The 115343-nt window shown below is 30.3% G+C and carries 116 protein-coding genes and 4 pseudogenes (1 of these 120 running past the window's edge); 35 read left to right on the plus strand and 85 right to left on the minus strand.

Annotated features, from left to right (window positions below; genetic code table 11):
- Positions 1–197 precede the first annotated feature (197 nt).
- Together BDW25_RS11060 and BDW25_RS07840 are read left to right on the plus strand one after the other, a co-directional pair.
- Positions 198–582 (plus strand): annotated as a pseudogene (locus BDW25_RS11060) (PPC domain-containing DNA-binding protein).
- A 255-nt stretch (positions 583–837) separates the two neighbouring features.
- Positions 838–1455 carry a DUF1361 domain-containing protein gene (locus BDW25_RS07840; RefSeq protein ID WP_002449567.1) on the plus strand — a complete coding sequence of 206 codons (618 nt, stop codon included), beginning with the start codon at positions 838–840 and terminating at the stop codon, positions 1453–1455.
- Between the two features lie 129 nt (positions 1456–1584).
- Here the strand turns inward: BDW25_RS07840 and BDW25_RS07845 are convergent, their stop codons facing one another.
- From BDW25_RS07845 to BDW25_RS07855, 3 genes are all read right to left on the minus strand, one after another.
- A complete protein-coding gene (locus BDW25_RS07845; protein ID WP_002455645.1) occupies positions 1585–2958 on the minus strand; it encodes a cryptochrome/photolyase family protein in 1374 nt (457 codons plus the stop codon).
- 140 nt (positions 2959–3098) lie between these two features.
- The gene (locus BDW25_RS07850; RefSeq protein WP_002449572.1) at positions 3099–3398 is read right to left on the minus strand and encodes a hypothetical protein; all 300 of its coding nucleotides are present in this window, start codon (positions 3396–3398) and stop codon (positions 3099–3101) included.
- A gap of 122 nt (positions 3399–3520) precedes the next feature.
- Positions 3521–4444 carry a CobW family GTP-binding protein gene (locus BDW25_RS07855; RefSeq protein WP_002455646.1) on the minus strand — a complete coding sequence of 308 codons (924 nt, stop codon included), beginning with the start codon at positions 4442–4444 and terminating at the stop codon, positions 3521–3523.
- Positions 4445–4666: 222 nt separating this feature from the next.
- On the opposite strand from BDW25_RS07855, the gene mgrA reads away from it, so the two are divergent.
- Positions 4667–5104: a global transcriptional regulator MgrA gene (gene mgrA / locus BDW25_RS07860; protein ID WP_002449577.1), complete on the plus strand. Its 438-nt coding sequence runs from the start codon at positions 4667–4669 to the stop codon at positions 5102–5104.
- Between the two features lie 115 nt (positions 5105–5219).
- On the opposite strand, the gene BDW25_RS07865 is transcribed toward mgrA, so the two are convergent.
- Both BDW25_RS07865 and BDW25_RS07870 read right to left on the minus strand, forming a co-directional pair.
- The gene (locus BDW25_RS07865; protein WP_064207277.1) at positions 5220–6887 is read right to left on the minus strand and encodes an amino acid ABC transporter ATP-binding/permease protein; all 1668 of its coding nucleotides are present in this window, start codon (positions 6885–6887) and stop codon (positions 5220–5222) included.
- Entirely contained in the window at positions 6871–8514 is a 1644-nt protein-coding gene (locus BDW25_RS07870; RefSeq protein ID WP_107632460.1) for an ABC transporter ATP-binding protein/permease, read from the minus strand. Before BDW25_RS07870 ends, BDW25_RS07865 begins: the two co-directional genes overlap by 17 nt.
- Before the next feature lie 287 nt (positions 8515–8801).
- Between BDW25_RS07870 and BDW25_RS07875 the strand changes: the two genes are divergently transcribed.
- The 4 genes and pseudogenes from BDW25_RS07875 (at position 8802) to BDW25_RS07890 (ending at position 11313) form a co-directional block, all read left to right on the plus strand.
- On the plus strand, positions 8802–9671 hold the full coding sequence (locus BDW25_RS07875; RefSeq protein WP_002455649.1) for an undecaprenyl-diphosphate phosphatase: 870 nt from the start codon (positions 8802–8804) through the stop codon (positions 9669–9671).
- A 141-nt stretch (positions 9672–9812) separates the two neighbouring features.
- A pseudogene (locus tag BDW25_RS07880) lies at positions 9813–10265 on the plus strand (hypothetical protein); the annotation flags it as partial.
- 23 nt (positions 10266–10288) lie between these two features.
- Entirely contained in the window at positions 10289–10750 is a 462-nt protein-coding gene (locus BDW25_RS07885) for a YaiI/YqxD family protein (RefSeq protein ID WP_107632461.1), read from the plus strand.
- Positions 10747–11313 carry an LOG family protein gene (locus tag BDW25_RS07890; protein WP_107632462.1) on the plus strand — a complete coding sequence of 189 codons (567 nt, stop codon included), beginning with the start codon at positions 10747–10749 and terminating at the stop codon, positions 11311–11313. Before BDW25_RS07885 ends, BDW25_RS07890 begins: the two co-directional genes overlap by 4 nt.
- 225 nt (positions 11314–11538) lie before the next feature.
- Here the strand turns inward: BDW25_RS07890 and BDW25_RS07895 are convergent, their stop codons facing one another.
- The 5 genes from BDW25_RS07895 to BDW25_RS11070 all read right to left on the minus strand — a co-directional run bounded on the left by BDW25_RS07895 (position 11539) and on the right by BDW25_RS11070 (position 13485).
- The gene (locus BDW25_RS07895) at positions 11539–12084 is read right to left on the minus strand and encodes a GNAT family N-acetyltransferase (protein WP_002449584.1); all 546 of its coding nucleotides are present in this window, start codon (positions 12082–12084) and stop codon (positions 11539–11541) included.
- A gap of 100 nt (positions 12085–12184) precedes the next feature.
- On the minus strand, positions 12185–12481 hold the full coding sequence (locus tag BDW25_RS07900) for a hypothetical protein (RefSeq protein ID WP_002449559.1): 297 nt from the start codon (positions 12479–12481) through the stop codon (positions 12185–12187).
- 154 nt (positions 12482–12635) lie between these two features.
- Complete coding sequence (locus tag BDW25_RS07905; protein WP_133945344.1) at positions 12636–13013, minus strand: SA0632 family lipoprotein; 378 nt, start codon at positions 13011–13013, stop codon at positions 12636–12638.
- A 67-nt stretch (positions 13014–13080) separates the two neighbouring features.
- On the minus strand, positions 13081–13245 hold the full coding sequence (locus BDW25_RS11065; RefSeq protein WP_243830617.1) for a GNAT family N-acetyltransferase: 165 nt from the start codon (positions 13243–13245) through the stop codon (positions 13081–13083).
- Between the two features lie 24 nt (positions 13246–13269).
- Positions 13270–13485, minus strand: coding sequence for a hypothetical protein (locus tag BDW25_RS11070; protein WP_243830618.1), 216 nt, complete (start codon positions 13483–13485; stop codon positions 13270–13272).
- Positions 13486–13607: 122 nt separating this feature from the next.
- On the opposite strand from BDW25_RS11070, the gene BDW25_RS07915 reads away from it, so the two are divergent.
- A complete protein-coding gene (locus BDW25_RS07915) occupies positions 13608–14297 on the plus strand; it encodes a DUF1129 family protein (RefSeq protein WP_002455652.1) in 690 nt (229 codons plus the stop codon).
- 185 nt (positions 14298–14482) lie between these two features.
- Here the strand turns inward: BDW25_RS07915 and BDW25_RS07920 are convergent, their stop codons facing one another.
- The 3 genes from BDW25_RS07920 to BDW25_RS07930 all read right to left on the minus strand — a co-directional run bounded on the left by BDW25_RS07920 (position 14483) and on the right by BDW25_RS07930 (position 17254).
- Positions 14483–15703 carry a sugar efflux transporter gene (locus BDW25_RS07920; RefSeq protein ID WP_002449565.1) on the minus strand — a complete coding sequence of 407 codons (1221 nt, stop codon included), beginning with the start codon at positions 15701–15703 and terminating at the stop codon, positions 14483–14485.
- Between the two features lie 46 nt (positions 15704–15749).
- Positions 15750–16604, minus strand: a complete 855-nt coding sequence (locus BDW25_RS07925) for a LysR family transcriptional regulator (RefSeq protein WP_049418600.1) — start codon at positions 16602–16604, stop codon at positions 15750–15752.
- A gap of 92 nt (positions 16605–16696) precedes the next feature.
- Positions 16697–17254 carry a ribonuclease FAU-1 family protein gene (locus BDW25_RS07930; protein ID WP_002449585.1) on the minus strand — a complete coding sequence of 186 codons (558 nt, stop codon included), beginning with the start codon at positions 17252–17254 and terminating at the stop codon, positions 16697–16699.
- A 215-nt stretch (positions 17255–17469) separates the two neighbouring features.
- On the opposite strand from BDW25_RS07930, the gene BDW25_RS07935 reads away from it, so the two are divergent.
- The gene (locus tag BDW25_RS07935; protein WP_049418598.1) at positions 17470–18573 is read left to right on the plus strand and encodes a 5-methyltetrahydropteroyltriglutamate--homocysteine S-methyltransferase; all 1104 of its coding nucleotides are present in this window, start codon (positions 17470–17472) and stop codon (positions 18571–18573) included.
- 108 nt (positions 18574–18681) lie between these two features.
- On the opposite strand, the gene BDW25_RS07940 is transcribed toward BDW25_RS07935, so the two are convergent.
- The 5 genes from BDW25_RS07940 to BDW25_RS07960 all read right to left on the minus strand — a co-directional run bounded on the left by BDW25_RS07940 (position 18682) and on the right by BDW25_RS07960 (position 23651).
- Positions 18682–19173 carry a cupin domain-containing protein gene (locus BDW25_RS07940; protein WP_049335017.1) on the minus strand — a complete coding sequence of 164 codons (492 nt, stop codon included), beginning with the start codon at positions 19171–19173 and terminating at the stop codon, positions 18682–18684.
- The gene (locus BDW25_RS07945) at positions 19173–19889 is read right to left on the minus strand and encodes a YebC/PmpR family DNA-binding transcriptional regulator (RefSeq protein ID WP_002455657.1); all 717 of its coding nucleotides are present in this window, start codon (positions 19887–19889) and stop codon (positions 19173–19175) included. Before BDW25_RS07945 ends, BDW25_RS07940 begins: the two co-directional genes overlap by 1 nt.
- A 144-nt stretch (positions 19890–20033) precedes the next feature.
- Positions 20034–20393 (minus strand): transcriptional regulator, SarA/Rot family, encoded by a 360-nt coding sequence (locus BDW25_RS07950; RefSeq protein ID WP_002449574.1) that lies wholly within the window; start codon positions 20391–20393, stop codon positions 20034–20036.
- Between the two features lie 149 nt (positions 20394–20542).
- Complete coding sequence (locus tag BDW25_RS07955; RefSeq protein ID WP_133945346.1) at positions 20543–22681, minus strand: helix-turn-helix transcriptional regulator; 2139 nt, start codon at positions 22679–22681, stop codon at positions 20543–20545.
- A 301-nt stretch (positions 22682–22982) separates the two neighbouring features.
- Positions 22983–23651: a Bax inhibitor-1/YccA family protein gene (locus BDW25_RS07960; protein ID WP_049418595.1), complete on the minus strand. Its 669-nt coding sequence runs from the start codon at positions 23649–23651 to the stop codon at positions 22983–22985.
- Positions 23652–24095: 444 nt separating this feature from the next.
- Here BDW25_RS07960 and BDW25_RS07965 point away from each other — a divergent pair, with 444 nt between their 5' ends.
- The gene (locus BDW25_RS07965) at positions 24096–24890 is read left to right on the plus strand and encodes a LysM peptidoglycan-binding domain-containing protein (protein ID WP_133945348.1); all 795 of its coding nucleotides are present in this window, start codon (positions 24096–24098) and stop codon (positions 24888–24890) included.
- A gap of 69 nt (positions 24891–24959) precedes the next feature.
- Here BDW25_RS07965 and BDW25_RS07970 read toward each other — a convergent pair whose 3' ends face one another.
- The 7 genes from BDW25_RS07970 to BDW25_RS08000 form a co-directional block, all read right to left on the minus strand.
- On the minus strand, positions 24960–25964 hold the full coding sequence (locus BDW25_RS07970; protein ID WP_002449135.1) for an inorganic phosphate transporter: 1005 nt from the start codon (positions 25962–25964) through the stop codon (positions 24960–24962).
- 14 nt (positions 25965–25978) lie between these two features.
- Positions 25979–26596: a DUF47 domain-containing protein gene (locus BDW25_RS07975; protein WP_002449132.1), complete on the minus strand. Its 618-nt coding sequence runs from the start codon at positions 26594–26596 to the stop codon at positions 25979–25981.
- Positions 26597–26857: 261 nt separating this feature from the next.
- The gene (locus BDW25_RS07980) at positions 26858–28747 is read right to left on the minus strand and encodes an FtsX-like permease family protein (protein ID WP_133945350.1); all 1890 of its coding nucleotides are present in this window, start codon (positions 28745–28747) and stop codon (positions 26858–26860) included.
- On the minus strand, positions 28737–29498 hold the full coding sequence (locus tag BDW25_RS07985; protein ID WP_133945352.1) for an ABC transporter ATP-binding protein: 762 nt from the start codon (positions 29496–29498) through the stop codon (positions 28737–28739). Before BDW25_RS07985 ends, BDW25_RS07980 begins: the two co-directional genes overlap by 11 nt.
- Before the next feature lie 253 nt (positions 29499–29751).
- On the minus strand, positions 29752–30792 hold the full coding sequence (locus BDW25_RS07990) for a sensor histidine kinase (protein WP_002449136.1): 1041 nt from the start codon (positions 30790–30792) through the stop codon (positions 29752–29754).
- Positions 30785–31459, minus strand: coding sequence for a response regulator transcription factor GraR/ApsR (graR, locus tag BDW25_RS07995; RefSeq protein WP_002455663.1), 675 nt, complete (start codon positions 31457–31459; stop codon positions 30785–30787). Before graR ends, BDW25_RS07990 begins: the two co-directional genes overlap by 8 nt.
- Positions 31460–31473: 14 nt before the next feature.
- Complete coding sequence (locus BDW25_RS08000) at positions 31474–32397, minus strand: NAD(P)H-binding protein (protein ID WP_133945354.1); 924 nt, start codon at positions 32395–32397, stop codon at positions 31474–31476.
- 93 nt (positions 32398–32490) lie between these two features.
- Between BDW25_RS08000 and BDW25_RS08005 the strand changes: the two genes are divergently transcribed.
- Positions 32491–32997 carry a GNAT family N-acetyltransferase gene (locus tag BDW25_RS08005; RefSeq protein ID WP_087436599.1) on the plus strand — a complete coding sequence of 169 codons (507 nt, stop codon included), beginning with the start codon at positions 32491–32493 and terminating at the stop codon, positions 32995–32997.
- Between the two features lie 134 nt (positions 32998–33131).
- On the opposite strand, the gene BDW25_RS08010 is transcribed toward BDW25_RS08005, so the two are convergent.
- The 12 genes from BDW25_RS08010 to BDW25_RS08065 form a co-directional block, all read right to left on the minus strand.
- A complete protein-coding gene (locus BDW25_RS08010) occupies positions 33132–34199 on the minus strand; it encodes a YkvI family membrane protein (protein WP_002455666.1) in 1068 nt (355 codons plus the stop codon).
- 271 nt (positions 34200–34470) lie between these two features.
- A complete protein-coding gene (locus BDW25_RS08015) occupies positions 34471–34911 on the minus strand; it encodes a hypothetical protein (protein WP_227967701.1) in 441 nt (146 codons plus the stop codon).
- A 178-nt stretch (positions 34912–35089) separates the two neighbouring features.
- On the minus strand, positions 35090–35470 hold the full coding sequence (dhaM, locus tag BDW25_RS08020; protein ID WP_166667421.1) for a dihydroxyacetone kinase phosphoryl donor subunit DhaM: 381 nt from the start codon (positions 35468–35470) through the stop codon (positions 35090–35092).
- Between the two features lie 219 nt (positions 35471–35689).
- On the minus strand, positions 35690–36481 hold the full coding sequence (locus BDW25_RS08025) for an ABC transporter ATP-binding protein (protein WP_002449150.1): 792 nt from the start codon (positions 36479–36481) through the stop codon (positions 35690–35692).
- A 186-nt stretch (positions 36482–36667) separates the two neighbouring features.
- Positions 36668–37501 (minus strand): YitT family protein, encoded by an 834-nt coding sequence (locus BDW25_RS08030; RefSeq protein WP_002449141.1) that lies wholly within the window; start codon positions 37499–37501, stop codon positions 36668–36670.
- A 513-nt stretch (positions 37502–38014) separates the two neighbouring features.
- Positions 38015–39247: a NupC/NupG family nucleoside CNT transporter gene (locus BDW25_RS08035; protein WP_002488576.1), complete on the minus strand. Its 1233-nt coding sequence runs from the start codon at positions 39245–39247 to the stop codon at positions 38015–38017.
- Positions 39248–39529: 282 nt separating this feature from the next.
- Positions 39530–41701, minus strand: a complete 2172-nt coding sequence (locus BDW25_RS08040; protein WP_002455669.1) for a bifunctional glycosyltransferase/CDP-glycerol:glycerophosphate glycerophosphotransferase — start codon at positions 41699–41701, stop codon at positions 39530–39532.
- A 154-nt stretch (positions 41702–41855) separates the two neighbouring features.
- A complete protein-coding gene (locus tag BDW25_RS08045; RefSeq protein WP_002455670.1) occupies positions 41856–43583 on the minus strand; it encodes an ABC transporter ATP-binding protein in 1728 nt (575 codons plus the stop codon).
- A 293-nt stretch (positions 43584–43876) separates the two neighbouring features.
- Positions 43877–44275, minus strand: a complete 399-nt coding sequence (gene tagD, locus BDW25_RS08050; RefSeq protein ID WP_002449131.1) for a glycerol-3-phosphate cytidylyltransferase — start codon at positions 44273–44275, stop codon at positions 43877–43879.
- A 105-nt stretch (positions 44276–44380) separates the two neighbouring features.
- Positions 44381–45445: a glycosyltransferase family 2 protein gene (locus BDW25_RS08055; protein WP_002449133.1), complete on the minus strand. Its 1065-nt coding sequence runs from the start codon at positions 45443–45445 to the stop codon at positions 44381–44383.
- Positions 45442–46536: a teichoic acid glycerol-phosphate primase TarB gene (tarB, locus tag BDW25_RS08060; protein WP_002449153.1), complete on the minus strand. Its 1095-nt coding sequence runs from the start codon at positions 46534–46536 to the stop codon at positions 45442–45444. The genes BDW25_RS08055 and tarB overlap by 4 nt, the downstream gene beginning before the upstream one ends.
- A 222-nt stretch (positions 46537–46758) precedes the next feature.
- Positions 46759–47571, minus strand: coding sequence for an ABC transporter permease (locus tag BDW25_RS08065; RefSeq protein WP_002449143.1), 813 nt, complete (start codon positions 47569–47571; stop codon positions 46759–46761).
- 314 nt (positions 47572–47885) lie between these two features.
- Here BDW25_RS08065 and tagH point away from each other — a divergent pair, with 314 nt between their 5' ends.
- A complete protein-coding gene (gene tagH, locus BDW25_RS08070; protein ID WP_002449138.1) occupies positions 47886–48680 on the plus strand; it encodes a teichoic acids export ABC transporter ATP-binding subunit TagH in 795 nt (264 codons plus the stop codon).
- Positions 48681–48727: 47 nt separating this feature from the next.
- Here tagH and tarA read toward each other — a convergent pair whose 3' ends face one another.
- Positions 48728–49486, minus strand: coding sequence for an N-acetylglucosaminyldiphosphoundecaprenol N-acetyl-beta-D-mannosaminyltransferase TarA (gene tarA / locus BDW25_RS08075; RefSeq protein WP_002455672.1), 759 nt, complete (start codon positions 49484–49486; stop codon positions 48728–48730).
- Positions 49487–49664: 178 nt separating this feature from the next.
- Between tarA and BDW25_RS08080 the strand changes: the two genes are divergently transcribed.
- A complete protein-coding gene (locus tag BDW25_RS08080) occupies positions 49665–50408 on the plus strand; it encodes a M50 family metallopeptidase (RefSeq protein ID WP_002449144.1) in 744 nt (247 codons plus the stop codon).
- A 41-nt stretch (positions 50409–50449) separates the two neighbouring features.
- On the opposite strand, the gene BDW25_RS08085 is transcribed toward BDW25_RS08080, so the two are convergent.
- From BDW25_RS08085 to BDW25_RS08130, 10 genes are all read right to left on the minus strand, one after another.
- Complete coding sequence (locus BDW25_RS08085) at positions 50450–51097, minus strand: metal-dependent transcriptional regulator (protein WP_002449140.1); 648 nt, start codon at positions 51095–51097, stop codon at positions 50450–50452.
- Positions 51098–51287: 190 nt separating this feature from the next.
- Positions 51288–53327, minus strand: coding sequence for a cation:proton antiporter (locus BDW25_RS08090; RefSeq protein ID WP_002449154.1), 2040 nt, complete (start codon positions 53325–53327; stop codon positions 51288–51290).
- Positions 53328–53519: 192 nt separating this feature from the next.
- Complete coding sequence (locus BDW25_RS08095; protein WP_002449128.1) at positions 53520–54020, minus strand: Na+/H+ antiporter subunit G; 501 nt, start codon at positions 54018–54020, stop codon at positions 53520–53522.
- The gene (gene mnhF2, locus BDW25_RS08100; RefSeq protein WP_002449139.1) at positions 53995–54297 is read right to left on the minus strand and encodes a Na+/H+ antiporter Mnh2 subunit F; all 303 of its coding nucleotides are present in this window, start codon (positions 54295–54297) and stop codon (positions 53995–53997) included. The genes BDW25_RS08095 and mnhF2 overlap by 26 nt, the downstream gene beginning before the upstream one ends.
- Positions 54294–54776: a Na+/H+ antiporter Mnh2 subunit E gene (mnhE2, locus tag BDW25_RS08105; RefSeq protein ID WP_002449146.1), complete on the minus strand. Its 483-nt coding sequence runs from the start codon at positions 54774–54776 to the stop codon at positions 54294–54296. The genes mnhF2 and mnhE2 overlap by 4 nt, the downstream gene beginning before the upstream one ends.
- Complete coding sequence (gene mnhD2 / locus BDW25_RS08110; RefSeq protein WP_061544202.1) at positions 54773–56272, minus strand: Na+/H+ antiporter Mnh2 subunit D; 1500 nt, start codon at positions 56270–56272, stop codon at positions 54773–54775. The genes mnhE2 and mnhD2 overlap by 4 nt, the downstream gene beginning before the upstream one ends.
- Positions 56262–56609 carry a Na+/H+ antiporter Mnh2 subunit C gene (gene mnhC2, locus BDW25_RS08115; protein WP_002448875.1) on the minus strand — a complete coding sequence of 116 codons (348 nt, stop codon included), beginning with the start codon at positions 56607–56609 and terminating at the stop codon, positions 56262–56264. The genes mnhD2 and mnhC2 overlap by 11 nt, the downstream gene beginning before the upstream one ends.
- Positions 56606–57031, minus strand: a complete 426-nt coding sequence (gene mnhB2 / locus BDW25_RS08120) for a Na+/H+ antiporter Mnh2 subunit B (protein ID WP_002455676.1) — start codon at positions 57029–57031, stop codon at positions 56606–56608. The genes mnhC2 and mnhB2 overlap by 4 nt, the downstream gene beginning before the upstream one ends.
- Positions 57018–59420, minus strand: a complete 2403-nt coding sequence (locus BDW25_RS08125; RefSeq protein ID WP_133945358.1) for a DUF4040 family protein — start codon at positions 59418–59420, stop codon at positions 57018–57020. Before BDW25_RS08125 ends, mnhB2 begins: the two co-directional genes overlap by 14 nt.
- A 14-nt stretch (positions 59421–59434) precedes the next feature.
- Entirely contained in the window at positions 59435–59992 is a 558-nt protein-coding gene (locus BDW25_RS08130) for a tyrosine-type recombinase/integrase (RefSeq protein ID WP_002448908.1), read from the minus strand.
- A gap of 142 nt (positions 59993–60134) precedes the next feature.
- Here BDW25_RS08130 and sroA point away from each other — a divergent pair, with 142 nt between their 5' ends.
- The 5 genes from sroA (at position 60135) to sarA (ending at position 63479) form a co-directional block, all read left to right on the plus strand.
- Entirely contained in the window at positions 60135–60341 is a 207-nt protein-coding gene (gene sroA, locus BDW25_RS08135; protein ID WP_002448893.1) for a sigS mRNA-stabilizing protein SroA, read from the plus strand.
- A gap of 32 nt (positions 60342–60373) precedes the next feature.
- Positions 60374–60595, plus strand: a complete 222-nt coding sequence (locus BDW25_RS08140; protein WP_002448911.1) for a DUF2922 domain-containing protein — start codon at positions 60374–60376, stop codon at positions 60593–60595.
- Between the two features lie 181 nt (positions 60596–60776).
- On the plus strand, positions 60777–61703 hold the full coding sequence (locus tag BDW25_RS08145) for a DMT family transporter (RefSeq protein WP_077700204.1): 927 nt from the start codon (positions 60777–60779) through the stop codon (positions 61701–61703).
- A gap of 270 nt (positions 61704–61973) precedes the next feature.
- On the plus strand, positions 61974–62789 hold the full coding sequence (locus tag BDW25_RS08150; protein ID WP_228777638.1) for an efflux RND transporter periplasmic adaptor subunit: 816 nt from the start codon (positions 61974–61976) through the stop codon (positions 62787–62789).
- Positions 62790–63104: 315 nt separating this feature from the next.
- Positions 63105–63479, plus strand: coding sequence for a global transcriptional regulator SarA (gene sarA, locus BDW25_RS08155; protein WP_002448898.1), 375 nt, complete (start codon positions 63105–63107; stop codon positions 63477–63479).
- Positions 63480–63723: 244 nt separating this feature from the next.
- Here sarA and BDW25_RS08160 read toward each other — a convergent pair whose 3' ends face one another.
- From BDW25_RS08160 to adhP, 14 genes are all read right to left on the minus strand, one after another.
- Complete coding sequence (locus BDW25_RS08160) at positions 63724–64539, minus strand: alpha/beta fold hydrolase (protein ID WP_002448923.1); 816 nt, start codon at positions 64537–64539, stop codon at positions 63724–63726.
- 157 nt (positions 64540–64696) lie between these two features.
- A complete protein-coding gene (locus BDW25_RS08165) occupies positions 64697–65413 on the minus strand; it encodes a hypothetical protein (RefSeq protein ID WP_002448876.1) in 717 nt (238 codons plus the stop codon).
- Positions 65414–65619: 206 nt separating this feature from the next.
- Complete coding sequence (locus tag BDW25_RS08170) at positions 65620–66126, minus strand: SA0570 family protein (RefSeq protein WP_002448912.1); 507 nt, start codon at positions 66124–66126, stop codon at positions 65620–65622.
- A 132-nt stretch (positions 66127–66258) separates the two neighbouring features.
- On the minus strand, positions 66259–67053 hold the full coding sequence (locus BDW25_RS08175) for an alpha/beta fold hydrolase (RefSeq protein WP_002488592.1): 795 nt from the start codon (positions 67051–67053) through the stop codon (positions 66259–66261).
- Positions 67054–67758 (minus strand): HAD family hydrolase, encoded by a 705-nt coding sequence (locus tag BDW25_RS08180; protein ID WP_049334986.1) that lies wholly within the window; start codon positions 67756–67758, stop codon positions 67054–67056. It lies immediately after the preceding gene.
- Between the two features lie 58 nt (positions 67759–67816).
- Complete coding sequence (locus BDW25_RS08185; RefSeq protein ID WP_133945360.1) at positions 67817–68773, minus strand: FecCD family ABC transporter permease; 957 nt, start codon at positions 68771–68773, stop codon at positions 67817–67819.
- A 190-nt stretch (positions 68774–68963) separates the two neighbouring features.
- The gene (locus tag BDW25_RS08190; protein ID WP_002455682.1) at positions 68964–69884 is read right to left on the minus strand and encodes an ABC transporter substrate-binding protein; all 921 of its coding nucleotides are present in this window, start codon (positions 69882–69884) and stop codon (positions 68964–68966) included.
- 203 nt (positions 69885–70087) lie between these two features.
- Complete coding sequence (locus BDW25_RS08195) at positions 70088–70591, minus strand: DUF805 domain-containing protein (protein WP_133945363.1); 504 nt, start codon at positions 70589–70591, stop codon at positions 70088–70090.
- A gap of 75 nt (positions 70592–70666) precedes the next feature.
- Positions 70667–71428, minus strand: coding sequence for a MerR family transcriptional regulator (locus tag BDW25_RS08200; RefSeq protein ID WP_133945365.1), 762 nt, complete (start codon positions 71426–71428; stop codon positions 70667–70669).
- 90 nt (positions 71429–71518) lie between these two features.
- Positions 71519–72166: an endonuclease III domain-containing protein gene (locus BDW25_RS08205; RefSeq protein WP_087436578.1), complete on the minus strand. Its 648-nt coding sequence runs from the start codon at positions 72164–72166 to the stop codon at positions 71519–71521.
- Between the two features lie 79 nt (positions 72167–72245).
- Positions 72246–73907: an arginine--tRNA ligase gene (gene argS / locus BDW25_RS08210; protein ID WP_070671541.1), complete on the minus strand. Its 1662-nt coding sequence runs from the start codon at positions 73905–73907 to the stop codon at positions 72246–72248.
- Entirely contained in the window at positions 73904–74320 is a 417-nt protein-coding gene (locus tag BDW25_RS08215; RefSeq protein ID WP_133945367.1) for a YwiB family protein, read from the minus strand. The genes argS and BDW25_RS08215 overlap by 4 nt, the downstream gene beginning before the upstream one ends.
- A 369-nt stretch (positions 74321–74689) precedes the next feature.
- A complete protein-coding gene (locus tag BDW25_RS10905) occupies positions 74690–74830 on the minus strand; it encodes a hypothetical protein (RefSeq protein WP_002448878.1) in 141 nt (46 codons plus the stop codon).
- Positions 74831–75011: 181 nt separating this feature from the next.
- Positions 75012–76022 carry an alcohol dehydrogenase AdhP gene (gene adhP, locus BDW25_RS08220; RefSeq protein WP_133945369.1) on the minus strand — a complete coding sequence of 337 codons (1011 nt, stop codon included), beginning with the start codon at positions 76020–76022 and terminating at the stop codon, positions 75012–75014.
- A gap of 222 nt (positions 76023–76244) precedes the next feature.
- On the opposite strand from adhP, the gene larA reads away from it, so the two are divergent.
- From larA to larC, 4 genes are read left to right on the plus strand one after another with little or no spacing between them, the layout of a single operon-like run.
- Complete coding sequence (gene larA, locus BDW25_RS08225; RefSeq protein WP_071860102.1) at positions 76245–77513, plus strand: nickel-dependent lactate racemase; 1269 nt, start codon at positions 76245–76247, stop codon at positions 77511–77513.
- An 18-nt stretch (positions 77514–77531) separates the two neighbouring features.
- Complete coding sequence (gene larE, locus BDW25_RS08230) at positions 77532–78359, plus strand: ATP-dependent sacrificial sulfur transferase LarE (protein WP_133945371.1); 828 nt, start codon at positions 77532–77534, stop codon at positions 78357–78359.
- A gap of 12 nt (positions 78360–78371) precedes the next feature.
- A complete protein-coding gene (gene larB, locus BDW25_RS08235) occupies positions 78372–79148 on the plus strand; it encodes a nickel pincer cofactor biosynthesis protein LarB (RefSeq protein ID WP_002448916.1) in 777 nt (258 codons plus the stop codon).
- Positions 79145–80335, plus strand: coding sequence for a nickel pincer cofactor biosynthesis protein LarC (gene larC, locus BDW25_RS08240; RefSeq protein ID WP_133945373.1), 1191 nt, complete (start codon positions 79145–79147; stop codon positions 80333–80335). The genes larB and larC overlap by 4 nt, the downstream gene beginning before the upstream one ends.
- Before the next feature lie 54 nt (positions 80336–80389).
- Here larC and BDW25_RS08245 read toward each other — a convergent pair whose 3' ends face one another.
- The 5 genes from BDW25_RS08245 to BDW25_RS08265 form a co-directional block, all read right to left on the minus strand.
- Positions 80390–80896, minus strand: coding sequence for a YwhD family protein (locus BDW25_RS08245; protein WP_070671529.1), 507 nt, complete (start codon positions 80894–80896; stop codon positions 80390–80392).
- A gap of 72 nt (positions 80897–80968) precedes the next feature.
- On the minus strand, positions 80969–82273 hold the full coding sequence (locus BDW25_RS08250) for an HD domain-containing protein (RefSeq protein ID WP_208318183.1): 1305 nt from the start codon (positions 82271–82273) through the stop codon (positions 80969–80971).
- A 57-nt stretch (positions 82274–82330) separates the two neighbouring features.
- Positions 82331–82807, minus strand: a complete 477-nt coding sequence (locus tag BDW25_RS08255; RefSeq protein ID WP_049418558.1) for a GNAT family N-acetyltransferase — start codon at positions 82805–82807, stop codon at positions 82331–82333.
- A 94-nt stretch (positions 82808–82901) separates the two neighbouring features.
- Positions 82902–83438, minus strand: coding sequence for a flavodoxin family protein (locus tag BDW25_RS08260; protein ID WP_133945377.1), 537 nt, complete (start codon positions 83436–83438; stop codon positions 82902–82904).
- A 148-nt stretch (positions 83439–83586) separates the two neighbouring features.
- Positions 83587–84522 carry an aldo/keto reductase gene (locus tag BDW25_RS08265; protein ID WP_133945379.1) on the minus strand — a complete coding sequence of 312 codons (936 nt, stop codon included), beginning with the start codon at positions 84520–84522 and terminating at the stop codon, positions 83587–83589.
- A 155-nt stretch (positions 84523–84677) separates the two neighbouring features.
- Here BDW25_RS08265 and hypR point away from each other — a divergent pair, with 155 nt between their 5' ends.
- Together hypR and merA are read left to right on the plus strand one after the other, a co-directional pair.
- Positions 84678–85118 carry a redox-sensitive transcriptional regulator HypR gene (gene hypR, locus BDW25_RS08270; RefSeq protein WP_037554505.1) on the plus strand — a complete coding sequence of 147 codons (441 nt, stop codon included), beginning with the start codon at positions 84678–84680 and terminating at the stop codon, positions 85116–85118.
- A complete protein-coding gene (merA, locus tag BDW25_RS08275; RefSeq protein WP_133945381.1) occupies positions 85105–86427 on the plus strand; it encodes a hypothiocyanous acid reductase MerA in 1323 nt (440 codons plus the stop codon). Before hypR ends, merA begins: the two co-directional genes overlap by 14 nt.
- A gap of 67 nt (positions 86428–86494) precedes the next feature.
- On the opposite strand, the gene BDW25_RS08280 is transcribed toward merA, so the two are convergent.
- The 6 genes from BDW25_RS08280 to pta all read right to left on the minus strand — a co-directional run bounded on the left by BDW25_RS08280 (position 86495) and on the right by pta (position 92250).
- On the minus strand, positions 86495–86836 hold the full coding sequence (locus tag BDW25_RS08280; RefSeq protein ID WP_002455691.1) for a YuzB family protein: 342 nt from the start codon (positions 86834–86836) through the stop codon (positions 86495–86497).
- Between the two features lie 175 nt (positions 86837–87011).
- Positions 87012–88088 (minus strand): phosphomevalonate kinase, encoded by a 1077-nt coding sequence (locus BDW25_RS08285; protein WP_133945383.1) that lies wholly within the window; start codon positions 88086–88088, stop codon positions 87012–87014.
- 12 nt (positions 88089–88100) lie between these two features.
- The gene (gene mvaD, locus BDW25_RS08290) at positions 88101–89084 is read right to left on the minus strand and encodes a diphosphomevalonate decarboxylase (protein WP_133945385.1); all 984 of its coding nucleotides are present in this window, start codon (positions 89082–89084) and stop codon (positions 88101–88103) included.
- Between the two features lie 4 nt (positions 89085–89088).
- Positions 89089–90012, minus strand: a complete 924-nt coding sequence (gene mvk, locus BDW25_RS08295) for a mevalonate kinase (protein WP_002455694.1) — start codon at positions 90010–90012, stop codon at positions 89089–89091.
- Positions 90013–90424: 412 nt separating this feature from the next.
- Positions 90425–91261, minus strand: coding sequence for a lipoate--protein ligase family protein (locus BDW25_RS08300; protein ID WP_002455695.1), 837 nt, complete (start codon positions 91259–91261; stop codon positions 90425–90427).
- The gene (gene pta, locus BDW25_RS08305) at positions 91261–92250 is read right to left on the minus strand and encodes a phosphate acetyltransferase (protein WP_002488580.1); all 990 of its coding nucleotides are present in this window, start codon (positions 92248–92250) and stop codon (positions 91261–91263) included. Before pta ends, BDW25_RS08300 begins: the two co-directional genes overlap by 1 nt.
- A gap of 170 nt (positions 92251–92420) precedes the next feature.
- Between pta and hemQ the strand changes: the two genes are divergently transcribed.
- The 3 genes from hemQ (at position 92421) to BDW25_RS08320 (ending at position 94843) form a co-directional block, all read left to right on the plus strand.
- The gene (hemQ, locus tag BDW25_RS08310) at positions 92421–93170 is read left to right on the plus strand and encodes a hydrogen peroxide-dependent heme synthase (protein ID WP_002455697.1); all 750 of its coding nucleotides are present in this window, start codon (positions 92421–92423) and stop codon (positions 93168–93170) included.
- A gap of 440 nt (positions 93171–93610) precedes the next feature.
- Positions 93611–94378 carry a threonine/serine exporter family protein gene (locus BDW25_RS08315; protein WP_002455698.1) on the plus strand — a complete coding sequence of 256 codons (768 nt, stop codon included), beginning with the start codon at positions 93611–93613 and terminating at the stop codon, positions 94376–94378.
- Positions 94379–94390: 12 nt separating this feature from the next.
- Entirely contained in the window at positions 94391–94843 is a 453-nt protein-coding gene (locus tag BDW25_RS08320; RefSeq protein WP_002448879.1) for a threonine/serine exporter family protein, read from the plus strand.
- A gap of 56 nt (positions 94844–94899) precedes the next feature.
- On the opposite strand, the gene BDW25_RS08325 is transcribed toward BDW25_RS08320, so the two are convergent.
- From BDW25_RS08325 to BDW25_RS08340, 4 genes are all read right to left on the minus strand, one after another.
- Complete coding sequence (locus BDW25_RS08325; RefSeq protein ID WP_133945387.1) at positions 94900–96369, minus strand: APC family permease; 1470 nt, start codon at positions 96367–96369, stop codon at positions 94900–94902.
- Positions 96370–96439: 70 nt separating this feature from the next.
- Complete coding sequence (locus BDW25_RS08330; protein ID WP_133945403.1) at positions 96440–96808, minus strand: DUF423 domain-containing protein; 369 nt, start codon at positions 96806–96808, stop codon at positions 96440–96442.
- A gap of 33 nt (positions 96809–96841) precedes the next feature.
- Positions 96842–97192, minus strand: coding sequence for a DUF5327 family protein (locus BDW25_RS08335; RefSeq protein ID WP_133945389.1), 351 nt, complete (start codon positions 97190–97192; stop codon positions 96842–96844).
- On the minus strand, positions 97193–97852 hold the full coding sequence (locus tag BDW25_RS08340) for a uracil-DNA glycosylase (RefSeq protein ID WP_002448873.1): 660 nt from the start codon (positions 97850–97852) through the stop codon (positions 97193–97195).
- Between the two features lie 141 nt (positions 97853–97993).
- On the opposite strand from BDW25_RS08340, the gene thiD reads away from it, so the two are divergent.
- On the plus strand, positions 97994–98824 hold the full coding sequence (thiD, locus tag BDW25_RS08345) for a bifunctional hydroxymethylpyrimidine kinase/phosphomethylpyrimidine kinase (RefSeq protein ID WP_133945391.1): 831 nt from the start codon (positions 97994–97996) through the stop codon (positions 98822–98824).
- A 399-nt stretch (positions 98825–99223) separates the two neighbouring features.
- Positions 99224–99412, plus strand: coding sequence for a C1q-binding complement inhibitor VraX (gene vraX, locus BDW25_RS08350; protein ID WP_037554510.1), 189 nt, complete (start codon positions 99224–99226; stop codon positions 99410–99412).
- 267 nt (positions 99413–99679) lie between these two features.
- On the opposite strand, the gene BDW25_RS08355 is transcribed toward vraX, so the two are convergent.
- The 6 genes from BDW25_RS08355 to hxlA form a co-directional block, all read right to left on the minus strand.
- On the minus strand, positions 99680–99958 hold the full coding sequence (locus BDW25_RS08355) for a hypothetical protein (protein ID WP_119633239.1): 279 nt from the start codon (positions 99956–99958) through the stop codon (positions 99680–99682).
- Positions 99948–100328 (minus strand): protein VraC, encoded by a 381-nt coding sequence (locus BDW25_RS08360; RefSeq protein WP_133945393.1) that lies wholly within the window; start codon positions 100326–100328, stop codon positions 99948–99950. Before BDW25_RS08360 ends, BDW25_RS08355 begins: the two co-directional genes overlap by 11 nt.
- Positions 100297–101442: a thiolase family protein gene (locus BDW25_RS08365; protein ID WP_133945405.1), complete on the minus strand. Its 1146-nt coding sequence runs from the start codon at positions 101440–101442 to the stop codon at positions 100297–100299. The genes BDW25_RS08360 and BDW25_RS08365 overlap by 32 nt, the downstream gene beginning before the upstream one ends.
- A complete protein-coding gene (locus BDW25_RS08370) occupies positions 101442–102824 on the minus strand; it encodes an AMP-binding protein (RefSeq protein ID WP_133945395.1) in 1383 nt (460 codons plus the stop codon). Before BDW25_RS08370 ends, BDW25_RS08365 begins: the two co-directional genes overlap by 1 nt.
- A 119-nt stretch (positions 102825–102943) precedes the next feature.
- Positions 102944–103492, minus strand: coding sequence for a 6-phospho-3-hexuloisomerase (gene hxlB / locus BDW25_RS08375; RefSeq protein ID WP_133945397.1), 549 nt, complete (start codon positions 103490–103492; stop codon positions 102944–102946).
- A 1-nt stretch (position 103493) separates the two neighbouring features.
- The gene (gene hxlA, locus BDW25_RS08380; protein WP_002455709.1) at positions 103494–104126 is read right to left on the minus strand and encodes a 3-hexulose-6-phosphate synthase; all 633 of its coding nucleotides are present in this window, start codon (positions 104124–104126) and stop codon (positions 103494–103496) included.
- A gap of 185 nt (positions 104127–104311) precedes the next feature.
- Between hxlA and BDW25_RS08385 the strand changes: the two genes are divergently transcribed.
- From BDW25_RS08385 to BDW25_RS11135, 6 genes and pseudogenes are all read left to right on the plus strand, one after another.
- Positions 104312–104674, plus strand: a complete 363-nt coding sequence (locus BDW25_RS08385) for a YojF family protein (protein ID WP_002488035.1) — start codon at positions 104312–104314, stop codon at positions 104672–104674.
- Between the two features lie 13 nt (positions 104675–104687).
- Positions 104688–105353, plus strand: a complete 666-nt coding sequence (gene bshB2, locus BDW25_RS08390; protein WP_002455710.1) for a bacillithiol biosynthesis deacetylase BshB2 — start codon at positions 104688–104690, stop codon at positions 105351–105353.
- A 27-nt stretch (positions 105354–105380) separates the two neighbouring features.
- Entirely contained in the window at positions 105381–106259 is an 879-nt protein-coding gene (folE2, locus tag BDW25_RS08395) for a GTP cyclohydrolase FolE2 (RefSeq protein ID WP_065581176.1), read from the plus strand.
- Positions 106260–106423: 164 nt separating this feature from the next.
- Positions 106424–108481 carry a Mur ligase family protein gene (locus tag BDW25_RS08400; RefSeq protein WP_002488047.1) on the plus strand — a complete coding sequence of 686 codons (2058 nt, stop codon included), beginning with the start codon at positions 106424–106426 and terminating at the stop codon, positions 108479–108481.
- Between the two features lie 18 nt (positions 108482–108499).
- Positions 108500–109999, plus strand: a complete 1500-nt coding sequence (locus tag BDW25_RS08405; RefSeq protein WP_002488034.1) for a glycosyltransferase family 4 protein — start codon at positions 108500–108502, stop codon at positions 109997–109999.
- A 365-nt stretch (positions 110000–110364) separates the two neighbouring features.
- A pseudogene (locus tag BDW25_RS11135) lies at positions 110365–112008 on the plus strand (IS1182 family transposase).
- A gap of 502 nt (positions 112009–112510) precedes the next feature.
- On the opposite strand, the gene BDW25_RS08415 reads toward BDW25_RS11135, so the two are convergent.
- On the minus strand, positions 112511–114133 hold the full coding sequence (locus BDW25_RS08415; protein WP_133945399.1) for a poly(glycerol-phosphate) alpha-glucosyltransferase: 1623 nt from the start codon (positions 114131–114133) through the stop codon (positions 112511–112513).
- A 104-nt stretch (positions 114134–114237) separates the two neighbouring features.
- Positions 114238–115343, minus strand: a pseudogene (gene sdrF, locus BDW25_RS11080) (MSCRAMM family adhesin SdrF) (its annotated part continues 352 nt past the right edge of the window); the annotation flags it as partial.

Below are 115343 nucleotides of genomic sequence, written 5' to 3' on the forward strand. Positions count from 1 at the left end.
GTCCTCCTGGGTATGTTTTTGTCGTTAAAAACATTGTACCGTAAAAGGACTGTTATATGGCCTTTTTACTTTTACACAATTATACGGACTTTATCTATTTTAAAATATACTATCTTACTTAATAGTTTATTCAAAGTATTTTAAATTTATGTTATATATAATTAAATTATCCTAATTATAAAAATGAAGACAATAAGATGCCCAAAAACGGACAACACTCTCTTCTTGTTTTAGAACATGGAGAAGATATTATAAAAGAGGTTACTCACTTTGCTCAACATTAACATATTAAATTTGATTCAGTGAGTGGTATCGGAGCTTGTGATGAGGTCGTGTTAAACTATTATAATTTGGAAACAAATGAATATGAAAAAAAGAAATAAATGAAACATTAGAATGAACAAGTTTATTAGGGAATATTTCTCGTATTGATAATTAACCATTTGCACATTTACATGGTACATTGGTTCTCAATATTTTGAGACGTTAAGTGGACATTTAACAAAAGCTGTGGTTTCAACAACAAGTGAAATTTTCATTACGATGACTGATTGTGATATCAATCGAACATTTGACTCGTAGACTAGACTCAACTGATTAAAATCGTAAAATTTCTTTTTCAATCAAGATTAGAAACCTCAATTCAACCGCTTCATTACAATATGTTATCACTTTTATTTAACATCATTGAGATTCTTTTCTTACAGATTACACATCTATTTTACAATTATTAATGCTTCTCTAACTTTAATTATTCTACCTTCTTTTTTCTTGATTACTTCGACTTTAACCTTTACTATAATAATTCAACTAAATCGTTAGAAAGTAGTGCATATTATGACTTCACGTTATATTGCAAGAATCTATTTTATTATTCTTTTTGTAATATCATTATTTGAAACGCGTGTATTTAACTTTGTAAGCTTAAATTTATTTTTAGCTTACATTCCACTTGAATTATGTTTCTTATTAGATTTATTTAAACCTAGAAAAAAGTTTGAATGGCCTATATTTATTATTTTTGCTCTTATTTTTATTTTATTAGTGCCCAATACATTTTACATGGTTACTGATCTTATTCATCTCAATCAGTTTACATTTGATTTTTACGTCCAACTTAATTTAATAGAATGGTTATACTTTACTTTCTTACTGCTAAGTGTATTTTTTGCGATTTATTGCATGGCTCTCATATTTGTTCATTTATCTCATTTCACTTCAAAGCTATGGTTAAATCGATGTTTATTAATAGCACTTATGTTTTTAAATGGTTTAGGAATATTTATGGGTAGATTTTTGAGATTTCATACTGTTCATTTAATTACCCGTCCATTTACTATTATCATAGAAGTCATTAGTGCCTTAAATGGTAGTAGTTTAATATTTATTTCATTAATGATGCTACTTCAATTTGTCATTTTATTATTCATTAAAGGGATAAGAATGGCACATTGATATATTTCTATTTAATACAGTCTATTCATGTAGAAAAATTTTATAAGACGTTTAGTTATGTATTTAAAAAAGCTAGGGGTGGAAGCATGAACTCAATTTGAACTCTGTTTCCTTTTCCCAGCTCTTTTTTTATATATTTTTAAATATTGTCATCACATGTTCGCGCGCAACTTTATGATCTACAATTGGTTCAGGATAATCTTTACCTAATTGTATTCCTTTTTTTACTAATTGTGTTTGATGTTGAAATGGGTGATGTAATAATTTTGCGGGCACATGATCGAATATAGGAATATATTTTTTGATATATAAAGCGTCTTTATCAAAACGTTCACTTTGTCTAATAGGATTAAACATCCTAAAATACGGCACAGCATCTGTCCCAATTGAAGCTGACCATTGCCAACCATGTATATTTGAAGCTGCATCATAATCGATTAATTTTTTTCTAAAATAATCTTCGCCCCAAGCCCAATCAATAAACAAATCTTTAGTTAAAAATTGAGAGACTACCATTCGCATGCGATTATGCATAAATCCTGTCTCATTTAATTCATTCATGGCAGCATCAATAATAGGAAAACCAGTTTGACCTTCACACCAGCGATTAAACTCTTCTTTGTTATATGACCATTGTATAGTACGATATTTTTCATTAAATGCTTCATGTGCAATATGAGGATATTGGGCCATAAGAACATAATAAAACTCACGAAACATTACTTCTCTAATAAAACTTTCGTAATTACTTTCATTTTCCTCATATCGTTCTAATAAATCTGTAATAATTTGTTTAATATCTATTAGACCATATGCTAGAACAATACTTAATTGACTAGTGAGTATTTCCGGAAGATACTCTCTATCCTTTTTATAGTTTTGAATACTATGATTTAAATAATCTTTCCAATTGTTTAACGCTTGATCTTCTGATTGTCCATCATGATGATAATCATTAGTTATCGTTTGTTGTGATTGGCTACATTTATTAGCGATATCACTTAATTGATATTGATACGGAGAATGCTGTCTAAGTTTTGAACGGTGTGCTTTATAAAAACTTGTAAATACTTTATATGGTTGTCCTTGCTGATTCATAGTGTTACTTGGCTTAAAATAATGATTAACGTTAATAGTTATTACGGGTATATCGTGATTTTTAAACGCTTGTTTTAAGTGGCGAATATCATATCTTTCTTGATGATAACTCATGATATCGCCAGCCATAACTATTTCTTTAATATCATGTTCAGTACAAAACATACCTAGTTCACTGTAATCGATGACATATGGCTCTATATGATGTTCTTTCAACTTATATAAAAATTTTTCTAAAGTGCCATAATAATAGTTTGCTTTTTTATCTGTACCTTTCTCTTCAAATGTTTCCTTAGGAATTATAAGATAGCATTTATCAAATGCATCTTTTTGTTGATTAATATATTCGAATAATGGATTATTATTTATTCTAAATACTCTATTGAGAATGACGCCAATATTCATATTTTCACTCCTAGACTGATGTTTGTTAATAATTTAACTACCCTATTTATCTTAAAATTAAAAGGAGTGACTATAGAATTCAATACAAATTCTAAAGTGACTCCTTTCACTTAATTTATATAATGTGATTAATACTTTTATTAACCAAATATTTCTCTATTAAGTCCAAAAACGTATAGTAAAGTAAAGAAAGTTGCTGCACTTAAAATAGTTAAAATTAGCGTTAATATGAGTGTACGTTTGTACTTATTAATAAATGCGATAAACAATATTCCTAAATTATAACCAAAGAACAATCCAAATAGTGCCATTGTGATTTTTATATTTGTAAAAAAGATATTTAACAATAGAATAATAATTGCAAAAATTAAATATGGGATTGTAATCCACTTAAACTCAAAGCGAATTTGTTTAGTGCGTTTATCTTCATTATGATTCATTAATATATCCTCCTTATTCTATTATAAATGATATATTTTTTTATTCTCATGACAAGACTATGACATATTTATTAGAAATTTAGAATACTCATAACCACTCCCATAACAATTAAGGAGTCATTTTAAGTAAATTGAATCATTTCTAACTGGTTTTTCAAACGTGTTGTATCAAGCATTTCACCAATAATAACAATAGTTAATGGAACTTCTCTATCAGTTATTCCATAAGTAGGTAATCCCATTGAAAATTGAAATTCGTATGTTGAATCCGACTGATCTTTAAATTTTACAAATCCTTTTAATCTGAATACTTCATCTGGCAAACGCATTATAAATTGGTAAAATAATTGTCGATCAATAGGAGAACTAAACGTATATTTCATAGATTGTACATTATGATGGTGGACATGAACATGCCTATTAATATCAGCAGCTTTATTTTTCACTACTACATCATCTAATTTACTATATGTAGTCACGTAAATCGTTGCTTTATTATTAATAGAAACCAATTGTTTTTTTATATTTTCTAATTCTACTTGGGTCACTAAATCCATTTTATTAAGAATAATTATATCACTATATTTAATTTGCTCTTTCATTAACTCATTCGTCTCTACCGTATATTTCATTCTATTATTAAATCTTAACGCATCAACAAGGCCTATTATTTTAGGAATTTCCACGTCATTAACTATTGTTGGATCTTGACACGCTGCAAAGACTTCTAAAGGATGTGCAATTCCAGTCGATTCAATAAGAATGTGTTGACTTTCACCTTCTTTAATAAGTGATTGTAATTGTAATACTAAATCATTATTTAAGTCACAACATACGCATCCATTGATTAATGATTTTACAGTAATATCTTCTTCGATAAGTAAACTATCAACGTCAAAAGAACCGAATTCATTCATAATAATTGTTATTTTCTCATCTTTTTTTAATAATTGGCTTATATAATTATTCAAAAGTGTAGTTTTACCACTTCCTAAAAAGCCACTAATTATTGTAATAGATATTTTTTGTTTTTTATTATTTATCATTTTAAAAACTCATTTCTATATAAAATGTATTTGAAATTAATATTATAAAAATGTACGTTAGATTACACTTGATTAAAATAGTGTTTTCTTCTAAAATTTAAGCATACTTTAATTTTAGCATGGCATTGAAATGAAGTGTGTGATAATTTATATTTTACACAACATAGACGAACTTTAATCCGAAATAAAGAGAAACGGATAAATGTCTGGAGGAGAACTTTAATGTCTGAACAACACAATTTAAAAGAGCAACTTTGTTTTAGTTTGTACAATGCACAAAGACAAGTAAATCGCTACTATTCAAACAAAGTCTTTAAAAAGTACAATCTTACTTACCCACAATTCTTAGTTTTAAGTATTTTATGGGAAGAATCCCCTGTAAATGTTAAGAAAGTAGTCACTGAATTAGCTTTAGATACAGGTACAGTATCACCCTTACTAAAAAGAATGGAGAACGTTGATTTAATTAAACGGGAACGTTCTGAAATTGACCAACGTGAAGTATTTATTCATCTTACTGAAAAAAGTGAAAATATTAAACCCGAATTAAGTGATGCATCTCAAAAAGTTGCCATCGCTTCTTCTTTGAGTAACGATGAAGTCCATGAACTTAATCGTCTATTAGGTAAAATTATTACTGCTTTTACCGAAAACAAATAATGTGACATGCTAGTACTAAACTAATTAAAGTTATTCATTTCAAAATGTAATTTATATATTTATCAATAGTAGAAAACCTGAGATCATTTTTTAAAGCTATCTCAGGTTTTTTATTTTATAATTTATTAATATGAATCATGCGATTTAAATAACCCTTATTTTGACTTAATGATACATAATCTCCGTACTCAACAACCTCACCTTCAACCATTACGATAATGGTATCGAAATATGGAAGTAAGTCTAAATCATGTGTAGCAACAACTAATGTTTCTGCTTGCTTGTTAATTTCTTTCATTACATTGGTCGTATTATCTTCATCAAGCGCTGTAGTTGGCTCATCTAATAGCCAAATGTTAGATGATTTTAAAAATAAACGTGCTAAAGATAAACGTTGAATTTCACCGCCAGATAAAGAAGTTCCATCTAAAGTCAATTGCGTGTTCAAATTTAAGTAACTTAAATTCAACATATTTAAAACATCGATTAAGTTTTCATCTTTTTGATTAGATAATAAATTTTCTCTAACAGTACCATCAAATATTTGTTGGGATTGTAATAACGCATTGATTTCATTATATCTATCGTTTTCATTAATTTGAGTAATAGATTGTCCGTATAACTCAACACGACCTTCTTCTATTTCATATAATCCACATAGCAGTTGCATTAACGTACTTTTCCCTGAACCAGAAGGTCCAATGATAGCTACTTTTTCACCTTTATGGATGGTTAAATTAATATCGTTTAATACTAATGTTTCTTGATTAAAATATTTAAATTTTAGATTAGAAATACTAAATACAGGTTCTTGTTTCGTCTGTACAGTTAACTTAGGTGTAGTGATCGAAGAATGAAACACCTCATTAATATCTGTTAACGCTTGATCTGTATCTGCTTTATAATAAGCAAAATTACTCATTGGAATAGCCTGTTCGAACAAAGTTAAAATCATTAATATCATACTCGTTACATATATAACATCTAAATATCCATGTTCAATTTGTACCACGGCTAAAGCTAAACTTAAAAAAATCGTTATAATAGAAATGAGATTCAATATATAATCATAAAATGTTAAAAAACGATTTTCTTTAGCTTGTAATCTATCATAGTATTCTAATGACTTAACGACTTTCTTTTTATATGCATCTTGTTGATTAAAAGTAATTAACTCTTGATAACCCGCTTTATAATCATAAAACTCACCTAACATTTTTTGTTCATGAGTAGTAACTTGTTGTTTAAGTATGCGTACACGCTTAGCACTTAGCCATGGTATAATCCATAAATAAAATAGCATACTTATGACAATTAAAATAGCATGAGCAATACTAAAATAAATTAATGCAACAGCAGCAATTAGCGCAGTTAAACCTATTACAAAAGGAGGATAATATACACGTAAATATATATTTTGTAGTGACTCTACTTTATTGACCATTCTTGAGATTAAATCGCTCGATCTAAATTTACGATAAATATTAGGCACTCTTGGAAAAAGTTGCTTTACAAACTGTACTCTTATATTCCTTAACATTGTAAATGTAGTTCGATGGGATAATAACCTTTCAACATATCGCGTCATAGCACGTAAAAATCCAAATAATTTTACAGAAACGACAAGTATCATCAATGCATAAATAGGCATGCCTAGTGCACTTTGAGTTACCATATATCCACTTAAAAAGAACATTGTAAGTGCTATTAGGCTTCCGGTAATGCTTACTAATATTGCTAAAAATAAATCTTTATCTAAATGAAATTTAATATGTGGTTTCATCTTTATTCACCACCTTATTTAATTGCGTAGAAATTCGATTATCATCTTTAATAAGATGACCTTCTTTTACATATAAACGTCGGGTTGCACGACGTATAGTCGAATTACGATGTGCGATTGTAATTGTGGTAGCATGCTTAAAGTTATGCTCTAATGTTTGTTGAACAACACGTTCAGTTTCAATATCTAAACCTGTAGTAGGCTCGTCAAATATTAGAATACTTGGACGTAGTAATAGTACTCTACAAAGTTCTATTCTTCTCATTTGACCACCAGATAACATTTCCCCACCTTCACCAATTACAGTGTGAATTCCTTTATTTAAGCTTAAAATCTTTTCTTTAAGTCCTACTGTTTCTAAAGTTTGTAAAATTTTTTCATCTGAAACCTCATTAAACATTGTAATATTATCTTTAACAGACGCTGAAAAAATATATGGCCGTTGGTTTAACATACCTATATCTGTAACTTCAGAATTAAATATAATGCGACCTTTTGTAGGTGTTATCATTTGCTGAATAAGATTCGCTAATGTGGATTTTCCAGCGCCACTTGGACCAACAATTGCAATTTTTTCTCCTTGATTGATCGAAAAAGTTATATCTTTTAAGGCATATAGAGTCGTATTAGGATATTGATAACTTACTTTATCGAAATAAATTTGATTTTGCTGATTCTGATTTATGGTAGGCGTGTTGATATTTGATTCTTCAACATTATTTAAAAAATCAAAAATAATATCACTTGCTCCTTCACTTTGTTTACCAGTATGGAAGGCTTGACCTAAATCTTTAATTGCATTGTAAAATTCTGGCGCTAAAATAATCGCAATTACAGCAATTTTAAAGTTGATATGGTGAAACACGACTAAACTTAACGTCGCTTCTAGTGCAATTAAACCAATACCTAACATACTTATAAACTCAAGCATAAGGCCAGATAGAAATGCACTTTTCAAAATTTTCATCGTTAAATCCCTAAAGCGTGTGCTCTCTTTATATATGCGATTTTCCGTCTCCGTTGTTCGTCTAAATAGTCTTAAAGTAATCAAACCTTTAGCTATATTTAAAAAGCGTTGGCTAAATTGATTTAAATACGTCATTTGTTCTTTAGATTCGTCTCGTGTTTTCAAGCCAAAAATAATATAAAATAATGGAATAAATGGTGCAGTAACCGCCATAATAATAGCAGTATTAAGATGTATAAAACACATTACAATAATAATGACGAAAGGTATGCACATAGATTTAAACACTTGTGGCAAGTAATTATTAAAAAAGGGTGTAATTCCATCTATAACTTCAGTTAAAATGTTTGTTTGTACGCCAATTGAAGCTTTAGACTTACTTGTTACTATTTTTTGACGAAGGTCATGTTTAACTTTGTAAGCTAAAATATCACCTAATCGTTGATTCAACATATTAAACGTTACTCTCAAAATTAATACGATTAAAATAGTAAATAACAATGGATAAATAGCTGAAACCTTGTGGTACAAGACTTGATTCAAAAACCCAGCAATTCCAATATTTTGAATCACTACACATATGGCTAACAATACACTAGTCATCCCCATAAAAATTGGAAATAATTTATATTTAAAGACTAAACTCATTAAATTTTTCAAATTTCTTCACCTAATGCTTTATTATAGAAGCTTGATCACAAATAATCATTTAATTGATTTCAAAGTTAAGTGACAATATTATGTCATTTCTTTGAATTAATTATCTTTCACACAATACAACAAAATAGTTTTTTTATTTCAAAACAACATGATATTATTATCATATCCACCGGTAATTATTAGTAAATTATTATTTCAATATGCTATGATAATAAAGTGAATTTTTTAAAATAAAACATTTAGCATAAATGAAAGTTCATTTTTTACATAAAAGAAAGAGGTTACTTATGATAATTATTGAATTTATTAAGGCGTTAATTTTAGGTATTGTAGAAGGTCTTACTGAATTTGCTCCTGTTTCATCTACAGGACATATGATTCTTGTAGATGATATGTGGTTACAATCGTCTCAATTTTTAGGTTCTCATTCAGCTTTTACTTTTAAAATTGTCATTCAACTCGGTTCTGTGTTTGCTGCTGCATGGGTGTTCCGTGAACGTTACTTCGAAATGTTACATATCGGAAAATACAAACATGTTGCTCATAGTGAGGGAATGCGTTCTAAACCTCGCCGATTGAACTTACTCCATGTATTAGTAGGTATGATTCCAGCTGGAATTTTAGGTGTTCTTTTTGATGACTTTATTGAAGCGCATTTATTTAGTGTACCCACTGTAATGATTGGTTTATTCATTGGTGCTATTTATATGATTATTGCTGATAAATACAGTACTAAAGTAAAGCACCCGCAAACAGTCGATCAAATTAATTATTTCCAAGCATTTGTCATTGGTATTTCTCAAGCAGTTGCAATGTGGCCTGGTTTCAGTAGATCTGGATCAACAATTTCTACTGGGGTATTAATGAAACTCAATCATAAATCTGCTTCTGATTTCACGTTTATTATGGCAGTCCCAATTATGTTAGCTGCAAGTGCATTATCATTACTTAAAAATTATCAATATATTGATCTTGCACATGTCCCATTTTATATTATTGGATTCTTAGCAGCATTTATTGTCGGTTTAATTGCAATTAAAACGTTCTTACATTTAATTAATAAAGTGAAGTTAGTACCATTTGCGATTTATCGAATCGTACTAGTTATTTTCATTGCTATTCTTTATTTCGGATTCGGTATTGGTAAAGGTATTTAATGATATCACACTAAAATTCTTTTTGAATTTTAGTGTTTTTTTATAAAAATTTTAGATAACTATTTTAATCTAGTGCAATCGTTTGAATTCCTGTATCATAGGGTAATGAAAGAGAAAGAAAATTTTATGGGGGCAACGAGTATGGACAAAAAACAAGTTATTAAAACAGCAATTAACGTGTTACCGATATTTATCGTACCACTAGTTGTAGAACGTAAAAAAATTAAGTCTCATCCAGATGTTCAAAAAGCTTCGCATGCAACTTCACATGCTACACATACGGTAGCAAATAAGGCATCTAGTGTTAAAGATTACTTTGGTGATAAAAAACAAGAGTTCGATAATAAGCGTGAACTCAAAAAAATTGCTAAAGAAAATGATCCTAAATATATTAAGAAAAAAGGATCAAAATTAGCTAAAAAGAACCATAAACAATCTTCTAAATTAGAGAAAAAACTTCAAAAAAATATTGATAAACGTCATAAAGAAGAAGAAAAAATTCAAAAACATAATGAAAAACAGCGAATTAAAGAAATGAAGAAATATGATAACTATAATGCTGACAGTATTATTACTCAAGATAAAGCGTTACATTCAGAAAAGGTTACAAATAAATAATGACAACCATATTTGTTGATGGTGATGCTTGTCCAGTCGTTAATGAAATTATTGATTTAACAGCTGAGACAGGCTTTTTTGTTACGATTTTACGGAGCTTTAGTCATTTTTCTCATTCTCATTATCCAAGTCATGTAAATATACTATACGTTGACGATGGACCAGATGCAGTTGATTACAAAATTATACAACTTGTAACAACGAGTGATATTGTGATTACTCAAGACTATGGATTAGCTAGTTTATTACTAAAGAAAGCTAGAATTATAATGCATCATAAAGGATTTATCTATAACGAAAATAATATGGATATATTACTTCAACAGCGTTATAATAATGCACAAATTAGAAAACAAGGTGGACGTCATAAAGGACCCTCCCCTTTTTCAAAAGCAGACCGACAGCATTTTTGTGATGTTTTTCAAACCTTACTTAATCAATTAATGGAGGATACAAAATGAAACGTATAGCAGTATATTGTGGAGCAAGTAAAGGGAATAATCCCATTTATATTAAAGAAGCGTATCAATTAGGAAAATATATGGCTGAACAAGGTTATGAACTCATTTTTGGAGCTGGTTCAGTAGGTATCATGGGCGCTATTCAAGACGGCGTACTAGATTACGGAGGCCATGCAATTGGAGTCATGCCTAAAATGTTAGATGAACGTGAAATTACTAGTCAAAAAGTAAGTGAGCTCATTCTTGTAGACTCAATGCACGAACGCAAAGAAAAAATGACTGAATTAGCAGATGCTTTTGTTATGGCACCAGGAGGAGCTGGTTCTCTTGAAGAATTTTTCGAAATGTATAGCTGGGCACAAATTGGTATACATCAAAAACCAATCGGCATCTTTAATTTAAATGGATTCTTTAATCCGCTTCAAACTTTGATTGATCATATGATTGAAGAAGGTTTTATCGATAAAAAATATAAAGCGTTAGCACCTTTATATGACACTAAAGAGGCTCTAATTGATGGATTACTTAATTATAAATCTCTTGGTGTTAGAACCTATGATTGATTAATACTATAAAAAAGATGGGCCAACGAATTCTTTTTGAATTCGTTGGCTCATCCTGGTTTCGGCACCCAAATGTAGAGACTTTCGTGTTGAGTGTTTCTATATTTAGGTTTAGGATTAGCAATAAATTTGTTTTTTATCGTCACATTTTTTATGTAGCCCATGACTTTTAATATGCTAAAAAACCTCTGGGGTTTCTATCTATTTTCTAGTCTTTATTAATATTTATATGTTTAACTTTTTTTGATATCTTACATGTCTTTTAAGTGGATGATATTTACTTAGTTCAGGTAGTTCAAAATAATCAAATAATGACATTCCAATTTTTTCCATTACTTTTCGAGAGGCCAAATTCCCCTCAGCTGTAAGACTAAATACTTCTTCTATGCCTTTTTCTTTTGCATACTCTAAAACAGCCATAGCACCTTCAGTAGCAATACCATTCCCCCATACTTCAGGGATAAGTCGCCATCCAATTTCATATATAGGTAAATTTTCAAAAGGATATTTACTATCTTTTGGTAAGTAGTTTAACCCTATATACCCTAACCATGCTCCTGTCTCTTTAAGCTCAACAGCAAACAGCCCAATTCCTTTTTCCTTTAAAATGTCATCCATTTGTTGCATATCTAATTCTGAACGTCTATAACTTAATAGACTTGGAAAATAGCGTCTTACCTGAGGATTTGCATTCATTTTTTGAAAAGATAATAAATCTTTTTCTTCCCAATCACGCAATCTCAATCTTTCTGTTTCTATATAAACAACCATTTATCCACACTCCATTACCCAAATACAATTATGAAAAAAGTGTGACATGGAGTATATAACCATAACACACTTCGTTTCGTTCATTTTGATTAAAAGATTATTAATTTTTTGAAATATAACTTATTAATTCGATATGTACTGGAATCTCTTTTAACTTATTACGTTGATTTTTAGGTGCTACAAATGTTGCATCGATATAATCATTACGATGATTAAGTTTGAAAGTAGCTACAAATGTATCACTTTCTGATTCAAAATTTGGCAAGTGTGCCACAACACGTTTAATGTCTCCAGTTGAATGAGTTACTGTACGTCCAGTAATATTTTCAATCTCTTTACCTAATTCTGGAAGTGTAATGTCACGTCCCTCTAAGATTTGAAAATCATGTTCATGCATAGTTATCTCTCCCATACTATAAATTATGTGCTAAATTTTATTATTATATTTTTAAACTTTATTTTCAAATATATGAATATTATATTCAAAATGTATTTAAATACTATTACCCTTCTTATTCTATCACCAAACCTGCAGCCTTTTAAAACCTATATTAGTTACTCTTTGTAGACGAACTAGAACTTGTATTATTATTTGATTGTTCACTATTTGAGTCACTACTTTGTTCTTCAGTACTACTAGAACTTTCATTTGATAAATTCGTTTGATTTGAGTTATCCTTTTTGGATTTTTCAGTTTCTTGTTTAACTGATTCTTTGGCAACAGAACTATCTACTTCTTTTTGTAACTTTTCTCGTTGCGCATTGAGCTTTTCTTTTTGTTTCTCTAGATTATTTTTTTCATTTTTTAAATCTTTATTTTCTTTTTCTAGCTGTTTAATATCATTTTCTAAAGATACTTTTTCTTCACTTTTACCACATGCTGACAATATTAAAGTCGCAAATAGTAAAAGTACAATCCACTTCTTCATATATTTCTCCTTTAAATATGTATCAATAACACTTATTTTAACATGAAATGTGGCTTGATTCATTTTATTATTTTAAGTCTTTTCGCATTTGTTTATTATTGGCCTCCACTGTACTTTCGATAGAATGAGCATCTTTTTCTATCGCCCATTGTTCTAATGTCAGTTTTAAATTAGTAGCTATCCCACTGTTTAGAAAACGAGGGTGTGTATATAACATTTCAATCGTTACCACTTTCGTACTCGTTTCAAATTGATCTCAAGTGAAAGCAAAAGGTTCTCTAAAATCATGGTTTGACTCAATAACATAAATAATATCTTGGTTCATTTTTAATCTTCTCTCAAACATTTCTTGTCTTAATGCTATAGAAAGTGTTGTAGCATGATAATTTAATTCACTTTTTTCTAAGTAATATTCATGAATACGTGCAATATTCTCAATTAATTGATAATCAGTCATTGAAAGAATTCTCATTTTATATTCTCCCTATTTATACATTATATTCTTTACATAACTATGATATGATTATTCATATTTAATATGTAATAATCAACTTTTAAAATTTTTAAATATTTTTATTTTTAAGGGGATAATAAATGAAATCGACTGCAACATTAGCCCGTGAAAACAACGTAAAATCAATGCGTTTAAATAATACGGATCGAGAAATTTTTGAAAACTATATGACTTATATTAGAGCAGATTTACGTGTAAATCCACATGATAGTGAACTCATGCTCAATCGTATTTTGAAGGAGTTACTTGCCGCAGAGAAGGATGGAACTTTAGCTCTTGAATTTTTCGATCATGATCCAAAAGCACATGCTAAAAAACAACTTAAATCCCTACCAAATGAAACAATTAAAAATATTGTTAAATCTATTTTTAGAAATTTTATCTTTTTAGTGGGTATATTCTTTTTCTTTAAAGGGTTTATCGGTTTTTTTATTCCTGATAATCATAATGAAGTATATTTATATACCTTTCCCATTACGCTCTTCATTGGTTTAGCTATTATATTTCTCTTTATTTTAGTCGTTTTTAAAACTGTTCAATTACAGTGTTTTAATAATTCGCATTGGATTTGGTGGTTTAATTACTGTATTATCGCATTACTAGTAGTAGCACTGTTTTATGTGTTTTTTATTCCACAGTCATTTTTGGCATATGGACCTAGTATTCGAATTAATAATTGGGCATTTATTATCATCTCTTTAATTATTACACCTATTGCTTTCTATATAGAACATCATTTTGTTGATGAAGATTCAAATACTGTGTTATAAAAATATTAAATAAGAGCCTAGAATATTATTCTCAGAAAAATAACAACTCATTGAGCTATATATAAACAAAATAATTATAAAAAAGACCCTTTTCCTATTATTTCAATAGAAGAAGTGGTCTCTTTCATTTGTCGAAGTATTTAATGTCCTAGACTTTTATTTTCATACATCATCATTTCTATTAATTATTGTATATTCATACTTGAAGATGTAAACGTTTGATCTTTAGTGAACCATATTAAAATCATCCCAATAAAAATAGATAAGGCAGAAACATAAAAAACGTTTTCTAATCCGACCCAATGACTCATTACGCCCCCTAATAAGTTTCCACATAATTGTCCTATTACCATTGCATTAGCAAATAAAGTCGAAGCATAACCAGGAAAGTCAGGTAATATATCTTGGAAATAACTAATACCCAGTCCTAATAAAATCGCTAAATAAAATGCTAAAAATACTTGTCCTATCATCATCATATATATATTTTCAAATATACCAATACTAAAATAGAATAGACCACCACTTATGGCTCCTAGTATAAGCAAAGTGCGTGTAGATAATTTGGATGCTAAAATCCCCAATATAACCATAAAAGGAACCTCTAAGCCGGCACATAAACTTGCTAAAGTACCTACATAACCTTCTCGTTCTTTCAAATATTCTGTAACGAATAATGGCATATTCATTGTATACATCCACTGACCAATATGTAGAAGTATAAAAGCAATAAATGGAATAAATAAAGTTTTATCTTTTAACATATTAGGTGCAGTTATTTCAATACTAGCAGTATCTTTAACTTGGTCGTTTATAGTCAGATTTAAATCCTTATAAAAGAATATTTGTAACAACAGTGTAAATAATAAAATGATAACCGTGCCGCCAAATAGCCCTGCATAACCCATAAATTGAATGAGGTATGCACCAATGAGTGGACCAAATAAAAAGCCAAAAGAGAACATTGATCTTAATACAGTATTAGCAAATTTCGCATTATTTCTTGATGAAGAGGCATTAATAGATTCTCTAGCGGATGCATATAATTGGGGCATTGCAGGGGCGAATAATCCTTGAAATATCGCATATACTATAATAAATAGCCATATATGATGTATGTAAAAATATATAGAAAAACTAAGTGCCCCCATAAATAGTGCGCAAATAATAAGTATTTTCCGATTAAGATGATGTGTATCTGAAAATCTAGCAACAATCGCATTTACAGTAAATTGACTTACTGCAGCCAAAGCCAAAAGCACACCAAACTGATTTGTCGACATTCCTAGTTCTTTTGTTGCGAATAAAACAAAGTATGGCACTGTAATGGCAATACCCATTCCTAAGAGCATCATATTAATAAGAAATAATTTATAGTTTTTAATATGCAATAGTGCTGAAAACATATACTATACCTCTATTCTTCTTTTAAATTGCAATATTGATTAACTATTATTTAGTAAAATTAAGCATTAAAGATACAAAAGTATCAACTTGTGGTAGTTGCAATATACTACTATCATAACTCATATACGTTGAGCGGATTAACGGAAGACCATCAATGTTGACTTTTTCAAATTCAAATACGTGATGATCAATATTCTTCATCATTATTTCTGGAAGAATAGTTACGCCTACACCACTTATTAGCATTTCTTTACATGTTGCCACTTGATCTACTGTAATGGTAGCATGATAATCTTGTCCAAATTTTTCACTATACCAATGATTAATTTGATTTATATATATTGGATCTGCTTGAAATTCAATAAATGGTAATTTTGAAACATCTTCATGACGTTCTTTTGGATAAATAAAATAATGTTCATCATCAAATAAATGGATATTTTTTAAATTCATTACTTTATTCCCTCTAGTAATTAAAAGGTGATAATCTCTATGATTAGACCTAATTTGCTCTGTTGAACCCACTTGAACCTGTATTTCTACATTAGGAAATTGTGTATTATACAAACTCAATACACGGGGCAATATTGTTTGTCCAATTAAAGATGAACATCCTATAGATATGGTTCCATTTACTTCCCCTATATGTGCTTGTATTTTGTCGAAAAACATTTTTTCTCGATTCAACATATCACGTGCATGTTCGATGATCATTGCACCTTCTGTAGTAGTAATCAATTGTTTTTTAGTACGAATAAATATTTCTACTCCAAACGCATGTTCAATTGTTTTTAAGCGTTGTGTGACTGCTGGTTGTGATATATATAAAATTTCAGCAGCTTTTCTTAACGTTTTCGTTTCATCTAATGTAATTAATAATTGATAATCTTCAATTTTCATAGCTTCCCCCTTATGTTTATCCACGAATACGGCTATGATGGTAAATAAAATTGATACTATTTCATTATTGTTTTAGTACTAAAGAAATATAATTACGCTTTCTTATGCTTATTTAATTTACCTATCATCTTTTTATAACAATGCATAATTCGATGATGTATCTCTGCAAAATTGTCATCAATCTCAATCATCAATTGATGCGCGATAATATAGGCTTCATGGAATTGTTTCTTCGTAATTTGTCCATTTTTCAAAGCTAGTTCTAAATCATGTTCATCTACTAACTCATATTCACCAGTAGATGGTAAAACCAGCACATCTAAAAATAAATCTAATGTTCTCGCGTTCCCTTTTTGAGTAATATTTTTAATGTTAATATCAAAATAGTACTCTAATGGATTCCCCTTATCATCAAACATTGCAGTAATACTATAGCGTTTTTTTTCCGGCAGAATTTGTAACCATTTATAGTTATTATCTACTACAACTACATTTTGATCGACCACCGTCACCTCTAAAGGCTCACGCACCTTTTTCATCGTGACCAAGCCAATAATACCTTTAAACCTATTATTATTTACCTTAACTTCTATGTAATCACGTTCAATTAGGCGACGCCAGTGACGTTTATCTATGTATTTAATTTTCACAAAGCCACCAACTCCTTGTCATTATTATATTAAACTAAGTAAACCATGTCATCTTATGGCATGTTTTATTACTTTTAACATATAAATTATTTAAATTTTCAATTTCATTTTACTATAACTATTAAATTTTTAGGTAAAATTGACAAAAACACTAAGTTTTGATAGTTTTATTCTATATTATCTGAAAATTCTAAATAAAAGGAGCATTTTTAATTATGACAGTTAGACCTTTTCGAGCAGATCACGTGGGAAGTTTATTACGTCCTAAGCGCCTAAAAGAAGCACGATTTAAATTTAATAATAACGAATTATCTTTAGATGAATTAACACGTATTGAAGATGAAGAAATCGAACGTATTATTGAAAAACAAATTGAGATTGGTTTACATAGCATTACAGATGGAGAATTTCGTAGAAGTTGGTGGCACTTTGATTTTCTAGAGAATATTAATGGCGTTGAAGGATATACTCCTGATCATGGATTAGAATTCGAAGGTGTAGAAACACGTGCACATAATGTGAGAATTGTGGACAAAGTATCATTTAATCCAAATCACCCACACTTTGAACACTTTAAGTTTTTATATAAAAAAGTGGCTGGTCGCGCAACTGCTAAAGTATCAATACCTAGTCCAAATCAATTGTTCCATCCTAATATTTTAAACGAAACGATTTATCCTAATATAGAAGATTTTGCAAATGATATTGCAAAAGTTTATCATGAGACGTTACAAGCATTTTATGACTTAGGAGCACGCTATATTCAATTAGATGACGTATACTGGGCTGGTTTAACTGACGGTACTCAAAAAGTGAGAGGTCGTCAACGCTCTGAAGATGAAAAACTAAAAGCACGTGATTTAGCCTATAAAGTGATTAATAAAGCTATCGAAGGACTACCAAATGATTTAATTCTGACTACTCATATTTGTCGTGGTAACTATAAATCAACTTGGGCAATTTCTGGAGGATATGAAGCCATCGCCCCTTATCTATTTAAAGAAAATTTAAATGGTTTCTTTTTAGAGTATGATGATGAACGTTCAGGTGATTTCGAACCGCTTCGTTTCTTTAATGACAATGCTTATGCAGTTCTAGGACTGATCACCTCTAAAACAGGTGAATTGGAAAATAAAGAAACAATTAAAAAAAGAATTAAAGAAGCAGAACAATATGTAAATATTGACCATATCTGTATTAGTCCACAATGTGGTTTTGCTTCTACAGAAGAAGGCAACGCTCTAACTGAACAAGAACAATGGAACAAATTAGCCTATGTTGTAGAATTAGCTAATGAACTTTTTGGCACTGCTGAATAGAAAATGGTCAGAAATGTTGTCCTCTATCTCTTTTTAAAATAAATCTTTTTAAAAAAGACACTTCATTAATGTAGTTATACTTAACTCGATTAATGAAGTGTCTAATTATTAATACTCAATGTTTTTCAATGCATATTTTTGAATCATTCGGCGATATTGTGGATATGCTTCTGTCAACTCATCTTGTGTGAATAATTCAAAATACTTAAATTCAAATGCAGGTTGACACATACAGCCTACTAAACTATAACCTTCCGAATGAGGTACACTCGAAGCAAAAATGGTTCCTTTGGGAACAACATATTGTAGTACTTCTCCATGGTCTACATTTGGACCTAACAAGACACTACGATATTGGCCATCTTCAGTTAACATATGTATCTCTAGTGATACACCAGCATGATAATACCATACTTCATCAGCATCTATACGATGAAAATGCGAAATATCATCTGCTTTTAATAAGAAAAGTATACTACTAAAAGATGCCCTTTCATCTTTCTTTACACCCTCCGGTCGAATAGTTTCTTTATAATATCCACCTTCTGGATGAGATTCCAAGTCTAACGATTGTATCCAAAACGAAGCCGTGTGTTTCACTATTTTAAGTCCACATTATGGAAAACATTTTGAACATCTTCTAAATCTTCAAGTGCATCAATAAGTTTTTCAAGTGTTGCTTGATCATCTGCTGAAAGTTCAATATCAGTCTGAGGTAACATTTCAAACTCTGCAATTTTAAAGTCTTCTACACCTGATTGACGTAGTGCCTCTTGTACTTGTGCAAATTGATCAGGTTCTGCATACACAATCGTCAAGCCATCTTCTTCAATAACGTCTCTTACATCTACATCTTGTTCCATCAATGTTTCTAGGACGTCATCGGCAGATTTTCCTTCGACACCAAACGTTGCAGTATGGTCAAACATATAAGCCACTGAACCAGATACACCCATATTACCACCATTTTTTCCAAATGCTGCTCTAACATCTGATGCTGTACGATTCACGTTATTAGTTAAGGCATCTACAATAAGCATAGAACCACTTGGACCAAATCCTTCATAACGTAGATGGTCATAATTTTCATCTCCACCGCCTTTAGCCTTATCGATGGCTCTATCTATAATATGATTTGGAACAGAATATGTTTTTGCTCTTTCTAGCACAAGTCTTAATGCTTGATTTGATTCAGGATCTGGCTCTCCTGATTTAGCTGCTACATAAATTTCTTTACCAAATTTTGCATATATTCTACTAGTATTTTTATCTTTTTGGGCTTTTTTTTCTTTAATATTATTCCATTTACGTCCCATATTGTCATCTCGCTTTCTTACTCAATAATACTTATTATATAGTATTAATAATTTATTGTCTAAATTGAAAAAAACGTTACTTCCTTATAAAAAATAAAATACTGACAAAGCATCCCCTTGTCAGTACTCTCCCAATTCATTTAGTTAATTATCTAAAAATCTTTCTACATCATTAAATAAAGCATTAAATTGATCAATATTAGATTTGTTCATATAGATAAAAATTTTACGTTCATCTTCTGTTGATCGAACTTTACTTAATTTCTCTTTTTCTATTAATCTGCGTATAGAAACAAGTAATTTTGTTCTACTTAATTCTAGTTCTTCAATTGCAACTTTTAAGAATGTTTGCATTAAAATTTGATCGTCTGCTGTGTATTCATAAGCTAATTTTAATAAAGCTAAATCATTTAAGGTTAGTTTGTATTCTTTCTCTATATATTCAGACAACGCTTTATATTGTTTATAGATTTTCAGCAAGCGATTTAATTCATCGTTACTCAAGCATTTGCACCTCCAATAAAAGCGAACAATTCAACATATATTATCCTTTAATTTTGGAGTTCTGTCTTTTGCATTTGTTTTGAATTTTTTGTTAAATTTACCAACAAACTCAAATATTATTGTGCAAAACTTTTTTGAGATGAAATTTATTATTTATATATCTCAATTATATAAAGCCCGTTATAATCAAGTTTAATTTGTAATGCCTCTTTATTAAAGTTGTGTTCTCTAATTTTAAAAGAAGGATGTAATAAACGATTTACTTTCTTCAAGAATGTTTTAGACCATTGATAACGATTACGTATGTCTTCAGTAATAATATGATTAATATTGCCGTTATAATCATCAATCTGTTGAATCTTTATAAGATGATTTTTATTTGTCTTATGTTTAAAATCTACATATATATCAGTTTTTTCATAATTAGCATTTCGTGATTCACTTTCTAGAACACGCCAATCATATATAAATAGTATGAATTTATTTTCTTTTTCAATTACTATATAATGATCTTTAATGTATTTTGGTTCCTGACTAAGCGTCATGATATGGGCCATCATTGTTCCTAATATTGTTTTAAAACCTTTTTCATCAAAAAGATGTAAAGCATTAAATTGATGACTATCCTGTCTAAAATTGAAACCAATACCGTCAAAGTGTTGAGCTGATTTAATATTTGTTTCTACAATTAACGGGGCACTACTATTTAAGTCATTATACTCACTATTTAAAAACACATGATTTTCAACGTTTAAAAATATTATTCTTTGATTTTCTAAATCAATGTGATTTAAAATTTCACGTATATTTTGATAATGTAATATATTCTTTACTAATAAACGATTATTACCTTCTATTAAATAGGGTTGATTTAGTTTTGAATTATCAATAAACAGAAATTGGAAATTCACTCTTTTAATTTGCGATTCTAAAGTTTTAAATAAAACTGGATTATTTAGCAATTTGCTAATTTCTAATCCAAAAGAAAACCGATTTGTTTTATGTTGTATTTTTAATATCATACGATAAATGGCTTTTAGATCAATCTTTTCTAAATCAAAAACAATACCTAATTCATGATTTACATTTACTTCAACTTGGTGTATTTCAAGATAATCTAATACATTTTCATATGTCATTTCAAGAAAGTTAATTAGGTTTAAATCCTCAAGTTTAAAACTTATATTTAGATTTTTTCTAATAATATATTCAAATATTCGCTGAAGTTCTTTAACAGTGAAGTGTTCTTTTATTTCCTTCATATCCACTCTTACATAAATCATTAATGATGGACTCTCGTCAAGATAATCTATATATTTCTCTAAAAATAACAGTTTTATTTCTTCAATCGTATTGATTTGTACTACACATTGATAAGGTTTGATAAACGTATCTAATTTTGCATCGAGATATATTTTATGTTCTGTTTTCTTTTGATAATAATATTGTTGTGACAGAATCATATCTCTTATATTTTGTAGACTATCATCAATATGAGTTTCATAATCCATAAAAATCATTTTTTCATATTTATTACATGATCTATACTCATTTGGTGTCATTCCCATATAACTTTTGAACGTTTTAGAATAACTTGATGCATTACTAAACCCTACTTTTTCGCTAATTAAACTAATCGTATCATCTGTTTTCAATAATAATTCAAATGAATTTGCAATCTTCAAAGTGTCTACATAAGTTTTAAAACTAATATTTAACAACTGTGTAAATTGTGATGATAAATTAGATTTAGATGTAAATAGATTAGATGAAACGTCTTTTAATGTTAATTTCTTTTCAATATTTTCATTAATATAGTCTAATACTTCACTTAACTCCCCATAATAAGCATAATTATATTGATCATTAGCAATATCTATTTCAACACTACCTTGTCTTCCAATAATTTGAACAATGTCAACTATGTATTTGTTATCTTCTGAAACAGATTTATGATTAATATGATTCATTGTTATCTGTAATAATGCTTTTTTTATTGCATTAATAGATTTAACTAAATTAATTGAATATTTATAATCAAAGAAATTAAATCCTTCTTCTTTAAACCAATCACTTGCAATATAAATCATTAATGTTTTCTCATTCTTATTAATTGAAAAAATATCTTTATTGTTTATAACGTAGAGATCATTATTAATCGTCACTTTTTTGGCAAAATGTTGAATTTCTAATGAACCTTCTATTGGGAACAGCAATATGATACCATCTTGACAACGTGTCATTTGATATTCATGCTTAGTAAGTACCTGAAAATACCCATTAGACATATACTAACCTCTTTCTAATCTTGGTAGTCCTTCTTTTAATGTGTTTATATAAAAATGCTAATTTATAAGTGTTTAAATGTAAATCTATCACAACATTAATACTAAATCAAAAATATGTATAAAATTAAATTAAGTCTGATTTTATATTAAATACATTTCATAATTATTTAAAAAAGATGCTCTATAATTGCCTTCTTACTTTAATAAAATAAACAGCTTAGACTACTCTTTATTTAAAATGTTTTGAAAACAATGTGAGAACATCTTTTCTAAATATTCAACTTATTATAAATATGAATGACTAGTTTTTAAAGCGGTTTGCTAAATTCAATATATCTTTAATGATGTTTAATAAATTAAGAAATAAATTAAACCCCATTTCTCTTGGCGTAAATCTACCATGTTTCATGCGATTAAAATCAAATAATGTATATAGTAAAAACAAGACTAAACTAACCATTGTAATAACGATATGGAATATTGAATTATGAATAAATAAGCCAACTAGACTAGCAATAATAAGGGCAATTAACGTTACAAATAAATATTTACCTAAGCTAGAAGCATCATGAATAACAAAATACCCCAATATTCCAAATACAATGAATGCTATAATGGCTAACAATATATTTTTATAAAAAACCTCTGCTCCTAAATTTTGCATATACATTGAAAATGTTGCATACGATAATAAACCAATAATAATAGCATAGATATGCGAAATAATAAGACCATATTTACGTGCTCTTTTAATAAATAACGTCGCTAATACAATGACAAATAATGTAATTGATAAAGGACGTCGCCATTCTACAGGCAAATATTGACCTAAATAACAGCCAATCCCAAAAATAAGCCAATAATATGTAAAAAATAGCCAAACTTTACGATATGCATGGTTTTGTCGAGTATTATCTTTTGAACGTACGCTCTGATGTTGATGATTTACTAAATTTGAAGAACTTGACATCTTATACTCCTCTTTTAAATAGTGTCTTACAAATATTGTACAATATTTGTTGGGAATACAAAAATAGTATAATTTATTTACTTTTAAGTAAGCGTCCTATCAAGAAAATATAAAAATTATTACAAGTTTAAATCATTAAACACAATTCAACCTACTTCTTACATGATACGTACTTGCTTCAATTTTACTATAAGAAATATTACAAATTTCTTTTTAAAAAAATTTAATTTTATCTAAATAAAACTGTTAAAGACTACTGTATCAAGGTTTTTATCTATTTACAAAAAATAGTATTACTTTTAATAATATTACAAGATAATAACAACCCACATATTCTTATATTTTTTTGATAGTATATGCGTGTGATATAAAAAGATGAATTATACAAATTTAACAATATTAAATTCTAAAAATAAATTTTAAAATTCAAGGAGGATACGTAGTTTGAAAAAGTTAGCTTTTACGTTGTCTATTGCGTCAGGCGCTGTAGCATTTTTCTCTCATCATGCTGAAGCATCAACACAATATACTGTTCAACCTGGAGATTCCTTATGGAGTATTGCAAACAAATACAATACGCCTGTTGATGAGCTTAAACGAAATAATCACTTAAATGGTAATTTAATTTTTCCAGGACAAGTACTAACTATTAATGGATCATCTACTACTACATCAAGTAGTTTATCAAGTAAGTCTTCTACTACTTATACTGTTCAATCTGGTGATTCACTTTCTCGTATCGCTAATAAATATGGAACTTCAGTTACTGACTTAATGAATGCAAATAATTTTTCAAATTATTTAATTTACCCTGGTCAAATATTAAAAATTCCAAGTAATTCAAGTACTACAAACTCATCGTCTACTACTGCTTCTCAAAGCACTGGTTATTCTTCACCAACCTTTAACCATCAAAATTTTTACACTGCTGGTCAATGTACGTGGTATGTATTTAATCGTCGCGCTCAAGCTGGATCACCCATTAGTACATATTGGTCTGATGCTAAGTATTGGACTTATAATGCTGCTTCAGATGGTTATATTGTTAATCATACCCCTACTGTTGGATCAATTATGCAATCGACTGCTGGGTATTATGGCCATGTAGCATATGTGGAGCGTGTGAATCCAGATGGTAGTATTCTAATTTCAGAAATGAATTATACATATGGGCCTTATAATACAGATACTCGTGTGATTCCTGCTTCATTAGTTTCTAGCTATAACTATATTCATTAATATGATTCAAACCACAAAATAAGCTTGAGACATGTTTATGTCTCAAGCTTATTTTGTGGTTAATTTACCTTAAAGAAAAATATTTAAAATCCAAAATATAATTGCTGCTAAAATAGCAGAAATTGGCAACGTAATAATCCATGTAATAATCATACGTTGAGCTGTATTCCACTTTACACCTTTTGCACGATTTGATGCACCTACACCTAAAATTGATGACGATACAACGTGTGTTGTAGATAATGGGAAGTGTAATGATGAAGCAACGAAAATCGTTAATGCTGAAGATAAATCAGCAGCTGCTCCATTAGCAGGTCGTATTTTCATTATATTTCCGCCTACTGTTTTAATAATTTTCCAACCACCAATTGCAGTTCCTAGACCCATTGCTGTGGCACAAGCAATTTTAACCCATAATGCCGGTTCCACATTCGTTGGATCTTGTAAATTCGCTACAATCAAGGCAAGAGTAATAATACCCATTGATTTTTGAGCATCATTTGTACCATGTGAAAACGATTGAAGCGCTGCAGTAAACATTTGGAAAAAGCGGAAATTACGATTTGCTCTCGTAAGATTCGCATTTTTAAAAACAATTTTAACAATTGTATACATGATAAAACCAACACAAAATGCGATAATTGGTGAAATAATTAATACAATGATAATCTTAGTAAAACCTTGATAATGTAATACTGTAAATCCCTGTGCAGCTATTGCAGCTCCAGCAATAGCACCGATTAAGGCATGCGATGAAGAACTTGGTATACCATATAACCAAGTCACCAAATTCCAAACAATAGCAGCGATAATAGCCGCTAATACTACTACTAGACCATTTTGTAATTTAAATGGATCTACGATATCTTTAGTAATTGTTCCAGCTACCCCTGTAAAAGTAAGTGCACCTATAAAGTTCATAACTGCAGCTAGAAAAATAGCTGTTCTTGGTGTCAATGCACGCGTAGAAACCGCAGTAGCAATTGCATTTGCTGTATCATGAAAGCCATTGATAAAGTCAAAGACTAGAGAAAATACAACGATAGCTATAGTGATGACTAATACATATTCCATAATTTAAAACTCCCTTAGCTATTTTTCATGATAATTGTTTCAAAGTTGTTAGCAACAGCTTGACATTTATCAGCGATATTTTCTAAGCTTTCGTAAATATCTTTAATTTTAATTAAAGTGATTGGATCTGTTTCACTATTAAAGATATGTTTAATTGATTGTCTTAATATACCATCACAATTTGTTTCAAACTCTTTAATATTAATTGAATGAATTCTCATGTGAGATAATTTTTTATCAACAAGTAAACCAACTGCTAATTTCATTTCAGCGACAGCTTTTTGAATATTGTCAACAAATTCAGCCATGTATTCATCAGTATATTCAATTGAATACATTTCAAACATTCCAGATGTTTCTTCCATTGCATCAAGTACATCATCGATTGCATTACACAATGATAGAATGTCTTCTCGTTCAATAGGAGTGATAAATGTTTGATTTAAGTCGCTAATGACCTTGTGCATAAGTTCGTCACCATGTGACTCGTACGTTTTAATGTTATCAGAATAAGCTTTTAAATCTAAATGGGTATTAAAATCCATTTTCCCGAATTCTACAGCTGCACGGTCCAGATTAAATACCATTTCTTCTAATTGAACCATAAACTTATCCTTTTTCTTAGTGAACATTATAATGCCTCCATTTTAGCGATTGCTATCAATCACACGTTTATTATTTAATTTAAGACAATTTAAAAATGAGCTACATTTACAATAGCTTATTTTAAAACATTATTTAGAAAGCTTTTGTAAAGTTTATGTAAATATAATGTTATACCAATTACGATACACTTCTACTTAACACCTAATTTGTCTCTAATTGAAAATATCATAATTTTTTCATCTCTACAATAAATTTACAAATTCTTTACAAACTCGAAATATTCTCTCTTAAATTGAGTGATTGATTGTTCGCTTAGAATGATTATAAGCAATAAATGCAAACATACTATATACTATTGTATAAATAATCATAACTATAAAAATGGACATTTGATTTGTAAATCCTATAAATTTCATAAATACAAGTGCTGCAAAATATGCATGCAGCAAAGCAATAGCCAAAGGTAGTCCAAAGTTAAACGCCACTTTCAATTTTAGACCTCTAGCCATGTCTTTTTGAGTAAAACCTAATTTACGTAATATTGAATAATTTTCTAATTCATCTTCAGTTTCATCAATTTGTTTAATATAGATAATACATCCAGTTGCTATAAGAAATGCAATACCTAAAAAAGAACTTACAAATAATAAAATTCCTGTTAAACTTGAAATTTCGCTTGCTATCTGACTTCTAGTTTTTAAATTCTGATTCATGTGATTGATAGTCTTTTCTAATTTAGGTATATCTTTTGTATGTTTTAAATCAAAACCATGTTGAGAAATGATGTCCTTATTTTTAACATGTTGTTTTATAAATTGATAATCCCCGTTATTAAGCACGAGTGTCGGTCCACCTAAATCTACACTCTCTTTAAAATAAACTTTATGAATCACTTTTTGAAGTTGAACTTTAGTATGATGTCGCTTCGTACCAATCATTGTTGTTCCGTGTGGCCGATGTTTAGTTAATTCAGGAATAACATCTTCTGGGATAATTAAATCTGCTTGTCCTTTTTTCAAAGAAATATTTGAAAAGTAATCTTCACTTGTTATAGTCACCGAATAAGGTCTAGCTGCATTTACATCAAATAGATGATCTTTATATAAATGCGTGTACACTACTTGCTTATAATTATAGTTATATGCAATATGCTGTTGCTCTAATTGATATTTTAACTTCTCGGACAAGGTGTCGTTGTTCGTTGTTACTTCATACGGTGATTCTAATAAAATTTCTTTACTTAAAGATCCTCGACTAATTGCTGCAAAACATAGGACAGATACAGTAATAGCAGAAATAATAGAAATGATTGTTAAAGAAAAAGCATTCTTTCTAATCCTAAACATTAATGAAGAAGTGAAAATAACATCATTTACAGTTACATTTCCACTTTTAAATGATTTAATTATTTTTAATATTAGAGACACTGAACTTCTAAAAAAGAAATAGGCTCCGATCACAGTTAAAAATAAAATAATGAAAGGTAATACGATATCATCTAATAATTCAACAAATCGTGTGGATAAATAATATCCTGCCAAAATGAAAACAATACCTAAAATTCCTAGAATAATTTCTCCAAATGTAATATGTTTACCTGTTTCATCTATATATTCTTCAGACTCCATTAATTGTGTAACAGAATATTTATTTAAGAAAATGATAGCTTGAAGAATAATTAAAATATATGCAACGATTAAAATAAATAAGGTTTGAATTATAGCGTCTACACTAAAAATAAGCGATACCGAAGTATGTATACCTAATAATTTCAATATAATCATAAGTAAAATTTTAGACCCAACAATCCCTATAATCATACCTAAAACTGCAGTGATCAAGAAAATAAACAATTGTTCTAACATAAACATATAAATAATACTTACTTTATTTAACCCCATAATCTGTAATAGTCCCAATTCGTAACTTCGTCTTTTAATAAAAAGAATATTGGTATACATAATAAAGACAACGATGATTATAAATAGAAAATAACTTCCTATTTTAGAACTCTCTCTAATAATAGATAAAGACTCATGTATATGGAGATGATGAACATATTTAATCGTAATAAAACTAAAATATAAAACAGTACTAATGACTAATGAAAACATATAAATAGCATAGTGCTTAATATTTCTTAGGAAATTTCTCCAAATAATATAGCTAAAACTCATAAACCTTGCCACCTAATATACTTTGGGCTCTTAATATTTCTTCATAAAATAATTGTTTATTATCTTGTCCTTGATAAATTTCAGTAAATATTAAGCCATCTTTCAACATTACAACACGATTAGAAAAACTTGCTGCAAGTGGATCGTGTGTAACCATGATAATAGTTACATCATAGATTTTATTTATTTTTTCAAAACGTATGAGTAAATCTCTAGTGTTCTTAGAGTCTAAAGCCCCTGTTGGTTCATCCGCAAAAATAATTTTAGGATATGTAATAAATGCACGCGCTGCAGATGTTCGTTGACGTTGTCCCCCTGAGATTTCAGACGGATATTTATCACTAATATCATATATATTAAGCGCTTCAGTAATTTGTCTATAACGTTTATTCATTTCTTCCTTATTTAATTTAAGTACTGATAAAGGCAACATAATATTTTCTTTTACAGTAAGTGTGTGTAATAAATTATATTCTTGAAAAATAAATCCAATATCTTTTTTTCTAATTTCTGATAGTTCCCTATTTGATAACTTTTCCAATTGTTTTCCATTTAGTATGACAGATCCTTGTGATAAATAATCTATTGAACTTAAAACATTAAGTAATGTTGTTTTACCAGAGCCAGAAGGTCCCATAATTGAAACAAACTCTCCTGTTTCAATGTTTAAATTAATACCTCTTAACACTTCTTGTATCGTTTGTTTTGTCCCATATGTTTTAACAATTTGCTTTGCTTGTAATATTGTCAATTTAGAATGCCCCTCACTATCATATATTTTAACTATTGAATGATATAGATGAACCTGAGACGTCATTATAAAGTCTCAGGCTTCACCCAATGTTCTACTCACTTATGACACTAAAATGATATTTCCATACGCTTAATTTATGTATTTACTTTAAATATTATATAAGTTTTAGTTCAAACTTTTTATAGTAAAGTCCAATATCTTATTTCTATAAAGCGAACAATTATACTTATACTCTATTTTAACAACACTATTATGATAGACTTAATTTCTCTTGTGACATTCTTTCTATGACTTCGTTTTGAATAGGGAACGTTAAAATAAATGTTGTTCCTTCTCCCACCGTCGACTCGACCTCTACTTCAATACCTAATGGATGTCTTACACTTTCTACTAAGTATAAACCAATTCCAGAAGAAGTTGTTTCATTACGATTTGCGGTAGAAGTATAGCCTCTTTCAAAGATACGTGGTAAATCTTTAGCGCTAATCCCACGTCCATAATCAGTAATTTCTAAAGCGATATGGTCTTTTTTAGCTAACGATCGAATAACAATATCTTTTCCTTGAGAATATTTCAAAGAATTAGATAAAATCTGTCTAATCATCATGCGACACCATTTTACATCTGTAAATACTTCTGGATTCGTATCAAATTCTAATTCATAGCCAATACCTTTAACTTGACTGATATGACGAGTAAGTTGAATTTCTTCTATCACTAAACGTTTTAATGGTACTTTTTCGAAATACATATCTCTATTTTTAGATTCAAGACGTGTTAAATAAAGTTGCTTGTCTAATAATTCATTCACTCTTGACCATTCATAAAGTAAGGCTTTCTTACGTTCCATATCTTCAGCTTGATCAATTAATAATTTCATTGCTGTAACAGGTGTTTTAATATCGTGAACAAATTCAGTTAACGATTGTTCCGACGCTTGTATATGAATTTGTTGTTCAGTAGCTCTTTCTTTGTGAAACAATAATTTACGATATAAATAGTCCACCATTTCTTGTTGAAATGGATTCTCAGCTAATTCTTTGTGTTTAATTTCTTCGATTTCCTTATTATTATAAAAATGTTGATATAATTTTACTTCTCTTAAAAAAGTAAAAACAAGAAATATACAAGTCAAACCTATATTTAATAGGACAATGTATGCTACACTTTCAATTGCCATATCATAGTCTATATATGCCATCCCTAAAAATACAAACTGTAAAAATATAATCCAAAATATCCAATTACTTCGTGTTTTAAGAAATAGCCAAAACCATTTCACATTACTCATGTGCCATATATCCTTTACCTACTTTTGTTTCAATTTCTGTTTCCATACCGATCTCAGATAATTTTTTTCGTAATCGATTTACATTGACTGTTAATGTGTTATCACTAACAAACGCTTCGTCATCCCATAACGCTGTAATTAATGTATCTCTAGTCACAATTTGATTTTGTTTTTGAATTAACATTTCTAAAATAATCATTTCAGTTTTAGATAAATAAATGATTTTATCGCCTTTTTGAATACTATCTTTTGAAAGATCGACTAGTGCATCTTGCCAATTTAATGTACGTCTTTCTTCTACGCCAAATTGATATACGCGTCGATAAATTGCTTGTAACTTCGCAATTAGTACGTTGGTATGAAAAGGCTTTTGCATATAATCATCTGCACCTAATTCCATACTCATCACTTGATCCATAGGATTATCACGTGACGATAAAAATAAAATAGGCACATTAGACACTTGTCTAATTTGACGACACCAATAGAATCCGTCATATTTAGGTAATTGCACATCCATTATAACGATTTCTGGCTGAACATTATGATATGTTTCCATTACGTTACTAAAATCATTGACACCATAAACAAAAAAATCCCAATTTTCTAATTCTTTCTTTAGTTGTTGAAAAAGCGTCTGATCATCTTCTACTAATAATATTTGCATATGTTTTCATCCTATCACTTTGTATATTTCATTTTTTCTCCTGATTGCATACGTCCATTGAAATGCCTAATACGACAATCAATTTCAAACCCTCTCATAATTAAACTTTGTACGGGAGCTTGAAAAAAATAATAGAGTGGCCATAACAATTTAGGAATATAATCATATAGTTGAACAATTACTAAACGCGTTCCTTTAATTTGACGAAATTCCAATTTCCCTTGTTTTTTAGAACGTTTTTTTATAATTGAACCGCCTACTAAATTAAATGTAATTAAACGATTATCATTTACTTCTTTTTTCATTACTAATAGAGGCTTACACTCGTTACGAGCATATATTATATATCGATTTTCTATATATTTCGTGTGTAAAAATGTACCACGTGTATCATTCAGCCATTTAAAAAAATAAGCGACTAATTGTTCTAAAGACCATTTTCTAGGTAATATCATTCTTAATGCTGACCGTATATCATTATACTTAGACGCTTGTAACTCAACATTAATATGAGAGCGCTTGATATAGATCTCAGTCGTTTCAACAGGAACACCATAGTTTTTTAAACACTGTATTGTCTCACTATCAAAGCGATTACCTCTTACGTACAAAATTTTATTTATTCCTTGTTGTGCTGCTGCCCTTGCAAAATTATCGGCTGCAATGAGATTTAAATCACGTGCAGTTGCTTGAGTAAGCTTGGCAGAATTTTTATTAGGATCTAAATAAAATACCGCAATATTCATACCTGACATTGCTGATTTAACATCTTCATAATTATAAATATCTTTTTTTAGCCATGTTATATTACGATTAACCTCTTTTTTTGTATTTGGATATTTAGATAAAGCAAACAAATTTGCATCATTTTCTATCGCACTGCTAATATTCTTACCTATATAACCACTACCACCCGCTAACAATACATTAGGTTTCATTATTCTGTTACTCCTTTTTAAAATTCTAAATATGTATATTTTTTAAATAATTGGTATAATATATGTTATATTACTATCTCAGGAGGAAGCCGAATGGCTCATATTATTCGTGAAATTAGTATAAAAGATACTGAAGCTTTGACAACATTATTAGCTAAAATATATGATGAATCTGACTATACACTTTATAATCCTGGAGAATTTAACCCTAGTGTGTCTTCTATTAGTAACCTTCTAGAGCGTATCATCACTTCTCCGAGAAATACCATCTATGTAGCTGAAGAAGATGATCAACTCGTTGGATATATATTCGTCACTACTGAAAAATACGAACGTACACAACATGAAGCAGTTATTACACTTGGCGTTACTAAATTGTATCAAAAAAAAGGTATTGGACTTGCTTTAATTAATGCTGTTGAAGCTTGGGCTCTTAACCATAATATTAAACGTCTTCAAGCTTCAGTTGTTCCTGAAAATACACACGCAATCATGCTACTTAAAGGCGCTGGATTTAATATTGAAGGCGAACTTAAAAATAAGTTACTGATCAACAATCAATATTTTAATAAATATATTATGGCTAAATTACTACTTTAATTACAATATGTATTATACGCTACGTTCAAAATGCAAAAAAGCAATTCGTGTTAATTACACGAATTGCTTTAGACTGTCTATGAGTTATTTAACTTTGTAGGCAGTTTTTTTATGGAATATTTATTTTATCAATTTTAAGCAATGTGATCTTTGTTATCACTTTTACGTAAATAATATTTAATAAGCACTGCTACTACAATAAATAATCCAACTACGCCCATAATGTTATATAAGAAGTTGATTAAATCTGCAAAACCAACGAAACTTAAAATAAAGGCTGCAATCATCATAATAATAATAAATATATGATATTTTTTACTGTATGGCTCAGTGAAACGTGCAGCAAACGAATAAGTCAATCCTAAAATAGTATTATACATTACTGCTAACATAATCACTGTTAAAACTAATCCAAGCCATGGATGAATTTCATTCGCCAATTTTAAAGTTGGAATTTGTTCATTTTTAATTTGTGGATATTCTGATTGTAGTGCAAAGTTAATCAATGCAAGTAAAACAGTATACACTACACCGCCAAATAAAGCACCGGCACCAGATACTTGACGTTTAGATGCATCTCCACCAATCGCTACAACCGTACTAAATCCTACAGCAAAAGCTAATCCACCGTACATTAATCCTCTAATAATACCTAAGAATAAACTTGGGTGATCTACTGTACTATTAACTTTACTGATAGAGATACTTCCAGCAAATAGATAATATATAGCAATAAGAACTACCATGACAATCAAGAATGGTGTAACGAAACCTAACGCTCTTACGATCTTATTAAAGTCTAATAATAATGTTAAATAAATAATGACTGTCATAATTAACGCGCCAAGCCATGTAGGTATACCAAAGCTTTCTTCGAACGTTGCGCCTGAACCTGCAATCATTGTTACAGCAATTCCAAATAAGAAAAAGACTAGAATATAATCAAAGATTTTACTAAATTTTTCACCAAATAAATATTGTAATGTTGATTCATGATTTGTTGCTTCAAAAGCCGTTCCAATTTTAGCGACTTGTCGCCCTATAAATCCTAAAATTAATCCTGATATTAACACGCCAATATATGACCATAGACCATAAGGCGTGAAGAATTGCATTACTTCTTGCCCTGTAGAGAATCCTGCGCCTACTACAATCCCCACATAGGCAAAACCTATTTTTATAGATTCTTTATTCAACCCCATGTATTGATTAACCTCCTTATTTTTGACACATTCAAAATTATAACGTACTAATAATAATATGCAACAGTGCATAAACGTTGCGAGACAACGCTTATCCCTTCTAAGTACTAGTGTTAATACTCTTACAAACAATTTAAAAATTTTAATATTTATAATAATTTGTCACAAAAATTATATTTGAGTTACTAAGTAAAATATTATTAAAAAAAGTTAGATAAACTGAATAACCATGGCTATTCATTATCTAACTCTCTTATTTCACTATATTATTTTATTTTGAACTTCCAAATTTCTTTAATTCATCAAAATTGACTATAACATTATCCATGCGTTTAGCTGAATCTTTTAACACATTTCTTGCTACATGATTATTAGGATCTAATTTTAAAATTTGTTTAGCTACTTTAAACGCTTCAGAATCTGAAATAATTGGGTCGGGTATAGCATATAATAATAGCATTTGAAGCAAACTTTTTATTTCCTTACCATTTGTTAACTGAATAGAAGCATCTGCATGATAATATGCCGCTTCTAAAGCGCCTTCTACTTCACTCAAAGGATAGACTAATAATAAAAATGCTAAATCATGTAATTCTGCTGTTTCATTATCCTTCATCATATCTAATATACAAGTATAAAACATAATGTTTTCTTGTTCATGAGCACATGATATATACACTTCTTCGAATTCCATAAAATCAATATTGGACATTATATTTTTAATTTCTTCAAATTTGCCGTTCAGAACGTAAAATTTAATATCTTCTTGTAGCGTAATGTCCACCTACTTTCATCATCAATATCATGCTATTTATTTTATCATATTCATTTTGGATAATCATTTTATAACCTTTTTTTTATATAAAAAAAACATCAAAATTCATCATTACTTATTTAAACGCTGTAGACTTAAATGAAGATCGATTCACTTCTTGAATCGCTTCATTAGCAGTTTTACCAACACTTAAAGACATTGCTGCTGTAAAGCTTCCTTCTACAATGGGTGCATTTACTTTGTAAATATAATACTTACCTTTATACATATCAATTGCTAAATCAATATTCATTTCTGATGATCCTAAATCATAAAAACATAATGCATCATCATCTAACTGATTAATCAATTGTTCAATATCATCATATGAAGTTCCAATTTCACCGTTTACTCCACCATAGGCAATCACATTTATGTCATTTGTCATTTTATTTAATAAATCTTTAGTTCCCTTAGCTATATCTTCACTATGACTAATAATAACTATAGTTGTCATCATTTCAACTCCAGTCAATCAATTAAATAACGAAATTAATTTTTTATTAAAGTGAATCTTAATCAGCGTATTTTCATTATAAAATAACTTATCTGAAAGCGCGAATATTTGTGTATCAGACAAAATATTAGTCATTGACTGCCTATATATTAAAAATGACTGAGATAGGTATCCAACATCATAATAATTGTAGCTATGTTGCTGAAGTTATAATGGATCTCACCTTTTTTCAAGTAAATTGTAAGTGACTAAAAGTGGTTTCCCTGTTCTAGGATCTTTTCCTAATACTGCATCTATATTAAACACACTTTCTAATATCTCTTTAGATATGACTTGGTCAGTAGGTCCATTATCTATAATTTGTCCTTCTTTCATGATTAACAAATAATCCGAAAATCGAATTGCCTGATTGATATCATGTAAGACCATAACGATCGTACACCCTAATTCTTTATTCAACTGTTGCACCAATTGTAAAATTTCTAACTGATGAGAAATGTCTAAGTACGTTGTAGGTTCATCAAGAAAAATAATATCTGTTTTTTGTGCTAAAGCCATTGCTATCCATACACGTTGTCTTTGTCCTCCACTTAAATCATTAATCGATTGGTGACGAAATTCTGTAATGCCTGTTACGTTTAATGACCATTCAATTTCATCTTTATCTTTTTTAGATAATCGTCCAAATCCTTTTTGATGAGGAAAACGTCCATATGAAACAAGTTCTTCAACGGTTATACTATCAGTCACTGTTGGAGTTTGAGGTAAAATGGCAATTTTTTTGGCTACTTCTTTTGTAGATTGATGTTGAATGTTTTGATTATCAAGTAATACTTCTCCATTTTTCACTTCAATCAGTCTTGAGAGTGCTTTTAATAATGTAGATTTCCCACAACCGTTCGGTCCAATAATTGATGTGATTTTACCATCACGTATTTGAACATCTAATTCCTTTATAATTGTCGTATTTCTATATCCTATATCTACTTGAGAGGCATTTAAACGATTCATATATAGGCCCTACCTTTGTACAAAAAATATTTACGACATCTATTGATAATCGTTCTCAATTAATTATTACTAGTATACCATTTATACACAGTTTTGACTATTCTTTTTACTATGAGGCGATTATAAAAAATAACCCTAAAAATCTGAGATATACATAAAACACCTCAAATTTTTAGGGACCCTTTTTTATTCATCGATTAAAAAACCATTTCCATAAACATCACGCACGTCATGAATAACCAAGAAAGCATTCTTATCTATTTTTTTTATAATTCGTTTGGCACGAGTTACTTGAGTTTTAGCTACAACAACATACAAAACGTCTTTTTCTTCTCTACTATAATAACCATGTCCATTCAATATAGTAAGACCTCTACCAACTTGTTCATCAATGGCCTTAGCTACCTCTTCAGGTTTGCTAGAAATAATTGTCATTGCTTTTTTTGTATTAAGTCCTTCAATAACATAATCCATTACTTTCGTGCCTATATAAAGTGAAATCACAGTTACCAATGCTTTACTTAACGGTAGCACTGTTAAAGAAATGGCTACTACAATTAAATCAAAAAATAATAATGCGTATGCTGTACTAACATCTAAGTATTTATTAGCTATTCTTGCTAATATTGTTGTTCCAGCTGTAGTGCCACCTGCTAAAACGATTATTCCAATACCTAGTCCAACACTTGTGCCGCCAAATACTGCATTGATGATGACATTACCTGTTTCTACGTGCCATGATTCTGTAAGACTTAAAAAAACAGAAATAAGTACAGTAGCAATAATTGTTAATATCGTACTTTTTTTACTTAAAAATTTATACCCAATAACAATCAATATTGCATTAGCAACGAAATTAGTGAGCGCTGGTGAAATATGAAAAGCGTAATATAATACAATAGCAATACCTGTGACGCCACCTTCACCTAAATTACCTGATATAACAAATGCATTGACCCCTGCTGAAAAGATAAAAGAACCTAGTATAACTAAAAGTATATTTTTTATATTTTTGTTCAAAAACACCCACTCCTTTTACGACTATAACGATTAAAATGTTAGCACAGTCTCATCATTTCCTACAATATACTTTTAAAAATTAAATGTATTAATAAATTTTAAATATCTTAAAATATAAAGATTTAATTTAAATATGATACATAGTCATCTTTAAATCTAATGTACTAATAAAAAATACGTGGAAATTTTCTGAATTTTTCGTTTACTTATAAATATTAGTTTGCTATACTATGTATAACTTCTTAATTACAAGAAGTTATCTCCTTTGTGTTGTTTATAGTAACAAAACAAATTTTGCTCGAAGTACTGTGACAGTACCTAGTCCTTACCGTTACAAGTACATTAATATTCATTTCCCATAAAAACCAAGTATATAAAGTGTCTCCTCACTTTGCATGCTTGGTTTTTATCATGCAATAAAATGAATAATAAAAATAGGAGTGACATAGAATTCTTTTCGAATTCAATGTTCACTCCTAATGGTTACTATAAAATGATTTAATTTTTAATACTTTACCATGCAAATAAACCAACAAATGCTGCAGTAAGTAGTGAAACTAAAATACCTGATAATAACATCATCGGTACATATTTTGAAACAAAATCTGATGTTTTCTTATCAACTATACCCTTTAATGTACCAACAATCATCCCAATTGTAGAGAAGTTGGCAAATGAAACTAAGAATGTTGATATCACTGCGCGACGATGTGCACTATATGTATCAATTACTTTTGTAATTTCACCCATAACTACAAATTCGTTTGTGACGATTTTTTTGGACATCTGTTGTGCCACTATCCATGCCTCGCCCCATGGTAAGCCAAGCAATAAAGCAAATGGATACATAAAGACACCTAAGATTTGGTTTAAACCAAAGCTACCTTTCAGACCCATCCAACTGCCTACTAATCCAGTAATCAAATTAATAAAACGATCTAAAAAATCAGCCAACGCTACAAAACTAATAACAAAAGCGATAATAATTAATACTAATTTACCCGCATTTAATACTGAATCTCCTAAAAATGAGAAGAAAGGTTGACGTTCAATTTTTTCATCATTATTAATGCTATAGATAATATCTTCTTTTTCTTCAACAGTGACAGGATTTAAAATAGAAGCCACAATAATTGCATTAATAATATTTAAAGGAATCGCCGTTAACACTAATTCACCAGGAATCATTTGAACATAGGCACCTACAATAGCTCCAGAAATAGAACTCATTGACATCATTGCAACTGTTAATACACGCATTTCATTCATACGCTTAAGTTGTTCGTTAGAGACTGCAAGCGCCTCTGTATTTCCTAAAAACATCATTTCGATACCAAAGAATGATTCAAATTTAGGTTGACGTGTGATTTTCGCAAGTACAAAACCAATTCCTCCAATAATTTTAGGAAGAATATTAAAATACATAAGAATATCAAATAGTGGAACAACTAATAAAATTGGAAATAATGCACTCACTGCCATATCCATTTGTTTACCACTTGTAAAACTACTGAATGCAAAACCTGTTCCAGTATGAGCTGATTGAATAATCCAAGCAATGGCAGCTGCTAAACCTTCAACAATTGATCTTCCAATTTGGAAATATACAAAGAACCATGCTAAGAATACATTTAAAAGAGCTAAGATTAATATAGATTTCCATTGAATATGTTTGCGATTCCTAGAAAATAAAACTGCTATTCCTAAAAATACAAGTAATCCAATGATATTTATTAGTAAAAACATAAGACACCTACCCACATTTTAAAATTAATATGTATCACATTACCCTTAAATAGAACCGTACTATTTTCATAAAATGACAACTAACGTTCTGTAAAAAGTACATTTAACATTATACCATGAGAAAATGTTCGTTAAAATAACATATTTAATAAAATAGTTGTCTATTTCTTTTTTTTGTTGTTATTTATCATAAACACCATTTAAACTTAATACGGTTATATAGAAAAAGAATGGGAAAACGAATTTAAAGTAACTATTTCCCATTCTTTATATTATTTGATTTTATGATTCATTTTCATGAATATCATTATTAATATAGTCTGCTATAAATTGAGAAGATTGACCTTTTTCAATTGAACAAAAATCATTATAGAACGCTTCAATTTTATCTTTATATTTTTCTTTATGTGTATCTAAATATTTTAATTCTTCAGCAAGTTTAAATTCATCTGTAATAATTTCTCCTGGTAAATCTTCCATATAATTCATATAGAAGCCACGAAGACCTTTATCGTATTTTTCAATATCATAAGCAAAGAAAAATTGAGGACGTTTCAAAATACCATAATCAAACATCACTGACGAATAGTCAGTAATAAGCGCATCAGATATTAAATATAATTCTGAAATATCATTATAATTTGAAACATCAATAGCAAAATCATCGTATCCAGTTAGATCTAATGCATTTGCAATAAGATAATGCATTCTTAGTAAAATGACATAGTCATCTCCAATTTGCTCTTTTAAATTAGCTAAATTTATTTTCAAATCAAATAAATATTGACCTTTTTTAACGAATTCATCATCTCTCCAAGTCGGCGCATACATAATAACTTTTTTATCTTTCGGTAAATTTAAATCTTTTTTAATTTGTTCTATATACTCAGTATCATTTTGTCTTGTAACTAATACATCATTTCTTGGATAGCCAATTTCCCAAATTCTTTCTTCATCCATCCAAAAAGCAGATTTAAAGATATCCGTAGAATAACGGTTTGGAGATACTAAATAATTCCAACGAGATGCTTCTGTATAAAAATTCTTTTTATAATTTGCTGTTGTTGTTCCTGGCATTCTTACCACTTTCATATCATTTGCTAAACGTTTTAACGGTGTACCATGCCAAGTTTGAATATACACTTGATTCTCTTTTTTATTTAAATACAATGGTAATCGAGCATTTGAAATCCAGTATTTCGCTTTAGCATAGGCTTCATAATATTCTTTGGATCCTTTTTTCACCTTAGTTGCATTTCCAGGAATAATATTGTTATTAGGCTTAGAAAAGACCCAAATATAATTATATTGTGGATAGTGTTGTTGCATATATTCATATATGTACTTTGGACTATCACTGTAATTTTTGCCACCAAATGACTCAAATACAATCGTATGTGGATCTACTATATTTTCATTATCTGTAAGTTGATATTTAGCACGTTCTTTCATCTTACTGTTTGTAAGAATACTTTTAAATAAACGTGTTTTTTTACGTAATTCATTCACATATCTTGCATTCTCAATGTCATTCATAGATAAAAACATGATTTCAAGATTATATAACAACTTACCATCTTTAATGATATTCCATTTTAGTGCTTTTACTACTTTAACTAGAGTGTCCTCTAAAGCAATATATCTTGCTTTAATATCTCTAAGCGAAGGATCAAACCCTTTTTTAATTTCATTTTTCATTCTTTGGACTAAAAATTTCTTAACTTCTTTATTTGTAGTTCTTTGCATAGCATCAAAGAAACTATTTGTATAGTCTTCAAATTTATCAATAAAATCTTGATCACTTAGTGTATTACCATTAAATGGATCATATACTTCACCACGATAATAAAACGGAAAATTAACAATTCTAACAAAATGTTCAGCATATTTCAGATACTCTAATACAAATGAATTATCAGTAAAAATGCTTAAATCTTCATTAAATTTAATGTCATGTGCTTTAATAATTGCATTTCTAAATAAAATATTACATACAGTTTCTTTTCTTAAAATTGAATTAGGATATGAATGGTGTGATCGATACTGCAAACGTATCTTATCCTTGTCTACATATTGAGGACGTTGCATTGTAAATTTGTGTATCGGCGCAATTAATGTATCTAAACCATTGATATGATTCAAATAATATTCAATAGCATATGAGGCTAATTGATCATCCGCATCTAAAAACATCACGTATTGACCTTCTGCTGAGTCCAAAGCAATATTTCTAGCATGTGCATGACCAGTATTTGTTTCAAGTTGAATAAACGTCACATCTTTATCATAAGATGCTAACGTTTTATTTAAGATTTGTGTTGAATGATCCGTAGAACCATCATCTACAATAATAATCTCAAAATCTTGATTCCTTTGATTTTTTAAGCTATTAATACAATCTTCAATATATTCTTCACTATTAAAATATGTAATAATTATTGATAGTTTATTCAATATCATTCTCTCCAATTTTATTTATGTTTATTCAATTAATTTTTAAGCAATGGGTTTGTGTACTAACTATATCTTATCAGCCTAAGATTTTTTCATCTACACTGTAAAATTATATATTACTTTATCATCGTGATATTTAGATGTTCAATATCCATTATTTATTTAAATTTTGTGTAGTCACAAATTGATGATATTTCTCATGATATTTCATTAATTCGTCATGTGTACCTTCTCCCGTCACACGTCCTTGATCAATAAAAATAATTTGACCTGCTTTTTTAATCGTAGAGAGACGGTGTGCAATCACTATCGTTGTTCTACCTTTCATCAATACTTCTAAAGCTTCTTGAATTTTTTGTTCACTTTCACTATCAAGATTTGCAGTAGCTTCATCAAGTAACAGTATATCTGGATTTTTCACAAAACTTCTAGCGATATCAATACGTTGTCGTTGACCCCCAGACAGTTTTAATCCACGTTCGCCCACTAATGTATCGTATCCTTCATCAAATTGCATAATAAAGTCATGACAATTCGCTAATTTTGCATATTTAATTAGTTCTTCATCAGAGACAGTACGGTTAATACCATATAAGATATTATCTCGAATTGTTCCTGTCATCATAGAGTTTGACTGCATGACATATCCAATTTTGCTACGCCAATTCGTAATTGGAATATCGTAAATACTTTTATTACCATATGTAATATCACCATTATCGATATCATACATACGTTCAATTAAATTAAAAATAGTGCTTTTCCCAGAACCTGAAGGACCAACAAACGCACTAATATCGCCCTGAGGTATACGAAATGATATATAATCAAGAATCGTTTTTACATCATATTTAAATTCTACGTTATTAAATTCAAGTGCTCCATTCTCAATGTTGATATTAGCAATGGGGTTTAACTGTTCCATCGGTTCCACGGGTTCTTGCATAATTTCATAAATACGTTGACTTGCGCCTACAGCTTTTTTGTAATCAGTAACTAGTGTAGATAAGTTCATAAGCGGCATAGATAACTGCATCACATAAAAAATCATAGCTATTAAAGCACCTGCTGTAATAGCACCAGTAGCAATTCTAATTGCACCAAATCCTAAAATAATGGCTATCATTAATAACATAATCACACTTGAAATAGGTTGAATAATCGCTACTATTTTTGCCTGTCTTAAACCTAATTTATATATTTCATTTAAGTTATAATGTGCATTATTTAATTCTTTTTGTTCAGTATTAGAAATTTTTACTAAACGCATTTCTGTCAATACACGACCTAATAATCCACTAAAATTGGCAATTTCTGCTTGGGTATGTTTTGAAATTTTTTGCATACGTCTTCCAAGTGGAATCATAATACCCATAAATATTGGAATAGCTATGAAAGTCAGTAAAGTCATTTGCCAGTCCATAATAAACAGCATAATAATGGAACCAATCAATGTGATAATAGCTGGTAGTAATTGTGGTAATTTTTGAGAGATAAAATCGTTAATGACCTTAGTATCATCAGTTAAACGACTCATCAACTGACCACTTTCATTTTTGTCAAAAAATGGCATTTTCAGTTTAATCATATGCTCCCACAATAATGAACGAATGCCATAAATCATTTTTTCTCCAATTTTACTTAAGAGATAAATACCTAAACCGCTAAGTAATGCATTAATGATAAAGATACTTGCAAATAGAACGACAATATTCCAATTAATATTATTAGTAGAAAATTTATCTACTAAGCGACCTGTAAACAGTGGAATCAATAATCCGCTAAGACTTCCTAACGAAGAAATGATAACAGCAGTTATTATTAAAGCATAGGGCCAAGACAATCGTTTAAATAGAAAAAATAATGGATTGTGTTGTTTCATAAATAAACCTCTTTAGTCATCAATTTGTATTTGTATTTTTGATATTATATTTAGTATTTATCCTAATTTAAATGTATTTTAACTGGTAATTCGGTTGTTCTTAGTATAGCATTTTATTTAAAATGTTTTATTACATAAAAATAGGAGTGCCCTAGAATTCGTTTTGAATTCACTGTTCACTCCCAAAAAGATGGGTCAAATCAAAAAATTATTGTTATCTACTTGATTTAACCAATGATTGAGACATAGCTAAACTTCTAAGGTGTCTATATGTGTCTTTAATAAATTATTATTTATTTTGCATCTTTTCCGTATAGCTCTTGTTTAATTTTAGTTGTTGAAATACCCTCAGTGCGTTTTAGATATACAACTTCACATTTGTCTTTTAGGAAGTCAAATTTACCTTCCCAGTCATGGCCCATAACAAAAACATCAACATCATAACGATCAACGTCTGTTTCTTTTTGACCCCATCCATCTTCTGGAATCACTAAATCAACGTAACGAATAGATTCTAACATCATTTTACGTTGTTCAAAATCATAATAAGATTTTTTATTTTTAATTTGGTTAAATTCATCTGTTGATAAAGCTACAATTAAATAATCGCCCATTTCACGAGCTCTTCTTAGTAATTCTATATGACCATAATGTAATAAATCATATGTACCATATGTAATGACTCTTCTCATATTTCCTTTCTCCTTTACAAATTTTTAACATTAATTAATAATCTTAATTTAGCATAAATATATTTAACATACCATTAATTTTATATTGACATGACTTTTCATCATTTACTTATTCATCATACGTTTCAATGATTGCTTTCCACTAAATACTAATTTTTTAGGCATTATTTGGGCTTGAAAACGTAAAAAACCAGGTCGCCCAATTCCTACCTCAATAAGTGTATGTCTCCATAACTCATAGGTCTCACGTGTCCAATGAGTCGCACTTTGCTCTACGGCTTGTACTATTCTAAACAATGCTTCTCCAGAATAATTTGTATGTTGCATATCTCTGATATATTGAGTGATTTTGTCTATAATTTGAAGTGTCACTTTACTGTATTTTATTAAATAAGCTTGAATGAGATAGCTGACAATTAAGTCATCCATTCGATAACTATAATATGCTTTTTCTTTGACAAGTAATAACATATCCATGACTTCACGTCGAACTTTTCTAGCATCTTCTAAGTAAGATATAAATGTATCTGCACGTTGATCTGTAATAGAACCTTCTCGCTCATTGTATCCATATACGATAAAAGGAACTAGCTGGATATCCCTTGACATTAAATAGGCACGAGTGACAAATGTATGTTCTTCACAAAATACTACATCTTCATCAAATCTTAGTGTATTAAATTTAGCTTTGAATAACTTGCCACCTGGTCCAATAGATTGAAGTATTTCTGGCGCTTCTGCTAAAGAAACCATTGCTTCACGATGAATGTCTTCGTGTGTTGGAATGACTTTCCAGTCACCATGCATCCCTCTACCGATTTGCCCAATCACAATATCTAGATGATCATTTTTCTCATAATATTGAATCATTTGATCCATTTTTCCAGGTAAAAATTGATCATCTGCATCTAAGAACATAAAAGCATCGATATCATCTGACATTGCAGAAAGACCCATATTTCTACTTTTTGCCGCTCCTTGATTGTCTTGATGATAAACAATGAGATGTTTAACTTCTTTTTGCAATTCAGTTAACACTTGTTTTGTACGATCTGTTGAACCATCGTTAATACAAATAATTTCTACATCATGTGTTGTATCAATCGATTTAACTGCTTTTCGAATTGTATTTTCAGCATTATATACTGGAATAATAACCGCTAATTTCATTCTTTCACCAACTTTTCAATAAATTTTAATACGTTTTCTAAGCTTTTTTCACTATTATATTTATGCCAATGTTTAAATAATGGTTTTATTTCTTTTTCATTATATTTAATCTTAGTTACTAATTCATCTATATGTTTCACTTTATAAAATGTTGGAATATCGCGATAAAATTGATTCAATCCACGCACCTCTTCATACTCTTTTTCGTCAAACACATAAAATAATGTAGGTTTATTGAGTAAGCTAGCTTCTATTGGTAGGGAGCTATAATCACTAATAATAATATCAGCCATCATCATTAGTTCTGACGTTGTCGCAATATGCTCACTATTAGGAATTGATGGATGAAGTTGATTAATGAGAGTATAATTGGGTAATTGCTTTTCAAAATATACTTTATCTATTTGACGATTATCCATTTGATTTTCACGATAAGTAGGCACATATAATGCTAATTTATTGGGAACATTATAATATTTTTTTAAATTTTTTTGCTCCGTCTTAAGGTCTAATTTAAAATATTTGGTTAATCGAGGTAGACCCAATTTAAGCATTTGAGTGCTCTTAGCATCAAATGCACTTTCAAAACATCTACTCATCTCTTCTCCACCGACTAAATAATAATCAGTAGCATTATAAACGCTTTTATATTGTTGAATCATTTTTTTATTATTTAAATCTACTTGATGATCCGTTAAACCAAAATTTTTTAAAGCACCTGAGGCATGCCATGTTTGGATGATGGTCTGTCCTTTTTTCTTATGATACCCTCCGAGCATAAGATAATATGTATCAATCACAATCACTTTTGCTGTACTTATCGTCTTGATATGTCTCACTATATGACTATTTCCGGCAGGAACAAAAGATACATTTTTAAATTGCTTTAGCTTAGCCCATTCTTTTTCTTTAGCAATGACGGTTAGTTCATACCCTTTCTGATTTAATTGCTCAATTATTGGCATAACGTCTTCGGGAAATGTCATTAAAATCGCAATATGATTCGATTTTAGTCGTTTAAATCTAAAAATTTGGTTTACGATAGTAATAAGTGTCATATAAATATTTTTTATCACTACTCTTGTCATCATTTAATCCCCTTACTCGTTAATAAAATAATTTATAAAGAAAGAGTAGGACAGAAATACATTGATTTTGTCTCTACTCCTTATCATTTTCACATACATCTCTATCGACATCGTCTATATTTTATATTTATTTATGATATATATGCTAAAGAGCTTGAAATGCAATCTAATACATTTCAGGCTCTCTACTAATAAATGTAAGTATTGATTTATCTAGCACACGTTTTATAAAAAATCTGCAAAATGATCTCGATATCTACGATGTAATATAGACCCTAATACAAAGAATACTATAATAATCACAATATTATAAAGAAGTAATCTCCAATGTTCAATAAAGTACCATTGATGGAATAAAATTGCTGCGCGATAAGACTCAGCTAAAAAGTATACGGGGTTAAATTTCATAATGTCATTAATTACGCTACTAATTCCAGTATCTTTTGGTATCCATAAAATAGGAGACATATAGAATAAAATTCTTAGTAATGCTTGCATAATCATCTGTGTATCACGAACAATGATTCCAAGTGTTGATGTAAAAAGTGCTACAGAAGCCACAAAGAAAAATGTTAGTGGTACGTAAATTAACAATTGTACAATATGGATAGACGGCATAATGCCATTTCCCATACAAATTGCAATAATAAGTGCTAATAAGCCAATATGGCCATAAAATTTACTTGTTACGATATAAGTTGGAATAATTGATAAAGGGAAATTCATTTTCGCTACTTGGTTAAATTTCATAGATACTGATTTCGTACCTTCAAGAATACCTTGGTTAACAAAGAACCACATGCTAATTCCTACTAGTAACCATAAAATAAATGGAATGCCATGTATCGGTTGATTACTACGAATCCCCATACCAAAGACAAACCAATACACCATAATTTGAAGTGCTGGGTTAAGTAATTCCCAAGCCATACCTAAGTAATTATTTGTATTTGTTATTTTAATTTGAAATTGTGCAAGTCGTTGCACTAAATAAAAGTTTTTTATATGTTCTTTAAAAACAGTTCCTACTGCCGACATTGAATTAAACCACACTTTCAATTGTAAATTCATAATGGCTTTTAATTTCTTTAACTACTGATTAAAATCGTTTTATTATAAAATTTCTAAATCAACGTTTAAAATGATTCATATAAATCCATTATATATTTACGCAACACATTAGTCGAAAATTTTATTAGGATAGACTTAACTCAGAAAAGAAAGTAAAATTAATATATTGTTTACAAAAAAGATACAAAATCTCATATACACTTTACACTAGGTTAATAAATTTAACAACTATTGAGTGATGTATTATAATCTATATAATAAATCATAAGAAAGGAAAAATCATGAGCGTATCTGTTAACATAAATCATGTGACAAAAGAATATCGAATATATCGCAATAATAAAGAACGTATCAAAGATGCGTTAATTCCTAAAAATAAAAACAAAACCTTCTTTGCTTTAAATGATGTGTCTATTACTGCTTATGAAGGTGATGTGATTGGTTTAGTAGGTATAAATGGTTCAGGAAAATCCACGTTAAGCAATATGATTGGTGGTTCATTATCTCCAAGTTCTGGAAATATAGATCGTCATGGTGAAGTAAGTGTCATCGCCATTAATGCCGGTTTAAATGGGAAACTGACGGGCATTGAAAATATTGAATTTAAAATGCTTTGTATGGGGTTTAAAAAGAAAGAAATTAAAAGACTTATGCCTCAAGTTATTGAATTTAGTGAGCTTGGCGAATTCATTTATCAACCTGTTAAAAACTATTCAAGCGGTATGCGTGCGAAACTCGGTTTCTCTATCAATGTAACTATTAATCCTGACATTTTAGTTATCGATGAAGCACTATCTGTTGGCGATCAAACATTTACTCAAAAATGTTTAGATAAAATATATGAGTTTAAAGAAGCAAATAAAACGATTTTCTTTGTAAGTCATAATATCAGACAAGTGCGTGAATTCTGTACTAAAATCGCTTGGATTGAAGGTGGAAAGCTAAAAGAATTTGGTGAATTAGATACAGTGTTACCTAAATATGAGCAATTTTTAAAAGATTTTAAGAAAAAATCTAAAAAAGATCAAAAAGCATTTAGACAACAACTTGATGAAAAACGTTTTGTTGTAAAGTAAAAGAGGTAGAGACCTAAGTGATTCATAGGCTTAAGTCTCATCCTCTTTTATTTTTTCTTCTTATTCTGCAATTTCCAAACTTTAAACATAAATTTAGGAATACTTTTTATACGACCTATTCGCTTCCAATCAATAAGTAATCGGTAGACCCATTCCATATTTAAATTTCTAAAAAGACGAGGCGCTCTTTTTTTAGTACCACTAAACACTTCTAATGAGCCACCTACGCCCATCATTACTGTATGCTTAAAATTACTTTCATTTTTTTGAATCCATTCTTCTTGTTTTGGAACACCCATTCCAACAAACAAATAGTCAGGATTGAAACGTTGAATTCTTTTCACTACAGTTTCATCTGACAGGTCAATATACCCATGATGATACTCAAAAGTAACATTAGGATATTTCTGTTGTAATTTGTGTTGTGCTTGCGCAACAATTTCATTTTTTGATCCTAACAAATATACCTTTTGACTTTGCTCGTGTGCAACTTTAATACATTCTTCCATAAGTTCAATACCTGGTACACGTCGCTTTAATGGTTGTTTTAATCTATTAGAAGCTTTAACTACACCTGTACCATCCGCAATGATATAACTTGCACTATTTATAAGCTTTCGATAGGTTACATGTTCAGAAGCATACACTACGATTTCAGGATTAGCAGTTACAATAAACAAGTTATCATTTGTATTATTTTCAAAAAAATGTTTAATATTTTCAACCATATCCAACATTGTCACATTATCGAATTGTACGCCTAATATATCTACTTTATCGTTTTTTTTCTTTTTTGAACTATACATTTACGTTAACTCCCTGCTTTCTTACTCTCTTTATATGTTGTAATGAATTTATAATAACCTCAACTTATTCATCATATATTATTTTTGCCATTGTATTCAAAAATACGTCTAAAGTCTAAAGGACCAGTTTATCTTAATGATTTATAATAGAAGTCACACTATTAACGTGAGGTTGATTATGGATTATTTGCAACAATTTTTAACTACGACTGTTATCTTAAATATTTATTTAGTCATTATTATAGCAATATCTTATATCATTATTCATCAAAATCGACATTGTTCTTTTAATCAATATTTAGATATTTATTTAAATTATATTCCAGTACTGACTCATGAAATGGGTCATATTCTATTTAATAAGTTAAGTGGGGGGCATGCTAAAGATCTTGTCATTGTTGTACACCCTAGTGAACGTAAAGAAACGTTACAACAAGGCTATGCAATAACACAATCTAAATCAGTTACTGGACAATGTATTACGACATTAGGTGGATATGTCATGCCACCAATCATGTTAATGATAGGTTTTTGGACCATTCATTTTAACTATCCAAGCTTATTTTTAATCTTATATAGTTTGATATTTATGTATTACCTTATTTTAACATCTCGAAAATTGTCTCCCATTATCGTTTTAATCATTTTAATTTCATTATTGTATTTTTTATTGCAAGGCAATAATCAATTTATGATTTTTTATATCGTAGTCCTCCTATGCCATCTTATCTTAGGTGTCCTATTAGGAGAAGTTTTGCAATCTAGTTGGACAATTATATTATTGACTTTCCAAAGAGTAAAAACACATTGGGATGGTAATACTTTAGCTGAATTGACACATTTACCAACATTATTTTATAGTCTATTTTGGATTATGATTAACGGTTTCTCTTTATATTTAATATACAAATTTATGATTTAAAAACGGCTCATCATATTCAAATTGAATAGACGACCGTTTGTTTAATTTTTCTCTACAAATATATTCATTGCATTATCATAACTTAGAATCGTCATAGTTGTATCATTATTTATAATCATGACTTTGTTGGTTTTATCTTTGGATACTATTTCAATGTTATCTCCAATTGAAATGTGCTTACTGGATAGATAAACAAGTAAATCCGTTCTATCGCGAACACGTTTAATGTTTACTATGTCTCCTTCATCATATTCAAGTAATGAGTCATTATACTTTTCTTTATAAATATAATTTCTTGGAATAACTCCTCCATGCGGACAAGTTTCAGGATAATTTAACAGTTTATCTATCCTTTCTAAAAATAAGTCAGAAATTTTATGCTCTAAAATTTCCGCTTCTTGATGTACTTCTTCCCAATTATAATTTAATACTTCAATTAAAAATTGTTCTAATAAACGATGTCTTTTTATAATATCGAGTGTATGAGAGAGACCTTCTTTAGAGAGTTTTACCCCTTTATAATGTTTAGTTTCAACAAATCCAGCTTTTTCTAAACGACTTACCATTTCACTTACAGAAGGTGGTTTTATATCTAAATATTGAGATAATATTTTATTTGAAACGAAAGCGCTATCACCACCATTAGTTAGAATTGCTTTGAGATAATCCTCTTTTTCTTCAGTTAACATGATTTCACCTCATAAACAGTTTCATCTTATTGTATCACGAATGGTTGCGTAATGTGATTGTCTTATATTATCTTACAATAAGAGGAATATATCTTAAATTTCAATGTTAAACCTTCCATTTATACTTAAAAAAACCTAAGACATAGCGAGTTGTCTTAGGTTTAGTATTAATCATTATTGAATTATTAAATTAGTCAGTTAAACTGTCTACAATAACCATTTCATCATAGTTAATTGCCTCACGTAATTTTAAAGCTGTCGCTTCTGTAATCTCTTCATCACTAATAAGTTCAGTTAAAATACGACGTTGCTCTCTTAAAGCATTCAACTTAATTTTAGTAATTGAATCTTCAGAACGTGTGTTAAAGAAGTTAGATGGTGATAAGTTGTCTATTCTCATTAAATATCCATCACATATCATACCCACTTCTAATTTATTGTCTTCATTTGCCTCCTCCACAAGTCGGCTTACAACATTATAATGGACTCTTTTATTGATTTTAGAAAGTTCCATTAAGTTTTCAGTAACACTTAATGATGAAGCTGCATTTGTACGTGTACGAATATGACGTTTCAAAAGTAATCCTCTAATTCCAACAATAATACGACGAATGAGTGAAGCTTGTCTATAAACTTGTGTACGTTCAGCAAAACGCATATAGTTTTCTAGCATGCTTTCCGTAATTTCGCCTTCATCTGCTAATTTTTCAAGTGTTTTTGTTTCTACGTTAAAAGCAATGCGTTGTAAACGTTCAAGCTCTTTTGAATTCTCGTCATCTTTTTCTACTGATTTTAGGAAAGTTAATTTATCATGATATTCTTTAATAACATTTCCATATCGATAGCTTGTTTCAAAGGAGGAATGTTTGTTTAAATAATCAATCACGTGTTCTAAAATATAAATTCTTGCTTCTTTAAAATTCATACTTCCTATTTTAGGTTGAGGTGCATTTTTCGTAACAAAAGGTAAAATGATTTGTGCAATGACCAAGCTTAAGATAACCATTCCTGAAGAAATAAAAAGTAAATCATTACGATACTTAAAGGCTTCATGATTTTGTAAATAGTAAGGTAACGTTAATGCGATGGCAAGTGAAATTGTTCCATGAACACCACAAAATGTCATAATTAACGCATACATACTTCGTTTAGGTGGTTTCTCTTTCGTATTTGTCCCCTCATCATTCATTAATTTTTGGAATGGACTGACTGATAGATAAAATAAAGGATATAGTACATAAACCCAAATAAATCTAAATACATATACAGCCAATGCTACTAATAAAGTAATTCCTATTAAGAAAAGTAAGTTATGTGGTTCACTTTTAATAATTTTTACAATGACTTCCGGCACTAAGAAACCAAGTATCGAGAATACAAAACCATTTAGTGCATAGCCTAAAATATTCCACGTATGGTTATAACTTAGTTGAAGGCGTGTACGTGTTTGAGCAATACGGTCACGTTCAAAACCATGAACAAGTCCGGCCACTACAGCAGCAATGATACCTGAAGCATGGAATAATTCTGCCACAAGATAGGTTACAAATGGTGTTAACAATTGAAGAAATACAAACATATTAATATTTTCAATACCACGTCGTGTTAACGTTAGACGGAATCGAACAAGTAATATACCGATGAACAATCCTACAATGGCCCCTCCTATTGAAGCAATTAAGAATTGTTGAATCGCTTCAAATAATGAGAAAGCGCCAGTAACAAGTATCCCTACTGCTATTTTAAATGAAATGATACCTGCAGCATCATTTAATAAAGACTCACCTTCTAAAATCGTCATTGCACCTTTTGGTAATACTTTACCTTGAGTAATAGCTTGCACTGCCGGAGCATCGGTAGGACAGAGAATTGCGGCAATCGCAAACGCTGCACCAATTGGTAAATCTGGCCATACTAAGTGAATAAATAACCCTACACCTATGACGGTAGTAATTACTAAACCTAATGCCATTAACATGACAGGTTTAATATATCTTCGTAAATGTACCCTAGATACATTAACACCTTCAACAAATAATAAAGGTGCAATGGTCGCTAGCATAAAGAGTTCAGAATCAAAATTGAATTCAACTGGTACAGGCAATATAAAGAGGATCATTCCTAATATGATTTGAATAAATGCAAGAGGTACTTTAGGAATAAAAGTATGAACAAAGGAGCTTACAATAACAACAGCTAGAAATATGAGAATCGTTTCAAATATTTCCAAACTTTCACCCCATTATTTCATATTTAATTTGAGATATAAGATACATTGTCATCTTATGTATTCTAAACGTATATAGTTATTATCTACCGTTTTTATGCTCTCAATCAATATCAATTTTATCATTAAACTATATTCAGATTAACTAACTTGCACTTTCAAAATAATTCATTTAAAAATTATTAAGATTTACAATTATTCTTCTAAATCTTCAATATTTTTATCCCCTTGTTGTTTTCTTTCTTCAGCTCTATGGTTTTTAATATCATAATACAGTTTTTCTCGTTGTTCTTCTCTTTTTTTAGCACGACTTTTTAACTCCTCCCTTGTATTAAATTCTTTTGAACTTAATAAAATGGAAGATTGTCTTGGTGCATCATCTTTTCTATACATATATGCTCCAGTTCGATACGCTGCTCTAGCAACAAGGTGCATACCAACAGCAGACGTTAAATTAATAAAGACAATGGATAATAATAAACGAACACTAAAGAAACCTTGCACCGTTGTAAAGTATATTAATACCCCGATTAAAGTAAGTAATACAGAAAGCGTTGAACTTTTCGTGGAAGCATGACTACGTAAAAAAACATCTTGAAATTTTACAATGCCTATTGCACTAATCACTGCAATAATACTTCCTAGAAAAATAAGGATAGACGCAATCAACTCAGTGACGCTTTTTATGAGTTCCATTGAATACCCGACCTCCTCCAATAAATCTAGAAATAGATACAGAGCTTACAAATGAAATAATCGCAATTAACATAATTGAATCTAAATACGCATCAGTACCATAAATCACGCTAACCACCCCAACAATGCACATAATTACAGCACTGGCTGCATCAAATGCTACGACTCTGTCTGCTGTTGTAGGACCTTTAATCAAACGAAACAATCCAATAATAAATGCAATACCAAATAATATTAAAGCTCCTGTACTAAAAAAGTTAGTCATCGCTTGGATCATCGTGACACCTCCATAATTAAACGTTCATATTGTTTAATACTTTTTAACAAATTAGCTTTTTCATTTTCAGAAATGTCTATACTATGAATAAAAAATTTATTGGTTAATTTTGAAATTCTAATCACTGTCGATCCAGGCGTAATAATAATTAAAATGGTTAAAAATGTAATGGCCCAATCACTTTTTAACTCTGTTTCATATGTGAGAAGACCAGGATTCATATCTTTTGTTTTAAATAAAATATATTTAATGATACTAAGACTTGAAGTAATTAACTGATACAAATATATGGCTAAAAACTTAATAGCTACCCATATTTTTACTAAATAAAATTCTTGACCAAAGAATCGATGAAGTATATAAATGATAATTAATCCTATAAGATAGCCAGATACAAAGGTAGAGAATAAAAAAGAACCTTGGTCTTGAAAGAGTACCCATAGAAAAGCAATTAAGATATTCAATACAATTTGTCTCATTTATTCTCCTCCTTTAAATGTGGATTAACTAAGTGATGGAAGTAAGCATCATTTGTATTTAACTCTGTTGCATTTTTAGTAACATTCATAACAATTGGTGCCGCAAGACCCATAACTAGTACAACTACAGTTAGTATGCCAATCATACATTTTCGATGAACAGGCAATGGGTTGTAATCAACTTGCTCGCCATCTGCATCTCCAAAGTACATAATAAATAGTATTCTAAATAGACTATACATTGCTAAAAGACTTGTTAAAATCATGAGCGCTAATCCAATATAATTACCATTTTGAACCGCACCTTGAAAAATAAGCACTTTACCAGGGAACCCACTAAATGGAGGAACTCCGCCAATCGCGAAAATCATAACGATAAATGCTACGCCAAAGAAAGGCTCTCTCTTTGCCAAACCATATAAATACTTATATTCTCTATAACCAGACATATAAACTAAACTACCAATAATAAAGAATAATAATGTCTTTACTACAATATCATTTGTTAGATAAAAAATAGCACCATGAATTCCAGCAAATGTATTTGATCCTAAGCCTAAAATAATAAAACCAATTGATAAAATAACTTGATATGCTGCAATTTTCTTTATGTCTTTAAATGCAATGACTCCAAAAGCACCAATAATCATCGTAATACAAGACATAAATACAAGTATGGGGTGTGTAATATTTGGATGTTGATCAAATAATAAAGTAAAGAAACGAATTAAAGCATATGCTCCCACTTTCGTCATTAAAGCTGCAAATAAAGCTGCGAGCTCAGTATTTAATACTGCATAAGCTTTAGGTAACCACATAAATAAAACTAACGATGCTTTTGAGCCAAATGCAATCATAAATACAATTGCAATGACCACTACCATTTCATTATTGTGAATATCATCTAAGCGTAATGCAACTTGAGAAAAGTTTAATGTCCCTACTAATTTGTAAAGTAAGCCAATACCTAATAAAAATAACCAAGAACCAATAATATTTAAAACAACATAGACAATGGCTGCTCTTAATTGTTCTATTGATTGTCCTAATGTTACAAGCACAAATGATGCAAGCAACATAATTTCGAACATCACATAGAGGTTAAATAAATCAGAAGTTAAAAAAGCACCAATCACACCGGTAGTTAAAAATAAAATAAATGTTGGTAAATAATAGCGATTCACACGTTCTTCAGCAGGTCCAAATCCATACGCCATAATTAAAGTCACTACAAAAGAAGCGACTGTTACCATGAGTAAACTTAAAGTATCACCTAAAAATTGAATACCAAAAGGTGCTTTCCAACCACCAAAATCTAAAGTGATTGGTTTATGATTCATCACATAAATCAATAAAGCTAGCGAAATAAGCGTATTAACCGTCATTGTTCCAATATATAAAATCTTCGAAACTCTATTTTTATTCTTCGTAAATACAAGTAATAATGCACAAAGAAGTGGTAAGAGAATCGGAAGGATTAATAAGTTACTGTTCATCATCTTCATCCTCCCTAAGCACATCAATTTCTGATTCTTTTGTAACACGATATGTTCGATAAACTAATACAAGTAAGAAAGCTGTCATACCAAATCCAATAACAATTGCAGTTAAAACAAGTGCTTGCAATAATGGATCGACATAGTTGGTATTTGAACCACGAATAAGCGGTTCTGTTACGTGGTCACTATAATGACCCATACTCATAATAATCAAATTACCAGCATGCGTATAAATCGAAATCCCTACAATAATACGAATTAAATTTAAAGATAATATCATGTATGTCGCTAAGAATACGAGAAATCCTATGATAAGTAATAAAATAAGATTCATGATTTACCCCCACTCAATGCCAACATAATTGTGACAATCACACCCACTACTGAAAGTACTATGCCTAATTCGAAAATCGTCACTGTAGTAATATGCATTTCATTAAATATTGGTAAATGAAGTGTAAATTCACTTTGATATAAAAATGATTTGCCAAAAAAGGTAGGCGCAATTGCTGTGATTAAAGAAATAAGTGCTCCAATAATCATTAATTTTCTAAAGTCGATAGGTAAACTATCCAATACTTTTTTTACATCGAAAGCTAAAAACATCAAGATAAAAGCTGAGCTAAAGACGAGACCACCAATAAATCCTCCTCCTGGATTATTATGACCTGCTAAATAAATGTAAAAACCAAAAGTAAGTAAAATGAATACAACAATTTTAGTTACTGTTTTTAAGACTACGTCATTTTCTTTCATCTTGACCCCTCCGATCTTTGTAATTTAATAATGTATAAATACCTAAACCAGCAATAATTAATACTAAACCTTCAAACATAGTATCAAGTGCTCTAAAATCACCTAAAATGGCATTCACAATATTTTTACCACCTGTGAGTTCTTTTGCATTCATATAATATTTAGAAATTGTTTCTAAACCATCACCTTGTTGTGCCATAAACACAAGGGTTACCACTGCGCCTGCAAAAATGAATGCTACAACAATTTTCATCATTTCTTTTTTCTTATCTGCTTTCTTACGTGAAATATTGGGTAAGCGTGAAAAACTAACAATGAATAATATTGTAGTCATCGTCTCTACTACAAGTTGTGTTAAAGCTAAATCAGGTGCTCTCATGATCAAATAAAATAATGCAACTGAATAGCCAATAATTCCATTTAATATTACCATCGTTAAACGTTGTCTTATAAAGACAAGTGCTATACCAACAACACTGATTGAAATAGCAAGCAGTACTTCTAAAGATCCAAAGTCAGTAACATGCATTAGATGTAGTTTCGGAAACCCTACTCTTAAAAAGCCATACGCTACAAATAGTGAAAACACTAAAAGTGTAATCACATTATAGTAGTTTAATCGGTTCGTCATTACACCACGAATACTACAGCCAGCATAATGTTCAAATACACTATAAGCTTTACGATAGAAATTTGTAATAGACGCTGTTTTGATTAAGCGATGCGTTAACACTTTCCAATTTACTTTTGTTGCTAAAATAATTCCTAAAATAATAACAATGATACTAAAAATAAGTGGTAAATTAATGCCATGCCACTGGGATACATGTGGTGCCATCTTATCGACTTGGATACCTAAGTTTGTGACATTTCTTAATGCAGGTAAAACAATCGGATGCGTAAAGGTATTTGGGATAAAGAAGATAACAGGTAGCATCACAGCAAAGATCATTGCTGGTAAACTGAACAACCATGGCTCATGAATATGCTTTTTAGGAACTTCTTTTTCATTAAATTCTCCCCAATATGTTTCTTTTAGCATGTAAACTGCATAGACAAACGTGAATATACTTGCAATCACGCCTAATGCCACAATTATGATGGTTAAAGTTAAACTAAATTGCTCTAATTCAATAGATTTAACTAAAGAATCAAAAAACATTTCTTTACTTAAAAAACCATTTAAAAATGGTACTCCTGCCATTGATAATGCAGCAAGCGTCATACTCAAATGCATTTTAGGAAAGAATTTTCTCATGCCATTTAATTTTCTAATATCTCTTGTGCCCGCTTCATGATCAATAATACCTACGCCCATAAATAACGTACATTTAAATAATGCATGATTCATGACATGGAACAAGCCTGCAAATAAAATTAATGTGTAAATTTTAGCCATTGGTCCGCTTGGATGCTGCGCAATACCTCCACCTAAACCGACCATTGTCATAATCATCCCAAGTTGACTAACTGTAGAATAGGCAAGAATTCCTTTCAAATCGTATTGTCTTAAAGCTGTAAGAGATCCAAACATCATTGTGATTAATCCTACAAAAGTAACAATATAAATATAACTATTACTTAAGCCTAATACAGGTGTGAATCTAAAAAGTAAAAATATACCTGCTTTAACCATTGTTGCTGAATGTAGATAGGCACTTACAGGGGTTGGGGCAGCCATAGCTTTAGGTAACCAAATATGAAATGGAAATTGAGCTGATTTTGTGAAAGCTCCAATAAGCATCATAATGATCATTGGAATAAATAAAGGATGCTCGCTAATATGATGACCTTGCGATAAAATTTCAGTAATTGTATTCGTACCTGTCATTATGTACAACATAATAAAACCTGTTAATAATGTTAAGCCGCCAAATACCGTAATCATAAACGACTGTATTGCACCTAGCTGACTATTTGCATTACTATACCAATACGAAATAAGTAAGAAAGATGAAACACTTGTGAGTTCCCAGAAGATATACATAAGGATGGTATTATTAGATATTACTATACCTAACATACTAAACATAAATAAAAGTAAGTATATGAAGAATCTAGGTAAGTTATCACCATTAGGTGTTAAATATTGGGTAGCGTAAAAGAAAACAGCTATCCCTATAATAGAAATAATTAAAGCAAACATTAATCCAAGTCCATCTAGTCTTAAATCTAAATTCAAATCAATGGCTGGCATCCAAGCTAGTTTAAAAGAAATCACTTTCTGATGAAGTACATTAGGAATTTGAGATAAGAAGTAAACAGAAGCAATCACTGGAGCGAATAGGGAAATATATCCTGCATAGCGTCTTAGAGGTCTAATAAATAAAGTGATTAGAACCATACCTATGATTAGTAAAAGTGCCCCTAGTAAATAAATTAAACTCATCAAAGCCCTCCTTTTTATAAATTTAAAGCAATAATTGTATGATGATCTTCTTTAGGTGACAAGCCAATAAATTTCAAAGTTTCATGCGTAGTCTGGTGTCCTAAATATTTTTGAATAATCGCAATAGAAATACCCGATTTATAAGCATGATATGCAAAAGTTTTACGTAGAGTAGTTAAACCAATATGTAAAAGGCCTAATTCTTTAGCTGCGTGGTGAATAATTCGATAAGCTTGCTGACGTGAAAGTTCTTTATGTGTACGAAGAGACTGAAATAAAAGATGATGATCTTTCAACTGATTTTCATAGATATATGTATCAAATTCATTTCTTAAATCAGAAGGTATCATAATTTTGATAAATGGAGCGCTTTGTTGAATCCAAGCTGTCTTTATTTCTTTATTTTCCTTATTCTTTATATCTTCAACTTTAAGATGTAATAAGTCAGTAAGTCGCATACCTGTATGTATCGCCAGTTTAAATAAAAGATAATCTCTGTCTGATTTCGTTTGTAACACGTGATACATCTTCTTAATATCATTCTTTTTCTTAATAGGTTCTACATAATTCATTTATCCACCTCAAAAAAGTTTCTTATTTAATGATATATCATATTTTAGTAACATTGAAATATTTCGCTCAACTTTTTTTGATTTTAAGTTACTTTTTTTAAAAATATTTTCGATATATAAAGTGTAAGGAGGTGAAAGTAAGATGAACGAAATTACTCAGTTATCTGTTATTTGTACTCACGTTACACATGATACAAATGGAAAAGCTAAAGAAATTAAACGTCGATTTAATAACATTAATACACGTGCTTCTGAAGCAGACATCAAATCATTTGTAACAACAATTTCAAATTTGATTGAAGAATCTTTCGATAAAGTTGAAGTTGTAAAAACCCAAGGATTAGTTTAATGAATGATTTTATTAAAAAGGAGGTATGAACAATGTCAAAAACTTTAGAACTCATATTTAAGACAAATCTAAACAAAACAGCTAAGTTACAATTACCACAAATTTCAGCAACAATAACAGAGGCTAATGTACAATCAGCAATGGAAAATATCGTTAAATTAGATGTTTTAAGATTTACCAGTGGCGCTCCAAGCAAAGTCGCTTCAGCTCAGATTGTAGATAAAACAACAACAGTTTTATTTGAATTAAATTAATTGACATAGTAGACGTATGTTACAATATCAAATTTTACTTCACGTCTTCTAAACAGTAGATTGAGAATGGATAAAGCGTTCTAAAAGAGTTTTATCCGTTCTCTTTTTTTAGTATAGAATTTTTTTATAAATTTACGTATAATAATCGTATTTGATAGTAAAAATAATGGAGGAATTACGTTTGCTTTTTTTATTTGTACTTGGAATTATTGCTGGTATGATGGTTCCTATTCAAACATCGATTAATTCTAGATTAGGTCGATTTACAGAGTCATCTTTTTATGCCTCTACGATTTCTTTTTTTGTAGGAACTCTATTTTTATTAATACTTAATATCATTTTTAATATCCAAATGTTCTCAAGCTCATTTTATGCTGGTCACTCTATTGATTATCATTGGTGGGTTGGTGGCTTGCTTGGTGTATGTTTCTTAACAGGTAACTTATTACTTCTTCCAAGATTAGGTGCAGCACTTACGGTTGTGATGACAGTTGCTGGTCAAATCATAATGGGTGTTATGATTGATACATTGGGGTTACTTGGGGCCAATCAAACATCTTTTACTTTTTTAAAAGGTGTGGGGATTCTCGTTTTATTATTCGGAATTCTTCTTATGAACCATCTACCTAAAAATAAACTTAAAGATAAAAGAAATATCTCACTTTATATTTGGTTGTTAATTGGCTTTATTTTCGGATTTGCGCCTCCACTACAAACTACAATCAATAGCGGGCTTTCAAAGCAAATGGATTCTTCTTTATTCGCTGCACTAGTTTCTTTTACTATTGGAACTATTGCGTTATTTATTCTAACAATAATATTTAATAGAAGTCTAAAAATTAAACTATCACAACAGCATCTCGGTCGTATTAAACCACTCTATTTTATTGGTGGGATTTTAGGCGTCGTATTCGTTACATCTAATATTATATTAATGCCCTATTTAGGTGCTGCTCTTACAACTATTGTCGCAATGCTTGGCCAAATGATAATGGGCGTCATTATTGATCACTTTGGCATTGGTGTACCTAAAAATGAAATGACTTTCCGTAAATTTATAGGATTAATCGCTATAGCAATTGGTATTGTTTTATTACGTTTATTTTAATGGCTACTAAAATTAAACTTTTATCTAAATCTTCGTCTTCTTAATGCAATAATTGAGAAGACTTTTTTGATGTCATCATTTCGTTATGTTGTATTTAGCTCTAAACTTGTATAATAAATGCATATTAATGTTTAGAGGTGATTATATTTGAAAAAGTTTTTATCCCCCTTATCAATAATGCTAACTCTCCTCCTTATCCTTATTATTTTGTTTGGATTTTATATTTATTCTAAAATTCCTAAAACGACTCATTTAAGCAAAATAGAAACGATGACTGTAAAACCTCATTACCCTCTTTCTTTTCAAGGCGTTCAGCAAGCTAAACAAAGTTATACACTTTATTATGAGCCCTCATTAGGTATTAGTTCAGATATTCTAGTAAAAAATAACGAGATTATATCTAAAGATACACCCATATTTAAATATTATAATCCACACATCGAAAAACATATTCTTGCAAAAAAGAAACTTTTATCTTCAATACAGCACTCAAATAAAATATCCTCCGATAACTTCAACCAACAAGTTCAATTATCTAATGATATACTCAATTTACAACAACAACTTCAAACACGCATTTATGCTCCTATTAAAGGTCGAGTCACTGTACTTCAGCCTTTCCCTTCAAAATCTCATACTGAAATTATGCAAATTAATAGTGATGAACGAATCATTCATGCTAAAATCAAGGAATCTCAACTTAAACAACTTAAAAATAATCAACTTGTTCAAGTTTCTATTAAAAACACTAGGCAATTTGAAGGGAAAATTTTATCTATTTCTTCTATTCCTTATAAAACTGAGACCTCTTCCTCTTTTTATTATGTAGATATTTCTACAGATCCTTCCTACCCTATTGGATACCATTTTGATCTTCACTTAGGAACAACAGAATATGAATTACCCGATAAAGTCATTTACAATAAAAATTATGTTCTAGTTATACATAATAAAAAAATTATAAAAAGAAATATTAAATATATTAAAAGTAAAAAAAGTGGGTATATTATGGTATCCAATGGATTAAATATTGGAGATAAAATTATTACGCATCCTTCTGCATCTTTGTTAGAAAGCACCGAATAATCTTTTGTTTTAGTATATTAAACTTTAATTTTATAATATGGGGCATCATAATAATTGTTCTTAATTAAATCTTTTATAAAATTTGCTTATTTTTATAAACAAAGTATTAATTAATCAAAACATTGTTTTATTAAGTACATTTTCGTTTACTTTCTAATTTTATTTAGTTATAATTAACTAAATAACATAGAATTAAATTAATTTATTTAATCTAAATTATTAATAGCTTTTTTAAACTAATAGATGACGTTATATATAGATAAATTTAACGGATGCATAAAAAATAGAGAGAATATTAGTTGGGGAGGTCTTAAAATGGCTATTTCAAAAATCAATGACTGCTTTGAATTATTAGCAATGATTACTTATGCAGATAAATTAAAAAGCATTATTAAAAAAGAATTTTCGATCAGCTTTGAAGAATTTGCTGTTTTAACTTATATTAGTCAAAGTAAAGAAGAAGAATATTATTTAAAAGATATTATTAATCACTTAAACTACAAGCAACCTCAAGTAGTAAAAGCAGTGAAAAATTTATCTCAAGAAGATTACTTCGATAAAAAACGTAATGAGCATGATGAAAGAACAGTATTGATTCTTGTAAATGCAACGCAACGTACAAAAATTGATGAGCTACTTAATAGAGTTAACAAACGAATTGAAGAAGCTAACAAAGAAACAGAATTATAATAGTAAACCATAAAGAGACTAGAACTTAAAAAACCTAGAATAATAGCCCGTAGATAACATTTGTCTACGGGCCTCTTTTATAGCCATAATTCATATTATATGATGTTGTTTTCTGTAAAATAACTTCATTCTAATATTTATAAACACTGTTTAATCATTCTTTATATCTAGAACACCGCTCTTTAGATTGTTCTGTTTTCTTAGATATTCGATTATAGATAATTTTGACTCTATGCTTACATTTTTATATCAATAGATTTGTAGTATTAGATACATCATTTTTTTCTACAAAATTTAAATATAATGTTAAAAATTTCTCTTCTTCTTCTATATGAGGTGCATGCCCTGATTCATTAAATAAAACATAATTTATATTTTTAAATTGATTTTCAAACTGTTGATTCTCTTTATTGATAATAATTGGGTCATAACGTCCATCTACTATCATAGTTGGAACATTGATCTCATGTGTGACTGTATTTGATTGATTCTCTGTATCTAATAAGGCTCTTGATGCTACTGCACTATCTTCATCGTCTTGTTTACTATATAAGCGTTGACGTTGAAACCACTTCATTGCAACATCATTTTTCTTATAAATATATGGAAATAATATAAGTAACGCTTCAGATTTATTAAACCCCGCTACTTTATCTTGGTGCTCAATCATTAACTTTGTAAAACCATGAACAATATCTTCAGATTTAGAAGATATAATTGTTAAAGATCGCACTTTATCTTTATATTTTTCGGTAAAAGCTTGTGCAATCATTCCACCCATATCATGCCCTAATAAATGTGCGCTTTTAATACCTAATTGCCGCATTAACATAGTTAAATCTTTAATGTGATCATTTAAGTTATAACTCATAGGATGTGTAGATTTTCCATGACCTCTCACATCGTAAACAATGACTCTATAGTGTTTTTTCAACTCTTTTTTTAATGAGTAAAACCCAGCTAAATTACCATCTAAACCATGAATTAAAATAACGGGAATGCCTGTACCTACATCTTGATAAGCTATCTTTATTTGATTAAACGTTTCAATTTTTTTCATATCGGCACCTCCCTTAGTATTTACTATACCCACTAAAACATATTTAACGCTATAAACATGTATACAATTAATTATTTTTTTATTTAAAAATTTTTATATAATTTAAATAAAAAACTCAACCCTATTCATCATGGTTGAGTTAAAATCATATATTTTATTAAATACTTCTTCTAGATGATAATCGTATAGTATATGTAACAATTAATACGACGATAATAATCCAAATGATAAGTGAAACAGTTTGAGCGACATTTGAATTTACAATAACAGCATCAATCGTCTTTTGAGAGAATAATAAACCTACTGCTGTATATTCTAATCTTTTAAAAATAACCCCGCATAAACTCATTATAAGTCCCATAAAGAAAATAAATTGATGACTATACATAGTAATAGGAACAATGCCTATAGTGAGATTAAATGCACGCATAATAATAAGAATTAAGGCAATAATTGCAATCATATAGCCTATGATTATCTCTGTGCGATTACTATATAAATATTTTTTCCGAGCAATTTGTATATGAATAAAAATAGTAATCGGGAAAATAACAATACAATAAAACAAAGATAATATGGTTGCAGCTTGGAATGGAACGTATTGCTTATCATATAAATATGAAATTAAAATAAAATTGATAATAAAAAATATAATAGGATTCAATTGTAAACCAAATAAATTCCGTTGAATAATTAAGATAATTTGAGCCGTTGCTTTTCCCCTAAAATCAAGATAATCTTGCTTTTTTTCTTCGGATTTTTTAAAGTCGTTACTTATATTTTCTTTAATGTCATCGATAAGTTTAGGGGGCATGCCTTTATGAGTAAAATAATCATTCACATTTTCAAGTAATAATTTATCGTTTGATCGCATATGTTGCTCCTTTATCGAATGCAAGTTTTAAAATACATTCAATTCATTCATTTCAACATTTTATCATAGATTTCAATTGATTTCTTTTCGTAAAAAAGAAGTAGGATAACGAATTCCAGATGGAATTCGTTATCCTACTTCTGTATATTTCATTATCTTTTAAATGAAATCGATGATACGTAACTTTAACTAACTACTTCATTACATTATTTATTAATGTCAATACGATATAGTTTTAATACTTTGTCTTTAGGTGAGCTTGAACCAAATTGATAGCTTGTTTTACCGTTTTGAATATAAGCAAAATTGCCACTTACACTATTATATTGAACGCGTTTAATGGCTTTTTTACCTACACTTTGTGCTACTTTTTGATAAGTTGGACCATTGGCTTGATTATAAGTCATTGATACTCTAGTTACATAACCAGTATTTTTTTTACCGATTGCAGTAACAACTAATACACCTTTGTTTGTATGGAATTCATAGTATTTTTCTTGATTATTTGGATTATATGAATAAATAGGTGTGCCATAGTGATTAATAACATTTTTAATTGATTCACCTATAGTCACATTTTCTAATGTTTTTTGACCTTGAGTTAATTGTTGTACAGTCTGAATCGAATTACCACTAGCTGCTTCAGCATGATTATAGCCTACTCCTGTCATTACTAGTCCAGAAACTAATAGGGCTGTTGCTAACTTTTTCATAAGCACTCGCTCCTTTTTCTTTTATGCTTAATTACAGTATACCCTATTTATGACCAAAATAACAGAAACATTACAAAAACATTACAAAATATTTCATTTTTATAATGCATTAATATTGGTAAACAATACTATTTAGTGTTGAGGCATATGTTTTTTTATAAAAGGTGTCACATCATGGATAAACTTCTCTTGTTCTTCTTCAAAAGGATACATGCTTGACTTCGAATACACTTCGAAATATACATTTCCTATTAAATCTGCTACTTCTTTAGATTCAAGAGATGTTATTCTTTCTCCATAAGCACTTGCAACTATAAATGTGGGTTTAGTGATGTACTCAAATACTTTTGCAATTCCTCTTTGTTTAAATACTTCATCTACTGCTTCTGTCTCTTCTTTAGTAGAAATTGAATTAGTATCTTCGACATTTTTTAAGAACTTATTCACTTTACGATGTTTATAATAGCGATGTTTATCTAAAAACTTCTCTTGTTTATCTTCATTCCAGTTACGGATTTTATGTGCGTATTTTCTAAACAATCGTTCTTCTGGTAACTCTCCTTCAATAGATGTCGGATTGATCATTGTTAACGAAGATACATACTCTGGATATTGCTTTGATAAATGCGCAATAATTGTAGCACCCATTTCATGGCCAATAAAAGCCGCTTGATCTATGTAGAGATAATCTAATAATAAAATAATATCATCTGCAAATTCATTGAATTTAATATGTCGTGGTTTATCTGAATATCCATGACCACGTAAATCCAATAATACGACTTGAAATGTTTTTGAAAGTTCATGAGCTAAATTTTGAAAAATTGAAGCATTTTCAAACGCAGTATGTACAAGCACTACTGGGTATCCTTGTCCCATAGTATTGTAATTTAATGTAAATCCACCTTTTCTTGTAAATAATTCCATTTAATTATCTCCTTTTTTTTGTTTATTTACGGATAAAATCGTTAAGAGCTCTTCTATTGTTGTAATGATATAATCTACTTCTTCTTCTAAAGGTTCTAATTCAGCATTTTCTTGTTTATACCAAACACTTACCATTCCCATAGCACGTGCAGGAGCAACATCATTTAAGGCATCATCTCCAACATACATAATTTCTTCTGGTAAGACGCCAAGTTGATCAATCATATCTTCAAAAATACGTGGGTGAGGTTTGCGGTAACCTACTGTTTCAGAAGTTGATAAATAATTAATCACATGTTCTATTCCTAATGAATAAATCCGAAATTGTTTGATCTTTGATTTCCCGTTTGCAATTACACCTAGTAAATAATCATGCTCTGACAACTTTTCAAGTGTGTATAATGTGTCGTAGTATGGAAATACATATCGATAGAAATGCATTTCGAAATCATGAAATAAATCTTTCCATTTCAATCTATCGATGTGAAATTGTTTTATTATCTCTTTATATACATAAGGTTTATCGTTATCTTCATCATCATCTAATTCTATAAATTTATGTTTAAAGTCAGCAAGTTGTACATGTACAAAATAATCATGAAAACGTTCATATTGTTCTTCTATAAATTTATCTCGAGACTTAGTTCTATCCAATAATGTGCCTTCTAAATCGAACACAACTGCTTTGATTTGGCTTAAGTCCATTTTTATTTACCTCTTATCAATATAATTATTCTTATTTTAATAATTTTTGTTCACTTCACTAACGTGTTGTATTAGATTGAGTGACTAAAATATAAAATAATATGGGTATCCCAACAAGTGATAAAATAATACTTGCTGGAATTTGCACTGGATTGATAACCATCTTCCCTATAACATCAGCGAATAGCATCGTTAATGCACCTATCAATATGTTTAATGTCATTTGTATAGCAAGACTATATTGAAAATAATATCGTCTAATTAATTGAGGTACAATGATGCCAATAAAACCTATCACACCTATAAACGCTACTGCTATAGCTGTCATAATAGATGTTAACAAAAGTACAATAAATGTTATCCATTGCACATTTAACCCTAGAGACTTACTTTTAGCTTCTCCTAATTGCAAGAGCTTAATTGGTGTAACTAAACTATATATCACAATAATGATTGGCAAAGAAACCATTGTAATATAAACGAGCTCATTCATTTCGGCATTCGCAAATCCTCCAAAATAATAGGCTAACATACGATTCGTACGTTCTGGTTTAATGAGTGTAAGTATATATATTAATGCATTAAAAAAAGCGCCTACCATAAGTCCAGATATGATGAGTACTCTAATTGGAAAATTTCTAGACAATACGATTGTCATTATAACAACAAGTAAAAGTGTCGTGACACTAAAAATGATAGAAAAAATTGGAATAAATAGAAAAGATACGCCTAAAAATATAGCTAAACTTGATCCAAAAGTCGCTCCACTCGCTAAACCAAGTGTAAAGCTATCTGCTAAAGGATTATTTAATACCGTTTGAAATAATTGACCCGTCAACGTTAATATAGCTCCTACCATAAGCGCCTCAAATGTTCTAGGAACTCTAACTTTAAAAAAAATCATTTGATTAAATGCTTGATGTAATGACCCTAAATCCCAAAAAAGACTTATAGCTATGATGACACATAAGCAAAATGTCCAAACTGAAAATGTTAAATATAGATGTCGTTTCATTTCCACTCACATTTCAATTATTATTTATTTCCTATATTACAATGAATATATCCTTACTACTAATTAAAATAAGATTACAAAATGATTCTTTCTCTGTTTTACTCAATTTACAAGACTCTATGTTGTATAAAAAGCCTACAACATTATCAATATCGTTGTAGGCTTTTGAAAAGTCTCTCATCTTAACGTTTTAACGTTTATAAATTGCATCACGTAATTCTTTCATCCCCTCATCTATACGAGGTCCTGGTCGTGAAATTTCGTCACCATTGACTGTTTCCACACGTTCATTTTTTACTGCGTTGACTTCAGAGAAACCATCACGTTCTTTAATCACTTCATAATATTCTTCTTTTGAAATACCTTCAGTTGAAATTAAAATATCAGGATTTTTTCTAATAATACTTTCTTTATCTACTGCTTTCCATCCACTAACATTTGAAAATACATTTTTTGTATCTAGTTTTTCTATCATATCATTGAAAAAGGTTTCTTTTCCTGCTGTATATATTTCAGGTTTTGAAGACACTTCTATAAAAACGCTCTGTTTTTTATGATGTGCTGGAATTGATTCAATTACTTTTTGAACATTATCTTTTGTTTCTTTGACTAACTGTTTCGCCTCTTTTTCATGATGCGTCACTTTACCTACTTGCTCAAATGAATCGTAGACTTGATTTAAAGACTGAGCGTCTTTAACATATACTACCTTCACACCACTATCAGCTAAACTATCAAGTGTTTTTTTAGCAGATGATTTTTGAGATTCATGAGCTAAAATCAAATCAGGTTTAGCTTTTAAAAGTGCTTCTTTATTTAAGTTCATTGCATCAAATTGTTGCTTGCCTTTTTTCACGTTTTTTGGATAATCATCAACTGTTGATACACCTATAATATTTTTTCCAAGACCAAGTCTATATAATATTTCAGTATTACTTGGAATCAAAGATATAATACGATGATATGTATGAGTATTATCATTGTGATCCATTGTTTCTTGCTCAGTTGAGTGCGTAGAATGATGTCCTTTTTCACTCGATTGGTTTTGTCCACACGCTGCTAAAACTAATACTAATGTAAATAAAATAATCCACAGCTTCTTATTGTTCATTTATAAACCATACCTTCCTTTCACAATTTTGTTTATTTCATATATTTATCATACCAAATTATTTATATCATTAATTTAATTCTATAAATTTTTATTGTGTAATTTTATATTATTGGTTAAACTTAATGATTTAATTCTATTTCAAAATAAAAAAAGAAGGAAACAGATTTCAAAATACATTCTGTATCCTTACTTTTTTCATACTATACAGTAGCTATTTTAGGATTTGGGCCATACTTATTTGTCCCCTCATCACTATCTTTTAGTGTAAATGCAAAAGTGATCACAAGAATAATAAGTAAGACTAAAGACATAGCTGCCACCATAATTCCTAATTCAAGCGCAATCATTCCGTTGAAAACACCATCAACTGAAATACCGTATGTTCGATCTACAATACTTGAAATTTTTCTAATTAAAGTAAATATTAAAATAATAAGAGGCAGAACCAATGTGTGCCCTGTATCATGTAAACGACGCACCGTCATCGTAAACGTTCCTATAAAAATAATGATATCAATGATTTCATACACAATATCAAAAAATGTATGCCCTCCATTTAACCCCAAAGTAATGATATTAAAAAGTAAACTAATGATCACTAAAATAATACAATTAGCTAAAATAGCAAACCAATAATGACGTCTTCTAGTTCGACTTTTTACATTAAAATAATTTTGCCAAAATAATTTGAATGCTTCTATCATGTTTAAGCTCCTTTTATTCATCAGATATATTATACATATATCATCACATATTATAGAACTTAAAAACATCTTTTATTAAATATCATTTCGAATCGCATCAGCAATATACTGATTTAAATTATCGTGTCGTTTGTTATTAATTGTTTTAGCAAATCGCTCATCATTCTCATAAATCGAGGCAATATATTCTAAAAATTGTTCATCTACGTTAGGTACTTGTGTCTGAAGAATATCTTTTAGTTCAGAAATAGCTTGTTTAACCTGTATATGATTTGTTTTATAGTTTGCAATGAATAATTCATTCATTTTATCAAAGAATGAATGTAACCTCTCCATTGTTCTCTTATTATTTTGTTGTTTTTCTGTAGAATTCAATTGTTTTTGATTCTCTTTAAAAGCTTGATAATAAGGAGTATGACTATATTTCATTTCAGCTTCTTTCTCATATTGATGTTGTATATTATCATTATTCCATTTACTCATATTAATCTCCTCTTTTCTATGATTAACGAGATGATGATTAAGAAAATGAATCATTTTGTTTAATTGATCTCTTTGTGCAACAATACACTGATAATTATTTTCTAATATTATATTTTTCTCTTCTATACTGTTACTAAAATAAAGTTGAATATCTGCTAATGATAAATTCAGTTCTCTTAGAAATTGAATGGTCTGTAATTTAGAGATATCCTTAGAAGAATAATAGCGATAACCATTAGATGCAATATAAGTTGGCACAAGCAACTCAATTTCATGGTAATAATGAAGTGTGCGTTTAGTTACTTCGGTAATATGACTCACGTCATTGGGTGTAAAGTATACCTGATTTTCCATTCTGACATCCTGCCTTTTTCTTAATCTATTTGATTCACTTCTCTTTTCATCTCTCTATAAAAGAGACTAAGCTATGACGTCACGTTAAGGTCAATCCATATTTGTAAAATATGGATCTAAGAAATGATATCTTTGTTCAATGGAGCCATTAAAATAATTTTTCCCAAAATTATCTAGTAAAGCATGAAAATCATTTGCATCTTGATTTGTAAAGTTTGAAGGTAATTCAACATGTCTTTTTAATTTATCGTAATTCTCAGTATTGGCATAACCGAGTTTTCTATATAACCGACGTGTATAATGATCAGGAATAAATTCAACCCTCTCAAAAATGTAGACTAGCAATACATCTGCTGTTTCACTTCCAATACCATGTAGTTTAAGTAATTCATTTCTTAAATGTTCTCCATATACTTCATTAATTTTGCAATAATCAAACTGATATTGATTTAACCAGTTGAATAATGTAGAAATTGCTTTTGCTTTATTGTTATAGAAACCACTAGAGCGGATTAATATTTTTAGTTCTTCTATCGGCAGATCTAATATGTTTTGAGGTTCAAAATGGGTTGCTTCTTTCAGCCGTCTAAGAGAAAGTGCAGCATTATTCCAGTTTGTATTTTGAACTAATATAGCACCTAATATAATCTCTTCACGTGTATCTGCTGGCCACCATCCTTGAGGCCCCATATGTTTTAATAATGCTTTGTAAAGTTGTTCTGTAGTCATCATTGACATCTTTTTACCTTTCTATAAAAAATAAACACCTTCACAAATAAGTATTCGTAAAGGTGCGTTTAACTTAAAATTATTTATATTACATTGATTCTGGTGCTGATACACCCACTAATGCTAATGCATTGTGTAATGTAATTTTAACAGCTTCAATAAGAGCAACATGTGCTTTTGTTTTTTCAATATCATCAGATAATACCTTTTCAGCATTATAGAATTTATGGAATGCTGAAGCTAGGTCTTGAATATAATTAGTTAATCGATGTGGTGCACGACTTTCAGCAGCACTCTCAATTGTAGGCTCAAACTCTGCTACTTTCTTCAATAAATCAATCGCTTTTTCATTTGTAATGGTGCTAAAATCAGCGTTTTTGTCTATTTCAATACCTTTTTCTTTAGCTTGTTTTAAAATCGAACAAATACGTGCATGTGCATATTGTGCATAATAAATTGGATTATCTTGAGATTGCTCTTTTGCAAGTTCCAAATCAAAATCAAAGTGCGAATCAGGACTACGCATTGTTAAGAAATAGCGCGCCGCATCAATACCTACTTCATCCATAATTTCACGTAACGTAATTGCATTACCTGTACGTTTACTCATTTTAACTTCTTCGCCATTTTGCATTAAACGAACCATTTGCATAATTTGAATTTCTAAACGATCGCTATCTACACCAAATGTTTCTAAACTTGCTTTTAAACGATTAATATAACCATGATGATCTGCACCCATTAAATCAATTAAAATATCATTGCCACGATTAATTTTATTGTAGTGATACGCTGTATCAGGTGTAAAGTACGTATAGTTACCATCTTTTTTGATTAGTACTCTATCTTTATCATCCTTAAAGTCTGACGTACGTAACCAAGTGGCACCATCTGCTTCATACGTATAGCCTAACTCATGCATTTTTTCTAATGTATTATCAATCGCACCATTTTCGTATAGTGATGTTTCACTAAACCAATTATCAAAATGAACATTGAAATCTGATAAATCTTTTTTCAATTTATCCATTTCATAATCAACACCCAGTTGTCTAAATGTTTTTAAGCGTTCTTCATCAGAGTAATCTTTCATTTCCGGATGTTTTTTGGCTAAGTCTTTACCAATTTCGACAATGTCTTTACCATTATAGCCATCTGTTGGCATTTCATGGCTTGTATCCCCTAATGCCTCAAAGAAACGTGTTTCAATTGAACGTGCTAAATTTGTAATTTGATTACCAGCATCATTAATATAATATTCACGTGTTACATCGTAACCAGCTGCAATTAAAATATTTGCTAGTGAATCACCTACAGCAGCATTTCGAGCATGTCCAATATGTAAGTCACCAGTTGGATTTGCTGATACATATTCTAATAATATTTTTTTGTTTTTTGGTTCTTCCGCATAACCAAATTTATCCCCTTTTTGAATTGCTTCTGAGATGACAGCTGTTAAATATTGATTATCTAAATAGAAGTTGATAAATCCTGGACCAGCGATATCTACTTGTTTTACGTTTGCTTTACTTGTATCTAAATTGTCTACAATAGCTTGAGCAATATCGCGTGGATTACGTTTAGCAATTTTAGTTAAGACCATTGCAATATTAGTAGAATAGTCTCCATTTTTAGTATCTTTAGGGATTTCAACTTTAATTTCAGGAATATCTTCTGCTAGATTTGCTTTTTTAATACTTGCTTCAATTTCTTGTATTAAAGTTTTCTTTACTTTTTCAATAATATTCATTCGCCTATCTCCTTATACTTAATTTCATATTGATATGAGCCCATTTTTTCGTCATTTTGATGTAATTCGTATTGTATTTTTAATTTTCCACCATTTTCATTTACAAAATGTAAAATACTCTTAGTTCTTACTATTAATGGAATGCGTCCTGCTGGTATAGTGTAAAGTGTTGTAGTGTCCTTACCTTCAACGAAGTGTAAGTTCATATTGATATCACCTTTACGTATCAACTTCACGCCATTGTCTTCAATTTTAATTGTTACACTAACAACTGCACTTTCAATTTGTTCTTGATATCGAATATAATCGGCATGTTTTTGTTGCCATGATCCTTGAGAAGAAAATTCAAATGTTTGTGTTTCTCCATTTTGTTTTAAGACTTGTTTCGTTTGAATGTGTATATTCTTATCCAACGTCTGACTCACCTTAATCTTTAAAATATTACACCACATTATAGCATAAATCCTATAGTGCTTGAAGTTAACAAAATTCTATCAACATTAGTTAAATAGTTATCATAACAACGTCAGTAAAACAAAAGTCATTTTGCGTTCATTGTCCCATTTAAGTCCTTTCCCCAACTTACGTTACCTGTTGACTTTCTCTTTGAAAGTCTTTGTGTTGGGGCCCTGCTACAATTAAAAAATCTTGATATCCTGTGTTTTTAATTTAATTATCTACTTCTATGTAATGAAAAAGAGTCTAAGATGCTTATGTTTTAAGTCTCAGACTCTATTTTTCCAAGCTATTATGTTTTGAATGTCACCATTAGTATCATGGTATTACTTTTTTCTTTCTAATATGTCTGCTTTTGATTCAAGTTCAACAATATCATAATGATATTTTTCTAAAAGTGTTCTATATTTATAGAAGAAAATGATGCCGAAACCGATTGATGATACAAATAATAAGATATTTTTCATTTGCTGTCCTCTTTACTCCATAAATTAGATATAATCTTTTAAATAATTATATCATTAAATAACATTTCTTAATAACTAAATTAGATTAACTGTACCTTATTTCCCAGAAATAAATACTTTTGCTTCATTATCTTCTCCGCACCTATGAAATAAAACCTTTATATATTTTTTTATTAATATATTAGAATTTAATTACCATTCGACCTGTAATAGTTCCTTTTTCCATTTCTTCAAAAATATCATTTATTTCTTCTAATTCACGTGTTTGAACTTTAGGTATAACCTTACCTTCAGCAGCAAATTGAAATGCTTCTTTTAAGTCTTGTCGTGTTCCCACTAAAGAACCTACCACTTCGATACCATCGAGAACTAAACGAGGAATTTCTAAATCCATTTTTTCAACAGGTAAACCAACCGCTACAACACGCGCGCCAGCTTTAACAACATCTACTGCTTGATTAAATGGCGTTTTAGCTACAGCTGTAATTACTGTTGCATCAAGTCCTTTTTCATCAGTTAATTTATTAACTTCTTCAACAGTATCTTGATTTTTTGTGTTAACAACTGCATCTGCACCTAGTTCTTTCGCAAAATTTAATTTATCGTCACTAATATCAAAAGCAACCACTTTAGCGTTGAATACATTTTTCGCATATTGTAATGCTAAGTTACCTAAACCACCAATACCGAATATCCCAATCCATTGACCTGGTTGAATTTGACTTACTTTAACTGCTTTATATGTGGTTACGCCTGCACATGTAATTGAAGACGCTGCTGCTGGATCTAAAGTTTCAGGTACTTTAACTGCATAGTCTGCTGTAACAATTACTTGTTCCGCCATCGCACCATCAACTGTATAACCTGCATTTTTCACATTACGACATAAAGTTTCACGGCCTGCTGTGCAATATTCACAATGACCACAGCTTTCAAATAACCAAGCAATAGAAACGCGATCACCTACTTTTAAAGATGTCACATCATCTGCTATTTTGATTACACGTCCAATACCCTCATGTCCTAAAGTTCGACCTGTTACATCTCCGAAATCTGCATTTTTAACGTGTAAATCTGTGTGACATACACCACAATACTCTGTTTGAACTAAAGCTTCACCTGGTTCTAAGTTACGTAATTCTTTGTTTTCCACATTTACTTTATGATTATGCGTTACTACTGCTGCTTTCATGGCAAATCACTCCTTATTCAATATAATTACAACCTAATTTCATTATATGTAAATTCTTACAAAAATGGAAATATTTTACTTTTTTTATGATTAATTATTTAATTACTTATATTTCTATTAATTTCCTTTAATTAAAAAACGAGCATTAAATATGCTATACTTTTAATTGTAATAAACATATAATTTACTATTTATCATCATGACTTATTGGAGGGGAAAACTGTGAAAACACATGTTTTATATGGGAAATCCGAAGTTGAAGTCGAAGTGCCAGATGATAGTACAGTCATAGAACCACAAAATATCGAGGCCCTTGAAGATTATACTTCAGCAATTCAAAATGTCTTAAGACATCCTACTGGCTCAAAACCATTAAAAGAATTAGTAAATAAGGATGATATTGTTTCAATAGTCATAAGCGATATTACACGTCCAACACCTAACCATATACTGGTCCCCCTACTCATTGAAGAATTAAATCACGTTCCTCGTGAAAATTTCGTCATTATTAATGGCACAGGAACACATCGTGATCAAACACGTGATGAATTAATTCAAATGTTAGGAGAAGATATCGTTGATTCTGTTAAAATCGTTCAGAATCACTGCAATGAAAAAGAAAATCTTACTAAAGTTGGACACAGTAAATATGGTTGCGATGCTTACTTAAATAAAGACTATGTAGCATCTGATTTTAAAATTGTTACTGGCTTTATCGAACCTCACTTCTTTGCAGGTTTTTCTGGTGGACCTAAAGGAATCATGCCTGGCATCGCTGGTCTTGAAACCATTCAAACATTTCATAATGCAAAAATGATTGGTGATCCAAGATCGACTTGGGGAAACCTAGAAGATAATCCTGTTCAAGATATGGCACGTGAAGTTAATAACATGTGTAAACCAAACTTTATGTTAAATGTCGCTTTAAATAAAGATAAACAAATCACTGAAGCTTTTGGTGGTGATGTATTTGAAGCTCATAAAGAAGGGTGTGCATATGTTAAAGAACATGCCATGTTTAAATGTGATGATCGCTTTGATGTTGTCATTGCTTCAAATTCTGGTTATCCACTCGATCAAAATTTATATCAAACCGTTAAAGGTATGAGTGCGGCAAGTAAAGTTGTTAAAAAAGATGGGAATATTATTATGGTTTCAGAATGCGCAGATGGTTTTCCAGACCATGGTAAATTTGCTGAAATTTTCAAAATGGCTGATACACCACAAGGTATCTTAGATTTAATTCATGATCCAAACTTTTCAGAGGTTGACCAATGGCAAGTACAAAAACAGGCAAGCATTCAAACCTTCGCAAATGTGTATGTTTACTCAGAACTTACTGACCAACAATTAAAAGATTCAATGTTAAATCCTACTTCAAATATTGAAAAAACAATTGCTGATTTAGAAGAACAGTATGGTCGTAAATTGAGTATTGGTGTAATGCCACAAGGACCCTTGACAATTCCTTATGTAGAAGATGAAGACTAATTGAAAGGATTGATAAATATGACTGAATTATTAAATAAAGAAAATACTTTAGATACATTATTAAAAGAAATGGAAAGTGTTGTTATTGCATTTTCTGGTGGCGTAGATAGTAGTTTAGTATTAAAAAAAGCCATCAATGTATTAGGTAAAGAAAATGTTAAACCCGTCGTTGTAAAATCAGAACTTTTCAGAAATGAAGAATTTAATAAAGCTATTGAATTGGGGCATGAACTAGGTATTGACGTTGTGGAAACTGAAATGGCGGAATTACAAGATGAAAATATTGTTAGAAATACACCTGAAAGTTGGTACTATAGCAAACGATTAATGTATAGCAAATTAACAGACTTTAAAGATGTACTAGGTTTCAACTATGTATTAGATGGTATGATTATGGATGATTTAGAAGATTTCCGTCCTGGTTTAAAAGCAAGAGATGAATTCAAGGTACGTAGTGTACTTCAAGAAGCTAAATTATATAAAACTGAAGTTCGTGAACTTAGTAAAAAATATGATTTACCTGTTTGGAATAAACCAGCATTGTGTAGCTTAGCTTCTCGAATCCCTTATGGCGAATCATTAAGTTTCACTAAAGTAAACAAAGTAAACGAAGCTGAAAAACATATCTTAAACTTAGGTGTCAACAATGTTCGTGTACGTTATCACCAAAATATTGCACGTATTGAAGTTTCAGAAGAAGATTTAGCTACAGTAATTAAAAATAAAGATAATATTACGTTACGTTTAAAAGAATTAGGTTTTGATTATGTAACTGTAGACTTAGAAGGTTACCGCACAGGTAGTATGAACGAAGTCATTGATACAAAAAATACTAAATTAGTATAAGGACGTACACTTATGAGTAATAATCAACATTTTATTGAAAATCTGCTCGAAGGTGTAAAATCAAACCAAATATCAATTGATGAAGCTAAAGCCCAACTTAGTCATTACGACGAATTGGGCTTTGCTAAAATTGATTTACATAGAGCAAAGCGTCAAGGTTTTCCAGAAGTTATCTTTGGACAAGGTAAAACAAAAGAACAAATTGATACCATTATAACTAGTTTATCTCGTCATCACCATGTAATTCTTATTACACGTATTAATGAAGAAAAAGCAAATTATGTATTAGAAAAACATCCGCATTTAGAATATTATCCTGAAGCTCGCATTGTTTGTACTCCAATTGCCTCGGTTCAAAAATCAAAATATTATATTTCTGTGCTTTGTGCCGGAACTTCAGACTTACCGGTTTCTGAAGAAGCAGCTATTACTGCGGAACTTATGGGCATTACTGTAAAACGTTACTATGATGTTGGTGTTTCGGGGATACATCGTTTGTTTGAACATATTCATGAAATTCGACAAGGTAAAGTAAGTATAGTCATTGCTGGAATGGAAGGTGCACTTGCAAGCGTGGTAGGCGGACTCGTAGACCATCCCGTTTACGCTGTTCCTACCAGTGTAGGTTATGGCGCTAACTTTAATGGTGTCACTACTCTTTTATCTATGGTAAATAGCTGTGCACCAGGTACCAGTGTGTTAAATATTGATAATGGATTTGGCGCAGGGTACAATGCCGCAATGATTATGAATATGTTAGAAAAAAATGAGGATGAGAGAAATATATGAGTAATGCATTATACTTAGATTGTCATGCAGGTATTGCTGGAGACATGCTCCTATCTGCGTTGGTAGACTTAGGTGTTTCACCAAACGAAATAGAACATGAACTTAAAAAATTACCTATTGATAATTTTAAGTTAAATTTTAAAAAAGAAATGAAACAAGGTATTCATGCAATGACTTTATCCATTGATTTTCATGAGTCACATCACCATCGAACAGCATCTGATATATTTAAAATGATTGATGAAAGTGATTTAGATGACAGAGTAAAAATGAGAAGTATGTCTATTTTTGAAACGATTGGTCATGCAGAGGCAAAAATTCATGGCATGTCTATTAAAAACGTTCATTTTCATGAAGTCGGTGCCATGGATTCTATCATTGACATCGTTGGAGGGTGTATCGCTTTAGAATTACTTAATATCGATCATTTGTACTGTTCACCCATTCCTACTGGAAATGGGAAAATTAAAATAGCTCATGGTATATATCCAGTACCGGCACCTGCCACAGCAGAAATTTTAAAAGGTATACCATTAGCAAACTTTGACGTTCACAGCGAACTGACTACACCGACAGGTGCAGCAATTGCTAAAAGTTTAGTGACAGAATTCGGCCCTTTTCCAGCTGCTACAATGCATCATATCGGATACGGCGCAGGGACTAAAAATTTTGATTTTCCAAATGTAATTAGAGCGATTCAATTTACAAATAATGAGACAAGTTATGATCAAGTACAAGTGTTAGAATGTCAAATTGATGATATGACACCAGAAATGTTAGGTCATTTTATGGATACTGCATTACAAAACGATGTATTAGACATATACTATTCCCCTATTATTATGAAAAAAAATCGTCCAGCTACTCAGTTAACTATTATTTGTAAAGTTGAAGATAAATTGCGTATTGAAGATATGATATTAAAACATACATCCTCACTTGGCGTACGTAGTTATAAAGTGAATCGTCGAATTTTAGATAGAACATTTCGTGATATTCAAACGCCATATGGAAATGTTTCAATTAAACTTTCTTTAAAAAATGGAAAAATTTTTAAAATAAAGCCTGAATATGAAGATTTAAGAGTTATTAGTAAACAAACTGAACAATCTTTTCAACAGATTTATCATAATGTAATGAAATCAGTTTATCAGTTTTATAATATTGGAGATACTTTAGAAAAATAAAAACTCGAGATACTCAGTCATTGAATATGCACTGCTGAGTGTCTCGAGTTTTTTCTAATCAAATGCCTTAAATAACGCCTCGTTTGAGTTATTCCACATCGTTTCATTATGGGATATTAAAAAATCTTTTAATACTTTTTTATTTTCTTCACCAATTTGATCAATAATAACTTGATGTTTCATAGACTTATCCATCATATTGACATGTTCTGGCATACTCTTATAACCTCGACGAATACTTTTATTTACAAGTAAATAACATGCAGTGACGCCCGCGTAATAAGGACCATTTTCACCACGTTCAGTAGTCACCCAACATAACCAATATTCCTTAGCCTCTGGACCTTCCACTGATTCTTTATCAGTAATCCACTTTACGCCTTTTTCTACTTCCGCACGTGCATGCATACCGCCAATATCAACAAATGCTTCTTTATTTGCAACATCGATAAATACAGGTGCAATATTATCTAAACTAATCGCTCCTATATTTGTACCTTTATGACCATCTAGAGGATCATTTTTTATAATATTAAATTTAAACCCTTTATTTTCTGCCACGATGATTCCTCCAATACTTCTTTACCTTTTCACACTCGCTATTAAATAATAGCGTATATTATCATCAAATATTTAATTTAATTCATTCAATAAATTAATAATTGAACCTTTCACTTCCGAATCTTTAATATTAAGAATCATTTCTTTAGGATAGTATAGTTTATAGTCTTCTCGATTAATCCCAGTAATGCTTGAAATGACTAACGATTGGCTACTAATTTCTTTAATACTACCATTTCGTCGTAACAAATGGATAGGTTGTCGATTAGAACCAGGTCGATCATAATCATATGGTAAATCCGAAAAAGCTTCACTAACAAAATAATATTCCGGGTCAATGCCACCTTCAATAAATAAATCCTGTAATTCAGTAATTGTAATAATCGAACCATCAAATGGAATATACTTAAAGAGATCACGATTAATAAATCGACGCGCTAAATCACTTAAAATCTCATCTTCTTCATGTATCCATTTCTTTAAATAAAATAATACCGTTACTTCATCTAATTCTACATACTGATCAATTGTAATCGTACCTTCAAAAAATGGAATAAATTCTTTTGGATACATTTTAAATTGATAGTCTTCCTTATAAAGCTGTTTGACTCGCTTAAGACAATTATTTAATAGTACTTCTCCACCACGACTTACGGGATGAAAATAGATTTGCCAATACATTTGGTAACGACTCATAATAAAATTTTCTACAGCATGCATACCACTTTCTTTAATAAGTACTTCATCTTTTGATGGTCTCATTAATCGAAGTATACGCTCCATATCAAATGTACCATAAGATACACCGGTGAAATAAGCATCACGTTGCAAATAGTCCATACGATCAGCATCAATTTGAGATGAAATCATGGAAATGACTAATTTATTTTTATGCGTTTTATTAATAACATCGGCTACTTCCTGAGGAAAGGTCTCAGACACTTTACTTAATACTTCGTTAACCTCAGTATTTCCAGTAATAATTTCTTGGGTAAACGCTTCGTGATCCGTATTAAATATCTTCTCAAAACTATGTGAGAACGGCCCATGACCCAAATCATGTAATAAAGCTGCACATAAAGCAAGGGGGCGATCTTTATTATTCCATGCTTCACGCCCAACAAATGATTCATCAATCATACGTCTTACAATTTCATAGACTCCTAAAGAGTGTCCAAAACGACTGTGTTCTGCAGTATGAAAGGCAAGGTATAATGTACCTAATTGCTTAATACGACGCAAGCGCTGAAATTCTTTAGTTTTAATTAAATCCCATATCAGTTGATCTTTAACATGAACATACTTATGAATTGGATCTTTAAATACTTTTTCTTCAGCTAATTTTTTAGTTACATAAGATGATTGTGTCAAATTCATCCTCCTCTTTCATACTTGCTTTCATCAGTAGTAATATGAATTTAAGTTAATTAATTCTTATAATACTTTCTTCATTAACGCTAAATCTAATTGTTCACCATACATTTCTGGTTGATATGAACGAATTATTTCGAAACCATGATGTTGATAATAATGAATAGCTTCTTTGTTCTTATTATCCACTTCTAAAAAGACCGTATCATATTCATTTTCAAATTCTTGTAATCCTTTTTCAAGTAAACTTGTGCCATAACCTTTATGTTGTACACCTGGATGAACATAATGGGCAGCTAAGTACAATTCTTTACCATAGATAAAGTTAGCAAATCCTACAATTTCATTATTTTCTTCAACAACTAAAAAAAGTTGATCTTCTAATCGCTTTTTTAAATGGTGTTCATTATACGAAGCTGCTAATAATTCATTGATTGTTGATACTGCATAAATATTTAAATAGGTATTATACCAAGCTTTTGTAGCTACATCTCTTATTGCTATAACGTCATTAGTTGTCGCTTTTCTAATTGTATACATGCTTCATTCTCCTGACATTTCATTATAATTTAATAACAAAATTATATCATAGTATATTAATAAACGCTTTCACTCAACTTTAAGATGCATCTTATTAAGACAGTACTGCATTCCATTCCTGTGCTCTTTCTAGAGCATATACATCTTTCATAACATCTCCAGGTCTTTCTGCTGTACCAATAATATAACCATTTAGTTTTGCTCCAAGAAAATCTAAACTATATTCTAATTGTTTAATGCAAGGTTTCGCTTTTACTTTCGGACAATCTCCCCCAACTAAGATTAATCTAAAATCAATGTTAGACATTTTAGTTTTAAAATCCTGATATTTAGGATCGATTAATGATTCTGACCAATGATCGATAAATGCCTTTAAAGATGCTGACACACTATACCAATACACAGGTGATGCAAAAATAACTGTATCACTTTCAAGCACTTGGTCAATAATCAATTGATAATCATCTATGTATGACTCAATTTGCTTTGGTTCATGTCTATAATCTCTTACAGGTTTAAAATGATATTGTGTTAAATCAATCCAATTATATTGTTTTTCTTCTAGAGCATATTGTGTTAATTGAGCAGTATTTCCTTGTGGACGACTTCCACCAAATAATACAGTAATCATATATCTTACCTCTTTTTTAGTTTATATTATTAATGTGTTTTTTCTATTTACTTATTATGTACCCCATCTTTTTACTTTTATTTATAATAAAAACTCCTACACCTATATAAACGGTGTAGGAGTCATTATTACTTTTATTTAAAATACTTTATTCAATTGGGAATAAATTATCTATTTTCTTAATTTCTTCTTCAGTCAGTTCAATATTTGCTGCTTCAATGTTTTCTACAACTTGATCAGCACGTTTCGCACCAGGAATAACAACATCAAGTGATGGACGTGTTAAATAGAATGCTAATACAATATTAGCAATACTTGTATTATGAGTTTCAGCAATACTTGATAATTCTTTTACTCGACGTACGTTATCATTGAACACTTCTGGTTGGAAATCACGACGAGTTGCACGATGATCATCAAAAGTTTGATTTTCTTCATACTTACCAGCTAAAATACCAGAAGCTAATGGGAAGTATGGTACAAACGTAATATCATTTTCAGCTGCGTATTTCATTACTTCTTCATTTTCACGATGTAGTAAATTATATTCTAATTGAACAACATCCACATATCCGTCTTTATTCGCCTCTTTAAGTTGATCTAACGTAAAGTTTGAAACACCTATTGCTTTAATTTTTCCTTCTTTTTTAAGTTCTTGTAATGCTGCCACAGCTTCATCTTTTGGTGTATCCTCATCAGGAAAATGAATGTAATACAAGTCAATATAATCCACTTGCAAGCGTTCTAAGCTCTCTTCAACTTGTTGTTTTAAATAATCAGGTTGGTTATTTTGAACAACATCGCCATTATCTTTAATAACATGTGAACCTTTAGTTGCAATTTGAACTTTTTCACGAGGATATTCCTTTACAACTTCTCCTACAAGTTCTTCTGAGCGTTTAGGTCCATAAATAAACGCAGTATCAATTAAAGTAATACCATTATCAATAGCTTTTCTAACGACATCTTTCCCTTGCTCTTCATCTAAATTGGGATATAAATTATGTCCTCCGACTGCATTTGCGCCTAATGCAACTGGAAATACATGAACATCAGATTTTCCTAATTGTACAAATTCTGCCATGATATTCACAACTCCTTAAACTATAGTTTCTGTTTATAGTTTACCCGATTAGTGATGATAAATTCATTCAATAGTGTTTAAAACATTAAATTTGACATATTCTTTATTTTATATTTAAATGTAACTAATAAAGTTACACTTAGGAGGTGAATCATTTGAATTTAGAATTTAACATTGCCGTTCACGTACTTAGTTTTTTAGTAAAACACGACAACCAACAATTCAGTAGTCAAACTTTAGCAAAATTAACCTGCCTCAATCCAGTTCAATTACGTAGAGTGACTACTGTTTTAAATCAATATCAGTTTATTAAGACTTCCCGTGGTAAAAATGGTGGATATAGTGCAAATCATTCAACTGCTAGCATTAAGCTATCAGTACTATATCGTATATTTGTGCTCGAAAAAGACAGCCAACAGCGTATTTTCACAGGTCATGAGCAGAGCGATTGTGAAATATCAAGAAACATAGCAAAGACCATGTCACACTATAATCAAAAAGAACATCGTGTTATTTTAAATTTTTATGATACCCTCACTATTAATGATGTAATTAATGATACACTTCAGGAGGATACAACATATGACACATTATAATTTAATCGTTATTGGTTTTGGTAAAGCCGGAAAAACACTTGCCAAATATGCATCATCACAAGGAGAACAGGTTGCTTTAATTGAACAGTTTAAAGAAAGCTATGGCGGCACATGCATAAATCATGGCTGTATTCCCTCTAAAGTGCTTGTTAATGATGGTATTAAACATGTCGATTTTTCAACTGCCTTTTCAAGAAAAAAAGAAGTAGTCAAAGCATTAAATCAAAAAAACTATTTAAACTTAGAAAATGATGAAAATATTACCGTGTTAAACTTTAAAGCACAATTTAAATCTAATACAGAAGTAGAATTAATTGATGAAAAAGGTAAGTTAGTTCAAACACTGACAGCAGATAAAATTTTAATTAATACAGGTGCAAAATCTAATATTCCTAATATTAAAGGTATAGACTTAGCACAAAATGTATATGATTCAAAAGGACTATTAAATATTTCTTATCAACCTAAAGAATTAGTAATTATTGGTGGAGGATATATTGCATTAGAATTTGCCTCAATGTTTCAAAGCTTTGGTACAAACGTAACTGTATTAGAATATAATAAACAATTTATGGCTAGAGAAGATCAAGAAATAGTCACACACATAATTAATGATTTTAAAGATAAAGGCGTACGTTTAATTACTAATGTTGAAACAAAAGCATTAAAAAATGAAGGTGATTTGACAACGGTTGAAACTTCACAAGGAAACTTTACTGGTGATGCAATCTTACTTGCTACAGGACGTGTACCAAATACAGATTTAGCTTTAGACAATACAGATATTGAGTTAGGCACTCACGGAGAAATAAAAGTAAACAACCATCTACAAACCTCTGTATCACATATTTATGCTGCCGGAGATGTAAAAGGTGGATTACAATTCACTTATATTTCTTTAGATGACTTTAGAATCTTGAAATCTGAATTATTCGGTGATCGTTCACGACACACTGAAAATCGTGGTATGATCCCTTATACAGTATTTATCGACCCACCGCTTTCTCGTGTCGGTATGACCGCTTCAGAAGCACAAAAATTAAATTATAATTACGTTGAAAACACTTTATTTATTAATACTTTACCAAAACACAAAATTAATAACGATGGTCGCGGTCTTTTCAAAGTTGTAATCAATAAAGATAATAATGAAATATTAGGTGCTACTTTATATGGTAAAGGTTCTGAAGAAATTATTAATTTAATTAAACTTGCTATCGATCAACATATTCCTTATCAAGTATTACGCGATAATATTTATACTCATCCAACAATAGCTGAATCATTTAATGACTTATTTAATATTTAATTAAAAAAAAAAAGCTCGTAAACCCAATTTTTAATGAGTTTACGAGCTTCTTTATCATCGATATAGATTATTTACTTGCTTTACGCTTTGCTAATTTTTCTTTTAATTTTCTATCTTGTTCTTCTTTACGACGCTTACGTTCTTCATTACGTTTTCTCAAACGTTCTTCTTCTTCAGGATCACGTGGTTTTTTTAATTGTGCAGTGACTTTTTCCATAAGTTCATCTTCAGTCAATGCAGCAAGTGGGCGATTATTAACAAAAGCAAATGTCTTACGACGACCTGGACCACAGTATGACTGACAGCCTATTTCAATTTCAGCATCAGGATCTAATTTTTCTAATTTTTTCTTTAATGATTTTAAGTTAACTGCCTGACATTCGTCACAAATCAAAAATTTATTCTTCACTTCGCTACCCACCTTTACATTATTTTCACTCATATTTACTTCCATTCATGTATTACAACTCTAATTATTTTACTCTTTTTAATTAAAAATTCAAGCACTAAAAAAGATTTGCTATAAATAAAAAGCAAGACATATATTTCTTAATAAAATGTCTCGCTTCATCATAATAGTAGTCTTATTGTCCATGATATATTTTAAATCTCAAAGGTTTAATGCCTTCTTTTTCCCATACTTCATAAATAGAGGGCTTATCAACTTTATTATCGATAATTGTAATACCACAATCTCCTCCACCAGCGCCAGAAGTTTTTGCTGCCCCGCCAAAACGTTCACCAATATCACATAATAATTTTAATTTTTTTGTTTCAATATCAACCGTAGCCTCTTTATCCATTTGCTGAATAATACTACGATTTTGACGAATCATTTTTTGTACACCTTTTATATTATTCGTTTTAAAAGCATAGATTAAATTTTCAACACACGTATTTGATTGTTCAAGAAACTTACCATAAAAAATAGGATCAGATTTCAAACGCTTGACTTCACTTACTAAGTGAGGCGACGAAGCAGGAGAACCGGTCCATCCTATGAGGACTTCCATATTTTCAGGCGCTTGTAAAGGTTCTATATGAAGACCAGGCCAGTTTTTTTCTAATACTTCTTCTACAGAGGTTTCTTTCATTTGTTGTTTTACCCATTCGTGATCAAACGTACTATAGGCAAGCCATCCACTATAAACACTAACAGCAATATCTCCGCATGAACTTAAACTTTGTAATCTCATATTTGAAATAACCGCGAGCTTATAAATATAAAGATTGGATAACTCCATTTCATAAAATTCATTTAGAACCTTAATCACAGATACTAAAACTGCAGCACTAGAACCTAAACCATACTTTTGTCCTGATGCATCTGCAAGATTACTATCAATAGTAAGATGAAAATGTTTTAATTTTATATTACAACTTTTCGCATACTGCTCAAACACTTCAATAGCAGTGACTACATATTTGAGTTGATTGGCTGCATGTACATCTGATATTTCTATTTTATCTTCATTACGATTAAATGTGACAGGTTCATAGTGTAATGTTTTAGAATGAATCGTACCTGTAATTTCATTTGAAGCTTCAATAGCAGCCGTGACAAAACGATCTACTGCAATTAACACTGATTTATATCCCGGCTCGGTTACAGCATATTCGCCCGCTATATACAGTTTTCCTGGCGCTTTTGCCTGAATCATTATATCTCTTCCCTACTTAATTATTTCGACTCCTGCATGTGTAATATCACTTGTTATAATTTGATCTTTATTAAATACTTCTAAAAATTGATTCACAATCGCTTGTTGATGTTTCTTTTCTATTAGAACTTTTACATTTGGTCCTGCATCCATAGTAAAATAACAAGATAATCCTGCTTCTCTACATTCATGTACAATTCTCATAGCTTCGTAGCTTTCCGGCACAAGATATGTAAATGGTGGCTGTGCACCTAAATTTGTTGCGTGCATTCTCAAACCGTTTGCCTCAATCACTTCACCCATTCGTTTAAAATCTTTTTGGGCAATCGCTTGTTTTGTGACTTTTAAATCTTCCTCTACATGATCTAACCAGTATTGATAAAAACGTGAGGTATCACGAGTTAAAGACATACCTGAACGACTTGATACTTTCTTTGATTTATTGTTAATAACTACAAAAATCATAGCTAAGTCATTCTCGAAGCCATCTGACTCAATTTGATGGGCGTAAGACGTTTTATCATCATAACCTTTTTCCCATTCAGCAAAACCACCATAAATACTTCTTGATGCTGATCCAGAACCACGACGAGCAAGGCGAGATAAATCTTTATCTGATAGGTTTAAATCAAGCGCTTCATTGCAAGCACCAGCTAAAGCTGCATATGCACTAGCTGAAGAAGCTAAACCAGCAGCAGTAGGCACAAAATTATCACTTTCTATTAGTGCATACGTTGAAATACCAGCTTCTTTTCGAATCATATCCATATAACGTTGAATTTTAGCACTTTCTTTAGCATTAACAGCTTCTTTATTTAAAATAAGTTGATCTTCTGTTAATGAGTCATCAAACGTTACATGTGTTTCTGTATAGAAACGCTCTAATGTCACTGATAAACTATTATTCATAGGAATAATTAGATTTTCATCTGCTTTTCCCCAATATTTTATTAGAGCAATATTCGTATGGGCGCGTGCTTTACCACTTTTTTTCAAAGATTTATCCTCCTAACTTTTCAATCCAAGTATGTTGCGCTCCAGCTTTTTCGGCTGCTGCAACAATAGTTTTAGCAGTCACTTCTTCTTTAGTTAGAATTAACATGCTACCTCCTCGTCCACCACCAGTTAATTTACCAGCTACTGCACCATGTTGTCTTCCAATTTCGAGTAATGTTTCGATTTTATCATGACTGACTGTTAATGTTCTTAAATCGTCTTGACATTGATTAAATATATTAGCAAGCTGATCAAAGCTATGATGGTTAATTGCATCACTAGCTAAATAAACAAGAGAGCCAATATGTTCAATGACATTCATATATGACTCATCGTTATCACATAAACGATGTACATCTTCAACTGCTTGTTTTGTAGAGCCTTTAACTCCTGTATCAATAACAACCATATAGCCATCTAAATCAAGGGACTTTAAAATTTCAACTTCTCCTTTTTGATACCAAACGGGTTGATTCGTTACAATCGTTTTTGTATCAATACCACTTGGTTTACCATGAGCAATGCGTTCAGCCCAGTCTGCATTTTCTAGTAATTCTTTATCAGATAGCGGTAATTCTAAATAATCATAACTTGCTCTTATAAAAGCTACTGCTACTGCTGCACTTGAACCTAAACCTCGAGAAGGTGGTAAATTAGCTTGAATTTTAATCAACAATGGCTCTTCAACATGTTTGTTTTCTACAAAATGTGTAATAAGTGATTTTAAATGATCAGGTGCATCGTATAAAGGACCATCATAAACATCACTCTGAATTGCTGAATAATTACCTTTTTCTAAGCTTTCAATAAGCACTTTTACTTTTCCTGAAGTAAATGGAATAGCGATTGCTGGCTGGCCAAAAGTTACAGCATGCTCACCAATCAATATAATTTTTCCGTTAGATTCCCCATAGCCACGTCGTACCATGATATCTCACCTTTAATATTCTTTCTAAAATAATTTCAACATTCATTGATGTTGTTTTAAAATTGAACGTATTTATACATTTGTACATGTCATGTCACACATATGTTTATACTCATTTACTTCAAATCTTGGATTTGTGTTAATACATCAATAAATAGTATAAAACTTTGTCAAAAATAGTTCAAAACTTTGAAATATTTATATCCTAAAAAATGTTATAATCAACATAATTATGGTTAAATTATCGTTCTTAAATGAATCCACCTCATCTATATTACTATAAAAAATAATAAGAATGTAGCAATTTTTATATTTTTGAAGGTAAATATATACTTTAATTGTATTATTGCATGTTAAAAAGGGAGTAAGCTAAAATTCACTTAGAATTTTTCTTACTCCCTTTTATCTTATTTTAATCTAAGGAACGATTCATTTTCTCATTACGTTCAATCATTTTATCGAAATATCCTTCATAACGTTGCCACTCATCCTCTGTAATTGGATTCATATTTAGCTGGCCACCTAAGTCTTTAATCGCATAAAGTAATTGGAACATCACATCTTGAACTTTAATGTCCCGATGAAGTAATGTTTCCAAAGATGCCATACATTCTGGTTTAATATCCGGATATTTAAATTTCGTAACTTCACCTTTCAAGGCACGTTGATAAAATTCATGCATCATTTCAGCTCTTTCTTCACCAGAGCCTTCAACACATAAATAAATTTGAACTGCAATACCTCCACGTACACGTCGTTGTGAAATACCAGCAAATTTTTTTCCATCAATACTTAGATCAAATCTTCCAGGACAATATGAATGCTCTATTTCTTTAGTATCTATATCTACATTTTCATTTTCGAACATTTTACAGATAAGTAAATACATCACTGTGAATGCTTCATCAATTGTTGTCTCAGTTTGTCCTTTAAAAATAAGCGAAATATTTAAAACACCTTGGTCTAATACAACCCCAAGACCACCAGAATTTCTAACGATTGCATTATAACCGATCTCGTCAGTTAAGTATTGAATACCGTCTTTTAAAAATGGCAAACGTGAATCATGTATACCTAAAATGACAGTGTGTTGGTGAATCCATGTTCTTACAACGTTACAAGATATATCTTTTCCTACACTTTCTGAAAACGTGTCATCAAACGCAAATGACTGCATTGGCGCTAAACCTGAAGAATGGTCTATATAGCGCCAATGAATGTCATTAAAATACTTACTCGCTAAATCCATTATTGTAATGTTTGAGCAGCAGTAATAATTGATAAGTTATAAACGTCTTCAGTAGAGCAACCACGAGATAAATCATTTACAGGTGAATTAAGACCTTGTAAAACTGGACCAATCGCTTCAAATCCACCTAAACGTTGTGCAATTTTGTAGCCAATATTACCTGCTTCTAAACTTGGGAATACAAATACATTTGCGTCACCTTGAATTTTTGCTCCAGGTGCTTTTTTCTCTGCAACTGCAGGTACAATCGCAGCATCAAATTGAAATTCTCCATCAACCACTACATTATCTAAACCTTCAGATTCCACTTTTTCTTGTGCTAATTTTACTGCGTTAGCGACTTTTTCTACATCATCTGATTTAGCTGAACCTTTAGTTGAGAAACTTAACATAGCAACACGTGGGTCCATACCAAAACTTTTTGCTGATTTTGCACTTTCTACGGCAATTTCTGCTAAATCAGAAGATTCTAATGTTGGATTGATAGCACAATCACCAAATATATATTGTTTATCTTCTTTAATCATAAAGAAGATACCAGATGTTCTAGATACGCCAGGTTTTGTTTTAATAATTTGTAAGGCAGGACGGACAGTATCTCCAGTTGAATGTGCAGCACCACTTACTAATCCATCAGCATGACCAGCGTATACTAACATTGTTCCGAAATAGTTAACATTGTTTAATAATTCTTGAGCTTGTTCTTCAGTAGCTTTACCTTTACGACGTTCTACGAAAGATTTGACTAATTCAGGTTTCAAATCACTTTTAGAAGGATCGATAATTTGAATATTAGAGATATCTAATCCTTTATCTTGAGCTAAAGTATTTACTTTTTCTTCATTACCTAATACTAAAGGTGTAACATAGTCAGTTGCTTGTAACTTTGTAGCCGCTGTTAATACTCTTTCATCTTCACCTTCCGGTAATACAATTCTAACGTTTTTTCCTGAAAGTTTTTCTTGTAATACATCTAATAAACTAGACATAATGCCCTCCTCAAATTTTTAAAATAATAGTATGTTCACCTTAATTATACTTTATTTCTTTTAATATTTCTATTTCATTAATTTGTAAACTTTTAAGTATGTGTGACAATTCTCTTTATGATAAAATTTAATCTGTATTGATAAAAAATATATTTAAAGGAGCGATAGATATGAGTGAAGCAGCTGAAACATTAGATGGTTGGTATAGCCTTCATTTATTTTACGCTGTCGATTGGGCAACTTTTAGATTGGTGCCAGAAGATGAGCGCGAAGCAATGATTAATGAATTTAAAGTATTTATCGAAAATAAAGCCACTGCCAGAGAAAAACAAGCTGGAGATTATGCTTTATATAATATTACAGGTCAAAAAGCAGATATTTTATTATGGTATTTACGTCCAGAAATGAAAGAATTGAATGAAATTGAAAATGAATTAAATAAATTAAGAATTGCTGATTTCTTCATTCAAACTTATTCATATGTATCTGTGATTGAGTTAGGTAACTATTTAGCTGGTAAATCAGACGAAGATCCTTATGAAAATCCACATATTAAAGCAAGATTATATCCAGAATTGCCTAGAACAGAATATATTTGTTTCTATCCAATGGATAAACGTCGTAATGAAACATATAACTGGTATATGTTACCAATGGAAGACCGTAAAAAACTAATGTATAACCATGGTATGATTGGACGCAAATTCGCTGGTAAAATTAAACAATTTATTACTGGTTCAGTAGGTTTTGATGATTTTGAATGGGGCGTCACATTATTCTCAGATGATGTTCTACAATTCAAGAAAATTGTTTATGAAATGCGTTTTGATGAAACGACTGCTCGCTATGGCGACTTTGGTAGTTTCTATATCGGCCATATTTTAACTACTGATCATTTCGATCAATTTTTTGCAATTTAATATATAAATGGAGCAAAGACTGGCGTTTACTATGCTAGTCTTTGCTCCATTTTTTCAATAAATTAATATATTTATATAAGGTAATTAGTTTCCGAGATAAAGTACACTTTTAAAAAAGTGTACTTCAAGTAGTATGGTTTGGGAGAACTTCATTACTACTCTGAACATTAACAAATCGCAAAAGTGCTGTCGCTACCCAGCACAATTTTGATTTATTAACTATTATTATTTAACCGAATTGTAATGTTCTGAAACATTATTGTTATAAATCAATTGTTTTTTTACATTAAATTTTATTTTCATTAAAATATATTTACCTACTATTGAGATATAAATATGAATGTTCATCATATTATGATTGTTAAGTTTTATAATGTAAGGTAGTTATTTTCATGTACTTCTACTATAATAATGATTACATCTTAACGAATGGTGATGAAATGGAAAATATAAATAAGCAAGAACATATAGATGAAACTTTAATCAAAGACGTCGTCATGATGGCTGGACGTATATTACTTGAATCTGGTGCGGAAGGAACACGTGTAGAAGATACAATGACCCGTATTGCTCGAAAACTAGGATATCCTGAAAGCAATAGTTTCGTTACAAATACAGTCATTCAATTTACTTTACATAACGAATCTTACCCACGAATATTTAGAATTAATTCCCGTGATACTAATCTCATTAAAATTTCACAAGCAAATGAAATATCACGATTAATCACAAAAGGGGATATCTCTTTAGAAGATGCAAAAGAGCGATTAGAAAAAATATATATTGCAAAACGAGATAGTAGCTTAACATTTAAAGGGATTGCTGCTGCCATTATTGCAATTAGTTTCCTATATTTGCAAGGTGGCCAATTTATCGATGTGATTACTGCTCTACTTGCAGGTAGTATTGGGTATCTGGTTGTTGAAATTCTGGATCGCCGATTACACGCACAATTTATTCCAGAATTCGTCGGATCCTTAGTTATTGGTATTATCGCAGTATTCGGTCATTGGTTAGCGCCAAGTGGTGATTTAGCTACTATTATTATTGCTGCAGTCATGCCTATTGTACCTGGAGTACTGATTACGAATGCTATACAAGATTTATTTGGCGGTCATATGATGATGTTTACCACTAAGTCTTTAGAAGCACTTGTCACCGCATTTGGTATTGGTGCCGGTGTAGGTTCGATATTAATATTAGTTTAGGAGTACGCATAAATGTTTTGGTTATTTAATTTTATATTTAGTTATACAGCTTCTCTCTTTTTCTGTGTCATCTTTGACGCTCCTAGAAAGCTGTATTTATCGTGTGGTTTTGTTGGAGCTTGTGGATGGATGGTATATATTTTATTCTACCAAGGTTTGAATATACATACGATTTATTCAAGTTTCTTCGGTAGCTTTACATTGGGTTTAATCAGTCATTACATGGCTCGTAAAAAACGTGAACCTGCAATCATTTTCATGGTTACTGGTATTATTCCATTAGTTCCTGGTGGACTTGCCTTTGATGCAACTAAAAATCTAGTCTTATTACAATTTGGTAAAGCAATCAACACAATGCTCGAAGTCACACTTATCGCTGGTGCGATTGCATTAGGATTATTATTCGCAGACCAAATTTCAAAAATCATCGTTTCTGGTTTCGCTCGACGACGTAAACGTATATAACAATAAAACGCGAGAGATTGTTGGTAATTCACCCTCATCTCTCGCGTTTACGTATATTATTTTTTATCTTTTATCATTTCTTTAACTTCTCGTTCAGATTGATTTAAAATCAGACGACTTAATTCGTCATTATTCATATTTTTTAATTTAGGGTATCGAACTACAAAGAAAATAAGACCAATCACTAACCAACTACCCAATGCAATATATGAAGGCATTGAAAGTGAAGCTGGTGATCCTGGGACTAATAATAAAAGTAAAAAGATAAATGAAACAATAGAACCTAAAATAGCAAAGGTCTTATAAAGAGGACCATACGTGTTACTTTGTTTATTGTAACTAAATAGCTTAGCAGCAGATAAACAAGTAATAAAATAAGCAATCGATACACCTGTTGAAGACATATCAACAATCCATGTCAATGCGGTACGTCCTAACCATGGCGCAATTAAAGTAATAGCTACTAAAAAGATAATGGCTACATAGGGTGTTTTATATTTTGGATGTAATTTACTAAACGCTTTAGGCATGATACCAGCACGTCCCATTGAGAATAGTAATCGACTTGAACTCATTAAGAATCCGTTTAATCCAGTAAAAATCCCCATAATAATAGCAATCGCTAATATTCCTAAGCCAATATAACCAAAAGCAGTTTGTGTTTCAGCGCCTGTTAACCATAAATTTCCATTAAAGTTCGCATTATTCGTACCCAACCATCCTGTGTATAAAATCATAATGACATAAGTTAAAGATGCCGCTAATAAACTGTATACAATCAATTTGAACGTTTTGTTTGGCGAAAAATTAAACTCTTCTGCTGTTTGTGGAATATTATCAAATCCCACATAAGCCCATGGTGCAATAGCTACAATCATAATAATGGAATTAAACCATCCAAGCTCTTTACTTGCTAAAGGTTGTAAGTTGCTTAACGAAAAGTTATTTCCGAAAAATGAACCTATAAACATAAGTACAACAACAATGACCATTGCTACACAAAAATAATATTGGAGTGTACCAGAAACACTTGCACCACGAATTGCAATAAACATAAATACTAGTAATAATACCGTAGCAATAACTATTTCTGTTATGTAAACATCCCATCCAGCAATCGTATATAATCTTCCACTATTCAAAATGTTTGGCAGTAAAAACTTAATTAATAAACTAAATGCTGTCGCATTTAACGCTACTACACAAACATAACCGAATGTTAAGAACCACGATGAAAAGAAACTCACATATCTTCCAAAGCTTAAATAACTAAACGCGAATGCACCGCCTGACACAGGAAAACGTTCGACTAATGCACCATAACTTACAGCAATTAATATCATCAATAAAGCACCAATAACAATACCAATTGCCGAAGCAATCGAACCTGATTGTTTAATCCAATCACCGGGCAGTATGAATGCTCCCCATCCGATACACGAGCCATAAGCAATCGCCCAAACAAATTTTTCAGAGAGGTTTTGCTTTAAATCTCCTCTATCTATCTCTCGATTTTTATCATTCATAAAATAAACTCACCTCGAGTACTTAACATACCCTAAAAGGTGAGTTTACTAACCAAAATATAAAATATAATTATCCTGCAAATTTAAATGTTGCAATAATTAACATTAACCATCCCACAATAAAGAGTACGCCCCCTAATGGTGTAATCGCTCCTAAAATACGAATTTGAGTCAATGCAAGAATATATAATGAGCCACTAAATAGAACAATACCAAAGAACAGAAGCCATCCTGCCCAATTCACATTAATAGAAGTTGTACCACTAATGATGCCAATCAGAATTAATCCTAGACCATGATACATTTGATAATTCACTGCTTTTTCCCATACTGACATATATTTATCAGAGAGTTTTCCTTCAAGTCCATGTGCACCAAAAGCACCCGTACCAACAGACATCATCGTACACAATGCACCTAAAATTATAAATACTTTCATCATAATGTTTTAGTTCTCCTAACTTATTTTTAATTAAAAATCAAATATTGATTCACCATTTCCAATTTCATCATCCGTCACCATCATATTAGACGATTTAGTTTGATGCTTCATTTTTTGTGGAACTTTACCACCCATCGCTTCAATTTCTGCAGCAGTAATCGCTGAATGATTTGAAGACTTATTTGAAAACGAAGATTCAGAAGTTACACTATTAGTAAAATCATGTGTTGATTTTTTAGAAGGTCGTTTCGAAACATCGGAATAAAGAGATGTTAAGGTATGAATCGCATACATATGCTTTTCAAACTGCTGTTCATCTTGAGCTTCATCTGCTTGCACTAATTCGTGTTCTATAAGTTGAATTAATTGTTCTTTGTTCAATTAAGATTCCCCACTTTCGCACCATTGTATGGGTGTTTTACCTTTAGATTTTAAATAATCATTTGTACGAGAGTAAGGTTTAGACCCAAAGAAACCTCGATAAGCAGATAATGGACTTGGATGAACAGATTTAATGATATGATGCTTTGCTGTATCAATTAATTTTATCTTTTGCTGCGCAGGTTTTCCCCATAAGATAAAGACAACATCTTCGCGATAATCTGAAATAGCCTTAATAACTTCATCTGTAAAGAGTTCCCATCCAATGTTCTTATGGGAATGCGCTTCACCTTTACGTACAGTTAATACAGTATTTAATAACAGAACACCTTCACGCGCCCAGTCCTGTAGATGTGGAGAAGTTCTATGACAACCAATATCATCTTCTAATTCTTGATACATATTTCTTAAAGATGGTGGAAATTTAGCATTGGGTTGAACTGAAAATGCTAACCCATGTGCTTGGTTAGGTCCATGATATGGATCTTGACCCAAAATAACAACTTTAATATCTTCAAATGGTGTTAAATCAAAAGCTTGATAAATATTTTCTCTATCTGGATAGACGATTTGTGTCGTATATTCTTTTTCTAAAAAATCATGCATTGCTTTAAAATCATGTTTTGTTGTAATGTCATGAAAAATGTCTGACCATTCCATCGTTTTCACCTCATTTCTATTTTAACATAGGACCCCTCTGAAACGTGATATAAATCGCCTTACTATCTTCATGCTAGAACAATAGTTGAGTTACATGATATGATAAATAAAGATGTAAATAATTGACAGGAGTGATAATACATGGCATTAAAAAAAGTATTAACAATTGCCGGTTCGGATACAAGCGCTGGAGCAGGTATGCAAGCCGACCTTAAAACATTTCAAGAACTAAACACTTACGGTATGGTGGCTTTAACAGCTGTTGTAACAATGGACAAAGAAACTTGGTCCCACGATGTGACGCCACTTCCAATGGATTTATTCGAAAAACAATTAGAAACAGTCATTTCAATCGGTCCAGATGCTGTTAAAACAGGTATGCTTGGAACTGAAGAAATCATTAAACGTGCTGGCGAAGCATTTGAACAATCAGGTGCAAAATATTTCGTAGTAGACCCAGTTATGGTATGTAAAGGGGAAGATGAAGTACTTAACCCAGGAAATACAGATGCAATGATTAAATACTTATTACCTAAAGCAACAGTCGTCACACCTAATTTATTTGAAGCTGGTCAATTATCTGGATTAGGTAAATTAACGTCAATTGAAGATATGAAAAAAGCTGCAAAAATCATTTGTGATCAAGGTGCTCAACATATTATTATTAAAGGTGGTAAAGCATTAGATCAAGATAAATCTTACGACTTATATTATGATGGTCAAACATATTATCAATTAACAACTGATATGTTCCAACAAAGTTATAACCACGGTGCAGGTTGTACATTTGCAGCAGCTACAACAGCTTACTTGGCAAATGGTAAATCACCTAAAGAAGCTGTTATTAGCGCTAAAGCATTTGTGGCATCAGCAATTAAAAATGGTTGGAAAATGAACGACTTTGTAGGCCCAGTTGATCACGGCGCATACAACCGCGTAGAACACATCGACGTCGACGTCAAAGAAGTTTAAAGAGACTAGTCTTTTGTAATCCTTAATTAGATTTCATTGTCCTTCCCCGACGCCCCAACTCGCGTTGATCGTTGACTTTCATTTTGAAAGTCTCTTTGTTGGTGCCCCAGCATTAGAGTTGAAAGAAGCTAATCAGCGTACTTTCAATTCAATCAGCTACTGTCTGTACTGCATTTTTAAAGAAATATAAGCACTTCTAAAGCTTTTAATCTTGTGTATGATAGTTTGGTCACACTAGGATTAAAAGCTTTTCTTATATCTTCATTATCTTCTAGGTATTTAGTCGTAGTATGCTCTACAAAGTTCGTTGCAGTAAAAGTTAGTACCATAGACTCATGTTTTTTATCATAAAATCCATTACTATATTAAGTGTAGAGAGACAAAGGAGGAATTAACAACATGATTATCTACAAGCAAAATATAGAAAACGGTATCCCAATATACGAAATCATTACAAAGACCTTCAAGACGATTACGGTAAAATTCGATGAAACGTTTAGTAAAAATGACATCTATAAATTGCTCTCTCTACTAGAAAGTGACGTTGATAACATGAAATTAAGTTATTCATCACATTTCAAAAATTAAAAAGTGTTTTTCGTAATTGAATACGAAAACAGACGAATATTTCAAATTCTTTTTTTAAAGTTAAGACGCCCCTAATACTCAAAACCTTAAAAAGTCATTAATGATTCAAAAGCTCACCCTAATAAAATAGCGTTAATGTTAGCCAAAAATGTCCCCTTTTGGAAACTTAGAGAGAAACTTTAAGTTATACTAACATTAACGCTATATTTTTATAATATTGTTTCTTTTTTAACACCTATGGTGGGTTATCAACGGTTAAATAAATAATTATAAATCAGTATGATTACTTTTTTTAGTAATAACTATTTTTTCTTCACCATTTAAACCAAAGACGCTTATTTCATTATGACTCACTTTTTTTAAGGTAACTTCTTCATCTATATCTATAGTCTTTCTATACTTAACGTGAATTTGTGTCCACTCTATTTGAAAATACGCTAATACACAATCTACTACCAGTTGACCAGGGACAATGGTTGAATGAAGCTCATTTGTATCATTAACAAGGCGAAGGTAATGACTCACTTTATCATGACTAAACCTCATCATTTACCTCCTTTTTTATAAATGTTTGCCTAATAAATATACATTGTCTATTATCTTTATATATTTTTAAATCGTAGATATATTGGATATATGTTTTAAACTTTTTCGTACTTTTATGTGTTAAGTACGCCTCATATTTTAGCCTACATTTTAATGGTTCAAATTCTTCACATATTGTTCTTACAAGAAGAATATGTTCTTGTTCAAACTTTTGAAACAACTTAAATTTTGGCCAGACGTTTGCACACATGAGTGGAGGCACTACGCCTTTATACGTTCTTTCAACTACTTCGCAATACTCTCTTACTTCTTGCTCATTAAAATCTATTTCTATTTTCTCATAAGCCCCATCGTTCGAAAAGTATAGCATTTCCCATTCCTCCTCCAATCCCCATCGTAGCAACTCCCCGCTTCCAATGTGTCATATTTAATAACCTAGTGATTAATGCTACGCCACTTGCGCTATAAGGATGACCAGACGCAATGGCTCCACCCCACTGATTGACTTGATTAATATTTAATTTTAACTCTTGAATTGAAGCTAAAACTTGTGAACTAAATGCCTCATTAAGTTCTATTGTATCAATGTCACTTATTTTTAAATTTTGTTTTTTAAGTAATTCTGTTACGGCAGGCACTGGTCCAATACCTAGTCGTTTCGGATTGACGCCTATTGTCACAGCATCTGTAAACATCATTCCCTCTGATATTCCGTATTGTAATGCCGTTTCTTGATTCATAACGAGTGCAAGCGCAGCGCCGTCATTTTTCATACAACTATTTCCAACCGTTACTGTTCCGTTAGCTAGTAAAGGACGTAATCGATTTAATCGTTGTTCAGTAAGTGTTGGCTTAATACTTTCATCTTTATCAAATAAATGACCTTTGATGTTTAAAGGTACAATTTCATTACTTATACTTCCATTCTCATAATATTGATGTGTTAGATGATGACTACGTATCGCAAAGGTATCTTGTTGTTTACGCGTAATATGATAATATTGCGCAACATTTTCAGCTGCTTCTATCATACTTGGATCTTGATCTTCTGGTGCAAAAGAGGCACGCTCATAAAATTCTGGTAATTGTGTATCATACACTGATTGAGGCCGTTTAATCTTCCAAGGAGCACGACTCGTGCTTTCTACTCCTCCAGCTATATAAATGTGACCTGCACCCGCTTGAACCATTCGACATGCATATATAATACTTTCTAACCCTGACCCACATTGACGGTCCATTGTAACACCTGGAATACTCTCAGCTAGACCTGCTTCTAATAAGGCTTTACGGGCAATATTTCCACCATTACCTACGATATTTCCAATCACTACATCATCTATATCAGGTATTATTTTAGGAAAAGTTGAATTCATTTCTTCAAATAAGGGCATGAGTAATGTTTCAGGTTCTAAATGTTTCAATTTCCCACCATATTTGCCAAAAGGTATACGCTTCGCCCATATAATGACCGGTTGGTTCATCATTTAAAGTCTCCTTTTACATAGGCAGTACGCATTTTATTTCGAGCAACTTTGCCACTTTGGGTATATTGCATACTGTCTACTTTTATAAATTTGGAAGGTACATCATATCGTGATAGAACTTTCATAATATGTTGTCTCACAGTTTGGTACTCAAGTTCTATCGATCCTGTATATAGTAAAACAGCTATTTCACCAAAACGTGGATGCGGTTCTCCTATAACAATTGCTTCTTCTACTCCATCAATATTTTTTATCATTTGTTCAATAATTTGAGGATAAACATTTTTACCTCCAATAATTAATCGTTCATTTTGACGACTCACTAAATATAATTGATTATCTTTAATATAAGCGTAATCACCTGTTTTAATCCATGTTTCAGGCAATACGACAGATTGATTTACATACCCAGAGAATATCATATTACTTTTTACATTTAATAACCCTATATGATTCTTGTCTTTTTCCTCTAAACCAATCGTTACATTTTGAAATATGTATCCCACTGAATCAATAGAAGCTTCACGGTTAATGTTATAACTAATAAAACTTGCTTCTGACGTTCCAAAAAATTCAATAATATTAGCATGCTGAAATGTTTCGGCTATACGCTTAAACAACGAAGAAGAGAGTTTCGCCCCACTACTTAAAATAGTCGTTAAATGTAGGTGATCGTGATTTATTTTTGTTATTGCATGTAGCATTGTTGGAACAAGAAATAATGCACTATTTGTTGTTTGTTGTTTCATTTTGCTAACGAGCTTAGTCGCATTAAAACGGGTTTGTCCAATAAATGTTCTCCCTGTATATAACGCATAAATACAAGTGTATAAAGACAATGAATGTGCAAGTGGTCCCGGTGCTACAAGTATGTTTTCTTTATGACGAAGTAGCTTTTCATTTTCTTTGTATGACGCAAGCCAAGATGGTTCATTTCGATAATATGCTTTAGGTAACCCTGTTGTCCCAGATGTAAAACCAATATGTAATAGTTGATGGACTTGTGACTGCTCATGTAAATATGTAGGATATGTTTCAGAATACTTTGTCTTTATCAGTCTATGTTGTTCATCAACAAGATAGTCAATATGATACGTTTCAATCAGTTGATGAATTGTTACTTCAGACCATTGATCATCTAGAAAACAAGGAATACTTCCTTGCTCTAATATTGCAAAATAATTCAACATATTATGTAAAGGACTTTTACTTAACAATCCTACTCGGGACCCTTTCGGTAAATGCATGAAGACTGATTTTAATTGCTGTATTTCTGTATAAAGTTGTTGATATGTCAATACATCTTCTTCGAACGATAGCGCAATCATATCTGGTTGTTCTATTGAATAGTGATTTAATTTATTTAGCATTTCTAACATATGACCCTCTCTAAATGTTAACTAGATTAATTATTATATTAACATTATATGAAAAATAACACATAAAAAAATCACTCAAATATATTCATCTGAACGATAATATATTTGAGTGATGATTTTTATTCTAAATTAGCATGATTGTCTTGCATTGCTTCTTCATTAATATTAAAGGCATCCATTAATCCAATCACGACACTATCTAAAAAGATGAGTGAAGATTGTTCAAATAGACTACCTAACGGCTGTTCAGAGCCTTCTGCTTCATGTTTCGTTCCTGCAGGTAAAGCAATCACTGTATCAGCGACATCGCCAATTTTAGATTCTTTTTTAGTTGTTATTAAAGCAATTTGAGCACCAACTGAATGTGCCTTTTCAGCTAATAATCTTAGGTGCTCTGTTGATCCAGAACCGGAAATAATAATTAATAAATGATGCTCTTTAATAGATGGCGTTGTTGCTTCACCTATTGCAGATGCATCTTTTCCTAGTTGATTCAAACGCATTGCAAAGCTATTAGCAACATATCCAGAGCGACCTTTACCAGCTGTAAAGATACGAGATGCGCCAACCACTTCATTTGCAAAACGTCCATAATCATTATCCTCTAGATGTGATAACGTGTTATCTATTTCTTCAAGAATTAAATGATAATTGTTAAAAGTTGGCATTTTATTTACCTTCAATCGCTTCACGACATTGTTTAGCTGCTTCTACAGGATCATCTGCATTAGCAATACCGCCACCAACAATAACTAAATCAGGTTCTTCTGCTACAATTTCTTTAATTGTTTCAGGTTTAATACCACCAGCTACGGCTACTTTAGAATTTTTAATGACTGATTTAACTGTACGTAAGCTTTCTAATGGAGATTGTCCTTCAGCTTGTAAATCATAACCAGTATGAACAGCGATATAATCAGCGCCCATTTCATCTAATTCTTTCGCACGTTTTTCTAAATCTTGTACAGCAATCATATCAACTAACAATTGTTTACCATGTTTGTGTGCTTCTTCAACCGCACCTTTAATTGAAGCATCTTCTGCAACACCTAAGATAGTCACAACATCTGCACCAAATTTAATAGCTTGGCTTACTTCATAGTCTGCTGCATCCATAATTTTTAAATCAGCTAACACTTTAGCATTATTAATATTTTCGTTTAAATGTTGAACAGCTGGTAATCCTTCATTAATAACGATAGGTGTACCAATTTCTACGATATCCACATATTCTTCAACTTTTTTAGCTAATTTTGCTGCTTCTTCTTTATTTAATAAATCGATTGCTAATTGTAATTCCATTACAAACATCCTTTCATATCATAGTCGTAGTAGTATACATACCCATGTTAAATATTTTTAAACCTTTAAATCACTTCAAATTATTTTCTTTCATTTATAAATAAATTGAGCATAGGTGTACAATTCGGTAGTTCTTTTTAGTAAAATAGATAGATACACACATTGTATGGTTGTAAGGAGTGAACGTGTTGGAACCCATTAAAGCTGAAGAAGTACAACGATTGTTAACTACATTTGAAAACAAACCTGTCTATTTGCATGTTGAAACGACGAATGGTGCATATGCTAATCATTTTGATCAACGTGTGTTTAATGCAGGTACGTTTTTACGAAATATACAAGTCACATATGAACATGCGCAACTAAAGGGCGGAGATAAAGATCCATTTCGTGTTGGGTTGAAACTTCGTGATGGAGGTTGGGTATATGTGCAAGGCCTGACTCACTATGAAATCAATGATAATAATGAATTTTTAATAGCTGGATTTAATTACGAAGGACAGTTGGCTGCGACAATTGAAATCAGTGAACAGCCATTTACAGTATAGAGGAGGAAGATTCATGAAAGATGAAAGACATGTACTAATGATATTTCCACATCCCGATGATGAAACCTTCTCATCTGCTGGGACAATCGCAAGTTATATTGAAAACGGGGTGCCTGTCACTTATGCCTGTCTCACATTAGGACAAATGGGACGTAATTTAGGCAATCCCCCTTTTGCGACAAGAGAGTCACTACCTTATATTCGCGAAAAAGAATTAGAAGATGCTATGAAAGTGATTGGTATTACTGATTTACGTAAAATGGGTTTAAGAGATAAAACAGTAGAATTTGAGCCACATGAGCAAATGGATGATATGGTAAAAACATTGATTGAGGAGACAAATCCATCAGTGATTATTTCATTTTATCCAAAATTTGCTGTACATCCAGACCATGAAGCAACAGCTGAAGCTGTCGTAAGAACAGTAGGACGTATGCCTAAAGAAGAGCGTCCAAGACTTCAACTCGTAGCATTCAGTAATGATGCACCGGAGATTTTAGGTGAACCTGATATATTAAATGACATTAGTCAATATAAAGAGATTAAATTAAAAGCGTTTGAAGCTCATAAATCTCAAACAGGTCCTTTCTTAAAACAATTAGCAAGCCCTGAAGTTGGTGGAGAAACACAAAGTTTTCTAGAAGTCGAACCTTATTGGACGTATCATTTCGATAATTAAAATCATTAGAGGAGGTACAATAAACGAATGACTGAATTTGATTTATCTACTCGAGAAGGTCGCTGGAAACATTTTGGTTCAGTAGACCCTATCAAAGGTACAAAACCTACAACTAAAAATGAAATGACTGATTTACAAAGTACACATAAAAACTTCTTATTTGAAATTGAAGAAGTGGGTATTAAAAATTTAGTATATCCTGTTAAAATTGATCAATTTCAAACAGCAGGTACATTTAGTTTCTCAACAAGTTTAAATAAAGATGAAAAAGGTATTAACATGAGTCGTATCTTAGAAAGTGTTGAGAAACATTATAATAATGGTTTAGAACTGGATTTCGATACACTATATCAAGTATTACGTACATTACAAGACAATATGAAACAGAATGCTGCGGGAGTAGACGTTTCAGGTAAATGGTTCTTTGATCGTTATAGTCCTGTAACTCATATCAAAGCAGTGGGTCATGCTGATGTTACTTACGGTTTAGCAATTCATAAAGATCAAGTAACGCGTAAAGAACTTACCATCACGGCTACTGTAACGACACTTTGTCCTTGCTCTAAAGAAATTAGCGAATACTCTGCTCATAATCAACGGGGTGTTGTAACAGTAAAAGTGTATTTAGATAAACATTCTGAAATGATAGATGATTACAAAGAAAAGATTTTAGATGCAATGGAAGCAAATGCAAGCTCTATTCTTTATCCAATTTTAAAACGTCCTGATGAAAAACGCGTAACAGAACGTGCATATGAAAATCCACGTTTCGTTGAAGATTTAATTCGTTTAATTGCCGCAGATTTAGTAGATTTTGACTGGATTGATGGCTTTGACATTGAATGTCGAAACGAAGAATCCATTCACCAACATGATGCTTTCGCAAGACTAAAATATAGAAAATAACATTAGAATTTATAAATGAAAACAAGTTACAATCGAGGAAGATTGTAACTTGTTTTTTACATTGCGTTAAATATATCAAGCTCTTTAATATTATGTTGTGCTATAATATATATGTAAATTACAATTGAATGCAAAATATTAATAAATAAAGGAGTAAATAGCATATGCCACTTACAATTAAAGAATTACACGATATATTAGGGGGGGAATTATATGATGCAAAGAATAAAGAAAATAATATAATAAATAACTTTGAAAACTGGTTTCCTTTTATACATAATAAAAACACAGCATATATCTCTCCAAACAAAAAAACTTGGCGCCGTTTTGGAAGATCGCCAAATGCTAAAGAAGGAAATGAATATATTAGGAAAGATAAAGAAGATCTTGGACTAATAATAACCGAGCATTACGTTTCTAATATGTCTTATAAAATTCCACAACTTGTTGTAAAAGATTCTGCACAAACCTTAAGTAACTTAGCTGAAAAAATGAGAATACAATATAAAAATCCAGTAATAGCAATCACTGGATCAATGGGTAAAAGTTCTACAAGAATGCTTATTAGCGCTGGTTTAAAAGATTATATGCCATTACAGAATAGATATAATAATAATATTCGTTCAGCAGTATATTTATTACTATGTAAATTAATTAGACAACCAAATTTTGCTGTTTTAGAAGTCTCATTAAATGCATTAAATGCTGTAGGAAACTCTTCTTATTTAATCAAACCGAATATTGCTATTGTTACAGGTATAGGCGCTGCTCATATGTCTACTTTTAAAGATATTTTAAATATAGTAGAAGTTAAAGCAAGTATTTTTGATGGATTAGATTCTAATGGTATTGCAATAATAAACAAAGATACTTTACATTCTGATATTTTAATTAATCGTGCTAAAGAAAACACTAAAAATGTTATAACATATAGCACTTCAGATTCAAATGCAACTATATATCCAAAATCTATTGAATATAATAAAGGATTCACTGATATAACTGTCGAATTTGAGGGAAATGAATATACTTATCGAATTAATTCAATAAGTAATGGAATGGTTGAAAATTCTCTAGCTAGTTTTGCTGCTTTAACTCAATTGAATATACCTTTACAAAAAGCTTTAGATAACTTAATTACATTTAAACCATTTGAAAAAGTTTTAAATTTAAAAGAAATAAAAACTTCAAAGTTTCGTGTTAACTTAATTGATGACACACATAATGCTTCATTACCAGCTATGATAAATGCAATAAAAGCTTTTGACACTCAAACCAAGTTTTTTAAAGGGAATAAAATTATTGCAATTGGAAAAATTAGTGATTTAGGTAAACATTCTAGAAAATTACATTTACAGCTTGTTAATGTACTTGAAAATAGTAATGCTGATTATATTTTATGTATGGATGACGATCTAAAAGGAGTAGTAACTAGAGTTAAAAACAAACATATAACTTGGTATTCTAATAGATTTTTGATGGAACAAGATTTATTATATCTATGTAATAATGATTCAATAACATTATTAAAATCTTCTGCAGGAGGAACTGAGTTCCCTAAGCTTGCTAAAGATTTATCCAATAACTTACTTACTTATCAAAAAGATAACTCTAACAGCTCATTGTTTGATGGCCAATCTATAAATGGTCGTAGTTATATTATTGTTAATAATAATGACTATAAAATTATTGAACAATATAATTCTGAGAATTCTTCTACTATTGAAGGTTTAGGCCCAATTTTTAATTACTTAAAAGGTATAGATGATAATATAAAAAATGAAACAGTTACTATAGGGAATTGGGCAACTAATAATAATATATATTATGAGGGAAAAGAAACAAGCACTTATAATTTGATGAAAGATATGTTGAATTCACCTATGTATTCTCCAACTTATGAATTATCTAAGTATTTATTCAAAAATGGGCTACATAGAGATGAATATATAAACTCTATAATAAAAAAACTAGATTTATCTAATTCTGTTGCTATCAATTTAACTGGTAGACACACAATAAAAGAACGTCAAAGTTTTACAGTTAATGATTTATATTCAATTCTTAAATCATATAAAGACAATTTATTTAAATTCTCTAACAAAATTATTATAGGAAGAAAATATAAAAGTGGCATAATAAAAGGAGATAAACAATCGATTATATTTACTTCTTATCCTTCAGTTAAAACGATTGAGACACTTTTTCACTCTAAATATTAAGAATAAAGGAGACCAATAGTGATATATTCAGTAGGAAATAATTTAGGTCGTAAATTAACTGGTATAGAAAAAGCAATGATTAATAGATTAAATCTATTTAAAAAAAATTCAATTTCAAATAAATTGATATTTGTTTCATGGTCACCAAGGCTTTATTTACACGCTCAACTATTAAAAATCAATCAAAATGATGTTTTTAGTTTATACGATGTACTTCAAGACAGTTTAAATGTTAAAGAAAAATATTTTAATTGGATAAACTATTGGGAAAATGATTGTAACTATACTCTTAAATACGTTGTAGATACCAATGATATCAAAATTTATAAAAATGGATTGTATAAAATGTACGTTCATTTCGTAGATTCAAATTATAATATTTTAGATTATATTAATTATTTTGATATAAAACAACGTAAAATTCGTAGAGATTTATATGATACTAGAGGTTTTTTAAGTTGTACTAAAGTTCTAACAACTAATCAGAAAGTTGTTATGGAACAATATTATTCACCTAGTAAGAATGTTAAATTTGAAAAATATTATAATCCAGAAGATAAAATTCCTAAAGTACAATCTATAATATATTATGCATCTGATGGAATTAAATTTTTTGAAGATAATAATTCATTATTATCATTTGCGATAGAAACATTATACGAATCTGGAGACTTATTTTTAAGTGATAAAAACATTAAAACCTCTCCTATTTTTAATAAATGTAACATTAAAATACCAGTTGTAGCAATATTGCATAGTACTCATGTTAAAAACATTAACAACGTTTATGATTCAGAAATTAAAAACACGTATAAACCTTTATTTAATAATTTAACAAGATATTCTGGAATAATAGTGTCAACTCAACAACAAAAAATCGATGTATCTATTAGAATAAATAATGTTATTCCTGTTTATACTATTCCAGTAGGTTATACTGAAAATAGTTCTTTTAATAATGAAAACAAAAATTTAACAGATTCAAATAAAATTATTTCTATAGCTCGATATTCTCCAGAAAAACAATTAGAACATCAAATTGAACTTATCTCTAAACTAGTAAAAGATTTTCCTAGTATTCAATTACATCTATATGGTTTTGGTAATGAACAGAAAAAATATGAAACTTTAATTAAGAATTTAAATTTAGAAAATAATGTTTTTTTACGTGGCTTTATTCAGGATTTAGATCAAGAAATAGAAACTGCATATTTGTCTTTAATAACTAGTAAAATGGAAGGATTCAATCTAGGTCTATTAGAAACAATAGCTAAAGGTATTCCTCCTATTGGCTATGATTCAAAGTATGGCCCTTCAGATCTAATTATAAATAAAGAAAATGGTTTCTTAATTAGTAAAAATGATAAAGAAAAATTATATCATTGTGTAAAAGAACTACTATATAACGTTAATTTGAGAAATGAATTTTCTAAGGCTTGTAAAAAACATGCTAACAATTTTAATGAAAATAAAGTTATTGATAAATGGCAACTTTTTTTAAAATCTATTTTAGGTTAATTACAACTATAAATAGTTAAACTAATACTTCTTTTAGATTAGTCATTATATATATAAATTAATTGACTGAGTTATTCCATGAAGTTAATATGGTTAAATAAACAATTAAATAACTAAAAGAAGAGGCTAGGACATAATTCCTAGCAAAATAGCCAGTAAATGATTTTTTATAAATTCATTTACTGGCTTCTTTATTTACAATACTTCGTATTGTTGGCTCGCTTTCTTAGGAGACAGCTTCAGCCTGTAGTCTTCAGCTTGTCCTATTCCCTTAAGAGTCTCGCCAAAATACTTTTTTAAAAAAAGGCCCTTTCGTATAATTTAATAAACACTAATAAACTAAATTAACGAGGTGCCTTTGCCTTATGTATAAAGATTATAATATAACTCAACTTACTCTACCAATGGCCCCACAAATAATATTTCACGACATGTCAATGATATTGTAGAAACAATTCCTAAGACTGAATTCGATGAATTCAGACATCATCGTGGCGCAACATCATACTATCCAAAAATGATGTTAAAAGTCATTCTATATGCCTACACACAATCTGTGTTTTAAGGACGTAAGATAGAAAAATTACTTAATGATAGCATCCCAATGATGTGACTATCACAAAATCAAAAGCCTTCTTATAAAACGATTAATCGATTTAGAGTCAATCCAAAAGTAGATGCTTTATTAGAATCATTATTTATTCAATTTCATAGTCAGTGTTTGAAACAACATCTTATAGATGATCAGGGCATTTTTATTAATGGTACGAAAGTTGAGGTGAATGCCAATCGATATACATTTGTATGGAAAAAGAGTATTCAAAACCATGAGTCAAGGATAAATGAAGATTTTAAAGCACTCTATCATGAATTGGTAACAAATAAAATCATACCTGAGATTAAAAAAGATCATGATAATAACTTAACAAAAGAAGAAATAGATTTGATTGGTAGTCATTTGGATAAAGAAATCGAAGATTTAAACCAACATATCGATAATGAAAAATGGACTGAAATAAGAAAACAAATACGGCTCAAAAGAACTAAAATTAAAAAATACAAAAAGCAAATTAATGATTACTCTGAGCGAAAGTATAAATACGAAGTCCAAAAATCTATTTTAAAGGATAGAAATAGTTATTCTAAAACAGATCATGATGCCACCTTTATGAGAATGAAAGAAGATCATATGAAAAATGGACAACTCAAGCCAGGTTATAATTTACAAATAGCGACAAATTCTCAATTCGTTTTATCTTATAATGTGTATCAAAATCCGACTGATACAAGAACAATGATACCATTTTTAAATTCAATTCAAGAGACCTACGGTCATTTACCTAAATATATTGTATCTGACGCAGGTTATGATAGAGAACCCAATTATAGATGATTTTAATCGAACACCGCTTATAACTTATGGTATGTTTATAAAAGATAAAACTAAAAAATATAAAAGTGACATCTTTAATACTCAAAATTGGGATTATGACGAAATTAACGATGAATACATTTGTCCAAACAATAAACGATTAGGTTTTAAAAGATATGCCTATCGTCATGATAAATATGGTTTTAAACGGGACTTTAAATTATATGAATGTGATGATTGTTCAGAATGTCCTTTGAAACACCAGTGCATGAAATTCAATTCAAAAACAAATAAAAAAATAATGAAAAATTATAATTGGGAATATTTTAAAGCCCAAATTAATAAAAAGCTTTCAGAACCAAAAACAAAAACCATCTATAGTCAAAGAAAAATTGACGTGGAGCCTGTTTTTGGATTTATGAAGGCTATTTTGGGTTTCACTCGAATGTCCGTTTGAGGGATAAATAAAGCCAAAAGAGAACTAGGATTTGTATTAATGGCACTTAATATAAGAAAAGTAGCAGCTCAACGAGCTGAAAATAATCAAAAAAATTATAAAAAAGACAATTTCTATATTATTTCAATAGAAATTGTCTTTTATCACTTAACCAGAAACTTTATGCCCAGGATCCTTTAATGTAATTCTATTTTTTTAAAAACTAAAATATACTTAAAAAATACATTAATTAAATAAAACGATTTATCACTAAGAGAAATAAATATAAAATTTAGAAATTATAAAATAATAAAATTAAAAAATGTTCATCAAAAATTTATGTAATTTTACTTAGCGCTATAAAACTAAACATCTAAAAATTAAAAATCTTTAAATAAATGAAAAAATAGAAATAAGCCATAGTTATTAATTTGATTTATAAGATTCTAGAATTTTAAACAATTCTTTTCTAATATATTATATATGATAACCAATTATTTTAAATAATAATTTTAAAACAATACTCAAAAATTCGAATTATTATTTAAAAATACATCTTGTACTAATAATTATCACAAGATGTATTTTTTTCATCTACTTATAAAGAGTTAAAAAGTATTTTTGATATACAATACAAGAAAAAATTTTTAAATAATTCACTGATTAACGTTCCATACAAATTCTACTAAATATAGAAATATATTTATTTTTTAAAAATTTTTCGAAATTGTACGTATCCAGAGACATAGTGTTCAATGTCATCTATTCTTACTCGATACCCATGATGTTTGATAAAGAAGCTACCAAGAACTCGACTAGGCTTTTTAAAATACATTGCTACTTCGGGATAAAAGAAACCAGTACGTTGATAATCAGCTCTTGTATGAATCACATCAACTAGTCTTTGTTCATCTACTAAATTATTCACTACATAATCAAAACCTGTTTCCTTAGCTTTTTGGATTAATTTATATGTTGCCATTAACATTTCTAAAAATGTTGGGAATGTTGTTTCACGTTGCTCAATATAATCTAAGTAATTATTAACATTCTTAATACCAAACTCAAAGTATTCTTCTTTAGGAGCGATTTGTACTAATTCATTTGTACAATAACCTAGCCAATGATCATGATATTGCCAATACTCCTTTTTTATAAAATGATCTAACAATTTTTTAACAACATTTAACCAAACTTCATCATTATCTTGCTGATATAATCGTAACAAAGCTAATGCTGCTTCACCATCATAATAAATAATTCTAAATTTTTCTTTCACGGTTAAATCTGGATAGTTTAAAATATGAGTTGTTTCATAAGTGGATTTGTTAATCATAGATAAGATACCACGAGCAGTTTTTTGAGCAATATTAAGATAATAATCATTTTTTCTATATTTTAAATATTCACAAATTGTGAATATAAATGCCGCATTTTGTCCTAGTTTAATTTCATTAAGTTCTTCAGTATCATCAAATATATATCCTATATTATCCTTTTCATAAAAATTATTTTCTATTATATAATCTATTGCCCGCTCTACTGGTGATAAATTTTCTCCAATATATGCTAATCCTTCAACTAATGCATATGTAGAAGAAGAATGTCTCAATATATTATAAAAGTTTATCTCATTATCAAAATGAGGAAAATAACCATAAATATATCTTCCATTATCTAAAATCATATTTTTTAAAAAATGTGTGCCGCTTTTTATCAATTTATCTATTTCTTTATATAGATCCTGTGTTTTTCTTAAGCCTTTTTTGTATCCTTCACTATATAGTTCGAAAACATCATTTTCCTCTAATATAAAGCCTTTGGTATAAAATTTAATAACTTCTTTATTTTCATAGAAATCATAATTAAAACTTTTCTTATGATTTGTATATTTTCTTAAATAATTATTAATATTTTTTTCTGACAAAATCAGTTTCTTTTTCCCATTATTTTCTATTGGTTTGACAAATGCATTGGCATTGATTTCCTCTGGTAAAAATGATAAATCCCAATAATCATCAAAAGCTACACCAAAATCTACATAATTTCTTCTTGTTTTAATTATTTCATTACTCACTTTTTCAAATAATATTTTTTCACTTTTTATAACAATATCTAACTTTATCCAAATTGGATATTTTCCAGTTTTTTTTCTAAATTTCTGTATCTCATTTATAACATTTCTTTTAAGATAATTTGGTTTTTTTAATAATTTGACAGTAGCTTTGATATTAGAATTTCCTAAACTAAGAAAAATTTTATTTTTAATTTCAGTAGTATTTTCTATATAACTAATTAATTTATCTACTCTACTTTCAATATCCATTTATTTATCTCCTATTACAAAACTTATTTTATTTATTAATAGAAAATTAAAAGCCAGGCCATTTAGACCTAGCTTTTAACTTTTAACTAATTAAAATAGCATAATTATTTTTCTTTGTTTTCTCTTTTACGACGTTTGCCTAATAGTAAAGCACCTAAACCAGCAAACATTGATCCAAATAAAACACCATTAGAATTATTTTCACCAGTATCTGGTAATTTTTTATCTGAATCTGAGTCGCTATCTGAGTCTGAATCGCTGTCGCTATCTGAATCTGAGTCAGAATCTGAGTCGCTATCGCTGTCAGAGTCTGAGTCGCTGTCACTATCTGAGTCTGAATCGCTATCGCTATCTGAGTCAGAATCTGAATCGCTATCTGAGTCAGAGTCTGAGTCAGAGTCTGAATCGCTGTCGCTATCTGAATCAGAATCTGAGTCGCTATCTGAGTCTGAGTCGCTGTCGCTATCTGAGTCTGAATCTGAGTCGCTGTCTGAGTCTGAATCTGAGTCGCTGTCGCTGTCAGAATCTGAATCGCTATCGCTGTCTGAGTCAGAGTCGCTATCGCTGTCAGAGTCTGAGTCGCTGTCTGAGTCAGAGTCTGAATCGCTGTCGCTATCTGAATCAGAGTCTGAGTCGCTATCTGAATCTGAATCGCTGTCGCTATCTGAATCAGAGTCTGAGTCGCTATCGCTATCTGAGTCTGAGTCTGAATCGCTGTCGCTATCTGAGTCAGAGTCTGAGTCGCTATCTGAGTCAGAGTCTGAGTCGCTGTCACTATCTGAGTCTGAATCTGAGTCGCTATCGCTGTCTGAGTCTGAATCGCTGTCGCTATCTGAGTCTGAATCTGAGTCGCTGTCTGAGTCAGAGTCTGAATCGCTATCGCTGTCTGAGTCAGAGTCGCTATCGCTGTCAGAGTCTGAGTCGCTGTCGCTGTCAGAATCTGAATCTGAGTCGCTATCTGAGTCAGAATCTGAATCGCTATCGCTGTCAGAGTCTGAATCTGAATCTGAGTCGCTGTCTGAGTCAGAGTCTGAATCGCTGTCGCTATCTGAGTCAGAGTCTGAGTCGCTGTCGCTATCTGAGTCTGAATCGCTGTCGCTATCTGAATCAGAGTCTGAGTCGCTATCTGAATCTGAATCGCTGTCGCTATCGCTATCTGAGTCTGAATCTGAATCGCTATCGCTGTCAGAGTCTGAATCGCTGTCGCTAT

Source organism: Staphylococcus sp. AtDRG32 (assembly GCF_004365845.1).
Classification (GTDB): Bacteria; Bacillota; Bacilli; order Staphylococcales; family Staphylococcaceae; genus Staphylococcus; species Staphylococcus hominis.

Coding starts and splice junctions, on each gene's coding strand:
- sarA (WP_002448898.1), top strand. CDS start 63,105: ATGGCTATTTCAAAAATCAATGACTGCTTTGAATTATTAGCAATGATT.
- BDW25_RS07980 (WP_133945350.1), bottom strand. CDS start 28,747: ATGAGTTTTAGCTATATTATTTGGAGAAATTTCCTAAGAAATATTAAG.
- BDW25_RS07975 (WP_002449132.1), bottom strand. CDS start 26,596: ATGTTCACTAAGAAAAAGGATAAGTTTATGGTTCAATTAGAAGAAATG.
- BDW25_RS07850 (WP_002449572.1), bottom strand. CDS start 3,398: ATGAATCATAATGAAGATAAACGCACTAAACAAATTCGCTTTGAGTTT.
- BDW25_RS08320 (WP_002448879.1), top strand. CDS start 94,391: ATGTTTTGGTTATTTAATTTTATATTTAGTTATACAGCTTCTCTCTTT.
- BDW25_RS08400 (WP_002488047.1), top strand. CDS start 106,424: ATGCCACTTACAATTAAAGAATTACACGATATATTAGGGGGGGAATTA.
- BDW25_RS08185 (WP_133945360.1), bottom strand. CDS start 68,773: ATGAAACGACATCTATATTTAACATTTTCAGTTTGGACATTTTGCTTA.
- BDW25_RS07990 (WP_002449136.1), bottom strand. CDS start 30,792: ATGAGTAATGTGAAATGGTTTTGGCTATTTCTTAAAACACGAAGTAAT.
- larB (WP_002448916.1), top strand. CDS start 78,372: ATGAGTAATAATCAACATTTTATTGAAAATCTGCTCGAAGGTGTAAAA.
- BDW25_RS08195 (WP_133945363.1), bottom strand. CDS start 70,591: ATGATAGAAGCATTCAAATTATTTTGGCAAAATTATTTTAATGTAAAA.
- thiD (WP_133945391.1), top strand. CDS start 97,994: ATGGCATTAAAAAAAGTATTAACAATTGCCGGTTCGGATACAAGCGCT.
- BDW25_RS08170 (WP_002448912.1), bottom strand. CDS start 66,126: ATGAAAAAGTTAGCAACAGCCCTATTAGTTTCTGGACTAGTAATGACA.
- BDW25_RS08080 (WP_002449144.1), top strand. CDS start 49,665: ATGGATTATTTGCAACAATTTTTAACTACGACTGTTATCTTAAATATT.
- BDW25_RS07955 (WP_133945346.1), bottom strand. CDS start 22,681: ATGTCTAATGGGTATTTTCAGGTACTTACTAAGCATGAATATCAAATG.
- hxlB (WP_133945397.1), bottom strand. CDS start 103,492: ATGCCAACTTTTAACAATTATCATTTAATTCTTGAAGAAATAGATAAC.
- BDW25_RS08370 (WP_133945395.1), bottom strand. CDS start 102,824: ATGTTAGAAATGCTAAATAAATTAAATCACTATTCAATAGAACAACCA.
- BDW25_RS07935 (WP_049418598.1), top strand. CDS start 17,470: ATGACAGTTAGACCTTTTCGAGCAGATCACGTGGGAAGTTTATTACGT.
- BDW25_RS07885 (WP_107632461.1), top strand. CDS start 10,289: ATGACAACCATATTTGTTGATGGTGATGCTTGTCCAGTCGTTAATGAA.
- BDW25_RS08255 (WP_049418558.1), bottom strand. CDS start 82,807: ATGTATACAATTAGAAAAGCGACAACTAATGACGTTATAGCAATAAGA.
- BDW25_RS08340 (WP_002448873.1), bottom strand. CDS start 97,852: ATGGAATGGTCAGACATTTTTCATGACATTACAACAAAACATGATTTT.
- mgrA (WP_002449577.1), top strand. CDS start 4,667: ATGTCTGAACAACACAATTTAAAAGAGCAACTTTGTTTTAGTTTGTAC.
- BDW25_RS08250 (WP_208318183.1), bottom strand. CDS start 82,273: ATGAATTTGACACAATCATCTTATGTAACTAAAAAATTAGCTGAAGAA.
- BDW25_RS08160 (WP_002448923.1), bottom strand. CDS start 64,539: ATGAAAAAAATTGAAACGTTTAATCAAATAAAGATAGCTTATCAAGAT.
- BDW25_RS08025 (WP_002449150.1), bottom strand. CDS start 36,481: ATGAATCGTTTAAATGCCTCTCAAGTAGATATAGGATATAGAAATACG.
- BDW25_RS07920 (WP_002449565.1), bottom strand. CDS start 15,703: ATGTTTTCAGCACTATTGCATATTAAAAACTATAAATTATTTCTTATT.
- BDW25_RS07840 (WP_002449567.1), top strand. CDS start 838: ATGACTTCACGTTATATTGCAAGAATCTATTTTATTATTCTTTTTGTA.
- BDW25_RS08055 (WP_002449133.1), bottom strand. CDS start 45,445: ATGAAATTAGCGGTTATTATTCCAGTATATAATGCTGAAAATACAATT.
- folE2 (WP_065581176.1), top strand. CDS start 105,381: ATGACTGAATTTGATTTATCTACTCGAGAAGGTCGCTGGAAACATTTT.
- BDW25_RS07960 (WP_049418595.1), bottom strand. CDS start 23,651: ATGTCAAGTTCTTCAAATTTAGTAAATCATCAACATCAGAGCGTACGT.
- BDW25_RS08150 (WP_228777638.1), top strand. CDS start 61,974: ATGACTGTAAAACCTCATTACCCTCTTTCTTTTCAAGGCGTTCAGCAA.
- tarA (WP_002455672.1), bottom strand. CDS start 49,486: ATGTATAGTTCAAAAAAGAAAAAAAACGATAAAGTAGATATATTAGGC.
- BDW25_RS08005 (WP_087436599.1), top strand. CDS start 32,491: ATGGCTCATATTATTCGTGAAATTAGTATAAAAGATACTGAAGCTTTG.
- BDW25_RS08180 (WP_049334986.1), bottom strand. CDS start 67,758: ATGGACTTAAGCCAAATCAAAGCAGTTGTGTTCGATTTAGAAGGCACA.
- BDW25_RS08315 (WP_002455698.1), top strand. CDS start 93,611: ATGGAAAATATAAATAAGCAAGAACATATAGATGAAACTTTAATCAAA.
- BDW25_RS08415 (WP_133945399.1), bottom strand. CDS start 114,133: ATGGATATTGAAAGTAGAGTAGATAAATTAATTAGTTATATAGAAAAT.
- BDW25_RS07875 (WP_002455649.1), top strand. CDS start 8,802: ATGATAATTATTGAATTTATTAAGGCGTTAATTTTAGGTATTGTAGAA.
- BDW25_RS07855 (WP_002455646.1), bottom strand. CDS start 4,444: ATGATAAATAATAAAAAACAAAAAATATCTATTACAATAATTAGTGGC.
- BDW25_RS08365 (WP_133945405.1), bottom strand. CDS start 101,442: ATGAACCAACCGGTCATTATATGGGCGAAGCGTATACCTTTTGGCAAA.
- BDW25_RS07945 (WP_002455657.1), bottom strand. CDS start 19,889: ATGGGACGTAAATGGAATAATATTAAAGAAAAAAAAGCCCAAAAAGAT.
- BDW25_RS08035 (WP_002488576.1), bottom strand. CDS start 39,247: ATGTTTTTACTAATAAATATCATTGGATTACTTGTATTTTTAGGAATA.
- tarB (WP_002449153.1), bottom strand. CDS start 46,536: ATGATGACAAGAGTAGTGATAAAAAATATTTATATGACACTTATTACT.
- mnhB2 (WP_002455676.1), bottom strand. CDS start 57,031: ATGAAAGAAAATGACGTAGTCTTAAAAACAGTAACTAAAATTGTTGTA.
- larC (WP_133945373.1), top strand. CDS start 79,145: ATGAGTAATGCATTATACTTAGATTGTCATGCAGGTATTGCTGGAGAC.
- BDW25_RS08095 (WP_002449128.1), bottom strand. CDS start 54,020: ATGGAACTCATAAAAAGCGTCACTGAGTTGATTGCGTCTATCCTTATT.
- BDW25_RS08140 (WP_002448911.1), top strand. CDS start 60,374: ATGTCAAAAACTTTAGAACTCATATTTAAGACAAATCTAAACAAAACA.
- BDW25_RS07895 (WP_002449584.1), bottom strand. CDS start 12,084: ATGGTTGTTTATATAGAAACAGAAAGATTGAGATTGCGTGATTGGGAA.
- tagD (WP_002449131.1), bottom strand. CDS start 44,275: ATGAGAAGAGTCATTACATATGGTACATATGATTTATTACATTATGGT.
- BDW25_RS08045 (WP_002455670.1), bottom strand. CDS start 43,583: ATGAAACAACACAATCCATTATTTTTTCTATTTAAACGATTGTCTTGG.
- BDW25_RS08300 (WP_002455695.1), bottom strand. CDS start 91,261: ATGGATTTAGCGAGTAAGTATTTTAATGACATTCATTGGCGCTATATA.
- BDW25_RS08265 (WP_133945379.1), bottom strand. CDS start 84,522: ATGGCAGAATTTGTACAATTAGGAAAATCTGATGTTCATGTATTTCCA.
- BDW25_RS08015 (WP_227967701.1), bottom strand. CDS start 34,911: ATGTCCAATATTGATTTTATGGAATTCGAAGAAGTGTATATATCATGT.
- larE (WP_133945371.1), top strand. CDS start 77,532: ATGACTGAATTATTAAATAAAGAAAATACTTTAGATACATTATTAAAA.
- BDW25_RS08190 (WP_002455682.1), bottom strand. CDS start 69,884: ATGAACAATAAGAAGCTGTGGATTATTTTATTTACATTAGTATTAGTT.
- BDW25_RS08205 (WP_087436578.1), bottom strand. CDS start 72,166: ATGTCAATGATGACTACAGAACAACTTTACAAAGCATTATTAAAACAT.
- BDW25_RS08260 (WP_133945377.1), bottom strand. CDS start 83,438: ATGATTACTGTATTATTTGGTGGAAGTCGTCCACAAGGAAATACTGCT.
- bshB2 (WP_002455710.1), top strand. CDS start 104,688: ATGAAAGATGAAAGACATGTACTAATGATATTTCCACATCCCGATGAT.
- BDW25_RS08000 (WP_133945354.1), bottom strand. CDS start 32,397: ATGAAACCTAATGTATTGTTAGCGGGTGGTAGTGGTTATATAGGTAAG.
- mnhC2 (WP_002448875.1), bottom strand. CDS start 56,609: ATGAATCTTATTTTATTACTTATCATAGGATTTCTCGTATTCTTAGCG.
- BDW25_RS07900 (WP_002449559.1), bottom strand. CDS start 12,481: ATGCATGAACATGATTTTCAAATCTTAGAGGGACGTGACATTACACTT.
- BDW25_RS08065 (WP_002449143.1), bottom strand. CDS start 47,571: ATGTCGGCAGTAGGAACTGTTTTTAAAGAACATATAAAAAACTTTTAT.
- graR (WP_002455663.1), bottom strand. CDS start 31,459: ATGCAAATATTATTAGTAGAAGATGATCAGACGCTTTTTCAACAACTA.
- BDW25_RS08010 (WP_002455666.1), bottom strand. CDS start 34,199: ATGGGGTTGAATAAAGAATCTATAAAAATAGGTTTTGCCTATGTGGGG.
- hxlA (WP_002455709.1), bottom strand. CDS start 104,126: ATGGAATTACAATTAGCAATCGATTTATTAAATAAAGAAGAAGCAGCA.
- BDW25_RS07925 (WP_049418600.1), bottom strand. CDS start 16,604: ATGAAAATTGAAGATTATCAATTATTAATTACATTAGATGAAACGAAA.
- BDW25_RS07970 (WP_002449135.1), bottom strand. CDS start 25,964: ATGGAATATGTATTAGTCATCACTATAGCTATCGTTGTATTTTCTCTA.
- pta (WP_002488580.1), bottom strand. CDS start 92,250: ATGTCTAGTTTATTAGATGTATTACAAGAAAAACTTTCAGGAAAAAAC.
- BDW25_RS10905 (WP_002448878.1), bottom strand. CDS start 74,830: ATGAAAAATATCTTATTATTTGTATCATCAATCGGTTTCGGCATCATT.
- tagH (WP_002449138.1), top strand. CDS start 47,886: ATGAGCGTATCTGTTAACATAAATCATGTGACAAAAGAATATCGAATA.
- dhaM (WP_166667421.1), bottom strand. CDS start 35,470: ATGACAACTATAGTTATTATTAGTCATAGTGAAGATATAGCTAAGGGA.
- BDW25_RS08285 (WP_133945383.1), bottom strand. CDS start 88,088: ATGATTCAGGCAAAAGCGCCAGGAAAACTGTATATAGCGGGCGAATAT.
- BDW25_RS07865 (WP_064207277.1), bottom strand. CDS start 6,887: ATGAAACCACATATTAAATTTCATTTAGATAAAGATTTATTTTTAGCA.
- BDW25_RS07845 (WP_002455645.1), bottom strand. CDS start 2,958: ATGAATATTGGCGTCATTCTCAATAGAGTATTTAGAATAAATAATAAT.
- BDW25_RS08325 (WP_133945387.1), bottom strand. CDS start 96,369: ATGAATGATAAAAATCGAGAGATAGATAGAGGAGATTTAAAGCAAAAC.
- hemQ (WP_002455697.1), top strand. CDS start 92,421: ATGAGTGAAGCAGCTGAAACATTAGATGGTTGGTATAGCCTTCATTTA.
- mnhE2 (WP_002449146.1), bottom strand. CDS start 54,776: ATGAGACAAATTGTATTGAATATCTTAATTGCTTTTCTATGGGTACTC.
- mnhD2 (WP_061544202.1), bottom strand. CDS start 56,272: ATGAACAGTAACTTATTAATCCTTCCGATTCTCTTACCACTTCTTTGT.
- BDW25_RS08330 (WP_133945403.1), bottom strand. CDS start 96,808: ATGAAAGTATTTATAATTTTAGGTGCATTGTGTACGATGATGTCTGTT.
- BDW25_RS08165 (WP_002448876.1), bottom strand. CDS start 65,413: ATGCGATCAAACGATAAATTATTACTTGAAAATGTGAATGATTATTTT.
- vraX (WP_037554510.1), top strand. CDS start 99,224: ATGATTATCTACAAGCAAAATATAGAAAACGGTATCCCAATATACGAA.
- mnhF2 (WP_002449139.1), bottom strand. CDS start 54,297: ATGATCCAAGCGATGACTAACTTTTTTAGTACAGGAGCTTTAATATTA.
- BDW25_RS08175 (WP_002488592.1), bottom strand. CDS start 67,053: ATGGAATTATTTACAAGAAAAGGTGGATTTACATTAAATTACAATACT.
- BDW25_RS08360 (WP_133945393.1), bottom strand. CDS start 100,328: ATGCTATACTTTTCGAACGATGGGGCTTATGAGAAAATAGAAATAGAT.
- BDW25_RS11070 (WP_243830618.1), bottom strand. CDS start 13,485: ATGAGAATTCTTTCAATGACTGATTATCAATTAATTGAGAATATTGCA.
- argS (WP_070671541.1), bottom strand. CDS start 73,907: ATGAATATTATTGAAAAAGTAAAGAAAACTTTAATACAAGAAATTGAA.
- BDW25_RS08130 (WP_002448908.1), bottom strand. CDS start 59,992: ATGAATTATGTAGAACCTATTAAGAAAAAGAATGATATTAAGAAGATG.
- sroA (WP_002448893.1), top strand. CDS start 60,135: ATGAACGAAATTACTCAGTTATCTGTTATTTGTACTCACGTTACACAT.
- BDW25_RS08200 (WP_133945365.1), bottom strand. CDS start 71,428: ATGGAAAATCAGGTATACTTTACACCCAATGACGTGAGTCATATTACC.
- BDW25_RS08355 (WP_119633239.1), bottom strand. CDS start 99,958: ATGAGGTTTAGTCATGATAAAGTGAGTCATTACCTTCGCCTTGTTAAT.
- mvk (WP_002455694.1), bottom strand. CDS start 90,012: ATGGTACGACGTGGCTATGGGGAATCTAACGGAAAAATTATATTGATT.
- BDW25_RS07890 (WP_107632462.1), top strand. CDS start 10,747: ATGAAACGTATAGCAGTATATTGTGGAGCAAGTAAAGGGAATAATCCC.
- BDW25_RS07915 (WP_002455652.1), top strand. CDS start 13,608: ATGAAATCGACTGCAACATTAGCCCGTGAAAACAACGTAAAATCAATG.
- adhP (WP_133945369.1), bottom strand. CDS start 76,022: ATGAAAGCAGCAGTAGTAACGCATAATCATAAAGTAAATGTGGAAAAC.
- BDW25_RS08125 (WP_133945358.1), bottom strand. CDS start 59,420: ATGAGTTTAATTTATTTACTAGGGGCACTTTTACTAATCATAGGTATG.
- BDW25_RS07905 (WP_133945344.1), bottom strand. CDS start 13,013: ATGAAGAAGTGGATTGTACTTTTACTATTTGCGACTTTAATATTGTCA.
- merA (WP_133945381.1), top strand. CDS start 85,105: ATGACACATTATAATTTAATCGTTATTGGTTTTGGTAAAGCCGGAAAA.
- BDW25_RS08085 (WP_002449140.1), bottom strand. CDS start 51,097: ATGTTAACTGAAGAAAAAGAGGATTATCTCAAAGCAATTCTAACTAAT.